Genomic DNA, 111665 nt, shown 5'->3' on the forward strand with positions numbered 1-111665 from the left:
GAAGATCACCGACAGATCCGCGAGCGCCAGCGAGCGCGCGTTGACGATGTCGAACGGGCCGGGGTGCACCATCATCGCCATCGCGATGTCGTCGAAGACGCCGCGCTCCAGCATCAGCACCTTGCCGCCGCCGCTCTCCTCGGCGGGGGTGCCGAACACCACGACCGTGATCCCGAGCGCATCGGCGACCTCGGCGAGACCGATCCCGGCGCCGACCGCCGCCGCGGCAATGATGTTGTGCCCGCAGGCGTGTCCGATCTCCGGCAGCGCGTCGTACTCCGCGCAGATGCCGACCGTCAGCTCCCCGCTGCCATAGCTGGCCCGGAAGGCGGTCGGCAGCTCGGCGACGCCCGTCTCGATCTCGAAGCCGCGCTCGGCGAGCGGCGCGATGGTCTTGGCGACGCTCCTGGTCTCCTCGAACGCGAGCTCGGGCTCGGCATGGATCGCGTGCGAGAGATCGATCAGCTCGGCGGCCGCGGCCATGATCGCGGCGTCCGCCGCTCCGGCCGCACCCAGTCGCGCAGCGTGGTGGTCGCTGCGCGATTCAGGGAGTCCGCTGCGCGGTGGTGGCATGGAACACAGTGTTGCACTGTGTTGCCACTAGAGCGCGGCCTGCGTCAGGCTGGCCGATCACATCAGGGGGTGATCACGGGGTTATCCGGCGGCGAACGCCAGGTTCTCCGGGGTAGTCAGGGTAGCGAGGCCGGCCAGCGCCTTGGCGTGCAGCGCGCGCTTGATCACCGGCAGATTCGGCTTGCGGTTGCCGGCCAGTGCCGCGGCCCGCGCGACGGCGGCGCCCAGCAACTCCTCGGCGTCGGCCTTGTCGTCGACAATGCCCGCGGCGATCGCCTGATCCGCGGGGTAGCGATGGCCGGTGGTCATGGCCTGCAAGGCGACCTGATTGCTGAGCCGCTCGGTCAGCAGTGCGTTCATGCCGACGGTGAACGGCATGCCAAGGTGCACCTCGGGCAGGCAGTAGAAACCACGGTCTGCGCGCATCACGCGGAAGTCGTGCGAGGTGGCGAGCATGGCGCCCGCGCCGAACGCGTGGCCGTTGATCGCGGCCACCGTCGGCATCGGGAACGCGAGCAGGCGGGTGTAGAGCGAGTGCACGCGGTCGAGATAGCCGTGAATCTTGTCGAGGTTGCCGAACAGCCAATCGGTGTCGAGGCCGTTGCTGTAGAACTTCCCGGTCGCGGTGGTCACCAGAGCGGCAGGCCCCTTGGACGCCTCGACCTCGTCGAGCAGGCCGTGGAATTCGTCGATCCAATCCGGATGGAAGCGGTTCTCACTGTCTGCCTGTCCCTCGTTCCCGAGGTACACGACGAACACATCTCCTTCACGCGACAGATACGGCATGCGTGCAGCGTATCGGGTGCGAAACGCAACTCCTACTCACGGGTAGCCAACCCTCTGCGGGCGGTGCGAACGGCGTGCAGCGCACCAGTCGTGAGGATCACCACCTGCGCAGCTACCACTCAGCGAGCCCTATGAGCGATGGCCGTTCAGGATTGATGAGATCGCGAGTGTAATCGCCGATCGGACTCGCAGCCCGACACGCGTCCGAGTGGTCGAAGACATCCAACAAGGTCACAAGGATCGCCACCCGACGCACCCATTCGCCACGACACCGCCTTCCGAACGAAGCCAGACCGAGCACTAGAGTTCGCGGCCCGGCTCGCTTCCGAGCGGGCGAAGCGCATGCGCCGAAGGCGCGAGTCTCGCCCGCTCGGAAGCGAGCCCAAGGGGGCCGCGAACACGCAGCGCCGCAGGCGCTGCCAATAAACACAGCGCTGCAAATCCACTACTGTGACTTTTATGCTTGCCGAACAGGCCGCTGAGGCGATCGCCGAACGTACTGGAGTGCAGCGCCACCGGGTTGCGGTGGTGCTGGGATCAGGGTGGCAGGAGGCCGCGGCGGAGATCGGTACGCCGACCGCGTCGGTGCCGATGCCGGAACTGCCGGGGTTCGGGACGCCGAGCGCGCAGGGACACGTCGGCATGGTTCACTCCGTCGCCGTCGATGACACCCCGGTGCTGCTGCTGATGGGCCGCCAGCATCTGTACGAGGGCTACCAGCCCGCCGAGGTCGTGCACCCGGTGACCGCGGCCATCGCCGCCGGCGCCGAGACCGTGGTGCTGACGAATGCGGCGGGCGGCATCCGAGACGGATTGCACGTCGGCGAGCCGGTGCTTATCAGCGACCATCTGAACCTCACCAGCCGCACGCCGCTGACCGGCGCCACCTTCGTCGACCTCGTGGATGCCTGGGATCCCGAATTGCGGGCGCTGGCGAGGGAAATCGACCCCAGTCTGACCGAGGGCGTGTACGCGGGCCTGACCGGGCCGCAGTACGAGACGCCCGCCGAGATCCGGATGCTGCGCACGATCGGCGCCGACCTGGTCGGCATGTCGACGGTGCTGGAGGCCATCGCCTGCCGCGCGCTCGGCGCACGGGTGCTCGGCATTTCGCTGGTCACCAACTTGGCCGCCGGTGTCACGGGCGCGCACCTTTCGCACGCGGAAGTGCTCGCCGAGGGGCATGCGGCGGCGCCGCGCCTCGGCAAACTGCTGCGCGGCGTGCTGGAACGGCTGTAGATGCTCCGCTTCGGCACCGCCGGGCTGCGCGGGCCACTGCAGGACGGGCCCGACGGCATGAACCCGATCACCGTGAGCAGGGCTACGGCCGGGCTCACAGCCTGGTTGCGCGACCGCTGTCTCGGTGGCGGTGCGGTGGTTGTCGGTCGCGACGCCCGCCACGGCTCCGCCGAATTCGCGATCGCGACCGCGGAAATCTTTGCCGCCGCGGGCTTTCCGGTGACGCTACTGCCACGCCCGCTGCCGACGCCGATCGTCGCGTACGCGGTCCGGGAACTGGGAGCCGTTGCCGGAGTGCAGATCACCGCGTCGCACAACCCGGCGTCAGATAACGGCTACAAGGTGTTCCTCGACGGCGGCGCGCAACTGATCGCCCCGGCCGACACCGAGATCGAACGCTGCATCGAGGCGGTCGCCGAACCGATTGCCCGCACCCCGGTCACCGCCGCGGATGACGATCTGGTGCGCCGTTACCTCGACCGCGTAGCCCGGCTGCCCGAACTGATCGGCGGTCCCGGCGAACGCTCCGACGTCCGGATCGCACTCACTCCGCTGCACGGCGTCGGCGGCGACACTGCGGTGAAGGCCCTCGCGGACGCTGGATTTGCCCACGTGCACGTCGTCGGCGAGCAATTCGCACCCGACGCCGACTTCCCTACGGTCGCGTTCCCGAACCCCGAAGAGCCAGGCGCCACCGACCTTTTGCTCGCCACCGCCGAACGGATCGGCGCGGATATCGCCATCGCACTCGACCCGGATGCCGACCGCTGCGCCATCGGCATCCCCGACGACAACGGCGGCTGGCGCATGCTGCGCGGCGACGAAACCGGTGTGCTGCTCGGTGATTACGTACTGCGAACCGCACCGCCGGACTCACTGGTGGCCACCACCATCGTCTCCTCACGGCTGCTTTCGAAGCTCGCCGCCGCCCGCGGCGCGCGCTACGCGGAAACCCTGACCGGCTTCAAATGGCTGGCCCGAGCAGGAGACGGCCTGGTCTACGCCTACGAAGAGGCTATCGGCCACTGCGTCGACCCGGCGACGGTGCGCGACAAGGACGGCATCTCCGCCGCAGTCCTCGCCGCTGATCTGGTCGCTCGATTGAAAGCCATCGGCCGCACCCTCACGAACGAACTCGACGACTACGCAATCGAATTCGGCCTGCACACGGTCGACCAGGTATCACTTCGGCTGCCGGACGCAGCCGCAGCTGCCGCAGTCGTCAACCGACTCCGCGCCGCGCCGCCGGACGAGATAGCAGGCGAACCGATGAAGTACACCGACATGCTCCAGGTCCGCGGACGAATGCGCACCGACGCACTGATTTTCGAGGGCGCCACCACACGCATCGTGGTCCGCCCATCCGGCACCGAGCCCAAACTCAAGTGCTACCTGGAAGTAGTCGAGCCCGCCCCCACCCACAGCGCCTTGACCTCAGCAAAAGACGCCGCAGCACAACACCTCTCCGCAATCCGCACCTTCTGCGAGCAACTCACTGAATAACCCTGCCATCGCAGCAAAATGGTTATCAGCGGTAGCGAAATGGCAGCTCCAACCAATACCTGAAGCCCATCATTTTCACTACCATCGTTGCCGCACACCCCGTTTACGCGGTGTTCGGTTGGGGCACGGGGTGTTCGGACGACAGTAGGTGTGGTGGGGGGTTCAGCGGGGGCCGAATTGGCGGTCGCCGGCGTCGCCTAGGCCGGGGACGATGTAGGCGTCGGCGTTCAGGCCTGTGTCTATGGCGGCGGTGACGAGGCGTACGGGGAAGCCCGAATCGGCTAGTGCGGTAACGCCTTCGGGGGCGGCGACTACGCAGACGGCGGTGATGTCGGTGGCGCCGCGGGCTACGAGTAGTTTCAGGGTGTGGCGCATCGAGCCGCCGGTGGCCAGCATTGGGTCGAGTACGTAGACCGGGAGGTCCGAGAGGTCTTCGGGCAGCGACTCCATGTAGGGGACGGGCTGGTGGGTCTCTTCGTCGCGGGCGATGCCTACGAAGCCGACCCTGGCATCCGGGATCAGCTCGGCGGCCGCGTCGATCATGCCGAGGCCGGCACGCAGGACCGGAACCAGCAGAGGTGGTTTCGCCAACCGGACGCCCTCGACCGAGGCCACCGGGGTCGCGATCTCGAATCGGGTCACGGGGGCTTCGCGCAGCGCCTCATAGATCAGAATTCCGGTGAGATCGCGCAGCGCCGAGCGGAAGGCCGGGTTGGCCGTCCTGGCATCACGCATCGTGGTCAGCAGGGTGGCGGCGAGTGGGTGGTCCACGGTGTGCGTGTGCATGAGTGAACGATAAGGTTGACAACGAGTTCGACGTCGTACCTCCGGCCGGGAAATTTTTTCGATGGGGCTGGAACCGATCCGGAAGGCAGCGCGTCGAACTAGGTGGATGACGTACTCTGCCTGGGAACAAAGTAGATGGGGGAAGCACTATGCGAAAGATGTCGGCCGACACCGAGGGCATCGCAGCCTATGGTGCGACCGCCCACACGATGGCAGCGGAGATGGCGGCGGCCAGTGCGGGCGCGGCGGGCGCCAATCCCGCGTTACTCGGTCCCATCATGGGGTTGATCGGTGGTGATTTCATGGCCGCCTATGCCGCCGCCCATGCCGGGCACGTCGCGGCCATCGGCCAGTTGTCGGCGGTGCTGAGCAGCGTGGGTGGTGCCGCTACCGGCGCCGCCGTCGTCCTGGAAGAGACCGACCAGACCAACGCCGCGGCGATCAACAGCGCGGACCCCGAAATGGGCGGGTGACTCGGTGATCGATATCAACGTCCTCGCCAAGCCACTGCTCGACTTGCTCTCCAGCTTCGGCTCGGGAGTCTTGCCGACCGACGGACCTTCGGGCCAGCTGCAGTCCACGTCGAGCATCATCGACCAGATCCACGCGTTCGGCCGCAACAGCATCAACAGCATGAACGAGGCGTGGGACGGCCGGGCCGCCGATTCCGCCACCGCGAAGGCGTTGCGGGTGCAGACCTCCGCCGCGACCATCTCCGATCGTGGCAACGACATGGCTTCGGTTGTCGATCAGGCAGCGGCCCAGGTCGAGACCGGGCAGAAGGAATTGACCGGAATCGTCGAGTCGTTCGTGAACACGGCCACCGCGCTGGGTCCGACCATTGCGACACCGCAAGGTCTCGCGGTGCTCGTCAGCTCCGCGATCGACCATCTCGGCCAGGGCATGAACGTGGTCGGGCGGGTACGCAGCGAACTCGACACGCAGACCGCGAGCATGACCGAGCTGACCCCACCTCCGTCGACCGCGCCCGCTTCGCTGGCCAACGGGCTGGCAGGCGGTGCGAGTGGACTGGCAAGCGGTGCGAGTTCGGTGCTGTCGACCCTGACCGGTGTCGGCGGATCCGCGGGCCAAATGCTCACCAGCATGGCGACCCCGGTGATGTCGGGCTCCACGCCGTCCAAATCCGGCTCGTCGCCGAGCACACCCGGCTCGCAAAACCCCAACAGCGGGTCCGCGGGACAGGACGGCAAGGGTGTGAAGGTCACGCTGCCGGACGGCAGCATCGTCGAAGCCCCGAACGAACAGGCCGCGCAGGCGGTTCGCTCCGCCCTCGGCACCCTCGGCACGCCGTACGTGTGGGGCGGCACCAGCCCCGGCGCCGGACTCGACTGCAGCGGGCTCACTCAGTACGCATACGGCGAGGCAGGCGTTGACCTACCCCGGCTGGCCCAAGAACAGGGCAACGGGCACACGGGGGTCTCCCCCGGTGATCTGATGCCCGGCGATCTGGCCGTCTGGGATGGCCATGTCGCCATGGTGATCGGCAACGGGCAGTTCGTCGAGGCCGGTGACCCGGTCCAGATCAGCTCGATTCGAACGGAGAACATAGGCATGGACTTCTACGGCTTCTACAGGCCGACCACATGAGTGAGCGCAGCGAGCGAACCAATGACACAGCGCCATCGGGCATGACGGAGCCGAGCGCCAGCGAGGCGCGGTCATGAGCGAACCGAAGCCCCCGGCCGTCCCCAACGTCACGGTGGCGGCGAGTACCAACCGGTCCGGCACCATCTCGGTGCGCGCCACCGATCAGGGCATGCCGGTGGAGATCAAGTTCGAGCGCAGCGAATACCGATACGGCGCACAGACTCTCGCGGACGAGATCCTCCGACTGACGAAGCGCTCGACCATCGCGGCACGGGCCCGCAGGCGCGAAGTGCTCGCCGAGGCGGGCCTGCCTGCCGACATCCTCGACCGGCTCAATCTGCCCACCCGCCAGGCCGCGGTGGACGAACTCGACCGGATCGACGACGCGGACACGGGACCCACTAGCTGGATGAGGCCGGTATGAGTGAGCGAAGCGAGCGAAGCATGGGCAGCGCGGGCGAGGCGCAGTCATGAGTGCGGAGATGGATGCTCTCGTCGCCAACGCGACGCAGAAGCTGGAGGCGTTGGAAGCCGCGCTCTATGGCCTCAAGCAGGTGCGAGGCCGGTTCCGGACCGAGGACGGCGCGGTCGGTGTCGAGGTCGACAGCGACGGTGCGCTCGTCGCGCTGACCCTGTCGGAGTCGGTCACCACGCTGCCGCCCGCCGAGGTCGGCCAGCTCATCGTCTGGGCCTGCAGGCAGGCCGCCGAGGACGCCGGCACCCAGCGATCGAAGGTCGTTGCGACACTGAACGAGTCGTTCGTCCCGGCCCAGGAAGGGGCTCCGGGAACTGTTGGAGGCGGGCCGGATAGTGCCTGACGCGGAAGGTCGATAGGCTTCCGCTCATGGCTTCTGGAGACATCGTCCCGATCGAGCTCGGCCTGACCGACGGCGATCTGGTCACCCTGTGGGCACCGCGCTGGCGCGACGGTGACGACGAGTGGGAGGCATTCCTCGGACACGAGGACTCCCTCTACGGTTTCGAAACCGTTGCGGAGCTGGCCGCCTTTATCCGGACCAACTCCGATAACGACCTGATCGACCATCCGTCGTGGAAGGTCGTCGCCGGTCTATCGGCGGTGGAGCTGGAGCCGGAGGAGAACTTCACCTTCGACCTGGTGGCGGTGCCGGAGCTGGCCGCGGGCGATCCCGATGTCGACTCCATCGCGGAGCTAGAGGACACCCTCGCCATGGTGCGCAACATCGGCGAGGTGTGCGAACTGGAGACGGTGACCAAGTTCTTCGGTTCACACCCCGTACTAGGCGCACTGCCGGGCGGGGTCAGTGCCTTCCTCGGGCGTGACGGCGAAGAGCTCTGGGATCAGATCGGCGCCGCCATCGCCAAGGGCTGGGACGACGTCCTCGATGCCATCGACTCCGTGGTGCAGACCCCGGATGTGGACGCCGAGGCCGTCGCCGTCGCGGAGGCGGAGTTGCTCGCCGCCGAGGAGAACGTCGTCGACGCCGACGACGCGGCCGACAGCGAGGAAGAAGAAGAGTTCGAGACCGTCGATCTCGATGCGGACGACGAAGACGAGGAAGAAGAGGACGAGTCGTTCTGGAACGAGGTCGGCATCGACCCGGTCAAGATCGTCACCGCCGAGGGCAACTACTTCACGCTGCGCTGTTACCTCGACGACGAGCCGATCTTCCTCGGCAAAGACGGCTCGATCACCGTGTTCGGCTCCGAGCGGGCGTTGGCTCGCTACCTCGCTGACGACCACGAGCACGATCTGTCGCGGGTGAGCACCTACACCGACGTGCAGACCGCAGCCGTCGACGGTTCGCTCGAGGTGGAGGTCACCGACGAGAACGTCTACGTGCTGCCGGGCCTGGCCGACGATCTGGCCGAGGGCCCGGAGGCAGTCGACATCGAACAGCTCGATCTTGCGGTCGAACTGTTCACAGATGCCGCCGACTATGCCGACGACGACACCGTGGAGCAAGCGCTGGCTCAGTCCAACCCGCTGGGCTGGTACGTCTCCTACCTGCTGAACCCGGACCCGAACAGAATGGCCCCCAATCCGCCGTTCGCCGCGGAAGCGCAGAGTTGGCGGGAGCTGGAGCGCAACTTCGAGAGTCGGCTCGCACCGCAGTGACCGCTCGAACGCTCCGGATACCCGCTCGATTCAACGGCCCGCCCGACTCCGGCAACGGCGGCTATGTCGGCGGGCTGCTCGCCGAGCAGCGCGACGATGCCGCGGTGACGGTGATCCTGCGCGGCCCGCCGCCGCTGGACACGGAGCTGCAGATGCGCGACGGCCGTTTGTACGACGGCGACACCCTGCTCGCCGAATCGCGGGCGGGAGCATTCGAACGGGACACGCCGCAGTGTGTGTCCTTCGCCGACGCCGAGGCCGCCACCAGCTCATACCAGAGCAATGAGCTGTTCGCGCACTGCTTCGTCTGCGGCAGTGCACGCACCGACGGCCTGCGGATCGAGGCAGGCGTGGTCGGCGACGGGTTGGTCGCCGCGCCGTGGATTCCCGACGCTTCGCTGCCGCTGGAAACCGCCGTGTTGTGGGCCGCGATGGACTGCCCCGGCGGCTGGTCGCTGCCCGGGATGTTCGAACGGCCCGCGGTGCTCGGTTCGATGACCGCCACCGTGCACGCGCTGCCCGAGGTCGGCGAGCGGTGTGTGGCCGTCGGCGAGAACCACGGCGAACAGGGCCGCAAGTCCTTTGCCTCGACGGCCGTCTACGGCGCGGACGAACGTCTGCTCGGCCGGGCCGAGCAGATCTGGATCCGCCTGAACCAGGTCGATAAAGCACACGCGGAATCCACTGCCGCCGTGGACTATCCGAGTAGCACCGCGTAGCCCGGCTTGATGATGTCGTCGATGATGCGCAGGCGTTCCGGGAACGGGATGAAGGCCGACTTCATGGCATTGATGGTGAAACGCTCCAGATCGCTCCAGCCATAGCCGAAGGTGTCCACCAGCTTCGACATCTCTTTGCTCATGCTGGTGTCGCTCATCAGCCGGTTGTCGGTGTTGACGGTGACGCGAAAACGAAGTCGGGCCAGCAGGTCGAAGGGGTGCTTGTCCAGCGACGGGACGGCGCCGGTCTGCACATTCGACGACGGACACAACTCCAGCGGAATCCGCGCGTCGCGCACATAGTTCGCGACCAGCCCGAGGCGGGCGTCCTCGATGGCGCCGGGCACAGCGATGTCGTCGGTGATCCGCACTCCGTGGCCGAGCCGGTCACAGCCGCAGAAGGCAAGCGCCTCATGGATCGAGGGCAGACCGAAGGCCTCGCCCGCGTGAATGGTGAAATGCGCGCTATTGGCTCGCATGTACTCGAAGGCGTCCAGGTGTCGGCTCGGCGGGAAACCCGCCTCCGCGCCCGCGATATCGAAGCCGCCGACGCCACGGTCACGGAAGCGAACGGTGAGCTCGGCGATCTCCCGCGAGCGCGCCGCGTGCCGCATGGCGGTGAGCAGGCAGATCACCACGATCGGGTGCCCCGCCGCCGCGGCCGCCGCCTCACCCTCACGGAAGCCGGCCAGGGTGTGCTCGACCACCTCGTCCAGGGTCAGGCCACGCTCCAAGTGTTGTTCGGGCGCGAAGCGCACCTCGGCGTACACCACGCCGTCGGCGGCCAGGTCCTCCGCGCATTCACGAGCGACCCGGCGCAACCCTTCCGGTGTCTGCATCACCGCGACGGTATGGGCGAAGGTTTCCAGATAGAGCTCCAACGAACCGCTGTCGGCCGCATCGCGGAACCACGCGGCCAGCGCCGTCTCGTCGGAGGCGGGTAGGTCGTCGTAACCGCAATCGACGGCGAGCTCCAGAACCGTCGCAGGCCGCAGTCCACCGTCGAGGTGGTCGTGCAGCAGCGCTTTGGGAGCTTGGCGGATCGAGGCAAGGGTCAAAGGCATCGGTCCTGTCATGACCACACGTTAGCCGCATGCCACCGCTCTGGCAGCCCACTTGGTGCGCGTCACCACCTGTGATTGCCCTCTCGGGCGCGCCGCCGTGAGACGTCGAACTCATCTCGCCTGCTCGAGTGGCCGTTCGCCGCCGGATGCAGTAAATCCCGGTCGACTCCCGGCGATTCGGACCCGTCAGTGTCCGATCCGTCCGAGGATCAGCGGTGTGTCCGGTTTCGGGCCTGCCCCATTGATCGTGATCGAATCGCTCAGCGCCGCAAGGGCGCCGGAAAACGCACCAGGGGTGTCGGTGTGCAGGGTGAGCATCGGTTGGCCCGCGGTAACGGAATCACCTGGCTTGGCGTGCATTTCGATGCCCGCACCGGCCTGCACCGGGTCGCCCTGCCTGGCCCGGCCCGCGCCGAGCCGCCAAGCGGCGATACCGACACCCATGGCGTCGAGACCGGTGAGCACACCGTCGCACTCGGCTCGCACGATTTCGGTGTGCTTCGCCCGCGGCAGCGGCGCGTCCGGGTCGCCACCCTGCGCCTGGATCATGGCGCGCCAGTGGTCCATCGCGCGGCCGTCGGCCAGCACGTCGGCAGGATCGATGTCGAGTCCGGCCTGCGCGACCATCTCCCGAGCCAGCGTGAGGGTCAGCTCGACGACATCGGCGGGACCGCCACCCGCAAGCACCTCCACCGACTCGGCGACCTCGAGCGCATTGCCCGCGGTGCGTCCGAGCGGGGTGTCCATCGCGGTCAGCAACGCGACCGTGCGCACCCCGGCATCGGTGCCGAGTTCGACCATCGCCGTCGCCAATTCACGTGCGCCCTCGATGGTCTTCAAGAACGCGCCAGAGCCGACCTTCACATCCAGCACCAGTGCGGCAGTCCCCTCGGCGATCTTCTTGCTCATGATCGAGCTGGCGATCAGTGGAATGGATTCGACAGTCCCGGTGACATCACGCAGCGCATAGAGCCGCTTGTCCGCGGGAGCCAGATCGGCGCCCGCGGCGCACACCACCGCGCCGATGCCGGGATCGGCCAATATCTCCCGCATCCGCGGCACCGGCACGTCAGCCTGCCACCCCGCAATGGCCTCGAGTTTGTCCAACGTGCCACCGGTGTGCCCGAGCCCGCGCCCGGACAGCTGCGGCACCGCCGCACCGCAGGCCGCGACCAAAGGCGCCAACGGCAGCGTGATCTTGTCCCCCACCCCACCCGTCGAATGCTTGTCCACCGTCGGCCGCGGCAGATCGGTGAAATCCATCCGCCGTCCCGAGGAAATCATCGCGGCGGTCCAACGTGCGGTCTCCCGCCTCGTCATCCCCCGCCACACGATGGCCATCGCCAATGCCGCCATCTGTTCGTCGGCCACCGCCCCCTTGGTGAACCCGTCGACCACCCAGTCGATCTGTGCGTCCGACAGCTCCCCGCCGTCCCGCTTGGTCGTGATGATCGAAACCGCGTCAACTGCCGTCACGTCGGCCAGTCTGGCACGACATTCCGCCGGACTCCGGTTTCATGTCGGTGGCTGAAGTCCCGGCCATCACAGTCGGCAGTTACTTCTGCCCGGCGTCCAGGTCATCCGGACCGAAGGCGTCGGGAAGCAATGCGCTCAGCGGAACGGGTCCGGCCTTGTGGTCGATCAGGAGGTCGGCCCCGCCGTGCTCGTAGAGCAGTTGTCGGCATCGCCCACACGGCATCAGGATTTCGCCGCGGGAATCGGTCACGGAGACCGCTGTCAAGCGGCCCCCACCGCTCGATATCAAGTTACCGATGAGTACACATTCGGCACAAAGGCCTAGTCCATATGAGACATTTTCCACATTGCATCCGCTTACAATTCGACCGTCGGCGCTGAGTGCCGCCGCGCCGACCGGGAACCGCGAGTATGGCGCATAGGCATTGCGCATAACTCGAATAGCATTGTCGCGCAATATATTCCAGTCGATTTCCGACATCGACGACCTCCCTCGAGACAGCCCGAATCAGGCCGCGCGAGGGCTGCTGCGCAACCCTTCACGCATCAAGAAAGGTAAACCTAACTCGTCCGAATGTCGCGCAACGCACGGCACGCCGAATTAGTTCCGGCATTGAGAGGGGATTAGAGTCCACAACAGATCGGTTCAGGTTCCCGGCGGCGGGCCCCGCGCTAGCTCTATGGCACAGCAAAGCGCAGCCACCTGGGCATTCGCCCCTTTTCGCATGACGGCGTCGGATCTGTGACCGGGTCCATCAACGACGTTGGAGGCGACCGCACTCTATGACCACGATAGAAGCTCCGGCACAGCCGAAGCGGAAGACGCTGTACCGAGGCGACCCCGGAATGTGGTCTTGGGCGTTGCACCGGATCACCGGTGTCACCATCTTCTTCTTCCTCTTCGTGCACGTCTTGGACACCGCACTGGTTCGGGTCAGCCCCGCCACCTATAACGAGGCGATCGAGACCTACAAGAGCCCCATCGTCGCGCTGATGGAGATGGGCCTTGTTGTTTGCGTGGTGTTCCACGCGTTCAACGGCGTCCGGGTGATCCTGGTCGACTTCTGGGCCAAAGGCCCCAAGTACCAGCGCCTGATGCTCTGGATCGTCCTCGCTGTCGTGTTCCTGGTGGCGGCTCCCGCGATCGGCCGTATGTTCTTCTACCTCTTCACGGAGCACTGATCATGAGTGAGCGAATCGTGAACACAGCCGCCAGTGCGGTCATGTCGGCGCCGAGCATTAGCGAGGCGGAGGCATGAGCGCACCCATTATCGGTAAGTCTTACGACCGGCCGGCCAGCCTGGACCTGCCTCGCTCGCCGCGGGCCCGTTCGAACAACAACTTCGAGAAGTACGCGTGGCTGTTCATGCGCTTCTCCGGCCTGTTGCTGATCGTGCTCGTGCTCGGTCACATGGCGATCATGCTGCTGCTCGACGGCGGCGTGAAGCGTCTGAACTTCGCCTTCGTGGCGGGCCGCTGGTCCAGCCCGTTCTGGCAGTTCTGGGACCTCACCATGCTGTGGCTGGCTCAGCTGCACGGCGGCAACGGCCTGCGCACGGTGATCGCGGACTACTCCCGCAAGGACTCGACCCGGTTCTGGCTGAACACCGCGCTGGCCATCTCGATGATCCTCGTGGTGGGCGTGGGCACCTACGTCATCTTCACCTTCGACCCCAACATCAGTTAGGAACAGGCCACCTCGATGAGTGAATCGCGGATTCAGGAGCATCGCTACGACGTCGTGATCGTCGGTGCCGGTGGCGCCGGCATGCGCGCGGCGATCGAGGCCGGCCCCCGGGCGCGCACCGCCGTACTCACCAAGCTCTACCCGACCCGCAGCCACACCGGCGCGGCACAGGGTGGCATGTGCGCTGCGCTGGCCAATGTCGAAGAAGACAACTGGGAATGGCACACCTTCGACACCGTCAAAGGTGGTGACTACCTGGTCGACCAGGACGCCGCGGAGATCATGGCCAAGGAGGCCATCGACGCGGTGATGGACCTGGAAAAGATGGGTCTGCCGTTCAACCGCACCCCCGAGGGCAAGATCGACCAGCGCCGCTTCGGTGGGCACACCCGCGATCACGGCAAGGCCCCGGTCCGCCGTGCGTGCTACGCCGCCGACCGCACCGGTCACATGATCCTGCAGACCCTCTACCAGAACTGCGTCAAGCACGACGTGGAGTTCTACAACGAGTTCTACGTGCTCGACCTGGTGATGACCGAGTCCGACCGCGGCCCCGTCGCGACCGGCGTCGTCGCCTACGAGCTGGCCACCGGCGACATCCACGTCTTCCACGCGAAGTCGATCGTGTTCGCCACCGGCGGCTCGGGCCGCATGTACAAGACCACCTCGAACGCGCACACGCTGACCGGTGACGGCATGGCGATCGTGTTCCGCAAGGGTCTGCCGCTGGAGGACATGGAGTTCCACCAGTTCCACCCGACAGGTCTCGCCGGACTCGGCATCCTCATCTCCGAGGCCGTCCGTGGTGAGGGCGGCATCCTGCGCAACGCCAGCGGCGAGCGCTTCATGGAGCGCTACGCCCCCACCATCAAGGACCTCGCGCCGCGTGACATCGTCGCCCGCTCGATGGTGCTCGAGGTGCTCGAGGGTCGCGGCGCAGGACCGAACAAGGATTACGTCTACATCGACGTGACCCACCTCGGCGAGGACGTGCTCGAGGAAAAGCTGCCCGACATCACCGAGTTCGCCCGCACCTATCTGGGTGTGGACCCGGTGACCGAACTGGTGCCGGTCATGCCGACCTGTCACTACGTGATGGGCGGTATCCCAACCAAGATCCGCGGCGAGGTGCTGCGCAACAACACCGACGTGGTGCCCGGCCTGTACGCGGCGGGCGAATGCGCGTGCGTCTCGGTGCACGGCTCCAACCGCCTCGGCACCAACTCGCTGCTGGACATCAACGTGTTCGGCCGCCGCGCGGGCATCGCCGCCGCGGAGTACGCGCTGCGCACCGAGTTCGTGGAGATGCCGGAGAACCCGGCACAGATGGTGCAGGAGTGGCTCGCGCTGATCCTGTCCGATCATGGCAACGAGCGCGTCGCCGACATCCGCACCGAGTTGCAGTACACGATGGACATGAACGCCGCCGTGTTCCGCACCGAGGACACCCTCAAGCAGGCCCTCACCGACATCCACGCGCTCAAAGAGCGGTACCGGCGGATCACGGTGCAGGACAAGGGCAAGCGCTACAACAGCGACCTGCTCGAGGCCGTCGAGCTGGGCTTCCTGCTCGAGCTGGCCGAAGTCACCGTGGTCGGTGCGCTCAACCGCAAGGAATCGCGTGGCGGCCACGCCCGCGAGGACTACCCGGACCGCGACGACGTGAACTTCATGCGGCACACGATGGCCTACAAGGAGGGCGCGGAGCTCATCTCCGATATCCGCCTCGACTTCAAGCCGGTGGTGCAGACCCGTTACGAGCCGATGGAGCGTAAGTACTGATGACTGCCGTAGCCGAAGCACCCTCATCACAGAAGCCCGCGCCGATCCCCGAGGGGTCGGTCATGGTCACCGTCAAGGTCGCCCGGTTCAACCCTGAGGACGACAAGGGCGCGCACTGGGAGTCCTTCCAGGTGCCGGTCCTGACGACCGACCGCTTCCTGAACGTGCTCATCTACATCAAGTCCTACCTGGACGGCACGCTCACCTTCCGGCGCTCCTGTGCGCACGGCGTGTGTGGCTCCGACGCCATGCGGATCAACGGTGTGAACCGACTGGCCTGCAAGGTGCTGATGAAGGACATGCTGCCCAAGGACGGCAAGTCCATCACCCTCACCGTCGAGCCAATCCGCGGCCTGCCCGTGGAGAAGGACCTCGTGGTGAACATGGAGCCGTTCTTCGACGCGTTCCGCGCGGTGAAGCCCTACCTGATCACCTCGGGTAACGAGCCCACCCGCGAACGCATCCAGAGCCAGGCCGACCGCGCCAGGTTCGACGACACCACCAAGTGCATCCTCTGCGCCTGCTGCACCACCTCCTGCCCCGTGTACTGGAGCGACGGCAGCTACTTCGGCCCGGCCGCGATCGTGAACGCCCACCGCTTCATCTTCGACAGCCGCGACGAAGCCGCCCGCGAACGCCTCGACATCCTCAATGACGTCGAAGGCGTCTGGCGCTGCCGCACCACCTTCAACTGCACCGACGCCTGCCCCCGCGGCATCGAGGTCACCAAGGCCATCCAGGAAGTCAAGCGCGCACTGCTGTTCACCCGCTGACCCGCCTGGACCCGGTTCAGTCGACAAAGGCCGCCTCCATCGAGAGATGAAGGCGGCCTTCGTTGTTCTCCGGCTCAGCGAGCCTCGCTGGTCATCGACGTCGTTGATCGACCTGACAGCCTCGCGTTTGCCTGCCGTCGGACTACCGTGGGTATCGCTCTCCTACACCGACCGACTCGTCACTTCCGCTGGAGGCGTCTTGCGCACCATCGCTCGTGTACTGCTCGTCATGCTGGCCATCGCCTGTGGCACAGCGCCGATATTGCCCGCAGCGCTCGGCGCACCGAATGCCGCGAATCTCGATGACGCCACCGCAGGGAGAATCGACGAGTTGCTGGCATTGCGCGCCGCCGCGCCCGGTGGCCAGAGCAGGGGCGAGCTGATCGAGCTGCTGTCGCGTCAGTTCCTCGGCACGCCGTACGGCGCGGACCTGCTCGTCGGCTCGGCGACCCAGCCCGAACAGCTGGTCATCGACTTCCGCCGGGTGGATTGCTTCACGTACCTCGACTATGTCGAAGCGCTCAGTCGATCCACCGACCGCGACCAGTTCGTGGCGAACCTGATCCAGACGCGCTATACCGACGGCCGAGTCGATTTCCAGCAACGCAAACACTTCTTCAGCGATTGGTCACACACCGCGAGAATCGCCGCCACCGATATCACCGCGACCCTGAGCACCGCCGCGGTGACCGTAACCAAGCATCTCAACGCGAAAGCCGATGCAGGAACGTATCTTCCGGGACTGCCGGTGGTCATTCGCGGCATCACCTACATACCGAGCGCCGCCGTGAACGACAACGTCATCGGCCAACTCCGCACCGGCGACTACATCGGCGCCTACACCGACCTACCGGGCCTGGACGTCACCCACGTCGGCATCTTCGTCATGACCCCCACCGGCCCAATTTTCCGCAACGCATCCTCCCTTGCCGCCAACAACAAGGTCGTCGACTCCCCCTTCGCCGACTATGTGCGCTCGACCCCCGGCATCGTCGTGCTCCGCGCGCAATAACCACTGGTAGATGCCGCCTTCATTGCGGAGTTGTTCCTAGGTGGCAAGAGTCCGTCAGCGGTCGAGCCTGGCTACCCGCGTCTTCGGGGCGATCATGCGGTATGCCTCGACGACGAGCTCACGTACCTCAGTCCAGTCGACCGGGACGTCGAGGTAGACGCCCAGCCAACCCGGGCCGCCGAAAGGTGCGTGGCGGTGTAGGTATCCCGTCGCGGAAAGTACTGATAGACGACTGATTCGGCACCTATCGGCTAGGTCATAACGTAGTTCTCGTCCAACACGGACACCGAGAAACCGCAGACCACAAGCCCTTCGGAGGCCGAAATGAACATCATCGTCGCCCAGTACCTGGAAGCCTGGAACGCCACCGACGCCACCACCCGCACAGCCGCCATCGCCCGCGTCTTCACCGAAACCGCCACCTACACCGACCCGCTGGTCGCGGTCACCGGACACCACGAACTCGACGCCGCCATCGCCGGTGTCCAAGCCCAGTTCCCCGGCTGGGTATTCACCCTCGCCGGGCCCGTCGACGCCCACCACGACCAGGTGCGCTTCACCTGGAACCTCGGCCCCGCCGACGGCCCGGCCATCATCGTCGGCTTCGACGTCGCAGTCATCGACAACGGCCGCATCAGCCAAGTCCTCGGCTTCCTCGACAAAGTCCCCGCCACCCTCTGAACCTCGGCCCGGCCGCATTCCGACCACCACAGCCGGTCTCCATCTAGCCGACCTGAAACCCGTTCTCCAGAAAGAAGCACGATCATGACCACCACCGCCACCACCGCGCCCTCCTACCTCGACACGCTGCTCGCTCCCGGACCGAAACTGCTGCGCACCTCGCTGCGCCTGGACGCGGTCATTACCGGCGTCAACGGCCTCGCCTACCTCGCCCTGTCCGGACCACTGGAAACTTTGCTCGGCCTCGACACCCGCATCGGCATTCCGATCGGCATCTTCCTCACCCTCTACGGCATTGCCGTGGCCCTCATCGGCGTATCCACCACCATCAACACCAACCTGGTCCGCACCGTCATTGCCGCCAACACCGCCTGGACTGTGATCAGCGTGGTCGCGCTGATCGAAGGCGCACTCGACCTCAGCCTGATCGGCGGCATCTGGACGGTCATGCAAGCCATCACCGTCGGCGGCTTCGCCGCACTGCAGTACCTGGGCTTGCGCCGCAACCAGTGAGACGAAACCACCACGACGACAATCGAATCGACCCACGCGGTATCGGCACGAGCCGATACCGCGTTCGTCGTCTATCAACCATGACAACGGCCACCGCGCTCGGCTACGGCTGCGCGCGATCGAACACATCGCGGATCGCCTGAACTACCTCGTCCGGATTGTCGAGCTGGATAGTGCTGTGCTTGGCATCTTCGAGTGCACGGTATTCGCCGTGCGAGACCGAGTCGGCCAGTGCTGTGTAGAGGCCCCTTTTGCTGTCGGTCAGTTCCCGCTGAGCCTTCTCGGACATGACCAGACGCTGTCCGGAATCGACGCCGAGCGCGGACAGTGCGATGATCGGCACATCGGGAACGGTTCCGCCGCTACGCAATTCGTCGGCCAACGCAACGATGGTGCTGCGCTCCCGCGCACCGATCCGCATCCACTCGGGGTCGACGTGACCGGCGACCAGCGGGTCCCGGATTTCCGATGGCCACTGCGCGAACATCTTCTTATAGAAGGGCCGGGCGAGCAGACCGATGAGCGCCGTCTGGAACCGACCGGGTACCGCGTCCGGAGTCTTGTCCAGATGCAGGCTTTTCGGCATGTACGTATCCCACTCCTCGTAGAACGCCTCCAACGCGACCAGGCCGGCCACCTCGTCCGGGAACAGCTGAGCGAAGCGGCGGGCATAGGCGCCACCCAGCGAATGCGCCACAAGGACATAGGGCGCGGGCACCTCTGCGGCGCGCAGCAGATTGCGCAGCTCGGTGGCGACTTCGGTTGCGGTGCGCGGCAATTCGACGCGCTCGCTCCAACCGGTGCCGCCCCGGTCGTACAGCACCGAGGTGGTCCATTGGGCAACTTTGTCGTGGATGCTCAAGTAGTCAAGGCCGACCGCGCTGGCTCCGGGTAGAAAGACCACGGTAGGACCGCCGCTCCCGGACCGGTGGAGAAACAGCTGCCGTCCGTCCACGTTGTAGTAACGACCCACTGGCGGAATGGCCGGTGCCGCGCCGCCGCCACGCCGATTCGTCAGGGCGTTCATGGTGATGCCTCCTCAGTGCGATACCGGTGATGGGGTACTCGATCATCCGATGCCTTGGGTCGATCCAGGTCGGCGATTTGTCGGGCCCAACGGTCGGGATCCGCGAGCAATTCGGTCGGCGGAATTGCCCAGCATTCGGCGAGCAGGTCATAACCGAGCCGTCCGGTCTCCGCGTGCCGTGCCCACTGGCGTCTGCGCCATGCGCGGCCAGGAGCGTCTGGACAATCTCCGAATCCAGCTGGTGTGCGGGGAGGCCCGCATCGTGCAGCGCCGACCAGTGCATGGCCATACCGGCCGAATGCCGGGCGGCCTCGGCGGGTTCCGCGCGCTCACGCTGCTGGGCATAGGTCTCGACGGCCCGCACCGCCGCCGCCACCGCCGCCTGCTCCGGCGCGCGCACCGCGCAGCATGGGGCTCATCGAGACGAGAACCGAGCTCACCACGCCGATGGCCGTAAACCCGGCGATCGTCGGCACGGTCACTCCTGCCATGGCCATCCGCATCGCGACCGCGGATGCCAGGTGGCAGGTGGTTGCTGACAGCGAGCACGATGAGGGCGGGAAAACCGAAAGCGATCGCAGTACGTGCCGCGACTGCCCATCGCCACCCCACCGGCGCCGACCCGAAGAGAAGGGATCGCCGTCGCGGCAGGGCTGGCACCGGATGGTGGGCCTGGCCGAACGTCACGTCGTCCACCAGGCCATTCAACACCGCAGACACAGCCCGGCGGAGTGAGGTCCACGGGGTGCGAGACGGTGGTGGGGCGAAGTCGGCGAGAGCGAAGTGATCCACTCTTTCGTGTGGTGCCGGCGACGAGGATCCCGCCGACACACTCGGCGGCACGTGTCTTCGTCAGGCGCCGACACCCAACTGCTGTGCCGCGATGGCCAGGTCTTTGTCACCGCGACCGGATATGCCGAGCACGATCACCGAGTCGTCGGGCAGGTCGCCACGTTCGGCCATTTCCATCAGGTATCCGATGGCGTGGGCGGCTTCGAGGGCGGCGATGATGCCTTCGCTGCGGCTGAGGGTCTGCATGCCGCGGAGGGCGACGGCGTCGCTTGCGGCTCGGTACGTTACGCGGCCGGTGTCCTTGAGGTAGGCGAGTTCGGGTCCGACCCCGGGGTAGTCCAGGCCTGCCGCGATGCTGTGCGTCCGGCTGATCTGGCCGTCTTCGTCCTGCAGGAGATAGCTGTAGGCTCCGTCCATTTCGCCTGGGCTGCCCGCGCTGAGGGTGGCCGCATGGTCGCCGGTCTCGATGCCTCGGCCCGCGGCCTCGACACCGATCAACCGAACCTGCGGATCGTCCGCGAACGAGTGGAACAAGCCGATGGCGTTGCTGCCGCCGCCGACGCACGCCATCACATAGTCGGGTAGTCGCCCTTCCGATTTCAAGATCTGGGCTCTGGCCTCGACGCCGATCACCGTTTGGAAGTCACGCACGATCTTCGGGTACGGCGCTGGGCCCGCTGCCGTGCCGAACAGGTAGTAGGTGGTGTCGACGTTCGCCACCCAGTCGCGCACGGACTCGCTGATCGCGTCCTTGAGCCTGCGGGTGCCGGTGTGCACCGCACGTACCTCGGCACCGAGCATGTTCATCCGCACCACATTGGATGCTTGTCGCCTCATATCGTCGGCGCCCATGTAGATCACGCACGCCAAGCCGAGCATCGAGCACACCGTCGCGACCGCGACACCGTGCTGGCCCGCACCGGTCTCGGCGATGATCCGGCTCTTGCCCATCCGTTTGGCCAGCAAAACCTGCCCCAGCGCATTGTTGATCTTGTGCGCGCCGGTATGCGCCATATCCTCGCGTTTCAGGTAGACCCGCACCCCGGGCACCGCCAGCAGTTCGGCGAATCGCGACACTTGGTGAAACAGCGTCGGGCGGCCCACTCTGTCGCGCAGCAATTCCTCGACCTCGCCGACGAAGCCGGGATCTATGCGGGCGAGGCTGTATGCCTCGTCCAATTCCATCAGAGCGGCCATCAGACCTTCCGGAACATACCTGCCGCCGAAGTCGCCGAACCGACCCTGATCGTCCGGAAACACTCCGTGCCGATACGCGTTCCGTGCCGTGCAATGGTCAATAGTCATCAGCACCAACGCTTTCGCGGTCGAGGATCCGGCACCGAGTCTGTTCTGGTGATGCGAGCGGTCGGCAACGGCCTGGTAAACACTCGGTTTAGCTCGAGCCCCTTGGATGAGCAACCAACCGTTTACCGACTGTGGGAAGCCCTCAGCTGCGGGTGAGTGCGGGAACGCTCGCCCACCGCTCCCCCGCAACCACAACGTGATTCAGGAATCGCAAGCCGACGGTCGTGGCCGCTTCGGTGAGCAACGTCGTGGCACGCCGGTCATCGAAGCTGGGGGTCGGGTCACCGGAGGGGTGATTATGGACGAGCGCGAAAGCGCGGCCGTCGTGGCGCAGCACGGTATTGAGGATTTCACGCACCGGGACCGCGACCTGATCGATCGCGCCCTCCGCGACGAATACCTTCTGCCGCAAGCGATTCTGGACATCACAGACGAGGACGAGCAGCCGCTCGACACGGGCGCCCGCGAACAGCGGTCCGGCGACGCGCGCCACATCCGCGGCACCGTTCAAACGCGACGCGGCCTCCGGGCTGGTGCGTGCCCGCGAGCCGAGATGGAAAGCGGCAATGATGGCAGCGGCTTTCGCGACGCCCACTCCGGTGCGACGGGACAGCTCCTCGGGACGCGCACCGGCCAGGCCTGCCAGTCCGCCGTGTTCGGCAAGTAGGTCGGTCGCCATTTCCAGCGCACTCTCGCCGCGTCGCCCTTGGCGAAGCAGCAACGCCAGTAGTTCGCCGTCACTCAGCGCGTGCGGGCCGAGCGCGAGCAGCCGCTCGCGCGGTCGTTGACCAAAGGGCAGGTTGGCGATGGGTACCGACATCAGATCCCCCTCGAATGCGGTGCGATCCCCGGATCATGCCAGTGCCTACCGACAGGTTGCCCGCTGTCGAGACCTACTAGCCGTCGGCCACGGTGATGACTTCCGGGCAGGGCAGGGCGGACAAAACGCCCGCGGCCAGCCGCTCCAGGTGATGAAGCTGTCGCTCGTGCACCACAATTCGGCGCAGTGCCTCGTTGATGGTGGCATTGCTGGATGAGGTGCCCATGATCGAGGCGGCCGCGGCCAACAACTTCTGGTCGAGATCGATCCGCACGGTTCTCATGCGTCCTCCTTCGTACATTCGCCATCTTGCGTCATAAGGGTTGATCATGTCCTGCGAATCGCACAGAGTCATCCGCAACGGCACTGCGCACGGCCGGTGCGCGCACGATTGATCGCCGCCGCCGCGCACACCTGATCAGATCGGCCCGCCGTTGGCACGATCAGCGCCGGGAAGGCCACCAAAAAGCCACTTGAGCTATGCAATTTGTCTAGCTGGCCGAGCTTTTGTTGTCGACGGGGCTCGGCAGTGATTGCCTGGAGATATGTTCAATGAGGCTCAGCTGTACTCGCCCGTGACCCGCAGCGGCGCGGGCGACGTGACGGTGCATCTCAGCGACGAGCACCCCGGCGTGCACGACCCGGACTACCGCGCCCGCCGCAATGCGATCGCCGCGCAGGCACTGGACTACACACCGGGCAACCCGGTGCCGCGGGTCGAGTACACCGCCGAAGAACAGGAAGTGTGGCGGATCGTCTCGGCCGAACTGGCCCGCAAACATCGGAAGTACGCCTGCGCGGAAGTCCTGGAGGCCTCGGCCCGGCTCGCGCTGCCGGAGGACCACATCCCGCAACTCGACGAGGTCTCCGCGGCGCTGACCCCGTTGACCGGATTCAGCTACGTCCCGGCCGCCGGACTGGTGCCGCTGCGTGAGTTCTTCGGCTCCTTCGCCGACCGAATCTTCCACTCCACCCAATACATTCGGCATCACTCCGCCCCGCTGTACACCCCGGAGCCGGACGCCGTCCACGAGATCATCGGCCACGCCAACCAGATCGCCAGTCCCCGCTTCGCCGCGATATACGAGACGGTCGGCGCGGCCGTCGCCCGGCTCAGCACGGACACCGCCTTGAAGTTCCTCGCCGACGTCTTCTGGTTCTCACTCGAGTTCGGCGTGGTCCGCGAACGCGGCGAAATCCGTTGCTACGGAGCCGGATTGCTGTCGTCCTACGGTGAGATCGAAGAGTTCCGCCATGCCGACCTGCGCCCGCTCGATGTGGTCGCGATGGGTACCGCCACCTACGACATCACCCACTATCAGCCCGTCTTGTATTGCGCCGAATCGGTTTCCGAGATCGAAGATGTGATCGGCACCTTCTTCGCGACCATGGACGACGACACTCCGCTGCGAGCAGCCGCCCATTCCCACTGAGGCATCGTGGAAAGTATTCAACCACAACACTTTCCATCGCAGACTCTGTGACATTGCACAAGCGGCGATGTCGCGCCTGGCCACCGCCGCGCAACAGGGTTCATCACCATCGCACGCCCCGAGACACGCCGAGACAGCAGACCGAACGGCTGTTACCTTCGACGCGTCGATCTCTAAACGAAAGGGGCGGGAAGCCGAAATGTCCGTTGATACAACAGATTCCACACCAACAGCAGAGACACCACTGTGGCTCCAGGGCCGAGATGCCGTAGTCGCGGCGACACCCGCCGAAGACTGGCGCGGCGCGGCGCCGGACTATCACCTGACCAACCAGATCGTGCCGCGTGAGCGCACCACCAACCACGAGGCAGGCTCGCTCGAGGCCATCGTCGAGGACCTGGTGCGGGTGTTCGAGATGGAGGTCTCGCACAAGAAGGATCCGGCGAAATGGGTTTCGCTGGTAGCCGAGCACTACCGCGGCCGAGTGAACGGCGGCCCTTGGCAGAACGCCGAGGAGTTCGCCAGGATCGGCAGCTACAACATCCTGATCGGCGAGAATCCGTATTACGAGGTCGAGTCCGAGACCTTCGAATCCTCGCACGAAACGTTCCACACCGCGTTCCCCAACGGCTTCTTCTGGGAGGTCCTCGAGGTGCTGGCCGGCCCACCGGCCGTCACCTTCCGCTGGCGCCACTGGGGCAAGTACGACGGTGCGTACAAAGGCCACCAGCCGACCGGCGAACAGATCGAAATGTTCGGTGTGACCATCGCCAGGGTCGCCGATGACCTGCGGATCCTCGAGCTGGAGCACTTCTACGACAACAACAAGCTGCTCGGCCCGCTGGCCCACGGCTGCCCGGTGACGAAGTCCTCGTAGTTCCGCGCCGCTACGTCAGGGCCGCTCGGTCGGCTGATCCTTGCCGAGCGGCAATCCGGCCTCGAGAAAATCCAATGCGCGGCCGAGGTTCTCGGCGTTCATCGGGGAGACGGTCGTGATGGCCAACGCACTGCCCGCAATGGCGCCCGCGGTGACGCGCACCTCGAAATCATCCGAGTCCCGGCCGAGATGCGCGGCCAACAGGTCCGCCATCAGCACGATACTTCGCTGAAGCTCCAGGCCGATGGCCGAACGCAGCTCGGGCACATGGAACAGCAGCGCCTGGCGCTCTTGCTCGAACGCCAGCTCGGCCGCGGGAAGTTTTGCGAAAACCTCGACCGCGGCATTACGAAAGGCGGCCAGCGGCGGAACTTCCCGCGGCTGCGCCCGCAGCGCCTCGATCAGCGGCGGATCGAGATCGTCGGCAATCACCAATTGTTCCTTGGTCGGGAAGTAGCGGAAGAAGGTGCTGGGTGACACCTCGGCCGCCGCGGCGATCTGCTCCACGGTGGTCTCGCTGTAGCCCTGTTCACGGAACAGCCGGAACGCTTCGATGCGAATCGTCCGGCGGGTCCGTTCCTTCTTCCGCTCGCGCAGGCCCTGCACAGCAGCCCCGTCACCGGGTAGTTCAACCGACATGTGTCGATTCTGGCGCATCGACGGCGACAGGCGCGGCAGGCACTACCTCGGCGCCCTTGTCGGCGGCCGATCGGCGCGGCAGCACCCAGAGTGCCAGCGGGACCGCCAGGGCGCAGATGGCCGCGCACGCCCACAGCATCGCGCCCATTCCGCTGACGAACGCCGATTGCACGTGCTCCAGCAGGCCCGCGTTGCCGGTCGCCTTCGCCACTACGACACCGGAATTCACGCTGTCGCCGATCGGGTCGACATTCAGATCGCCGAGCTCGCTGCGGTACACCGTAGCCAGCACAGTGCCGAGCAACGCCACCGCGATCGTGCCCGCCGCCTGCCGCAGCGCCTGCAGCAGTGCCGATCCCATGCCGGCGCGGGCCACCTCCAGATCGTTCATCGCCACTGCCATGCTGACCGGGAGCCCGAGCCCCATGCCGGCACCGACGAGAGCGATCCAGGTCGCGGTGAACCAGTACGCGGCGCCGACCGAGGTCATCGCGCCGAGACCGAGGCCGATCGCCAGCACCACCATGGCTGCCGACACAATCGCCCGCACGCCCAGCTTCGGCAGCAGTCGGTCGCTGAGCCGCGAGCCGACCAGCAGGCCGCCGATCATGGGCAGCAATCGCAGTCCGCTGCCGAGCGCATCGGTGCCGAGCACCGCCTGGTAGTACTGCGGCACGGTGAAGAACAGGCCGAACATGCCGAAGGTGATGAGCGCGGCGAACACTGCACCCCAGCGGAAGCCGCGGCTGGTGAACAGGCCGAGATCGATCAGCGGGAAGGCCGTCCGGCGCTGCCATGCGATGAACAGCGCGAGCACAACGGCGCCGGCGATCAGCGCGCCCCAGCCGAGCCCGTTGCCCCAGCCTTTGTCACCGAGACGGATGAATCCGTAAGTCACACCGAGCATTCCGGCCACCGACAGCGCCGCGCCGGGCAGATCCAGTGGACGCCGTTCGGGGTTGCGTGATTCCGGAACCAGGCCTGCGACCGCGGCCGCACCGAGCACCACCATCGGCACATTGATCAGGAAGACCGAGCCCCACCAGAAGTTGTCGATCAGCCAGCCGCCGAGGATCGGGCCGAGCGGCAACCCGAGCGCCGTCGAAGTGATCCAGATATTCATGGCCCTGGCCCGCTCGGCGGGATTCGGGAACAGCACCGGCAGCACTGCCATCGACAGCGGCATCATGGCCGCGGCGGCGACACCGAGCACCACCCGTGCCGCGATGAGCTGACCGGCGGAGGCGGCGAACGCGCAGCCCAGCGAGGCCGCACCGAACAGCACAAGCGCGCTGAGCAGGATCTTCTTGCGGCCGTACCGGTCCCCCAGCGCGCCTGCGGGCAGCATGACCGCTGCGAGCGCGAGCGTGTAGGCCGTGCTGAACCATTGCAGCGCACCGTTATTCGCGTTCAGGTCGACGGCGAGGGTGGGTAGCGCGACCGTCAGCACCGTTATATCCAGGCCGATGGTCAACATGGCGACCGACAGCGCGCCGAGCGCCAGCCAGCGGCGGGTCGAGTCCGTATTCATGAGCGCTCCAGTAAGTGGTAGTTACAACCTTTTGATAGTAACTACCATTTGGTAGTCTCTGTCAATACACAGATCAGCCCGGCATCGTGCACCTGTCAGACACGCCGTCACACACGGCTCTTTGTTCGACTGACCGCCGGACGTCTCACTGGGCGGCTACCCCGCCTTCACTCAACCCGGCGCAAGCCACCGACTGCGCCCATCAGGCGGCTGCCGCGCCTTCGCTCGGCCCGGCGCGCGGGTTGCAAGACGGACCGAGTCCAGCCGCGCCCATTAGGCTCACAGCCGATGAGCATCAGGGACTTTCGCCTCCGCGCCGCGCTGTGCCTCGGTGCCGCGCTGACCGTTGCGGCCGTGACCGGGGGCGCCGGCGCGGCTCCGTCACTCGCGACGCCGCCGAGCATCACGACGACGCCGTTCACCACGCCGAATACCGATGACTGCCCGCAGAAGACCAGACCGCCGGTACCGATCGACGAATCCGAGGTCCCCGCACCCGGTCAGCCGACGCCGGCAGCGCTGCCCATTCCTTCGCCTCCGCTGGGCGGCGTGCGGATGGGCGAATGCGGCGTGGTGATCCCCAAGGGCGCACCGCCGGTGCCGCAGGATATTTCGGCGACCGCGTGGCTGGTCTCGGACCTGGACACCGGAGAGGTGCTCGCGGCCAAGGATCCGCACGGGCGCTACCGTCCGGCCAGCACGATCAAGGTGCTGCTCGCGACTGTGGCGCTGCGCACGCTGGATCTGAACAAGGTGGTCATCGGCACCCAGGAAGACGCCAACGTCGACGGCACCAAAGTCGGCATAGGTCCCGGCGGCCACTACACCAACCGGCAGCTGATGCAGGCGCTGATCATGGCGTCCGGCAACGACGCCGCGCATGCGATCGCGGCTCAGCTCGGCGGAGATTCGGCGGCGGTGGCGAAGATGAACGAGCTGGCAAAGTCGTTGCACGCCATGGATACCCGCACCGCCACCCCGTCCGGCCTGGACGGCCCAGGTATGAGCACATCCGCCTATGACCTTTCGGTGCTGTTCCGTGAGGCCATGTCGGTGCCGCTGTTCGCCGAACTCATCCACACCGAGCAGGTCGACTTCCCCGGCTATCCCAAGAACCCGAACAACCCCGACGACAAGGACCACCCCGGCTTCCCCATCGGCAACGACAACCACCTGCTGTTCGAATACGACGGCGCGATCGGCGGCAAGACCGGCTTCACCGACGACGCCAGGCAGACTTTCGTCGCCGCCGCCGAACGCGACGGCCGCAGGCTCGTGGTGACACTGCTGAAAGCCGATGTGCGGCCGCTGCGCCCATTCCAACAAGCTGCCGGTCTGCTCGACTACGGCTTCGCCCTCCCCAAGAGCACCAATGTCGGACAGCTGCCCGACACCAACGCGAAGTCGGCGAAAACCGGTGCGGCGGCACTGGCCTCCCCACCACCGAAGGGCACCGACCAGCAGGCACAGGCCTCCGGTGAGGAAGACGATCGCGCGGGCACCCGAACCCTGCTCGTGGTCGGTGGAATCGTGGTCGTCATTGCCCTCCTCCTCGGCGCCCGCCGGATGAACAGGCCGCGATACTGACCGCCGCTGCTACTGGTACCACCCCTCCGGGCACCAGTCGCAGCGGATTAGACCGGTAATTTTCTTGTTCATTGGTTTCGACGCACGAACAACGATCTTGGTTCCATCGATTTATCGATCTGCTGCGTTGCGGACCAGCGACGGCGACGGGCACCCTGCGCGCAGTTCCGACGACGTTAACCGGCCACCACCCGCAACGACACGCGAAAACCGCTATCTACCAGCAGATTCCGCATAAGCCGCGGCTCACCACAAGCTAAGGCTCACAAAGGCTTTCGTGCAACGGCTCCGCGTCGGCACGTTTGACAAACCGAACGACACTAGCGAGGGTGGTAGCGTCCGCCGGATAGGCGGCAGGTATCGCGAGTGGGGGTTTGATGCCGATTCCAGAGAAGAAAACGCTGTCCGCGTCGACGGCCAGCGGTTGCCGTGAGGGGCAGTGATGGCAGGCCAAGGGTTCTTCAACCACTACGACGACCCCGACGAGTACTGGGACGATGCCCCTCTCGAACGGAAGCCCAAAACCTCTCCTGCGGCCGCGGCTCCGGTCAGCCCGCCCCCTCCGGCGACGCCCCCTCGTCCCGCTGCCCCGACTCCCTCGTTCAGTCCCCCTCCTCCTGACACCCCCGCGGGTCCCGCTCCTTCGATGACATCGAGTTCGTGGGGGTCCCCCTTTTCCGCACCCGGGACGACGCCTCCTCAAACACCAGATCTAGCAGGAGTCGACAAGCTACTCAACGAACTTGCTCAGTTCCACGGGTTTACCACGGCAGTATCCAGTCTTATGCAGGAGGTCTTCTCCGCGGGACCGTCCCACGTGACAAGTCGCGATAGCACGGGAACGGTGGAGGTCACCGTCACGGACACAGGAGAACTGGTCCGAATTATCGTTTCAGACAACTGGCGCCGATCCCTCGATCAAGACAGTATTGGCCCAGCCTTTGTCAACGCCTTCAAGAACGCCGAGCAGCAACGTTTCGAATCGACCTGCACTACTGCGGTCGAAAACGGCACTATCGATAGACTCGAAGCGTTGAGCATGGACAACGTCGTACCGACAAAGTTCGCTCCACCAGAACCCATGCCTTCCCCCACAGTCGCCACCGAGCAGCTGCTGGAGGAGGCGCTTCAAATGCTGAACAGCAATCCCGACGAAGCAAAGCTCGGCCAATTCGTAGGCACGACCGGTTCGGATGACGAACTCTACGCGTCGGTCACGCTGAGCCGAAACAGTATTGTCGACTGCATCGTCCGAATGCCTTGGGGAATGGAGGCCGGGGGCGGCGCGATAGCGTGGGCAATCAAAGAATCATACGATCAGGCAAATCGTTGCCGCCTCGCATCTGGAAACGATGGCGCCAAAAACACATTCGGGCTAGCCACTGATGCTATTCAGGCGCTGCTTAACATGCAAAATCAATCGACTAGGGGGAACTAGTGGGTGCTGATCCACAGAAACTCAAGGTTGCCACTGACTCATTGCGTAACGACGCAGTTGTTTGGGATGGCAAGTCAACCGCCATGTCGGAGCTCAAGTCAAAGATAGAGACACTGACGTTCACCCACCTTGAAGCGGGATTGTTCCAGGTTATCGTCAGTGCGAACGATGAACTGGTCACGGACTTGGCCAGCCGATCAGGCGAAGCTTCCCAGCGCTTCACCGAGGTGGCCGGTGTGCTGCGCGTTTGCGCAGATACTTACGAGGCCGAGGATGCAGCAGGCAAGCATCGCATCGACAATGTTTGGTAAACCAGGAAGCCAATAATGAGTTTTGACATTTCTCAATATAATTCAGTTCTAGACGGGTTGGACAAGTTCTTCGTCAAGGTTGACGAGGCAATTAAAATTGATGTCCCGAACGCCAGGGCAGATGCCCTCGATCTCCCTTACGTGAGATTACTTCCCGCTCTTCAGCGGGTCATCAAGGCTTGTGCAGACAAGATTATCGAGATTTGCAAATGGATATGGGAAAAGATTAAAGAAATATACCATGGAGTGCGCGCACCGTACGAAATGTACCTGCGAAGCAAAGACTGGGCTGATGTGCGGGATGTCGCAAACGGCGTCAAGCAGGGGATCGATCCCAACAATGTGCAAGCACTTCGAAGCTGGGAAGGTACGGCGCGAACATCGTATTTGCAGACGTGCACCAGCCAGAGTGGCGCTGCGGGAACATTTTCTGACATCGCCGAGAAAGCGAGGAGTGCGATGATGGATTCCGCGACGGGGGGCCTCGCCTTTTATATCGGGGTGGTGCTGATTTGCGCTGAATTCCTTATGGGTCTCGCCAGGGCGATCGGTGAGCTAATCACCGGTGTTGGAGCAGGTGTCAGTATCGCCGATATCGCCGCCACGTCCGGGCTATCCGCAGCAGCGCTTGGGACTGCAATTGGCGCGCTAACGACCTTTATCGGATTACAGGTCAAAGCATTTGGTGAGCTCGATAGATCCTTCCCGGACGGGAAGTGGCCGGACTCGCAGGCGTCGAGTTTCAGTGATGCATCGGTTGAAGGGGACAACAAATCCAACTGGAAGATCGTGTAATCGTGTCCATTGAAGGCTTCCGCAGCGTGGCCGCATGGGAAAGGGGGCTCCGCCTGTTCGAACTCGTTCTCGGGGCAACCCCGGCCACCCTGATCGGGTGTGGACTCATGTTCACGTTCGTCGGCGATTGGGCGGGCGTCGGTCCCATCCAACGAGTTGCGATCGGGTTAGCGTTGGCAGTGCAGCCGATTGCGATCGCGATCAGCCAACGAGAGCCGCCACAGGGACGACTCCTTGTCGCACTTCGCAGCGCTTTTTTCACTACATATGCCGCGGTGGCAGTAGGGGTGGTTCTCAAGATCCCGGACGAGAACTTGGAAATCTTGTCAATCCCGGTCTACTTTATGCAGGTCACTTCCCTCCATTTTTTGTATGAACGCTGTGTCAAACAGACCGAACCGCTCGGCAAAAAATGAGCCGTTTAATCCTGCCCTGAGAAACTGTTGTCACAGCGGCTCCGCGTCGGCACGTTTGACAAACTGAACGACACTGGCGAGGGTGATAGCGTCCGCCGGATTGGCGGCAGGTATCGCGAGTGGGGGTTTGATGTCGATTCCAGAGAAGAGAACGCTGTCCGCGTCGACGGCCAGCGGTTGCCGTGAGGGGCAGCGATGGCAGGCCAAGGGTTCTACAGTGATGCATCGGTTGATGGGGACAACAAATCTAATTGGAAGATCGTGTAATCGTGTCCGCTGAAGGGTTCCGGAGCGTAACTACATGGGAACGGCGGGACCGCCTGTTCGAGCTCGCCATCCGAGCAACCGCTGCCACCCTGATCGGATGTGGACTCATGTTCACTTTCTTCAGCGACTGGACAGGGGTCGATCTCACCCAGCGAGTTGCGGTCGGGCTAGCATTGGCAGTCCAGCCGATTGCGATCGCGGTCCATCGACGTGAGTCTCCGCAGGATCGACTTCTGGCCATACTTCGCAGCACTCTTTTCATTTTTTATGTTGCGGTATTGGTAGCGGCGGCCCTGAAGTACTCGGACAAGAACTGGGAAGTCTTGTCAATCATGATCTATTTCATACAGGCCACTTCCCTCCATGTTTTGTATGAATACTGTGTCCCACAGACTGAACCGCTCGGTAAGAGATAGGCCTGTCATCTTGCCCCGAGAACTGTTGTCGCGGTGGCACACCGGATCGGCGGGCCGTTGTGACGATAGGTAAATTCGATGGTAGGTGCGTTCCTTCCGGCCACTGCCATGGACAACAGTAGGACTCGACGAGGACGTCACGCCGTAGTTGCTTTGGGCGGAACTCGGGGGCTTGGTCGGTAAAGTCTCGCCGGTCGCGCAGCAGCGCCAGCGTCTACAGCACATCGGTCACGCAGCGTGGCAGTGCACACCAGAGCCTTGGCGTGAGCCTGCCGTTCGACTCGCTTGCGCTGGTAGAAGGTACGCGGCAATTCGCCTGAATCCGCCGACTCAACGGTTTGCGGTCGGATGGCCGATGGTGTTGTGCCACAGTCGAAGCCATGAGCCTCGAGGGGAGTAAACGGGCGTCGAAGCCATCGATCTCAGCGGGGCGCGGACAGTACTGTCACTTATCGAACTTGCCGAGAGTTGCCGCGATCGTGAAGGCCGATCACTCGGCCGAGCTGAACATCAGCGCCGGACTGGAGTGGTTATTCGAATCACGCACGCCGACAAGGCTGTTCGGTAGGAAGGCGACTTAGATGCAGTTTTCGGCAGCGCCGCTTCGGCTGCTCTTGGACCACGTCGCATTCGATAGACCGTCCATCACGACGCGTACTCCTTCATCATTTTCCTGAGGTGAGCCCGGGTGGTGAACCGTCAGCTGTCGAACTCACCGCGGGTCGCCGCAGCCATGAAGGCCGACCACTCGGCCGAGGTGAACGTCAGCGCTGGGCCGGAGGGGTTTTTCGAATCACGCACGCCGACAAGGCTGTTCGGGAGGAAAGCGACTTCTATGCAGTTCCCGGAGCCGTCGCTGCGACTGCTCTTGAACCACACCATATTTGATCGTTCATTCATCAGGACTCGTACTCCTTCGCCACCTGCCGCAACAGATCTCGACTGGCTACAGTGTGCAAAGAGCTTCGCTGAAGGCAACTGTATGCCTGATGGTATTGGCTAACGATATGAGGTTTCGAGAGATACAACTCGCCTAGGTAAGATTCCGAATAGACGACCGGCGGTTCGATCTCCCTCCCGGTCCGGTCGGCACCGAACTCGAGGACAACAAAAGGCCCAATCTGCTCTCCCAACGGGAACCCAACACTGAACGGTAGCACCCGCACACTGACGTTGGGCCGAGTTCCCATGTCCGACAAATGCTTTAGCTGGGCGGCCATGACCCTGGGGCCACCGACCACACCCCTGAGTACTGACTCTCGCACGATGACGTCAAGCGTTGCTGGCTTGTATTTCCGAGTGATACGGGCCTGCCGCCGCATTCGGAAACGAACCCGACGTGCATGCTCCTCGGCACCGTCCTCCGGATACGCGGCACGTATCACCCCACTGGCATATGCGGAAGTCTGCAGCAAGCCCGGCACGAATTCGGGCTCATAGGTCGTCAGCTTGCACGCCGCAGCTTCCAGACCTGCGTAGATATGGAAGCCGTTCGGAATCACGTCGCCGTACTCACGCCACCAGCTCTGCTCGTTTGCCTGTGCCGCAAGGCCGTTCATCGCCGCTGTGTGGTCAGCGTCGAACTCGTAGATCTTGCTCAGCGCCTCGAGGTCGGCACCGCGCAGATGCTGCACCACGCCCTTCTCGATACGTTGCAGCGTGCTGGCACTGCGCTCGATCAGCTCGGCCGCCTGCTGGAGCGTGAGCCCGCATTCCTCCCTCCCGTTACGCAGATACTTTCCCAACTGTCGCCGCGCCAGCGTCGATCCGTCCTCCGACATGCCCGCCTCCCATCAGGATTCATCGCTCGCACCAGCAGACCACGCCGCAATCCCCGTGGGGCGGCAACCTCGCGAATTCTCATGTAATCAGCACATAACGCCAGGAAGAATTGCGTTTCACGGCGATTCCGCACCGCAGTTGGGCACCGGCACAGGCCCGTTAGACGCGCCGGTCCGATCCGCTACGAACCTGGCCCCGTGCGCGGGCCGAGTGTGCCTCGGCGGACTGAGCCGCGACATGCGCCAAAACCGCAGGACCGATCCCGATCGAACCGACCCCACGTCCCAAGGGAACCGATCGCCTATGTCATGCGTCCAGTAAAGTGAGCGGGCAAATGCCAAGGGAGGGGCCAGACGATGGAAGTGGGGCAGTCGGCGGCGAACGCGCTGTACCAGCAGGCCGTAGGGGGAACGTTCCGGATGGAGGCCGACGCCGCCCGACGGTGCGCCGAGGTCTACACCAGATTCGTCGAAATGACTCTGGATCCGCAGATTCCGCGATCAGCCAACCTGCACTCTCTGGCAGGGTTCGGAGGGTTCGAATCCTCCCAGCAACTCCAAGACGGATTTTCCGGCAAGGCAGTGAAGATGACGGAAGCACTCGACGGGATGAAGGAAGCCGCACTGAAGATGGCTGCGGCCTACTTGCGGGCCGGTCAATTGGTGGAGGAAGCAGACGTTATGAACGCGCGCGCGCTGAACGCCGCTACATTGGAGGTACAGCCGTGACGGCAATTCGCAATTCTTTGCTGGTATTACTTGCGACAACCGTAGTCCCGTTGGCGGCGAGCTGTTCAACTGATAACAACGCGGCACAGGACCCAGCAGAGTCAGGTCAAGCCACCACCTCGCCTACCGGGACCCAATCAACCCGGCCGACGCTCACAGCCCCGAAGCTCCAACCGCCGCAGCAGGACAACAAATACTCCTCCAGCACCGGACGTCCTGCGGTTGTCTTCGACCCGTGCACATGGATCAGCGATGATGCAGCCCGGCGCGCGGGATTCGTCCCGACAAGCCGAAAGCGACTGGACGACCTCGTTGCCGAGTACACATTCTTGACGTGCACTTTCTCGTCAGCTGAGCGCACGCTACGACTGAACTCCGGAAACGCAACCTGGGCCGAAAACCTCGCAAAGGTCGGCACCTACAGCGAGCCGACCACCGTCAACGGCCGCGAGGCCCTGCTCGTCCGTGACCCAGAAGTTCGGCGCGGCTGCCAGATCGACGTGCGAACCAAGGTGGGTTTCGTACAGATCGCAGTCGATCTGACCGACCGGGCCCCACGAGGTACCGACCCCTGCGACGGCCTGCGCGACATCGCCACCACGATCGAGCCGGAAATCGGCAAGGACAACTGACCATGACCGGACCCGGCTACATCAACATCAACGACAATCCTGCGGCACTGAGCACCTTCGGCGCGGGCACCAAACCCGATGTCGCCCAACCGAGTTCGCGTTCACGCGCCCAACAGCAGGGCGCGGAGGGGGCTCAGCAGTCGGTTTCCGACAACGGTGCCGATCCGGCGTATATCGCCCGGATGGAACAGTTCGAGGGACACACGCACGAGGAGATCTACCGCAACGTCACGCAGATGAGTCCGGGCGTCATGCATCAGCAGGCCGATACATGGATCAGCATCGCCGACACGCTGAGCGGCGGACTGCTCGGCACGCATATCGCAATCCAGAAGGCCCTGGCCGACGGTGTAGAGGGACAGATGGCAGACGCGGCTGTCGCCGCCGCGCAGAAGTTCTACCAGCAGGCCAGCGATGTCCAGCAGGTGATCAGCACCTGCGGGCATCGGGTCAAGGGCGTCGCGCACGCCGCCGAGGTCATCAAGATGTCGGTGCCTCCGCCGAGCGCGGCGCAAGGGCAAGCGGGCTCAGCCACCACGCTGGACCCGGCGCAGGTGATCATCTCCGCGGTGGGTGCGGGGCTGGTTGGTGACGGAGACAGCTCTGAGGTCGCCTATCAACGCGGTGTGGAGGCGCTTTACCGCACGGCGATCGACACCATGAACAACAGCTACAAACCGTCCTATGGGCCTGCCGGGACCGGAGTCCCGACCTTCGTGCCCGTCTCGTTGCCGGGTGACGGTGGAGGCGTCGGCGATCCCGGCAGCGGCAATGGCAATGGCAATGGCAGCGGTGGCGGCAACCCGGGCGATCGACCGACATCGGAGCCCCCGACCTCGGTGGAACCCGCCGGGTCCGGCCAGAATTCGGGCGCTGAGCAGCAATCGGCGCAGACCCCTACCACCCCCAGTGCCAGTACCGCACCCGCCGCGGCGACTGTTCCCGAAGCGGGAGCGCTCGGTTCGGGGCAGCCGGGCGGCCCCGGCACGTCCCCACCCGGCGGCCCCGGCACATCCCCACCCGGAGGTGGCGGCCCATCCAAATCCGGCACACCCGCGCCCGGTGGAATCGGCACTCCGAGCCCAGGACGCAGCATCAGCGGCCTACCGACCGCTGGAAGTCCCGCCGCAGCAACGGCTTCCGCGGCCAACCGCGCGGCGGCAGCCGGGCGGCCCGGCATGTCCGGCATGCCGGCGGCCGGTGCGGGGAAAAAGCAGGACGACTCCGAGTCGGCTCGTAAAACCCCCGACTACCTGATCGTGAATCGTGAAGAAGAACTGCTCGGCGCACCCCAGCGGATGGTGCCGCCGACGATCGGCGATGACGCGGCGGCGGCCCAGCAAAGTCCGCCGCGGCAAGGTCCGCCGCAGCGCTCGAGCAACGAAGACCGCGACCGATGATGTGGGAGTTCACGTCCGACGAGTTCATGCATATCTGGCGGGAGACGGGAACGGACCGGTATCCGTTCCCGCTGCGCCTGATCGCGTCGACACGGTGGGAAGACGAACACGAACAGCTCACCCGCCAACTCGACCAACGTCTCCCGCCACACGGCGACCCGGACCTATCGGCCGTGTTGCGGGTGGCGGCCGATCCCGAAACATCGTTGGCGCTCACCGGAACCCGGACCCGTCCGATACGGGCATACGGCGCGATCGATACCGACATCGGTGTAACGCTGGTCCAACGCCCCGGCCCCACACCCGATTTCGGTGGCAATGTCGTCGTCGAGGTCGGCACCGCGGCGATAGTGCCCAAGGTGTTCACCGCCGTCCTCGGCAACGTGTCACCGGGTCGCCATCGCCCCATCGCCGAAGACATCGAGCGTCTGCGCGTTGGCCTCGAATCCTGGACCGGCACAAAGGAAACCGCGGCCGACCGCATCTGCCGCCTGCTACGCACCCCCCGATCCGGGTCCGGAACCCTTGAAGCACTCCACGGCTTGCGCGGTACTCGACCGTCCACACCGGAATACCTGAACTGGTTCGACATCGACGGCGACGGCCGCTACCTCTACCGCCGCCAGTACAACGAATTCCACATCGTGCCCTGCGACCGGGCCACGATAGGTCGCGAAATAACCCGCCTGGCGCACGCCGTTCGGTAGCTTGGCCAGGTACTCGCGGGCGGCGCATCTCGATGCCGGTCGGGCAGGCCCCGACGACCGTCGACGTCGGGAAATCGGCTCCCCACTCGAGGTGTCTCAGCCAACCCAGGTCACACTGACGACCGACCACGCGGCGTTCCTGTTCGAGAACCACGTACACGGCGAGGCCCTCACCGCCCTTGCCGAAGACCATCCGGCGCATGTTGGCATCCGGATTGCCTTCCCGGTAGGGCGGGCCCGCCCACGGACTCAGTTCCAGGAAGGCGATGAGCTCGGCGTAGAACACCAGCGCATCGATGGGGATGCCGCGACCTGTTCCCGGGTCTCGGAACGATCTCGTAGGAGTACATCGGCCTACAGGCCGAGTTCGGCGTTGATCTCCGCTCGGTGCGCGGCCGCCCCGATAGTGGTGACATTCCGGCCCTGCTGGAGGTCTTCGACTTGGGCAAGCATCCGGGTGTGAGCCTCGACGCCGTGGCGCTGGGTGATCTCGGCGACCTTGCGGAAAGTGTCAAGCACCGCCAGCACACCCGTCAGATCAAGGGACTGGGCCGCGACCGCCATCTCCTCGGCGTAGTGGCGCTCGAATTCCGCGCGTTCGGAACCGACCAAGGCGTCGCGAATCGCGCGTGGTGTGGATGGCGCCAATAGTGCGGGAAGCGCCGACGGCCTGGACGACTCGGGTGAGGCCACACCAGCACCATAGCCCCGCCGTGATGCTGACGCCCTCGTTCGGCGTCACGGTCCCGACCGGTTCACCAAATGGACCGAAGCGGGTCTATGGCCGGGCAATCCCTGCCATCCGCTCCGTCTCCTACGACCGAAAGGCGTGCCGAGCGGTCAGCGACGACGGCCGGGGATCCTGCGGAGTTCCGAAAGGGCTAGGGCGGCAAGGGCTCCCGCACAGAAGGAGCTGACGACCGCGCTCATCGATGAGCCTGGCGCTGCCATCCGTGGTGCGATCACCGCGGCTGCGGGCGGGGCGATCTCCGCCTCCCGCAGATTATCCGACGCCGTCGCCGCCCATGCCGTGGCGAACAGGATGATCCGATAGGTGATGTAGCTGAAGACCATCAGACCGATGATCGAACCGAAGGCGGCGCCCGCGGGGCTGCTGAGCACGGCTTGCAGGTAGATGGACGCGACGTACTTGAAGACCTCGAAGACCACGGCCGCCAGTGCCGCCGCTTCGGCGGCGCTTTTCAGCGTGACCGGTTCCCGTGGCAGCCGCGCGATGATCCAGGCGAAGACTGCCCAGGACGCCAGGAATCCGAGCAGGATCGACGCCAGTATCAGCAGTAGCCGCGCGCCCGGCAGATCGGAAAGACCGAGGCTGATCAGCACTCGCGCACCGAGGGTGCTCGAACCGAGTGCGGAAAGACCGATCGACGCCACGAAGGCAAGGCCGAGCCCGAGGAGCGCGCCGAGGTCGGACAGCTTGGTCAGGAACCAATTGCCCTCGGGGCTCTTCTGATCCCACTGCTCGGTCAGCGCCGCGCGCAGGTTGGCCATCCAGCCGAGACCGGAATAGACACCGGCGAGCAGACCGAGCGTGCCGACGGTGCCCCTGGAGCGGACCGCCTGATCGATCAGATCGTTGAGCTGAGTGCCGAGCGACCCCGGCATGTTCTCCACGATCTTGTCCTGGAGTTCGGTGAGCAGCTCCGGCTGGCTGGACAGCACAAACCCGGCAATCGCGAAGGCGACCATCAACAGCGGAAACAGTGACAGCACAGTGAAATACGTGATTCCCGCCGCGTAGTAGTCACCCCGCTGCTGCTGGTATCGCCCACCCGCTCGGACCAGATGGTCCAGCCATGGGCGCCGCTGGATCCGCCGCTCGAGCCACGCCTTGATGTTGTCGATCACCTGCACCAGTTGCCCCTTCACAGAGACCCCGCCGGGTTGTTTCGACCGACTTGCGAGCAGTCCGCCAGCGGTCGAGCCGCCCGCGGACTAGCGGGGCAGCAGGCCCACTCGGTCGTATACCTGTGCGAGGGTGTTGCCGGCGATCTCACGCGCCCGCTCGGCACCGGCGGAGAGGATGCGGTCGAGTTCGCCCTGATCTGCCAAGTACTCTCCCACCTTCGCCCGCAGCGGCGTGACAAATTCGACCAGCGCGTCGGCGACGTCGGACTTCAGATCGCCGTAGCCCTTGCCCGCGTAATCCTGTTCCAGCGTGACGATCGGCGTGCCGCTCAGCGAGCTGAGAATGACCAGCAGGTTGCTGACGCCCGGCTTCTGCTCCGGGTCGTAGCGGATCTCACGCTCGGTGTCGGTGACCGCGGAGCGGATCTTCTTGGCGGTGACCTTCGGGTCGTCGAGCAGATTGATCAGCCCGGCGTCGGAGGAGGCCGACTTGCTCATCTTCGCGGTGGGGTCCTGCAGGTCGTAGATCTTGGCGGTGCCTTTGGTGATGTGCGCCTCCGGCACCACGAAGGTCTTCTTGAACCGAGTATTGAAGCGCTGGGCCAGGTTTCGGGTCAGTTCCAGATGCTGGCGCTGATCCTCGCCGACCGGGACCTGATGCGGGCGGTACAGCAGGATGTCCGAGGCCATCAGCACCGGATAGGTGAACAGGCCGACGGTCGCGTTCTCCGCGCCCTGCTTGACCGACTTGTCCTTGAACTGGGTCATCCGGCTCGCCTCACCGAACCCGGTGATGCAGCTGAGCACCCAGGCCAGCTCGACGTGCTCGGGCACCTGGCTCTGCACGAACAGGGTGGCGCGTTTCGGGTCGATGCCGAGCGCGAGCAGCTGCGCCGCCGCTCCCCTGGTCCGTGCGCGCAGCTCCTTGGGATCCTGCGGCACGGTGATCGCGTGCAGGTCCGGGATGAAGTACAGCGCGTCGTAATCGTCCTGCATGGTCACCCAGTACTGCAGCGCCCCAAGGTAGTTGCCGAGGTGGAAGGAAGCGCTGGTCGGCTGGATCCCGGACAGCACCCGCTGTTTGCGTTCAGCGGCCGGGGTCGTCTGAGCAGGACTGGACATACTGCGATCTTCGCACGGTGCGCCCACCCGCCGCCCGGCCACCACCCCTCAACGAGTCGCTGCGCGACGCTGCTCAATGGAATTTCGCGCCGCCCAGTTGCGCGGGTCGACGCCGGGCATGCTCGGGCGTCCGGTGCGCACCAATTCGTGTTCACGCCGGGACACCAGCTTGTAGACGGGCGCGCTCGGCCCGGCCAGCGTGCCGCGCAGTACCGGCGGCACCAACGGCGGGGCGAAGTGCGCGGTACGGACGGCCTGGGCCAGCGCACGGTAGGCGATTTGCTCGGCGATCCCCCACCGCATGCCGTACATGGCTCGGATCCGCGGCGGCAGACTGCCCTGCACCAGCAGGAAGAACGCGGAGGTGACCTGATGCAACGGCATTCGCTGCGGATACGGCACCCGCTGCCCGGCCAGGTAGGAGCCGACCAGCCTGGCCTCCTCGGTGAGGAACAACTCGTCGGAGCCGAGATAGGTGTCGAAGTACTTGCGGAACAGCGGGTAGCTGCCCGGCGCGGCCTCGCGTGGCATGCCGAACAGTTCGGCCCAGCGGACGTAGTCCTGGTACAGCGCCTCGCGCTCGCCGTCGGTCAGCGGACGAACCAGGAGGTCGTACATGACCTCGGCGGAGTCGAAGGTGAACGCCATCGTCATGAACATCAGGTGCGGGTCGGCCGCGGAGTAGCCGGTGCCCGCCGGGTGCCGCGAACCCGCGTCCTCGGGTAGCGCCCCACGCACCTTGCCGTGCTTCTTGTGGGTGAAGGCCAGTGCTCGATCCGCTTCGTCCTTGCTGCCCAGGAACACCGCCTCGAACAGCTTGCCCGTGAGTGCGAGCCGGGTATACGGGGTCAGCCGGTGCTCGGTGTTCTCCGCGGTACCGACGTAGAGCAGCGGGTGGACGGCCCCGATCACCAGGGCGCGCTGCCCATAGGTGAGCCCGACCGCACGCTTGCTCATGACCCGACGTGCCATGGAATTGTCGGCGAAATAACCGGGTGCGGACATTGCTGCCTCCTCGTCGAGCGCATCTGGCAACAGCATCCACCAGAATTCCGATTCTGGCAATGGCCCATGCCAGAATTATGACCGCACCGATCCGTACCGGCGCGTTGCAGCGCGGCTGATCCGACACTGTCAGAATCGAGCGGTGGCACAGCGGACCTACGGCGGAATTTCCGCAGACGAGCGGCGCGCGCAACGGCGCGCGGCACTGTTGGACGCCGCACTGGAGATCATCGGCACCGACGGCCTCGCCAAACTCACCGTCTCCGGACTATGCGCACAGGCCGGGCTCAACGAGCGGTATTACTACGAGAGCTTCGACGGCCGCGACGCCGTACTGACCGCGCTTGTCGACGGGATCGCCGAGGAGTTGGCAGGCACGATCGTCGCGGCCTTGCGCGCCGCACCGGACGACACCCGCGGCAAGGCGCACGCAGCGATCACCGCGGGCATCCACCTGCTTACCGATGACCCGCGCAAGGCCAAGGTCGCGCTGGTCGCGGGCATGGCGACACCGGAACTGCGCGCTCGCACGAATCAGACGGTGCGTGTCTTCGCCCGGCTCGTCGCCGCCGAGGGCATCGATTTCTACGGCGTCACCGACCCGCCGGATCCGTCGATCGACTTCCGCGCCACCTATCTCGTCGGCGGACTCGTCCAGACCATGACCGCCTGGCTACAGGGCGATCTGCCGCTGACTCGGGACGAACTCATCGAGCACACGACCGATGTCTTCGTGTTGCTCGGCGAGGATCTCGCCCGCCGACTGACGTAGCCTCGCCGTCGTAGCGCACCGAAACCGCCGACACCGAACGGGGCCACGGAATGTCGAGCGTCGATGTCAGAGCGTCAAGGTAACTGCCTGCGGAAGGACCTGGTCGCCTTGGAGGACGACGCGAAAGACTATGTCCCTTCTCGTCCAATAGTCGGCGCAGTCGTTGATTGCCTCGACGAACCAGTCGCGCTCGGCGGGCTGTTCGACGAGTAGATCGGCCGAATCTCGGACCACGGCAACATATCCAGCCGCCTCACCGACGAAATCGTCCAGGTCACGCAGGCATTCGTCGAAGGCGTCCTTGTTTTCGCCGAAGTAGTAGGGGAATTGGAAAGCGGCGGCGAACTCGTCGAAGACACTCCCGGTGGTCTGCATCTTCCGGCCGCGCAGTTCACGCACCACATAGCCCGATGGCGCGCGATAGCGCAGCGCGCTCAGCTCGACGGAGTCGACGGCGAGCTCGCCGAGTGCGGGCAGGGACGCATGCCGCGCGGCGGAGATTCGGGAGGGGCCTTCTTCGGCACTGCCGGGACGGGCAAGGAACTGCGACAACGGGATCGGCTTGGTCATCAGCGCATCCTCGTGAAGGTCTCGTAGTGGTCACCGGTGTACCAAGCGGAGCCGTCGCTGCCGGTGACGATGCGTTCCGCGTCCCGGGATCGGTTTCGCTGCTTGGGATTCACGTCCCATTCCTGGTAGGTGATCGGCTTGCCCGCGGAGTCCTTGGCTGCCAGGGTGCCGCCTCGGTTCATCCAGCGATCACCGCCCTTGGTGCCTGGCGCGTTCGCCGAGTCCGGCCAGCGGCCCGCGTCGATCTCCGCCAGGGTCACGTACGCGCGGTCCGGCACGCCCGGGGCACGGGAGGCGACCGGTGCGGTGGCGCCCGGTGTTCCGGTACTGCCCGCGACAGGTGGTTTGACCGGAGTCGCGGTAGCGCTGCGGGCGGTTGTGGTCGCCGAGCCGAGAACCGAGCCGCCGTCGCCGCCACCGTTCAGCGCGATGAGTCCGACGACCGCCAGCAGCACAGCCAGCACGCCCAACACCACATAGGAGCCACGCCTGCCGCCGGTCATCGCAACCACCGACCGGCCGGACCGTGTTCGCGGCACACACCGGCTCCCGGCGAAGGCGAATCCACGCAAAGAATGCGAGAGCACATGTTTCGGTCTCTCATCGGTATTGCACCGTGACCGGCGCATGGTCTGACCAGCGCTGATCATAGGCGGCGGCGCGCTCGACGACGGCTTGCTTGGCCCGGGTGGCCAGGTCGCCGCGGGCCAGTTGATAGTCGATGCGCCAGCCCGAGTCGTTGTCGAAGGCGCGGCCGCGGTAGGACCACCAGCTGTAGGGACCCTCGATTCCCGGATGCAACCTACGCACCACATCGACATAGCCCGCGGCGAGCAGTTCCTCGATCCAGGCGCGTTCCTCCGGCAGGAATCCGGCCGACTTCAGATTCCCCTTCCAGTTCTTGATGTCGAGCTCGGACGGCGCGATGTTCCAGTCGCCGCTCACCACGAATTCGTCGGTGCGGCTGGTGAGATACGCGCCGAGCTCGGCCATGAAGCGGTACTTCTCGTCCTGGCGCGGCGTGCCCGCATCACCGGAGTGGACATACACGCTGGCCACGGTGACGTCGCCGAAGTCGGCCTCCACGTAGCGGCCGGAGGCACCGAATTCGTTGCTGCCGAAGCCGATTCGCACCCCTCGTGGTGCACGCCTCGACAGGATGCCGACGCCGGCCCTGCCCTTCGACTCCGGTTCGGCGTGCGTCAGCCACCACCCCTCGGCCAGGGCAGGCGCCAGCGCCGTTCGGGTTTGTTCGTCGGTGGCGCGGGTCTCCTGCAGACAGACGATGTCGGCCTCGGTGGCCGCGAGCCAGGCGAGCATGCCTTTGCCCGCGGCCGCACGAACGCCATTGACGTTGACTGTTGAGATGATGGTCGGCACCTTACGACCGTACAATGCTGGTCAGATGAATTTCCCCGGACACCGCCGTCCAGGAAGGGGTGTCGACGATGACGTCTCGCAACACCACGTCCGCTGTCGCCAAGTCCGCGACCACTCCGCAGCCGGTCAAGGCTCTCCACCTGGGTTCCGGCGATCCGGTGCTGCTATTGCACGGGTTCATGCTGTCGCCGCATTGCTGGGAGCAGGTTGCGGTCCGGTTGTCGTCGAACTGCGAGGTGTTCGCTCCCGCATTCGCCGGGCACTGGGGTGGCGGCAGTGTGGACGGCTGGTCCGTCGATGTCCATACCCTGGCCGACCGAATCGAAGATCAGCTCGACGAGCTCGGCTGGCGTACCTGCCATATCGCGGGCAACTCACTGGGCGCCTGGGTCGGCTTCGAATTGGCCCGCCGCGGCCGCGCACGCACGCTCACCGCGATCGCACCGGCCGGCGGCTGGAACTCGCCGTCGCTCACCCAATTCCGGGCCGGGCTGAAGTTCCTTTCGCTGGTGCCGATCGTCGAAATCGGCAAGCGCCTCGGCGAATTCCCGGTGCACAACATCCTGGTGCAACGGGTCGCGCTGCTGGCACTGAGCAAGAACGCCTCGGCCGTCCCCCGCCGCGATATCGCCGCCATCATCGCGGCGATATTGCACTGTGATGCCATGCTGCCCTTCATCATCGGCAGCATGCGCACCCCCGCGCTGGAAAACCTCTCGACCCTCACCACCCCCGTGCGGCTGCTCATGGCCGAATACGACCGGATAATCCCGAACCGCGTCTACGCCCGCCGCTTCCTGAAGGAACTCCCCGACTCCGCCGACCGCATCCTGGTCAACGGCGTCGGCCACGTCCCGATGCTGGAGGCTCCCGACCGGATCGCCACCCTCATCGCCGAACACATCTACGCCAGCCGCACCCACCTGCGCGCAGTCTGAATCGACGGATATCCACAGGTCAGCGGGTCATCCAACACCCGGGTGTGCACACGCCGTTGTCGCACACCCGGGTCGAGGCGCCTACTTGGCCAACAAGCCCTTCGCGATGTGGGTTACCTGGATCTCGTTGCTTCCCGCGTAGATCATCAGCGACTTCGCGTCGCGGGCGAGCTGTTCCACGCGGTATTCGGTCATGTAGCCGTTGCCGCCGAACAGCTGCACCGCTTCCATGGCCACCTCGGTGGCGGCCTCGGAGGCGTACAGCTTGATGGCCGAGGCCTCGGCCAGGGTGAGCGGCTTACCGGCCCGGCCCCGCTCCAGCGTGTTGAACACCATGTTCTGCACGTTCATTCGGGCGATCTCCATCTTGGCCAGCTTGAGCTGAACCAACTGGAAGCGTCCGATCTCCTGGCCCCACAGCTTGCGGTTCTTGGCGTAATCCAGGCAGAGCCGGTGACATTCGTTGATGATGCCCAGCGCCATGAAGCCGACACCGACGCGTTCGGCGGTGAAGCTGGATCGCGCGCTTTCCCGGCCGTCACCGCCCTTGTGCTCCTCGGTCTCCCCGAGCAGCCGGTCCTTGGACAGCCGGACGTTGTCGAAGAACAGCTCACCGGTGGGCGAGGCGTGCAGTCCCATCTTCTTGAACGGCTTGCCCTGTGTGAGACCCTCCATGCCCTTGTCGAGGACGAAGGTGAGCACTTTGCGGTCGCGCTTATCGCCGCCGTCGCCCTCGTCGAGCTTCGCGTAGACGATCATCACATCGGCGAAGGGGCCATTGGTGATGAAGGTCTTCTGCCCGTTGAGGATGTAGTCCTCACCGTCGCGCCGCACGTAGGTCTTCATGCCGCCGAAGGCGTCCGAGCCCGAGTCGGGCTCGGTAATCGCCCAGGCGGCAACCTTTTTCATGGTCACGATGTCGGGCAGCCAGCGCTCCTTCTGCGCCAGCGTGCCGCGCGACATGATGGTCGTCGCGCCGAGACCGATGCTGACACCCATCGCGGTGACCATGCCCATGCACACGCCGGAAAGTTCCCCGATGAGCACCGCCATCAGCGATTCCTGACCGCTGAACGGGCTACCACCGGAAGGCTTTTCCTGTTTCTCCGGCAGCGGCTCGCCGGCCGCGATCGCCGCTTCCTTCTTACGCTGCTTGGCGAGCAGCTTCTCGACCGCCTCGCCACCCATGGCATCGATCCCGAAGTCGCTGAACAACTTCCGGACGATCGGGTAGGGCGACATCTCGCCGCTGTCGAGCGCGTCGAGGTTCGGGCGGACCTCCTTGTCGATGAAGGTGCGCACCGCCTCGCGGATCATCTCGTCGGTCTCGGACCATTCGAACATCGTCGTTCTCCTAAAGTTCCCGCGAGATCAAGGCAGCCGAGCGGCGATATCGTCGATGAGCCAGGGGCCCTCGGTCTCGATTGTCTTTACGTCGTGCCAGCCTGCCAGCTCGGAGATGGCCCCGCCCTGTACCGCGAAAACCTTGCCGGTGACCGGGCACTTGTCCGAGGCGAGGTAGGCGACGAGGGGTGAGATATTGGCCGGGCTGAAGGCATCGAATTCGCCCTCCTCTACCTCGACGCCCAGGATGGCACCCATACCAGGGGTCGCCAGTGTGAGCCGGGTGCGGGCGATCGGCGCGATAGCGTTGACGCGCACGCCATAGCGTTCCAGCTCGTCGGCGGCGACCAGGGTCAGCGCCGCGATCCCCGCTTTGGCGGCTCCGTAGTTGGCCTGACCGGCGTTCGGCACGGTGACGCCGGAGGCCGACGCGGTATTGACGACCGCGGCGTTGGGCTGGTTACCTGCTTTGGACTGCGCCTTCCAGTATGCGGCGGCATGGTGCAGCACCGCGGCATGCCCCTTGAGGTGCACCGCGACCACGGCATCCCACTGGGATTCCTCCAGACCGGCGATAAAGCTGTCACGCAGGATGCCCGCGTTGTTGATGACGATGTCGAGCCCACCCAGCTCCGAAACCGCCTGCTCGATGAGGTTCTTCGCGCCGTCCCAGGTCGCGATGTTGTCCGTGTTGGCGACTGCCTTGCCGCCCGCGGCCACGATCTCGTTCGCGACCTCCTGCGCCGGACCGACATCGGTGCCTTCACCGGCGTTGCTGCCGCCGAGGTCGTTGACGACCACCGCCGCCCCTTCACTGGCGAACAGCAGCGCATGCTCACGGCCGATCCCGCGACCAGCGCCGGTGATGACGGCGACCCGTCCTTCCAATGCACCCATGGGGTGCCTCCTGTCCTCGTCCCCCGCCATTCGGTATCTGCTTCTTTCCCCCGGGTGATTGCGGCCGAAGCCTGAACGGTCAGTCCTCGATTTCCGCCAGACCGTCGCTGAGCACGACGTCCTCGCCACGCACGGTTTCGAAGGCGTAGGTGGTCACGCCGTCGGCCGAACCCACCTTCCAGATGCGGGTCTCCAGATCGTCTCCGGGGAAAACCATCTTGGCGAAGCGCACGGCAAATCGCTTCAGCCGGTGCACATCCGAGCCCGCGACCTCGGTGAGCACGGCCCACGAGGCGAAAGCCATGGTGCACAGGCCGTGCGCGATGATGCCGGGCAGGCCCGCATCCTTGGCGACCTGCTCATCCAGGTGCAGCGGCACCGGATCACCGGAAGCCGGTGCGTAGCGGTAGGTCTGGTCGAGGTCGACGTGCTGCGACACCACCACGACCGGATCCAGGCCGCGCAAGCTCTCGTCGAACTTGTGCGCGGGTGCGGCAGCACCGATGGTCTTGCCCGCGTCGATATTGCGGAAGAAGGCAGTCAGATACTGCTCATTGACCAACTCACCTTCCTCGGTACGACATTCGATCAGGATGGTGATGGCGGTGCCGTTCGAGCGGCTGGTGTAGCCGGTCGCTTTGGCCCGCGACACCAGTTTGTCGCCGGGCAGGATCGCGCGATGGAAGTGGAAATCCTGTTCCCCGTGCACGACTCGGCCGAATATGTCCATCGGCGCCACGTCGATCACCGGCATCATCATGGCCTCGAAGACCGGGACGATGCCGAAGATCGGCGAGGCCACCTTCCCGGCCAGATGGGCCTCGATCGGATCGTTGGTTGCGGCCGCGTACTCCGCGATCCGCTGCTGGTCTACCTCGAATCGTTCGTCGTCACACCAGGTTTCGAGCCCGCTGTCGTCGAACTCCACCAGCCTGGCTCCGACGGCCTCCGCTGTCATCGCGCTCTCCTTCGCTCAGCTTGCGTTGACTCGATCCGGGATCACGCCGACGCCAGCGCGTCGAGCTGCTCGAGGGACTTGTCCAGCTGCTTCAGACCGTCCTTCTCGACTGCCTTGCCGAGTGCGCCCTTGATCAGCGCGCCCTCGAAGTCACCGGAGACCAGGATGGTGCTGCCCTCGCCCTTGGGCCGGATGTCGAAGGTGAATTCGGTTTTCACACCGGCCATTCCGGTGCCGCCGAGGGTGAGCTTGCTCGGCTGCCGCACGGATACGACGGTCCATTCGAGCTTGTTCGCCATGCCGAGCATGACGATCTTCGCGACCAGCTTGGCCCCTTCGGTCAGGATGGCGGGCGGCTCCTCCATGAAGCGCTCGTGGATGGTGAACCACTTGTCCCAGCTGTTCGGGTCGGAAACGACCGCCCACAGCGCCTCCGGGGTGGCATTGACGTCCTTGGTGGCTTCGATGTGTCCCATGGGTTACTCCTCGTCGAGTGATGAATGTCGTTGCTGAGTCCCGGCTTCCAGCTGAGACGCAGCACAGGTCAGCGGTCGGCGCGCTGGTAGGCGGTGACGACGGCGGCGCCGCCGAGGCCGATGTTGTGCTGGAGGGCGGCGGTGACATCGCCGACCTGGCGCTTGTCCGCGGTACCGCGCAGCTGCCAGGTGAGTTCGGAGCACTGCGCCAAACCCGTCGCACCGAGGGGATGCCCCTTGGAGATCAGACCGCCGGAGGGGTTGACGACCCACTTGCCGCCATAGGTGGTCTGGTTGTCGTCGATGAGCTTCCCGGCCTCACCCTCGCCGCAGAGTCCCAGGGCTTCGTACAGCAGCAACTCGTTGGCGGAGAAGCAGTCGTGCAGCTCGATGACCTGGAAGTCCTCCGGGCCGAGGCCGGCCTGCTGGTAAACCTTCCGCGCGGCTTGGACATTCATGTCGTAGCCGATGAGGTTCTTGGCGGTGTCGTCGAAGGTCGAGGCGAAGTCGGTGGTCATGGCCTGACCGACGATCTCCACCGCCTGCACCGCCAGATTGTGCTTGTCCACGAACGCCTCGCTGGCGAGGACGACCGCGCCGGAGCCATCGGAGGTCGGCGAGCACTGCAGCTTGGTGAGCGGGTCGTAGATCATCCGCGAGCCGAGGATGTCATCGAGCGAATACTCGTCCTGGAACTGCGAATACGGGTTGTTCACCGAATGCTTGTGGTTCTTGTACCCGATCTTCGCGAAATGCTCTGCGGTGGTGCCGTATTGCTTCATATGCTCGCGGCCCGCCGCGCCGAACATCCACGGCGCGACCGGGAAAAGCACCTCGGAGATCTCGGCGAGCGCCATGACGTGCTTGGCCATCGGCTGTTCACGGTCGTCCCAGGTCGAGCCGAGCGAGCCGGGCTGCATCTTCTCAAAGCCGAGTGCCAACGTGCAATCCGCCAACCCGCCCCGAATCGACTGCGCCGCAAGGTAGAGCGCGGTGGAGCCGGTCGAACAGTTGTTGTTGACATTGACCACCGGGATACCGGTCATGCCCAGTTCGTAGACCGCGCGCTGCCCGGAGGTGGACTCGCCGTAGACATAGCCGACGTAGGCCTGCTCGACCTCGCGGTAGTCGATTCCGGCGTCGGCGAGCGCCTTGGTACCGGACTCGCGCGCCATGTCCGGGTAGTCCCAGTCGCTGCCGTCTTCGTTCTTGCGACGGCCCGGCTTCTCGAACTTCGTCATGCCGACGCCGACGACGTAGACCTTGTTCGCCATCGAACTCCTCACATAGTGCCTGCCCCGGCGGGCTGCCTGCCGCCCAGTGGCGCCCGATCCTCTTCGGACCGGTCAAAAACAAACATACAGAGCTGTATGTAATGCCGCAAGACCGTCGGACCGAACGCCGCGAAAACTCGGAAGAACACCGGTTCAGGCCAGTCGGTGCGCACATACAGCCAGCCGCGGATATTGCGCCATCGGCCGGCGACAAGTACCCGACCGACAGCAGCGGCCGCCGTCCGGCTTCCCGCTGGCGCGCCACCAGGATTCGGTGCCGGGTTTCTTCGCCTATCCAGTGGCCGCTTCGGCGGCTATTCGGCCGGACGCTCGGCGAGCGCCGCAGCCACTGCCGCTGAGGCGATCTGCCGCAGGTGAACCGAGGCGCGCTGCCAGCGACGGTGCGCCCGCTCGCGGTCCTGATCAATGAAGTCGGATACCAGAATGCCGCGCAACGCATCCATCGCGGTGTAGATGAAGTCGCGAGTCTCCTTGCGCCGCATCTCATCCGGCACGAACCGGGCCACCGCCATCAGCACTGCGTTGTTGACGAACGGCTCGACCTTCTCCATCGCCGAGGCGAGCACCGGATCGGTCCTGCCCGCCACCCACAGCTCGACGGTCGCGATGAACAGCGGGCCCTGATGCAGCTCCCACAGGAACTCCAGCGCCACCCCGACCGGATCGTCACCGCTGTCGACTTTGGCCATCTCCCGCATCGCCGTCTCCGCGCGCAGCTGCGCCAGATGACTGATGGCCGCGACCACCAGGTCGGTCTTGGATCCGAAATGATGAACCTGGGCCCCGCGGGTGACACCCGCACGCTCGGCGACGCGCGGCGTCGTCGTCCCCGCATACCCGTATTCGACCAGGCAGTCGATCGTCGCATCGAGCAGGCGCGTACGCATCTCACTGCTACGCTGCTCCTGCGTGCGGCGCTGCTGTTTGGGCGCTACGGGGCTGGTCATTCCGGCGATTCTACACTTACATGCAGATCTGTATGTTCATGATGCGGCGCGAGAATCGGCTACGGGGCCGGGTGGCAGGCTTTCGGCGGGGTCGGTGCGACGTCGATCGACGGATTGCGGTCGAAGAAGCCGACGGGTTTGAGCCAGAAGTTCACGATGTCCACCGGCATGATCGGCCAGTCCTCTGGGCGGGTGATGTGGTGGACTCCGAAGACATACCAGAGCACCACGTCGGTGTTCACGATGGAACGGTTGCCCGCCGTCCACTCGGGCAGCCCATGATCGAGTTTGCTCTGCGTGACGAATTCGCCTGCGGGCCAACGCTCGTCGGGGGAATTCGGGGTGACCCACAGGGTGTGCTCGATTGCCTTGCACCGCGCGAGGATCGGCGATCGCGGATCGAACATCGCCGGAATCGCGGCGCCGGGCACCAGCTTGTAGGCCGGTGCGGTGCCGAGTCCGTTCGTGGTGTTGTCGTTGACCACTTTCCACGCGCGTTGGGTCGACCAGTCGAAGTCCTGCTTGCCTTCGTTCTCGGTGCGCAAGGGAGTGTTGTTCTGCCGCAACGAAAGTCCATAGGGGTTATCCGGGCCCATCGGGACGATCTCGGTCTCGGTGCGGTACACGGTGTTCTCGGTGCCGTCGATGTCGAGATCCATCCGGGCGACCAGGAAATGCTGGTGGAACGGCGCGTAGGTGCGTTGATCGACCAACGTGCCGTGCGGGTGCGCGCCGCCTTCGGGGAAATGGCTGACGACCATGACTCCGGAGGCACGGACCTCGCACTCGATATTGCCGTCCTGGTAGAAGCGCCAGTAGACGAGATACTCGTAGTTCGCGACGGTGACGTGGAACGAGACCGTCAGCCTGCGCATGCGGCGCACCTCGGCCCCCGCGTGATGGTCGACGTGTTTCCAGAGGACGGCGTTGTCCTCCTCGTGAATGCAGATGGCATTCCTGATCGTGACGGGTTCGCCACTGCTGTTGTGCAGCACCGCATCGAGGTAGCGGATCTCGCCGAGGCAGTCGCAGCCCAACTCGAGCGAGGTGGTCATGAAGCCGATGCCCCACTCACCGATATCGAAGGCCGTCCGGCGGTAGTGGTCGGTGCAGTGATCACGGTACGGAACCATCATCTCGGCGAAGGACAGCCGGTTGGCGATCGAGCGGACACGTCCGTTGTCGTTGTATTTCACCGCGTGCAGGGTCATCCCCTCGCGATAATTGAAACCCACCCGCAACGACCAGTTCTGCCACTCGACCTTGTTACCCGCCACCGTGAACGATGGCCCGTCCGACTGGGTTATCTCCAACGGGCGCAACGGTTCCCGGGTACTCGCGGCGCGAATCCGGTCAGGGATGTGGCGGGGCACGTACTCACCCATGATCTCCGGCTTGTCGACCGTGAAGGTGTCCTCGATCTCGAGCAGCTCCATGGTGTTCATGTCGATGACGCAGTGGAATCCGTTGACCGGGCCGGCGTAGGGATTCGCGCCGTCGGCGGCCTTGACCCAGGTATCCGACCAGCCGAGCCTGCGACCCCGATACCGCTCCGGTAGCACCGCGTCACCGTAGGTCCAGGTGTCCATGAACACCATGCTCATATCGGTGATGCCCCGCGCGGCCAAGCCCGCGATCACCTCGGGATGCCCGCGCAGCGCTTCGTCGGCCTCCTCCCATTCGTCGAGGGTGAAGTTCGCCTGCACGCCGGGGATATACGTCCAGGACAGCACGGCGTCGGTGGTCAGCGATACGAGCGCCTTGTAGGTCTTGTTCTCGGCCCGCTCGAAACACACCACATGTGCGTTGCGGTCGGGCACCGTCGCGTCGGTGTCGAACGCGGCTACCTCGGCCTTCGACGGCTCGGCGAGTTCGATCGACGCATACCGCCAGCCAGGGCCGACACCATGCGCGCGGCTCAGCAGGGCGACAACCTTGCCGAACTCGTCGGACGACAGCGGATCGAGCGGATGGAAGGTATCGGCCACGATTACTCCCCGGAGAAAGTCGTCGGTGTGAAAGGGCTCGGTCTTCGATATCGCTATGCCGACCCTACGACGCCGAGCAACTCTTCCGTCACTATTCGGACGTGCGGCGGGAAGTCCAGACGGTGAAAGTGAACAGCAGGACGCCGAGTACCGCGAGGCCGGCGCCGACCGTGGCGGGCGCGGTGTAGCCGAGGCCTGCGGCGATGACCAGGCCGCCGAGCCAGGCGCCTGCGGCATTGGCGATGTTGAGAGCGGCGTGGTTGAGGGCGGCGGCGAGGGTCTGGGCGTCGGCGGCGACGTCCATCAGGCGGGTCTGAAGGCCCGGGGCGAGTGCCGCGCCGGACGCGCCGATGAGGAACGCGCCGAGGGCGGCGGTGTACGGATTGTGCGCGGCGGCGACGAATCCCGCGAGGATGACGACCATCGCGGCGAGTGCGGCGAAGATCGCGAGGTCGACACCGCGGTCGGCGAGCACGCCGCCGATGATATTGCCCGCCACCATGCCGAGCCCGAAGAGCATGAGGACCACGGGGACCAGGCCCGCTCGCATGCCCGAGACGTCGGTGAGGGTGGTGGTGATGTAGGTGTAGACGGCGAACATGCCGCCGAAGCCGACCGCGCCGACCAGCAGGGTCAGCAGCACTTGTGAGCGGCGCAGGGCGCCGAGTTCGGTCATCGGGTTGGTAGTCCGGAAGCCGGTGAGCTCGGGCACGTAGCGCAGGAGCGCGGCCACTGTCGCTGACCCGATCACCGCGACCACCACGAAGGCGTCCCGCCAGCCGAGATGCTGGCCGAGCCAGGTGGCACTGGGAACGCCGACAACGTTGGCGGCGCTCAAACCCAGCATAACCGCAGCAACAGCCTTTGCGCGTTGGCCTACCGGAGCGAGGGTCGCGGCGGCCAGTGAGGCCACGCCGAAATAGGCGCCGTGCGGCAGACCGGCGAGGAATCGCGCGATGACGAGGGTCGCGAAGGTCGGTGCGATGACGGTCGCCACATTTCCGATGGTGAACGCCACCATCAACGCGACGAGCAGGCGTTTGCGCGCTACCCGTGCGCACAGCGCGGCGATCAGCGGAGCACCGACGACGACGCCGAGCGCATAGGCCGACACCGCGTGCCCGGCCGTCGGCTCCGACACACCCATGGCGCCGGCGATATCGGGCAGCAAACCCATCGTGACGAACTCGGTCGTCCCGATCCCGAAGCCGCCGAGCGCCAGCGCGAGCATCGCGGGGATATGCCAATCCGTGCGCTCGGCCTCGACAGGTGCGGTGGGCTGCGTGGCTACGGGACTGGTCACGTATTCATGTAACCGCCGGGCAGCCGGTCTCGCTTCCCGGGTAGACGTGAGTTCGCCCACCTCAGCACAAAGAAATCGTGCAGGTCATCCCATAAACACTCAATTCGGGCAGTCACCGAGCAACTCGGCGCCCGCGCGCGTCAATACTCGAGTACGCAGTTCGGCGACAATCCCGACACCGCACCGAAACAGCTTGGCGCTCAGCCGGAACGCAGCGACTCGCGGCGTTCGAAGGTGCGGCGGTACTCGGCAGGCGACACACCGATGACACTCGCGAAATGGCGGCGTAGGTTGGCCGCACTGCCGAGCCCGGACATCCGGCTGATCCGATCGATGCCGAAATCAGTCGATTCCAAGAGGGATTGGGCGTGCGCAAGCCGTTGGCCGAGCAACCACTGCATCGGTGTGACACCGGTGGCCTGCTGCACATGCCGGAAGAAGGTGCGCGGACTCGTGTTCGCCTTCGCCGCGAGGATGTCCACGGTGAGCGGTTGGTCGAGATTCGTGATGGCCCACTGCAGCACCGGTCCGATGCCGTCCTCCGCACGCGGCGGAATGGACAGGTCGACGAATTGCGCCTGCCCGCCCGAGCGGTGCGGCGGGATCACCATCCGCCGTGCCAACCGATTGGCAATCACGGCGCCGAAGTCGCGACGGACCAGATGCAGGCACAGGTCGAGGGCGGCCGCCATACCTGCGCTGGTGAGCACGTCGCCGTCGTCGACGTAGAGCACCGACTCGTTGACCTCGATGCCGGGATAGCGCCTGGAAAGGATCTCGGCGTGCTCCCAATGCACGGTGGCTCGCCGCCCGTCCAGGATGCCGGCGGCGGCAAGGGCGAAGATCCCGTCACACAGCGCGACCATCCGAGCACCGCGGCGGTGCGCGGCGGCGAGGGCGTCGACGAGCTCCGGCGGTACTTCGCGTTCGGCGGTGACGAAGTCATGGGCCACCGAGGGCACGATCACGGTGTCGGCGGCCAGCAGGTCGGCCAGACCGTGTTCGGCGCGCAGGTACGTGCCGAAGCCGATCGGCTGGACGTTCCGCTCCGGCGTCACCGCGCAGACTCGCAGCTCGTACCAAGAGTCGGACAGATCCGGCTGCGGAGTACCGAAGATCGAGGCCACCACGCCCAACTCGTAGAGGTCCCAGGGATGTAGCGCGCCGGGGGCGACAGCCAACGCGACAGCTCGACCGTTCATGGACCACATCCTATGGCAGTAATCGTTCGCTTGCCGTCAGTCCTGCCACTGATGCTTTGCTGTCGAAGCGTGAAGACTGAGTGCGGGCGCCCACCAACCGCACTCAGGTATCGACGGAGGAATCGTGAACGACAATCGGACACCGGTCACCGTGTTGGGCCTCGGCCGCATCGGAGCGACGATCGCGGAGATCTTTCTGCGCAACGGCCACCCCACCACCGTGTGGAACCGGTCATCGGGCAAAGCCGCTCAGCTGGACGAGTTGGGAGCCGTACGCGTCGAAACGGTCGGCGAGGCCGTGGCCGCCAGCGCGCTGATCGTGGTGGCGGCGGCCGACACCGCAACAAGCGCGGCGGTGCTGGCGTCCGCTCCCGATGCGGTGCGCGGGCGTACGGTCGTCAATCTCGCGACCGGCCGCCCTGATGAAGCACGCGAGCTGGCGGCCTGGATTGCCGAGCACCACGGGCAGTATCTGGATGGCGGGATCCTCGGTGTTCCGCAGACATTGGGCACGCCGGACACCATGGTCATGTACAGCGGCTCACCCGAAGGACAGGCCGAGCACGGCGAGACCATCGCGGAGCTCGGCACCGCGAAATATCTGGGCTCGGACGCGGGCCTCGCGGCGCTGCACGATATGGCGGTACTGGCCGGGATGTACGGGCTGTTCAGTGGCTTCTTCCAGGCGGTCGCGATGGTGGACAGCGAGAGCTTCCCCGTGGGCGAGTTCACCGAGTCGTTCCTGATGCCGTGGTTGCGCTCGATCATCGACGTGCTGCCGACCATGGCCGCGGAGATCGATTCGCGGCAATTCGAGGTCAACTTCTCCGATCTGGCGGCCAACCAGGCCGGTCTACGCAACATCCGCGCCGCCAGCCGCAATCAAGGCGTCGCTACCGACCTGCTGGACCCCTTGCAGCGAATCTTCGACGAGCAGGTGGAACTGGGTAACGGCGCCGACAGCTTCACCCGCGCCGTCAGCGGGATACTCGGCGTCGCCGTCCCGAGCAAGAGCTAGGAAAACAGTTCGGGCACCCGTACCACTGGCCATTGCGAGCGACTGGCAAGGAGTCGCCATCGGCTGGCCATCGCGAGCGAACTGCAAGCAGTCGCTAGCGGAGGTGCGGGTGCCCGCGTGTTCGCGCCCGGCGCCGGAATGTTCCAGCGCCGGGATTCGTGCCGTCCGGTCAGCGCAGGGCGCGGGCCAGGTTGGCGTCGAGCGCACCGAGGAATTCCTCGGTGGTGAGGTAGCCCTGGTCGCCGCCGACGAGCGCGGCCAGGTCCTTGGTCATCTGGCCGCCTTCGACGGTCTTGATGACGACATCCTCGAGGGTCTGCGAGAAGCCGATCACCTCGGGGGTGTTGTCCAGCTTGCCGCGGTGCTCGAGACCACGGGTCCACGCGAAGATCGACGCGATCGGGTTGGTCGAGGTCGGCTTGCCCTGCTGGTGCTGGCGGTAGTGCCGGGTGACCGTGCCGTGTGCGGCCTCGGCCTCACAGGTGCGGCCGTCCGGGGTCAGCAGCACCGACGTCATCAAACCGAGCGAGCCGAAGCCCTGCGCGACCGTGTCGGACTGCACATCGCCGTCGTAGTTCTTGCAGGCCCAGACGTAGCCGCCCTCCCATTTCATGGAGGAGGCGACCATGTCGTCGATCAGCCGGTGCTCGTAGGTCAGGCCGGCGGCATCGAACTGGGTCTTGAACTCGGCGTCGAAGACTTCCTGGAAGGTGTCCTTGAACATGCCGTCATAGGCCTTCAGGATGGTGTTCTTCGTGGACATGTACACCGGGTAGTTCTGCGCGAGTCCGTAGTTGAACGAGGCGCGCGCGAAATCCTCGATGGACTTCTTGAAGTTGTACATGCCCATCACGACGCCGCCGTCCTCGGGCATCTTCACGACCTCGTGCACGATCGGCTCACTGCCGTCGTCCGGGGTGAAGGTGAGGGTGACAGTGCCGCCCTGGAACACCTTGAAGTCGGTGGCGCGGTACTGGTCACCGAAGGCGTGACGGCCGATGATGATCGGCTTGGTCCAGCCCGGCACCAGACGCGGGACGTTCGAAATAATGATCGGGGCGCGGAAGATGGTGCCGCCGAGAATGTTGCGGATCGTGCCGTTGGGCGACCGCCACATCTTCTTCAGGCCGAACTCCTCGACGCGCGCCTCATCCGGGGTGATGGTGGCGCACTTCACGCCGACGCCGTGCTTCTTGATGGCGTTGGCGGCGTCGATGGTGACCTGGTCGTCTGTCTTGTCCCGGTACTCGATGCCGAGGTCGTAGTACTCGAGGTTCACGTCGAGATACGGATGGATCAGCTTGTCCTTGATGAACTGCCAAATGATCCGAGTCATCTCGTCGCCGTCGAGTTCTACGACGGTGCCTTCAACCTTGATCTTGGACATGGATCTTCGTGTCCTCCTAGGATGGTGCCCTTATTGCACGGCCAGGCGAACACGCTTGTGAGCGGACCCCAGCAGTTCCAACAGACAACGTATATGCCCCGCGTTGTCCGCGAGACGTGTGGTGCAAACAAGACAAGCGTACTGCTGCCAATGATCTCACCGCGCGGGCAGCCCCCCGAGTGAGCACGCCCGAAATAGTTACCGACAAGTAGGTCGCGAGTGGTCCCGATCACCCTCGAGCCGACGACCTGCGCGGGGTAGTGGCCGCCACCATGACGTGGCCTGCGGCAAGCCGAAAGAGTCCGCGTACCGCAATCCCGAGCGGATGCGGTACGCGGACTTCAGACGGCCGTGAGAGGAAGGTCTCAGACCCCGACGTGAACCCGAGCTCCGTCCTCCGAGCCCTCGATCAGGTTCTGCGGCTTGTCCCTGATCATGAACGCGATCACCGGGATCGCGGCGAGGAAGAAGCCGGCGCCGACATAGAACGCCACGTCGTAGCTGTGGATCGAGGCACGCGCGACCAGGTTGTCGAGCGTCGGATTGCTCTCCGCGAACGACTTGGCCGTCTGCACCGAGATGGTGGTCAGCAGGGCGGTGCCGACCGCGCCACCGACCTGCTGCGCCGCGTTCAGCAGCGCACTGGCCACACCCGAGTCCTCTTCCTCGACCTGATGCAGCGCGACCGTCTGCATGCCGACGAACAGCGGACCCATGCCGAGCGCGATCAGCACCTGTGCGGGCAGCACGCTCGCCGCGTAGCTGTCGCCGTAGCTCAGCTGCGCAAGCAACAGCAGACCGAGGACGCCGAGCGCGGCACCCGCGACCATCAGCGGACGCGGACCGAGCTTCGGCAGCAGCGCGCTGGTGACACCGGCGGAGATCGCGATGCCCGCGGGGAACGGCAGGAACGCGAAGCCGGCCTTCAGCGACGAGTAGCCGAGCGTGATCTGGAAGTAGTAGCTCAGGAACAGGAACATCGCGAACATCGCGATCGGGATCAGCAGCGCGGCCAGGAATGCGCCACCACGGTTGATCTCACCCGGAATGTGCAGCGGCAGTAGCGGATTCGACGAGCGACGCTCGATCGCCACGAAAGCGATCAGCAAGGCGACACCCGCGACGAGCAGCCCGACGGTGCTGCCGGCCAGCCAGCCGTCGTCGGCGGCGCGGCTGAAGCCGTACACGATGGCGATCAGACCGAGCGTCACGGTGACCGCGCCGGGGACGTCGTAGCCGCCGGTGCGCGGAGCGGGTATGTCCTTCACCACAAACGCCAGTGCGCCGAGCAGGGCGAGGATCGCGATTGGGGTGTTCACCAGCAGGCACCAGCGCCAGGAGGCGTACTCGGTGAGCGCGCCACCGGCAATCAGGCCGAGCGCGGCGCCGCCCGCGGAGATTCCGGCGAAGACGCCGAACGCGGTCGCGCGCTCCTTGGCCTCGGTGAAGGTCACCGACAGCAGTGAAAGTGCCGCGGGCGCAAGCAAAGCCGCGAACGCGCCCTGCAGCGCACGCCCGGCGAACAGCTGTGCGCCGTTCTGTGCGAGACCGGCAAGCGCGGAGGCCGCCGCGAATCCGATGAGGCCGATGATGAAGATCCGGCGCCTGCCGAGGTAATCGGCCAGCCGTCCGCCGAGCAACAGCAACCCGCCGAAGATCAGCGTGTAAGCGGTGAGCATCCATTGCCTGTTGCCATCACTGATATCGAGATCACGTTGTGCGAACGGCAGCGAGATGGTCACGATGGTGGCATCCAGCACCACCATGAGCTGGGCCAACGCGATCACCGCCAGGGCCAACCAGCGCGCCGAACTGCCTTGCTTTTCTGGAACGTCTACCGCTGTCGCAGTCTCGGTCACCTTGATCTCCTCGTAACTCGAAGTATGGCGATCATCCTGTCATTGTCAGACATTTGTCGTCAAGAGAAAAATGTCGCAATCCGACATTTGGCTGTCGGCGACACGAAAAGGCCTGGCTGCGATAGAGTGGGAGGATGCTCGAGTCATCAACGCCGACCGGCGCGAGCGCCGCAGCGGACTCCCCTGCCAGCGCCGAGGCGAACCAGGACCATGCCGCGAGTCCGGCGCCCGCGGGCCTGCGCGAGCGCAAAAAGCAGCAGACCCGCTTGCGCATCATCGAGGTCGGACTCGACCTCTGCGACGCGCACGGCTTCGATGCCACGACCGTCGAGCAGATCGCCAACGCCGCGGATGTGTCACCCCGCACGATCAACCGGTATTTCGACAGCAAAGAAGACATCGTCCTCGGGCCGATCAAGGACTTCGGCCTCGCCGTCGCCGAGACCCTGCGCGGACTCCCGGTCACCGGCAACGAGCTGCAAGCGCTGCGCGAGGCCTTCCTGCACGCTGTCGACCAGGCTGCAGGCGGAACTGAGCCGATCTCGTTCCGGCAGTTCCAGCAAATGCAGCGCATCCTGCGCAGCAGCCCGTCGGTCAGCGCGCGCAGCCTCGAGCACGCCGACCACAAGACCATCGCGATCGCCGAGGTGCTTGCCGAACGACTCCACACTCAGCCCGACGCACTGCAGGTGCGGCTGATCGTCGGCACCTGGCAGCTGATCGGTCAGCTCGGGATGGAGTGCTCGGTCGACATACTCGATGAAGACGACCCGGCAGCGGCAGCCCTGGCGGGCCGCACCGCGTTCCTCACGACCTACGACGAGTTCGTACGCCTCTGCTGCATCCCGCAGGCCACCGAAACCCAGTGAGTTCGGCAACGGATTTCGATCGTCGCCCGACCGCCAGCTATGATGCCGATCAGGTCATGAGTGCCAGCGCGAAGCCCCGGCTTGCTGGACGGCAACCCTCCAGCAGCGGTGGGGTGCTCCGGGTGATGACCGGGCTCTCGAAAGTCGAGAGCAAGCGCGCTACTGCAGGAGGTTCCCCCAATGTGTTGTTGTCCGTCGCCCACACCCCGGTAAGCAAGTAGTTCTGGCGAACAACCCTCTTTGGAGCAAGACATGAGTGACCCCATCGCGTCCGCAGCCGATATCGATCCGACCGTTTCGTCCGATCCGACGCAGTGGTCCTTCGAGACCAAGCAGGTTCACGCGGGGCAGGCCCCGGACGGGACCACCGGCGCACGCGCCCTCCCGATCTACCAGACCACCTCCTACGCCTTCCGCGATACCGATCACGCGGCCGCACTGTTCGGTCTGGCCGAACCGGGCAACATCTACACCAGGATCATGAACCCGACCCAGGACGTGGTCGAGCAGCGCATCGCCGCCCTCGAGGGCGGTGTCGCGGCATTGCTGCTGGCCTCCGGGCAGGCCGCGGAGACCTACGCGATCCTCAACCTGGCCTCGGCCGGTGACCACATCGTGTCCAGCCCGCACCTCTACGGCGGCACCTACAACCTCTTCCACTACTCACTGCCCAAGCTCGGTATCGAGGTGTCCTTCGTAGAGGACCCCGACGACCTCGAGCAGTGGCGTGCGGCCATCCGGCCGAACACCAAGGCGTTCTACGGCGAGACCATCGCCAATCCGAGCAGCGCCATCTTCGACATTCCCGGCATCTCCGCCATCGCGCACGCCAACGGGCTGCCGCTCATCGTGGACAACACGGTCGCAACCCCGTACCTGATCCAGCCGCTCGCGCACGGTGCGGACATCGTGGTGCACTCGGCGACCAAGTACCTCGGCGGGCACGGCACGGCGGTCGCCGGCGTGATCGTCGATGGCGGCACGTTCGACTGGACCGTGCGTGACGAGAAGGGCGAGCCACGGTTCCCCGGTTTCACCACCCCGGACCCGAGCTACCACGGTGCCGTGTTCGCCGATCTCGGCGCGCCCGCCTACGCGCTGAAGGCGCGCGTGCAGCTGCTGCGCGACCTCGGCGCGGCGGTATCACCGTTCAACGCCTTCCTGATCAGCCAGGGCGTCGAGACGCTGAGCCTGCGCCTCGAGCGGCACGTCGCCAACGCACAGGCGGTCGCCGAGTTCCTGAATACACAGCCGGGCGTCGAATCGGTGTATTACGCGGGACTGCCGTCCTCACCGTGGCATGAGCGCGCCAAGCAGCTCGCGCCCAAGGGACCCGGCGCGATTGTCGCGTTCGAGCTGAGCGGTGGTGTCGATGCGGGCAAGAAGTTCGTCGACGCATTAGCCCTGCACAGCCACGTCGCTAACATCGGGGATGTGCGTTCTCTCGTGATCCACCCCGCGTCGACCACGCATTCGCAGCTGACGCCCGAGGAGCAGCTGGCCTCCGGTGTCACGCCGGGGCTGGTCCGCCTGGCGGTTGGCATCGAGGGAATCGACGACATACTCGCCGATCTGCGAGCCGGTTTCGCGGCGGTGACGACGTGACCGTGAGCGCCGAACGGAGTGCCGTGCGACCCGCGTCGGCGGTGGCCCTGCCACCGCCGGACGGGCGGCTCGGCATGATCGCCATCGGGGACGTGCGGCTGGAGAACGGCGCTGTCGTTCCGGAAGTGCACCTTGCCGTGCAGCGCTGGGGTGAGCTCTCCCCCACGCTGGACAACGTTGTGCTGGTCGAGCACGCGCTGACCGGCGACTCGCATGTGGTCGGACTTCCGGACGATATCCATCCGATGCCGGGCTGGTGGGACGGCATGGTCGGCCCCGGAGCGCCGCTCGACACCGACGAGTGGTGTGTCATCGCGACGAACGTGCTCGGCGGCTGCAAGGGCAGCACCGGCCCCACCTCGCTGGCTCCAGACGGAAAGCCGTGGGGCGCACGGTTTCCGGAGGTCTCCATCCGCGATCAGGTGAACGCGGAAGCGGCGCTGATGGATCTGCTCGGCATCGACCGACTAGCCGCCGTTGTCGGCGGGTCGATGGGTGGCATGCGGGTGCTGGAGTGGATGGTCGGCGCACCGGATCGGGTCGCCGCGGCACTGGTGCTCGCCGTCGGCGCGCGCGCTACCGCCGACCAGATCGGCACGCAGACAACGCAAATCGCCGCCATCAAGGCCGACCCCGACTGGCAGGGCGGCGACTATCACGACACCGACCGTGTTCCGATGACCGGCATGGGCATCGCCAGGCGCATTGCGCACCTGACCTATCGGACCGAGTCCGAGCTGGACCACCGCTTCGAGAACAACGCGCAGGGCGACGAGGATCCATGGCGTGGCGGCCGCTATGCGGTGCAGAGCTATCTGGATCATCAGGCCGACAAGCTCTGTAGCCGTTTCGATCCGGCCACCTATGTATTGCTCACCGAGGCGATGAACCGGCACGACATCGGGCGCGGGCGCGGCGGTGTCGAGGCCGCGCTTGCCGCGACACCGGTGCCGTGCGTAGTGGGCGGTGTCGACTCCGATCGGCTGTATCCGCTGCGTACCCAGCAGGAACTGGCCGATGGGCTGCCCGGCTGCGACGGGCTCGAGATCGTGCATTCACGCGATGGCCACGACGGGTTCCTCACCGAAGCGGCCGCGGTGTCGAAGCTGCTGACCGAGACGATGCGGCTTGCCCGGGTGAACCGCGGGTCGGCCGACTGATAGCAGGGTTTTTCGACGGCCCTACCTGAAACGTTTGGCCGCCAAGTCTATTCGGCGACGGGAGCGCCGACGAGCAGACCGACGATGGAACGCACGTAGGCCTGCAACCGCTCCCGCGGATAGTTCTCGGGCTCACTGACCGCCAACCGGCCGAGCATCTCGGCGATGGTCAGCAGCGAATTGGTGAGCAGCGCGGAATCCACACCCGCCCAACGTGGTTCGAGCACGGTACCCATTCGAACCAGTGCCTCGGCCTGATCGAAGATGCCCGCACGCGAATTCCGCAGCGCGTCACGGTATTCTCCGGGGGCGTTGCCCGGTGCGGCGAGAATCAGCCGCCAGCGCGTCGGATTCTCCAGTGCCACACCGACGAACGCCTCGACCGTCGCCGAGGCCGCGACCACGGGATCGGCGCCCATGAGATCGGTGGGCAATGTCGAGGTGACCTGTTCGAGGCCACGCTCGTTCTCCCGCTCCAGCAGCGCCGTCACCAGTTCGGCGCGGGTCTTGAACACGGTGTAGAGCACAGGCTTTCCGACACCGGCCTCCTGCGCGACCGCCTCCATGCTCAGCTCGTGCAGTTCCATCCGACCCAGCACCGCGAAGGCCGCGTCGAGGAGTTGGGCGCGGCGCTGCTCCGGAGGCAGCCGCGGCGCGTATCGCCTGCGCGGGCTGTCGGCCGCGGTGTGCGTTCGAGTCACTGCCGTTTCACCTCCACCGGTCCATAGTGACACCCATCGGCGCCGGATATGGAATCCGTTCGAATACAAATGCTACGGGCCCGTTGTATTGTTCACCGCCAATTGCTACGGTTGCGTTGCATTCGCCGTCAGGGGAAGGCGAGCACGCAAAGGAGCAGCTGATGGCCTTCGATCCGACCACACTTCGCCGCGATGACTACGGGTTCTTCGGCCCCGACTCGCCCAGCTGGAAGATCTGGACCGCACCGACCGCGGTGATCGGCTTCCAGCGCGCGGTGGTCCTCGAACATTTCGACCCGTTCCTGACCGCGGCCGTCGCCGATTCCCGAGGCATCTACACCGACCCGCGCAGCCGCCTCGACCACACGTTCTCCTACTTCCTGCTCGTCGCCATCGCCGACGGCCGCACCGCCATCCAGGCCGCCGAGCACCTGATGCGGGTGCACGCACCGATGACCGGCATCGAACCGATCAGCGGGACGCGCTACAGCGCCAACAGCCCCGAGACCCAGCTGTGGATCCACATCACCGGCTGGCATTCGGTGCTCAAGGCCTACGAGATGTTCGGACCCGGCCCGCTGTCACCGGAGGAGGAGGCGCGCTACTGGCACGAGTGCGCGATCGCGGCCGAACTGCAGACCTGCAAGCCGGAGGATGTGCCGCGTTCCCGCGACGAGGTGCGCGCGTATTTCGCCAGGGTCCGCCCGCGGCTGTGCACCTCCGAGCGCGCCGAGGAGGGCATGCACCACCTGCTGTGGACCCCACTGCGCAACGGCGCGGGCATCAGTTATTTCGCCGGAAGCAGGCTGCTGTCGCTGGCTTCGGTTGCCACACTGCCGAAATGGATGCGCAAGCTCGGCAGGTTCGATCGGCCGCGCATCGTGGATCTGCCGGTCCGGCCCGCCGCCAAGATCATCGTGTGGCTCACGTCCGCGTTCAACTCGTTCGGTCTCATCGCGGCGGCGCCGTTCATCGCGCCGATGGCGGGACAGATCCTCGAACAGCATCTGAAGGCGGAGCCGCCGACAAGGCTCGAGACGATTACTCCGGCCGAGGCCCGCAGTCGCTACGGCGCTCGCAGCGGGCGCGCGGTGGCGGCCGAAGCAAGCTGAGGCTCGGGTCGACGAGCGCTAGACCTCGGCCGCGGGGTCACCCTCCAGCGCGCTCCACGGCCCCGTCGTCCATCCCGCGCCGTTGTGGAACGGCTTGCTGATCCAGGCGGGCGCGGGGCGGCCCGACCGGTTCGCGTCCGTCCCGGTGCGGGTTGCGACCAGGTAGTAACCATGGGAATCCCGTTCCAGGACAGGTAGATACGCGCAGACCAACCCGGCCGCCATATCCAGATCAACAGCCATGGCCGTCCCGACGAGAGGCGTGCCATCGAGCCCGTTGTCGTCGAACGCCACCACTGTCCACAGCGAGTGCAATCCGCCGCTGATTCCGTTGGTATTACTCATGCCGTTTCCCCCACGCTGGAGTCGCTGCATTGGACAAGACCGTCGGGGTCTCGGACGGCGCGGACTCGCTCGACACCTGAGCTATAGCTCATGAAAACCATTGCGAGCCGAAGGTTCCAGTTTACTACCTGAGACACTTCCGCGGATAACGTCACGATATCCACGCGGACTGTCAGCCTGCCGCGATGCGCCTGGCTTCCTCGACGCGATTGATATTGGTCTCGATCCACTCGCGCAGCGCCGCGATCGGGGTGCGCAGGCTGTGACCGAGCTCGGTGAGGTCGTAGTCGACGCGTGGCGGAATGGTGGGATGCACTGTGCGCGTGACGAATCCGTCTGTTTCGAGCTGGCGCAGCGTTTGCGTGAGCATTTTCTGCGAGACGCCATCGATGCGGCGGTGCAGGTCGGTGTAGCGCATCGTCCCGTCAGCGAGGGCGTCCACGATCAACACCGTCCACTTGCCCGCGACCTGGTCGAGGAGTTGTCTGGTCGGGCACTTCGCCGAGTAGACATCGGCGGGCAGTCCACTGGCCTCATGGATCGTACGCACGTTTTCGAGTGTAACGCACTTTTAAGTGCCGTCTTCCCATTGGAGAGTAACTCTCCGATAGTAAGAATTATGAGAACACCGACACTTTCAGTCCCCGCCGCCATCCGCGCCCGCCGCACCACCCGCCGCTACCGCCCCGACCCGGTCCCGCCGGAACTGCTCGAGGAACTGCTGGAGCTGGCGGTCGAGGCACCAACGGCCTGGAACATGCAGGACCGTTCGATCGTCGTGGTGACCAGTGAATCCGGCCGCCGCGACCTGTCGGACGCCGCCTTCGGCCAGCCGCAACCACTAGAGGCGCCGGTCGTGCTGGTCTTCGTCGCCGAGACGGCGGCCTGGGAGGCGGCCAATGCCGACATCGCCGAACTCGCCGGCCGCAACGGCGCATGGAACGCGGAGTTCACGGCCATGTTCGACTCCCGCGCCGAATTCCACTCGCTGCAACAGCGCGGGCTGATCCGCGAGAACGCCGTGAAGAACGCGATGATCGCGGCGACCTACGTCATGCTCGCCGCCACCAGCCTCGGTCTCTCCTCAGCGCCGATGAACGGCTGGGACCCGGACCTGGTCAAGAAAGCCATCGGCATCGATGGTCGCCCCGACCTGGCCATCACTGTCATGGTGGCCGTCGGCTACAGCGACGCCGACCCACCGCACCCCGGGCGCCGCCCGCGCGAGCACACCGTGTTCGCCGAGCGATATCCCACGGGCCGGTGAAATCAGTCGATAAGGGTGCCGTCCTCACCGACAATCTCGGCGAGGGCGAGCACGTCCGCGCTACCGAAGCCGTTCCAGCGCAACGACGGACGGTATCCCGTCAGCCGACGCCGAGGGTGTTGATCGTCGCGGCGATGAAGACGATCAAGGCGCCGAGCAGGCTCAGGGTGGCGACGTCGAACGGCTTGCTGCGCACCGCGAGCAGGCCGACTCGCGCGGTCGGCAGGCATAGCCGGAAGGCTGCCGCGAGCAGGGTCGCGCCGCCGAAGAACAGGGCGCCGCGGCGCCAGCGATCCTGGGCGACGAAGACGACCGCGAGCAGGATGACCAGGGTCACGATCACCATCGGCAGGTGACAGCGCAGGAACTGCTCTCCCAGGCTGTTCCTGCCGGTACGCCGCGCGGCGGACGAGTCGACGTCGGTCACTCCCCGATTGTCGCAGACGACACCCGCATGCATGCGGGCACCGACCTGTCCCGAGAGGTGAATGATCGTGCCCGGTGCCACGACTTCGAGCCCGCATATCTCTACTACAGAACGTAGTTTGGATGTAGTCTGGAGTCACCCGAGACATTGAGGGATGGGGACAATGAGAGCCCTTACGCGGATTCTGCATACTCTGAAAGCTGTCCGGGGCGCGAAGCGGAACCGGTCCGATCTGTTCGGCTGGCTCGGCCGTCGACCGCAGATCGGGTTCGGCATCATCGTGTACGAGACGATGTTGCTGTTCACCAATCGGCTGGATCCGAAACTCAAAGAGCTGGCCGAACTGAAGACCGCAGGCCTCGTGAACTGTGAGTTCTGTCTGGACATCGGCTCCGCGGTGGCCCGGTCATCCGGCCTCACCGAACACCAGCTCGCCGATTTGCCCCGCTACCGAACAAGCGACGCCTACACCGAGCTGGAAAAACTGGTCATCGCCTTCGCCGAAGCCATGACCGCCACCCCCGCCGTCGAACTCGACAACCTGCGCACCGAACTGCTGACCCGACTATCGAAATCCCAGCTGGCCGAACTGGCAGCCGCGATCTCCTGGGAAAACCAACGCGCCCGCCTCAACCAGGGCCTCGGCGTACGTCCGACCGGAATGGCGGACGGCATCGCATGCGCGCTGCCGGAGCGGCCCGCGAAGTAGGCTGCTCCCAGGCGAGCGCAGATGCGATCCCGGAGCAGGGCATCGATCCCGACGTGGGTTGAATGATGTTGTGGTCCAATTTGATTCGGTTGATGCCCCAGGAAATGGGCCCACCGGAGGAAATGGCATGATTTCGATCATGACCAATCGACGACTCCCTGTTCTCGCGCTGATCGCGCTTCCGGCTGTGGCGATAGCGCTCGCCTCGGGTGCCACCGCTGTCGCGGAACCCGGGCTGGAGCCCCCGGTGATGGAGGAGGTCTTCTCGCTGACAGGAACCGTGTCGGCGAAGTTCCATAACCCGAACGACCGGGGTGTGTGCTGGGTGTACAACAACGACACCGGCGCAATCTTCGGTGGCAATAACCCCACGTCCTTCGCCATCCCGGACGGCAAGATGGTCCAGTCCTCGCTGGGGAATGGGGGTCTCCCGACCGGACAGATGCGCGTGCGCGGCGCATGCGCCTTCGACCGCCCGACCGGGAATCACGACTATGCGTCGACTACGGACATCATCACCGTCGACGTGACGGGTAAGCCCAGCACGGGCAGCTTCGGCTGAGCCTGTGCGGGTCGGTACCGCGCACCCGGCCTACCGCTACGGATTCCGGTAGCGGTCAGGCCGTCGACCCAGCCGTGGCAGCACCTGATTGACTGGCCTTGTGTTCCGATTGATGTTCCATGAGCCGGCCATACCGGGGAATACCGGCAACGCGATTCGCCTGGTTGCTGGGACCGGGTGTGAGTTGCATCTGGTCGAGCCGCTCGGGTTCGACCTTTCGGAGTCCAAGCTGCGGCGAGCCGGTTTGGATTACCACGATCTGGCGTCGGTGACCGTGCACGCGAATCTGGCGGCGGCGTGGGAGGCGCTGCGGCCTGAGCGGGTGTTCGCGTTCACTACGCAGGCCGAGACGCACTACACCGAGGTGGTCTATCGCGAGGGTGATGTGCTGCTGTTCGGCACCGAGCCGACAGGCCTGCCCGCCGATGTGCTCGCCGACCCGCACATCACCGCCCAGCTGCGCATCCCCATGCTGCCGGGCCGCCGTTCGATGAACCTCTCCAACGCCGCTGCCGTCACCGTGTACGAAGCTTGGCGGCAACTCGGTTTTCCCGGCGGTGTGTAAACGCCTCCTCGGCATCACCGCACCGAGCCGAACCTGCACCCGAACACTGAAACCGGCTGCGTGGGAAGAGTTCAGAGGTCTACCTCGAAGCGTTTGAAGCGCGAGGTCGCGCCGGCGGCCAGGCGGACGGCGGATTTGGGTACGCCGTAGTGGTCGGCAAGGAGTTCGACGGCGGCCTTGTTCGCCTTGCCTTCGACGGCGGGGGCGCGGACGTACAGCTGCAGGGTGCCATCGTCGAGGGTTTCGACGAGTGGGCCTTTACGGCTGTTCGGTTTGATCGTCGCCCTTACCACTGTCGGCACCTGATGCTCCCGTCTCGGCGCTGGTATCGGCGCCCTTCGAGGTGCTCGCCGGGTCCGGTTCCGGTGCCGATTCCGCCACCGCGGCCGATTCTTCCGTAGTCGTGGCACCCGCTTTCCGACCGGGCCGTCGCACGGCGCGCACAATGCCCCAGACCACGGCACCGATTACCACGAGGAAGCCGAGCCACGGAATTGCCTTGCCGGTGAAGACGACCGCGTCCTGGAGCCAGGACACCAGCGAGTGCCAACCCGAGACGATGCCATCCCAGAAATTGGTCGGCCCGTCGTCGGATTTCTTGTCGTCGGTAGTGATGTCGATGGTCAGCGTGGACAGCGAGACCTGGTCGTCGAGGTGCCGCTTCTGCGCGGTGAGGCTGTCGAGTTCGCCCTGCCTGCTGGACAGCGCGCTTTCCGCGGCAATGAGATCCGCGGTGGTGGTGGCTCCGGCGATGAGCGCACGCAACCGGTCGACCGAGGCCTGTAGCGCTTTGATCCTGGCGTCCAGGTCCTCCCACCGCATCGTGACGTCGTCCCGGTTGGTGCTCACCTGGGTGACGCGGCCGAGATCGCCGAGACCATCGATGAACTTGTCCGTCTTGTCCGAGGGGATTCGCACGGTGAGCGTGGCGCTCGGGTCGGTGTCGTCGGTCCCCGGCTGTTCGGTGCGGCTATCGATCCGGCCGTCCAGCAGCCGCACCTGATCGGCGACCTTGCCCGCCGTGCCGACCGGGTCACCCGCGGTGAGGGAGACGCTGCCGGTGACGACCTCTTTGCGCAGCGCGACCGGATCACTGCCCTGCCCGCGGTTGTCCTGCTTCGGCGCCGGGGCCTGTTCGCGGAATCCCGGCGGCGTGATCGCGGGTGCGGCGGCGGTGGCCATGGTCGACCCATCCGAGACGGAGTTCCCGTTGTCGTCACCGCACCCGACGAGCAACGTCAAACCCAGCACGCCGGTCAACAAGACAGCAAGCTTGCGCATGATCGAAGAGTAGCCGCTGCGGTGAGATCGGTCACCGAGCTTGCCGAGCAAGCTATCTCGCTGGTGCGACGCCGACCAGTTTGATGAGGAAACGCTCGATCTGATCCTCGAGCGGAGGCCACGGCTGGTCCGGCTGGTTGAGTCGCATCGATACCGCGCCATGTACGGCCGCACGCAAATCGAGCGTGACCGACGGCGCGTCATCCTCTGGCGCGAGCCCGGCATCCATGCAGCGTTGGATCGCGGCGGTAGTGCGTTCGGTCAGTTGCCGCTTGAACGGCATCTCCGCGCGCTGGTTGAGGGTGCTTTCGTGCAGCACCTTGTACAGACCGGGATGCCGGTAGGCCCAGGCGCCGAGGACACGAGTGCGGGCGCGCAGTTTGTCGACGGGGTCGTCGGAGGCGGCTTCCGCCGCATCGATCGCCCGCACCAGGTCGCCGTGGTAGCGCTCCAGCGCGGCGAGCACCAGCGCGTCACGGTCGGCGAAGTGCAGATAGACCGACGTTGCGGCACTGCCGATTTCGCGCGCGACCGCGCGCATCGACAACGCCTGGTCATCGCCGAGCGTGTCGAGCAGTTCTATCGCGGCGGCGACGATCTCTTCCCGCAGTCGTCCGCCTTGACCGCGCGGGTTGCGACCGCGCTGGGCCGTCGAGTCGGACTTCATTCTCGGATTGTACCCAGACAAACGTAGCGCTACAGTTGTAGCGCTACAGTTGTTCACATAAGTGAGGATTACCCATGACCGGCGCACCGCAAGCCCATGACACCTCCGCTGACCCGAAGCTCGAGTCGAACAAGCGCACCGTGCTCGCGTTCTACGAAGCAGCCTTCAACGCAAAGGATTTCGCGGCCACCGCCGCATTGATCGGCGATCGGTACGTGCAGCACAACCCGGAAATCGCCGACGGGCTCGATGGGCTGCTCGCCCGACTCACCCACCTGAAGGAAGCATTCCCCGCATTGCACGTCGAGGTGAAACGCCTTGTCGCAGAGGGTGATTACGTTTCCGCGCAGGTGCACGGGGTGCGCGAGTCAGGGCAGCGCGGCCTGGCGATCATGGATATCTTTCGACTCGAGGACGGAAAGCTCGTCGAACATTGGGATGTCATCCAGCCGATCCCGGAAGAGGCTGTCAACCAGAACGGGATGTTCTGAGGATCAACGGAAGTCGCGAGACTTCGCTTCTATGCGCAGGTCCATGCGCTGCAGGTGTTCGGCGACGACACTGACCGCACCTTCGGCGTTCTGGACGCGGCCGCGGATGAGGAGGGCGGGGGCGCTCTGAGCCAGGCGGCGGTAGCGAGTCCACAGGCCCACCGAGCAGACGACGTTCACCATGCCGGTTTCGTCTTCCAGGTTCAGGAAGGTGACGCCCGCGGCGGTGGCGGGGCGTTGGCGGTGGGTGACGGCGCCGCCGACCAGGACTCGGGAGCCGTCGGGGACGGCGAGCAGACCCGCGGCGGGGATGACACCAAGGGCGTCGAGTTGGGGACGCAGGAATTCGGTGGGATAGCTGCCGGGCGAGACGCCGGTGGCCCAGACATCGGCGGCGGCGAGTTCGAGCTCGCTCATGCCGGGCAAGGCGGGGGCGGTGGTGGCGGCGCCGGTGCCGGGGAGACGGTCCGGACGTTCGCCCGCGGCGGCGCCCGCCGCCCAGAGCGCCTCGCGGCGGGTAATGCCGAGACTGCCGAGCGCGCCCGCGGTGGCGAGCGACTCCGCTTGGGCGACAGTCAGTTCCACGCGGCCGGTGAGGTCGATGAACGAGGTATACGGCGCCGGCCCGCGGGCCTCGACGATGCGTTCGGCGAGGTCGGCGCCGATGTGGCGGATTGTCGCGAGGCCGAGGCGCACCTGGGTGCCGTGCTGCTCGAGTGTCGGTTCGGCACGGCTGGCGTTGATGTCGGGGCCGTGCACGAGCACCCCATGCCTGCGGGCGTCGGCGACCAGCGACTGCGGAGAGTAGAAACCCATCGGCTGGGCGCGCAGCAAGCCTGCGCAGAAGGCCGCGGGATGGTGCAGTTTGAACCAGGACGAATAGAACACTATCGAGGCGAAGCTCTGCGAATGGCTCTCCGGGAAGCCGAAATTCGCGAAGGCATAGAGCTTTTCGTAGATGCGGTCGGCGACCTCGCCGGTGATGCCGTGCAGCTCGCGCATGCCCTGGTACAGCCGGTCCTTGAGCCGTTCCATGCGTTCCGGGGATCGTTTGGAACCCATGGCGCGACGCAACTGGTCGGCCTCGGCGGCGGTGAACCCGGCGACGTCGACGGCCATCTGCATGAGTTGCTCCTGGAACAGCGGCACGCCGAGGGTGCGGGAAAGCGAATTCCGCAGGGCCTCATGGTCATAGGTTGCCTCTTCGAGCCCATTGCGGCGGCGGATATAGGGGTGGACCGAGCCACCTTGGATCGGACCGGGGCGAATCAGCGCCACCTCCACGACCAGGTCGTAGAAGTTCCGCGGTTTCAATCGGGGCAGCGTGGCCATCTGTGCGCGTGACTCCACCTGGAAGACACCCACCGAGTCAGCGCGCGAAAGCATCTCGTAGACGGCGGCTTCCTTCAGGTCCAGCTTGTGCAGCTCGACCGTGTCCCCCTTGTGCTCGCGCACCATATCGATCATGTAGTGCAGCGCGGAGAGCATGCCGAGGCCGAGCAGATCGAATTTCACCAGATTGACCGCGGCGCAATCGTCCTTGTCCCATTGCAGCACGCTGCGACCCGGCATGCGCGCCCACTCCACCGGGCAGACATCGGCGATGGGCCGATCACAGATCACCATGCCGCCGGAGTGGATGCCGAGATGCCTTGGCAGACCTTCGATTTCGGCGGCAAGCTCGAGCACTTCCGCGGGAATGCCGGTATCGGTCTCGCCACCGACGCCGGTCCAGCGGCTCACCTGTTTACTCCACGCATCCTGCTGGCCCGGTGAAAAGCCCAGTGCGCGGGCGGCGTCACGCACCGCGGACTTACCGCGGTAGGTGATCACATTGGCCACCTGCGCGGCATAGTCGCGACCGTATTTGGTGTAGACGTGCTGGATCGCCTCCTCACGGCGATCGGATTCGATGTCGACATCGATATCGGGCGGGCCATCGCGCTCCGGGGAGAGGAACCGTTCGAACAGCAGATTATTGGCGACCGGGTCGACATTGGTGATACCGATCGCGTAGCAGACCGCCGAGTTGGCCGCCGAACCCCGGCCCTGGCACAGGATGTCGTTGTCCTTGCAGAAGGTGACGATGTCATGCACCACCAGGAAGTAACCGGGGAATTCCAGCTTGTCTATCACGGCGAGCTCGTGCTCGATCTGCTGGTACGCCTGCGGATTTCCCGCTCGCGGACCGTATCTGGCCGCGGCGCCCGCGAGTGTCAGCTCGCGCAGCCACGACTTCTCGTCGTGCCCGGCGGGCACCTCGAACGGCGGCAGCTTCGGTGCGATCAACCGCAGATCGAAAGCACATTCCCTGGCGAGCGCCACCGCGTTCGCCACCGCCTGCGGACAGGCGGCGAACAGCTGCGCCATCTCCGCGCCGGAGCGCAGGTGCGCCCCGCCGGTGGGGGCCAGCCAACCGGCGATCTCGTCCAGGCTCTGGCGCGATCTGATCGCCGCGAGCGCCATAGCGCGGCGACGCTGGCCGGGTCCGGCGAAATGCGCTCCGGTAGTGGCCAGCACGGGCAGGCCGAGGCGGTCGGCCAGCGCGACGAGGTGGGCGTTGCGCTCGTCGTCCTCCGGAATGCCGTGGTGGGTGAGCTCCACACTCACCCGGTCGACGCCGAAGCGTTCCGTCAGGTCGCGCAGCGCCGCTTCCGCATGGACGAGGCGGGTGTCGCCCGCACTCAGATCACGCTCGAGAGCTCGGCGCACATGGCCTTTGCGACAGCCGGTCAGGATGTGCCAGTGGCCGTCGGCCGCCACGGTGAGCGCGTCGAGGTCGTAGCGAAGAATGCCCTTCTCCCCCGCGGCCAGGTGCGCGGCCGCGATCTCGCGCGATAGTCGCCGGTAGCCCTCTTGACCTCTGGCGAGTACGAGCAGATGCGGACCGGCGGGGTCGGGCGAGCCGGTGCGCGGCGCCGAATCCGTGGCTCCGGCCTGCGCCGTGTCCCCTGACTGCTGAGCGGGCTGCGAACCGAGTGACAACTCCGCACCGAAAACCGTGGGCATCCCCCACTCCTTGGCGGCCTCCGCGAAGCGCACGGTCCCGTAGAAGCCGTCGTGGTCGGTGAGCGCGATCGCCGCCAACCCGAGCCGGACCGCCTCCTCCACCAGTTCCTCCGGCTGACTCGCCCCGTCCAGGAAGCTGTAGGCCGAGTGCGCGTGCAACTCCGCGTACGGCACCACCGGCCCATCGGCGGGTTCGACCGGCTCGGCCCGATACGCACCACGCTTGCGCGACCACGCAGGGCTGTCCCCGCCGTCGCCGGGGTACATCGCGTCCGGGTTCGTCCGGCCGGGACGCCCGGACAGCACCCGCTCCAGTTCCGCCCAGGTCGGTGGACCGTTGCTCCAGCCCATGACACATCACCTCCTCAATTATCGAACATACATTCGAAATATCAAGGAGTCGCAACGGGCCTGCGATATCGGGGATTCACCCGTCTCCGCAGGTCAGTTGGCCGGTAGCGGTTCTTTCGACGCGGCGGCCAGGGCGGCCTCGACATTGTCGAGCTTGGCTCGAATCACGGCGCCATAGGCGTCATTGGCGAGGATGTCCAGATGGCCGCGGGCGATAGCCAATTGCATACGGGCCGCGTCGAAATCGCCGACTCGGCGATGACTGTCGGCCAGGCTGAGGTACAGCGCGGGAAGGAAACCGCGGAGCCCCTCATCGAGCGGAACGCCGGGACCGAACACCGCGGCGAGCGCGCGCTGATCCCACAGCAAAGCGCCTTCGGCGGTGTCCTGCAGATCGGCGAGGTGATGCGCAATGAGGCAGCGGTGCAACGGATCTCCACTCGCACCGATCTCGTTCCACAACTCCTCGAGCAGCCGCCGAGCCGCCTCCGGATCCCCACCGCCGAGCCGCACCGCGGCAAATACTTCCGCCATCCGATCGTCCGCCATGCGCAGAGTATCGCACATATGTTCGAAGGATTCGAGATGCGTTCGAGCGCGAGCCCCGACGTGACGAGGCCCACTTGGCAGGTAAACTTACTTCAGAGTAAGTTCGTGCCAAATCGACCTGCAAAGGAGCAGCGATGACTCGAGCATCCGCTGACGACGCCGGCCCGCGCGGGCAGGCCCGGCGCAACCGCCGCGACCTCACCGGCCGGCACGTCCTCATCACCGGCGCCTCCTCCGGCATCGGCCGGGCCGCGGCGCTGGCCGTCGCGGACAAGGGCGCCATCGTGTTCCTGCTCGCGCGCCGCGGCGACGAACTCGCGACCGTGGTCGAGGAGATCCGGGCCGAGGGCGCCGTTGCCTACGGATATCAGTGCGACATCACCGATTCCGAATCCGTCGACCAGGCCGTCAAGGCCATCCTGGACGAGCACGGCCACGTCGACATGCTGGTGAACAATGCGGGCCGCTCCATCCGCCGCGCTATCCACCGCTCCACCGACCGGCTGCACGACTTCGAACGGACCATGGCGGTCAACTACTTCGGCGCGCTGCGGCTGACGCTGGCCCTGCTGCCGCAGATGCGGGAACGCAAGTTCGGCCACATCGTCAACATCAGCAGCGCGGGCGTGCAGGTGGCCACCCCACGCTTCTCCGCGTATCTCGCGAGCAAGGCGGCGCTGGACAAGTTCACCGAGGTGGCGGCGGTCGAAACCATGGCCGACGGCGTCACTTTCACCACCATCCACATGCCGCTGGTGCGCACCCCGATGATCACCCCGAGCGGCGATCAGGGCCCGTCCGAATCCCCTGAATGGGCGGCGGCCACCATCGTGCGCGCGCTCACCGAACGCCCCAAGCGCATCGACGTGCCGCTGGGCACCTTCGCCGAGTACGGCGCCCTGCTCACCCCCAAGATCCGCGACCGCATCCTGCACCGCTACTACCGCGCCCTCCCCGACTCCCCAGCGGCCAAGGGCGAACAAGCGGATTCAGACCCGGAGGACACGCCGGAAACCCCGACCCGCCAACGCGAGCCACGCCACCAGTCGACTGCCCGCCGCATCACCGGCACCGCCCTGCGCCGCGCCGCCCGCTGGGTCCCCGGCACCCACTGGTGAGGGCTCGTCCGCCATCGCGCAGGGGGCGATGGCGGACGAGCGCTCAGCCCGGTACCAGGCGCGGCTCCGGGAGGTAGTTGGACTTTCGGCCGCAGCGGAGTTCGGTGCAGCCGGCGTCTATGGCGATATCGGGCGTCAACCGCTGGTGATGGGCCGGATTTCGTCGGCGACCACCGCGGTCACCGGTTTCGGGGCAGCGCCGCAGCTGGCTTGCCGTGGGGCGAAGGCCACGGAGTGGACTGTCACGCGCCAGCGACGACCGTCGCGGTGAGTGACCACCGCCGCGCCTGCCAGAGTGGAGTCGGCCGAGTCGACTGCCGGGCCCGTTGAGGTCGCGGTGTCGGGTTCGAGGCGCACCGTCAGGTCGTCGGCGGCGGCGGAAATCCGTTCGCGCACAGCGAGTTCGGCGGCCTGCTCGATGGGTTTGTAGCAGCTGCGACCGCGTAGGCCGGTCATCGAGACCGCGCCGCGCCGTGCGGCCTCGACTGCCCGCACCGCGCCCGCGACATCGAGGCGGCCATAGGTCAGGCCGGAGGGCAGCAGGACCACGGCGGGGGCGAAGCGGTGGCCGCCGGTATGTGAGCATTCCCAGATCTGGCCGGGGTATTCGGCGGCCAGGCCGGCGGCGATCGGGCGGCCGAGGAGTGCGCAGCATTGGTCGCGTTTTCCGTGGGCGCACACCAGGACAAGCGGATCGTCAACGGGCGCACCGATTCCCGGTGACGGACCGTTGAGCAGGTGCAGATCAAGATCGAGCAGCTGCTTCAGATCGGTGATCTCGAAGCGTTCACACCACGAACCCGTCGGCCGCGAGCCGGCAATCAAAACCGTTCGAGTGCCGGTGAATTCGCTGCGCCCCGGTCGCCGGATCAGCGTCGGGCGGACCTGCGCCGCCTTGGTGCGGGCCGCCAGTTCGGCGGTGATCTCCGGCCCGAGCACCTCGTCACCGATGACATCGCGACCCCACGCACCGGGCTGCTCGACGCACAGCCAGCCGGTCACCCGAGTCGCGGTGCCCGGCAGCGGAACATCGACAGCCCACGCCGCCGAGCACAACATCCCCTCGAATCCGCTCATCTGCCCATCACCGCCCGTGCCACCTCAGCCCAGCCGCTGGCCGTCGGCGAACTTCCCCGTCCACCGTGGCGTGGTTGTCCACGAGCCGATCGCGGAACGACTGCTCGTCGGAAAAGAACAGGACCGGACGGTCGAGGACGGACATCGCTTCACTTTAGATCCCGTCGAGGGGGCGGATCCGTCAGTGCGTGGCGAGGAACGGCAGGACGGCGCCTTCGAACTCCCGGTAACGATCGCGGTGGATGCTGTGGCCGCAGGAGAAGGCGGTCACCGTGCAGTCGGGGATGTCGGTGCGCATGATCTCCAGTTTCTCCGGGTCGACCATGCCGCCGGGGCCACCGCGCAGCACCAGGGTCGGCGCGGTGATGTCGCGCAGCCGGTCCCACCATTCCGGGTTGGGTTTGCGGAATTGCTCGAGCGCGGTCCGCGTCATGGAGCGATCGAAGGCCAGCACCGCGCGCGGGTGCCGGATCAGGCTGGTGGTGGCGTGCCAGAGTTCGGGGATGGTCGGAAAGCGGCGGGTCAGCGTCATCTCCTCGTCGCCGGAGCGCAGCGGCAGCGGGCATTCCTCGATGACGAGACGCCGCACCAATTCCGGCCGTTCCTGGGCAACGCAGGACACCGCGTAGCCGCCGAGCGAATGTCCGACCAGGTCCACGGTAGTCAGGCCGAGTCGGTCGCACAGTTTCATGACGTCCGCGCCGAATTCGCCGAACAGATACGAGTCGGTGTGGGGGCTGCGGCCGTGTCCGCGCAGGTCAGGGATGATCACCCGGCGGCCCGCCTGCACCAACGTGTGCGCGAACCGATCCCAGGTGTGTCCGTCCCCGCCCATGCCGTGCACCAGCACCACGGGAACGGCGTCGAGCGAGACCGCCCCCGAATCCCGGTAGGCGATGTGTACGTCATCGAGCGCAGCCCGGCTCACGGTCAGATTCACGATTTCCGAGAATACCGAGGTTGTCATGCACCGGCCCCTGACTTGTTGCAGGGATCACCCACAGGCGCGCCATCAACACACCGGCTCCGGGAGCGACTCCGGCAGCCCTGCACCCTGCGATACGCATCCCACCAGCGCGATGCTTCGTAATCGGAGGCGATCCCCGTGGCCGGGTGCGCGGCGATCGATCGGCGCTCCGGGTCGATATCGGCTGGCGAGTACGGCACAATCCACGCGATACTGCGCCTCATGCCGTCCTTCGCGGATTTCGACCGCCGTAACTACCCCACCGTCGACGTCGCCACCGGATACGACGGGTGGGCGCCCACCTATGAGCAGACCGTCATGGACGAGATGGACCTCGCGCTGCTGGAGCGGCTGCAGCATCCGGAGTGGGCGAGGGTTCGGCGCGCCGCCGATCTCGGCTGCGGCACCGGCCGTACCGGCGCGTGGCTGCGCGGTCGTGGGATCTCGAGTATCGACGGCGTCGATGTGAGCGCGGGCATGCTGGAGCGGGCCAGGGCCCGCGATGCGCACACCACACTGGTCGAGGCAGACGTTCGCGATACCGGATTGCCCAGCGGCGCTTACGACCTGGTGATCTCCTCGCTGATCGACGAGCACCTGCCGAAGCTGGCGCCCTATTACGCCGAGGCGTGGCGGCTGGCCGCACCCGGCGCTTCCTGTGTCATGGTCAGCTACCACCCGCAGTTCATGATGGTGACCGGGATGCCGACGCACTACACGACCTCCTCAGGCGAGTCGGTCGCGATCAGCACCGATCTGCATCTGGTGAGCGAGCACGTGTCGGCGGCGCTGGAAGCGGGCTGGGTGCTCACCGAAATGGCGGAGGGACTGGTCGACGACGCTTGGCTGGCGACCAAGCCCAAATGGGCTGACCTGCGCGGCCACCCGTTCACCATGGCCACGGTCTGGTCGCGGCCCGGTCAGTCGTAAAGCCCTTCGGCGCGCCAGGTTTCGGAGTAATAGATAAGGAGCAGGACGCGGACGTCGGCGGGCTCACCCGCGAGTTGAGCTTGGGCGCGAGCCGCGACTCCGGCCGCGGCGGTGGGCGATTCGGGGGTCCACCACTGCTCGTCCACCGGCCATGGCCCCGCCCAGCCCGCCAAGCGCCAGTTTCTGCTTCCCCAATGCAGGCGGGCCGGGTCTGCGGTGAACAAGCCGCGGTCGGTGACCTGGACCGGGGTGCCGTCGGCCGCTTCCAGGCGCACCAGGGGCCGGTTCACCAGGATTACCGCGGGCGCTGGCTGGGGCATTCTGCCCGGCCAGGGTAAGGCCGGGTCGGCGGCGGGCACCGGCTCGTCGCCGAGCGCGACCATGGTGATGCGTTCCTCGGGGCCGCGGCCGCCGCTGAGCACACCGACCCGCACCGCCTCGCCACCGAGCAAGCCCTGCACCCGAATCAGGGCGCGGCGGGCCCTCTCGTCCTCCGCCCCGACTCCGCCCCACAGTCCGAGCTGGAGCGCGCCGGCGGCCACCACTTCGACAGGTTCCAGCCGCAACAGCGTGATCGGCGCGGTGGGCCTTGCACCGTCGCGGCGGGTGAGCCAGCCGTCCAGCTGCCAGCGCACCCGGTCGGCGGTGCCCTCAGGAGTCAGCGGCTCCGCGCACCGCCAGATACGCGAGAGTTGTTCGCCTGATTCGGTTTCCGCGAACACCGAAAGCCGGGTGCAGGACACCGAGGCCGCGGCGAGCACGGTGTGCAGTCGGGTGGCGAGCATACGGCCCGCGAAGGCGGCGGCATCGACCCGATCGATCGGTGGATCGCAGCGATACTCCACCGTCAGATCCGGCGGCGGACGGCGGGCGGACGGCGGCCGTTCCGGAACGCCGCGCGCACTGCGGTGTGCGAGCACGGCGTCGGCGCCGAAGCGCGAGCCGACCTCGATCGAGGTCAGCGTGGCAAAGTGACCGATCCTCCGTAATCCCAAGCGGTGCAACAGATCCACCAAATCGGCACGTTCCGGCGCGGCCAGACTCGGCTCGACGGCGAGCTCCGCGATCGGCAGTGGAGCAAGGTATCGCGCCGCCTCCCCTGGCGGCACGATCGCGCCGCGCCTGGCCGCGATCACCGCCGTGGACAATTCGTCGGCGATCCCGATCTGAGCTTCCACCCCGACGGCGGCCACCGCATCGACCAGTCGCTCCGCGGCCACCTCCTCGGACCCGAAGAACCGGGTCGCCCCACGCGCGCCGAGCACAAGCAGCCCAGGCCGCAACACCTCCACCCCGGGCACCGTCGCGTCGACGGCCGCGACCACGGGCTCGAACAACCGGGCATCCCGATCCGGATCAGCCTGCGCAATAAACAGATTCGGGCACCGCCCCTGTGCCTCGCGCCGCCGCAGCCCACGCCGCACCCCCTCGGCCCGCGCAATCGCCGAACACGCGACCACTTTGCCCGCCGCTATCACCGCCACCGGCTGAGTCGCCGGAAGCCGCGCCACCGCCGCCGCCGCAACCGCGGGCCAATCCAGGCACCACAGCGCCAGTACCCGCGAACCGCTCCGCACCCGACCCGGCTGGATCATCGCGACACACTCCATGGCGCGGTCGGATCAGGTCGGCAATCCAGAACCGCGACCGTGTACATGCCGCTGACGCGACGACGAACCGGCGCGGCCGCTACCGAGCTCGCGGCAGTGACGGCCACATCGGGCTTGCGGCCGAACGCAGCCGAGCGAGCAGCGACGAGCAGCACCTCGGGCTCGCCTGGATCACGGTGCCGCACCACGCACATCGGGCGTCACCTCACTCGCCGTAACTACCGCCCCAGATGGCACAGCCCCGAAGTACGCGCTCACGACGCCGCACCGCGCGTATCCGTCGTTTCGACGGCAGGGGCGAGGGATTCGAGCGACACCCATTCCACTCGGCCCGCGCTGGGGCGCAGCGCTATTCGGCCGCGGCGGGGCGGGCCCGCCTTGCTGCGGACATCGACCTCCAGGCATACCGAGCGGAGTCGGCCGCGGCCGGTGCCGAGGCCCGCATATCCGGCGACACGGGTGTCGAGACGAAGAGACGGGTTGGCCCAGCCGCCGTTGGTGACCACCAGGGTGGCGCCCTTGTTGCGGGTACGGGCGGCGATCACGCGGGCGCGAGCGGGCGGGACGGCGACGCCACCGAGGCCGAGCACCACCAGATCGAGGCCGTCGAGCAACACCGCGGCCACCTCCACCGGATCGGGGCCGGGGTCGGCGACGACGGCCAACCGCTGTAGTTGGGCACCCATCTCGACCGCGGCGAGCAGACCGAGCCGGGGCACCCCGACCACCGCGGCGTGGCCGCCGCCCTCGGTCACCGCGGCCAGCAACCCGGCCAGCAACGAACTCGTCCCGTTGTAGGCCACGACCGAGCCCTTGACCAGGCCGCCGTCGGGCAGCAACTCCGCAAGAGCGGGCGGCACAGCAAGCGATTCACGGCGCAACTCGGAGGCGAGCGGGATCCGCTCGGCCGCCGCCTCGCCGCGACCGGGTATCGCTGCCATCCGTCTGCGCAGCTCATCCAGCGTCGGCGCATCGCCACGTGTTCGAGATTCCGCATCCGCACCCATCTCTACCACCTACTTCCCACGATGGACCCGACGGCGAAGCATGCGGACCGGCCCCTTCTCGTCACCCGAAGCGAGGGCCAGCACCGATCCAGCTATCGATCAGTATCGAATATACGTTCGATACTTTCTTAGTAGAAACCCACCCCCGGGATCCGTCAAGAGCCCCGCCGCGAGTACTGTCACGCGCACTGCGAGCCCGGTATGGACGAGCGCTGAAATCACCGTCCGGGGCTGGCGGACTCTCGACTCGAATCAGGCCAGCTACCACCGAATTCGGATACCCTGCACCCATGATCGATCGCCCCCGCCCCATCGTCGGCCCGGACTATCTGGTTGCCGGCCGTTACCGCCTGCAGTCGAAAGTGGGTGGTGGCGGCATGGGCGCAGTGTGGCTCGCACACGACCGGCTGCTGAACCGGGATGTCGCCATCAAACAGGTCCTTACCACCGCCGGACTCGGCGAGGCGGAGGCGAACGCGATCCGCAGCCAGATCATGCATGAGGGGCGGGTGGCGGCGAAGCTCTCGCATGAGCACGCCATCGCGGTATACGACGTGGTGCTGGAGGCAGGCGAACCCTGGCTGGTGATGGAACACCTACCCTCGCGCAGCGTCGCGAAGGCCTTGGCGCTGGTCGACACATTGCCCCCGGTCGAAGTGGCGCAGATCGGCGCCCAGGTCGCCGACGCGTTGGCCGCCGCGCATGCCGCGGGCATCGTGCATCGCGACATCAAGCCGGGCAATATCCTTGTCGCCGACCGCGGTCCGGTCGTCGGCATGGCCAAGCTCAGCGACTTCGGCATCTCACGCGGCGCGGGCGAAAACTCCGACGACCCGGATGGCGTGATCACCGGCACCCCCGCCTACCTACCCCCCGAGGTGGCGCGCGGCGCACAGCCGACCGAGGCCAGCGATGTCTTCTCCCTCGGCGCCACGCTCTACACCGCGATCGAAGGACAGCCGCCGTTCGGCCTCGACGAGGACGTCAATGTCCTGGTCGAGCGCGCGGCCATGGCGCAGATCATTCCGCCGAGCCGCAGCGGCATGCTCACCAACGCCCTGCTGCACATGATGGAACCCGCACCGCAGCGCAGGCCGACGATGGCCCAGGCAAGGGATGAAATCCTCACCGCCGCCTTCGGTCCCGGGACCGGGCCTTACATTCTCGGCGCTCCGGTGCGCACCGAGGACGGCACCATTCCGGCATGGGCAGCGCGGAATTCCGCGTCGGGACTGCGCAGTCCGCACTCGACTCCGCTGCCGCGGCCGCATCGCACCCAGATAGGAACGACGGCATCGGCGCCGCAGCGGGCCAAACAGCCGCAGCCGAGCGCCGCTCCGCTGGCGATCGCCGTCGGCCTGCTGATCGGCTTGATCATCATCATCGCCATCCTCATCGCGGTGATGTAAGCGGCTTTCAGTCGATGCGGCGGCGGTGCGCCCAGCGGGTCAGCGCATTGCGGTTGGACTGCTGAGTTTTGCGGAGCACGTTGGAGGCGTGCGTCTCCACGGTTTTCACCGAGATGAACAAGGTTTCCGCGATTTCGCGGTAGGTATAGCCGCGCGCAAGCAGACGCAGCACCTCCAGCTCACGTGGCGTCAGCGAATCCAGTTCCGGATCCAGCGGCGGCTCCGGCACCTGTGACTTGCCGGTGAACGAGTCGAGTACGAACCCGGCCAGCCGCGGACTGAACACCGCGTCACCACCGGCGACTCTGCGGATGCCGTCGGCGAGTTCGGATCCCGAGATCGTCTTGGTCACATAGCCGCGCGCACCTGCCCGGATCACCGCGATCACGTCCTCGGCGGCGTCGGACACGCTCAGCGCCAAGCACACCGGCCCGTCCTCGATCCCCGAAAGCACCGCGACCCCGCCGCCCTCGGGCATGTGCACATCGAGCAGCACGACATCGGGCTTGGCCGTATTGATTCCGACCACCGCCTCAGCCACCCCACCGGCCTCCCCGACGACCTCCATATCGGGCTCCCGGCTCAGCTCCGCCCGCACACCCGAACGAAATACGGCGTGATCATCGACGAGAAAGACCCGCACGGTCACCTACTTCTCCTCTATCTGTCGGTGGATTGCCCACCCTGACTGCCGACCACCCGTGGGCGGCCCGCACTCAATCGGTACCACAAGACTCGCCCACCCCAGGGCTTCCTGACCCATACGCGACAACCGAGGCACGAACACACACCGACCGGACAGCGCAGGCCGTTTCACTTTCCGGGATGCACCGGCTGCCGAACCCGATCTGCCGCTTCGGCAGCGGTCGGCACAGAGGCCTCCGCTGCGCCGTCTTCGTCGTCCTGACCACCGGAATCGGTGCGCGGCATGATGATCCGCACTTCGGTTCCGCGGCCCGGATTCGACAGGATCTCCACTTGGCCGCCGCGCCGTTCGATCCGGCCGCGAATGGATTTCGCCAGGCCTTGCCGATCCTGCGGGATGGCCGCGATATCGAACCCGGCGCCGCGGTCGCGCACGAACACGCTCACCTGGTGCGGCTCGGTCTCGGCGAACAGGTCGATGTCCGGGACACCGGCGTGCTTGGCCGCGTTCACCAATGCTTCCCGGCTGGCGCCGAGCAGTGCCGTGAAATGTTCCTTGGGCAGGCCCGCACCGGTATCGCCAGGATCCATCGAGACATCCCCGACGGTCACCGGTGTGACCTTCACTCCGTGCTGGTCCTCTACTTCACCCGCGATGGTGCGCAGGGCGGCGGCCAAACTCGACTGCGCGGGGCCGGAATCCTCGAAGAGCCATTTACGCAGTTCGCGTTCCTGGCCGCGGGCCAGCCGGGTCACCTCCTGCGGGTCGTCGGCCTGCCGCTGTATGAGGGCAAGGGTCTGCAACACCGAATCGTGCAGATGCGAGGCGATCTCCTCGCGTTCCTCATTGCGGATACGGGCCGCTCGTTCGGCATTCAGCGCCCGCATCATCCGCAGCCACAGCGGCACGGTCAACAGACCGGCGCCCACCAACGTGACCGCCACCGCGATCAGCGCGGAGCCGAGCGAACTCAGATCGATCCTGGCCAGCACCACCACACCGAGCCCGAGCACGATCAGCGTGACCCCGGCGACGATGCGCGACCAGGTCACCACCGACGGACGCGCGGGCAACCCGAGCAGCGACCGAGGACCGTCGGTGTCGTATTCGCGCCACACCAGCGCCGCGCCGACCGCCACCACGACGACCGGCATGATCACTTTCGCCGCGGTCCCGCTGAGCAGCCACGACACCGCGACCGCCAACCCGATCCCGAGCAGCGCGAGCCCGATCCCCTGACGGCGCTCCGCACCGGAGGGCCGAGTCGCGTCGGAGCCGCCCGGGGTGAAGATCCACAGCAACCCGTAGCCGACGATGCCCGCCCCGGCCAGCGCGGACAGCAGCACGAACGCCATCCGCACCTTGAACACGTCGATCGCGAAGTGATCGGCGATACCGCCCGCCACCCCGCCGACAATCCGCCCACCCGACCGCCGCACCAACCGTGGATACGGCGGCCGCGCGGGATCGAACACCGGCATCGGACCCGACCCACCGGGCACCCCGAAGCCGCGGCCAGAGTCGAATCCACGGGCAGCGTCGAACCCACGGGCAGCGTCGAACGCGGGCACGGACGGGTACATGCTTTCGATACTGGCACGACCCACCGACACCCGACCATCAGGAATCACCCTGATCTTCACTTCATGTGACGACAGGTCGACTATCGACCTGGAACCGGATCAGTGGGCGATCTGTAGAGCTGGTTCGACGCGGATGAGGGCGACGCCGTAGGTGACGAACCAGACTGCCCACAAGAGCCAGCCGGTGAGGCCGATAAGGCCGAGGGGGCCGGGATGGTCGATGACCAGGGGGGTGATGGTGGCAGCGGTGAATTGTAGTGCGGCGGAGAGGAATCCGATGGCGGCGTGCCAGGGGCGGATGAGTCCGCCGCGGCGCCCGGCTATGGAAAGGCCGACGAGCGCGAGGGCCAGGAAAGTGCCGTTGAGGGTGAGGAGGGCGTCGTGGAGGGCCCAGAGTCCGGCGGAAGTGCCATCTGCCGCGGTCAGAGTGCCCAGGGCGTATCGGATTCCGACGACCACGGTGAAGGTGGCGTTCTGCAGGAGTAGTCCGGCGAATCCGGCCAGCGACCACCCCTCGCCGGTGGCGCGTTCGGCCGGTCGCAGCGCCGCGAGTGCACCAGCGCCGAACAGCACGGCGCAGAACCATCCCAGCGGTGCGGGTGCCATGGCGACCGCGACGAGGTCGTGTCGGCTGATGAAGAACTCGATCGCTTCGTCGCCGTCGGTGCCGGGACGCGGCAGACCGGCGGGTGCCAGGATCAGGTTGGCCAAGACGATGAACAGTGCGAAACCGAGACCAGCGAAGCCGGCGACCCGGAGGAAGGATGCACTGCCCGACAAATTAGACTTAACAATCATATTTTCAATATAATGTCAGTAAATCGAAAGGGGAACCCGGTTGTCCAGCGATCCGCCTCGCCGTCGTTACGACTCATTACGCCGCACCCTGCAGGCTCAGGCGACCAGCGCCGAGATCGCCCATGCTGCTCGGCGACTGTTCGTGGCGCGGGGATGGGCTGCCACAACGGTGCGTGACGTAGCGCGCGAGGCTGGCGTGTCCGTGCCCACCGTCTACTCCGCATACGGCAACAAGACCGGGTTGATCCAGGCTGTCGTCGACGCCGCCGACCTGTCGGCCGATGCGATGCAGATGCTGGCAGAATTGGAGGCTGCCGCGGATGATCCCCGCAGGCAACTCGCCGCCATGGCGGGCTACGACCGCCGACTGTTCGAACGCGCCGCCGATGTCATTGCCCTGATCCGGGAAGTCGGCCGTATCGAACCCGACCTGGCCACCACCTACGACGACGCGCGACGTCGCGGCGACCAGACCCGCGTCCAGGTGTTCACCTCATGGCCGGAGAACACACTGCACGGGGAGCTGGACCTGGCAACTGCGGTTGATATCTATGCCGCACTGTGCAATATCGACGTCTACGCAACTCTCACCGGCGAACGCGGCTGGACACCGGACCGGGTCGAAAGTTGGTGGGCCAGAGCCCTGGTCCGCGAACTCCTCGCCTGACGCCAATGGTGTGAGACCATGCCGACTCAGTGACAACAGCAACCTGTAATCGGTGACAACTACAGCCTGCAACACCCGCCGAAGACCCTGCTCGACCGTCAACGATGGTGACAACTAGGCCCTAGCCGTCACGCGTCATCGGGTGTGACGACAGGGCGTGGGCTCGGGACCCGGTCCTGAGGGCTTCAACGTGGGTCGTGTCGGCCGCGGTCAGTCCGCGGCGTCGCGGCGTGCCGCGTCGAGCAGGGAGTCCAGCAGCCCGGGGAACCGGGCGTCGAGGTCTTCGCGGCGCAACGACTGCATGGTCTCTCTGCCGGACGGCCGCTGCCAGATGATCCCGGCATCACGTAGTACCCGGTAGTGATGGGTCAGGTTCGACTTGGGCACACCGTTCACGATCGAGCCGCAGGTGTGCTCGCCCCCGTCCGCCAGCACCCGCACGATGCGCAGCCGCAGTGGGTTTCCCACGGCGGTGAGCACGTTCGCCAACTGGATCTGCGCCCGCTCGGGATGTGCCGTCATCACACAGACCAGAATAGCTCGATTGTTGACATACAGTTGAACTGTACGTAAGTATTTGAACAATCCAACTGTATGAAAGGTCATGCCGTGCGTGCTCGCAGTTCCCGATTCAACGACAAGATCGCCCTCATCACCGGCGGCACCAGCGGCATGGGCTTGGCCACCGCGCACCGCTTGCTCGCCGAGGGCGCACACGTGGTCATCACCGGGCGCGACAAGACCCGACTCGATGCCGCGGTCGAAGAGCTGAACGGCGGGGACCGCGTCCTCGCGATGCCCGGCGATGCCGCGAACCTCGCCGATCTCGACGCGCTGACGGCCGCGATCCAAGACCGGTACGGGCGGCTGGACGTGGTCTTCGCCAACGCGGGCATCGGCGCATTCCAGCCGTACACCGACGTCACCGAGGCCGAGTTCTACCGCGTTGTGGATATCAACTTCAAAGCGGCGTTCTTCACCATCCAGAAGACCCTTCCCCTGCTGGCCGACCATGCCGCGATTGTGATCAACGCGTCGTTCGCACTGCACCGGGGCGGGCCCGGCGCTGCCCTCTACTCCGCGACCAAGGCGGCCGTGCACAACCTGGCGCGGACCCTGGCGGCCGAACTGGCGCCCAAGGGAATCCGGGTCAATTCCGTGAGCCCCGGCTATACCGCGACCCCGGCGTTCTACGCCGAAGCCTCGGCCGAAGTGCAAGCCGCCGCCGTCGCCGCGGTGGCCGCCAACCGCATCGGCACAGCCGACGACATCGCCGCCGCGGTCGCCTTCCTCGCCTCGGACGAAGCGTCGTACATCAACGGACAGGACCTGACCATCGACGGCGGCCTCGTCGCCGCCACCCCCGCGCCCATGGTGTAGCCCCGGCTACCGCGGCCCGGTTCGACTACACCCTCGCCCCTGCCACCGATCTGCGCGATCACCGGCAGGGGCGAATCACTCTGGCTCTCATAAGCGTTCAGCACCGACGGATGGCAGGATCGGTACACGTCGGCTCGTTGCGCGGGCAGAACCTGTTGGCGTTCAGCTTTGTTCGACTCGGGCCGCGAGATGGTAAGAACTCCCGCTCGCCTCGTCGCACATCGCTCGGCAAGCCCCGACGCGCGAAGCAAATCCCTCGTGCTGCTGCCAGGCCGACCTGGCGGCGGGGCTCGACCACAACGCAAACGACACGAAGTGCCGCGGGTCTGCGACATCGTGGATCAGCGACGCCGAAACGAAACCTGGTGCGTTGTTCTTCGTCCAGTCGAGAAACTCGGTCCAACTGGCGACGAATTCGTTCTCCCGACCGGCGGCCACGACCCAGTTGCCCGAGGCGTAGGTTTCCGGTGCATCCATTTCTCACTCCTTACCTATCCGGTCGCAGATACCTTGTGTCGACGCCTGCGTCCCCACCTATACAGATCGCTTCGACTTCGTGGCGCCAGCATCGCCACGATCGAGCGCGGGTGACGCCGCGTCCAGACACGCGGGCCGATGGTTCGATCATCGACGGTGACAACGAATCCCCCGAATAGTCGGATTCGCATCCCCACCGCTCGATTGTAAGAGTTCTCGTCCGGTCCGGACAGGAAAGCCGCGCTGACCTGGAGTTCTCAGCAGGGCCTCAGACGTCGAGCTTCGACCGGAGCGGACGATCGCCCGACCTCGCGGCCGATCGCGCTCGACCGGTCCGGATAACTGCCGCCAACCGCGTCTACCAGTGCTTTCGCGGTGTCCTATCCAGGCGGGACGTCGATCGGACAGGTCTGCGGCCATACGTTTCTTCCAGGCCAGAACATCGGCCCGAGCGTCGCAACTCGAAACGGATGCGGCACTCGCTCCGCAGGGGGAGCACTGACAATCGGGGAGAAACAATGAACATCAAGTCGGTACTTGCCACCGCAGTCACCATGATCGGGGTCACCCTCGCATCCGCACCATTCGCCAACGCGGGCGGCATGGCGCCACACGAGAAAACCGTCACCGGTCCCAACGGATTCCAGTTCACCGTCGGGCACACCGACGAGGCGTTCAATCCGATCGCCCCACTCAACGGCATGCCGACCAACCGAGAAGTGTTCCTGGACGACACTTTCTACGGCCACGTCGACGCACCGGGAACGGGCACGCTGAAGGCGGGCTATCTCGTCGCCTGCGCGGTCGACATCACCGCGACCGTCACCCTCGGCGCCAGTATCGGCATCGACGCCGGATTCCACGTGGGCGTCAACGCAAGTGGCGATTCCGCGACACCGAGCATGAGCGCGGACCTCGGCCCGAGCCTGCACGCCGGAGCGGGAATCGACCTGTCGATCGCGCCGGGAAAGATCGAGAAGTTCGAGGTCGGCACGAAGGTGCTGCCGTCGGGCAGCACCGGCTACCTGATCAGCCGCGACTTCCACCTGCTCGTGAAGAACTGCGGCGGGCCACTCACCATCCGCTCCTACACGATCATCGAGGCGCAATCGCCCGAGGCCGACGGTCGCGACGCGATATACGGCGACCCGATTTTCCTGTAGCCCGGTGGTTTGCGAGCGGCGATGCGGTCACCACCGCATCGCCGCTCACGTCGTACCAGCCCGCCGAAACGGCTAGATTTGTTCCTATGTCTGTGTTGCCCAGCGAGTTTGGTGGCTGCACGTGGTGACCGGGGACACCGCCGAAGATCGGGGGGAAATCCGATCACCACGTGCGCTGTTCACCCAACGGTTCACCGACCTCTATGCCGCGGCAGGCAATCCGACACTGCGTCGCGTCGCCGCGGCTGCGGACGCGCGGATGCGAGCGGCCCGCGGCAACTCCGCGAGTCCGGCTTCCGCACAGCGGATCAGCGACTGGAAGACGGGCCGCAACGTTCCAGCGCGCTTCGAATCCCTGCTTCCGGTGGTCCTCACGCTGATCGACCTGGCCAAGAAGTCCGGCAAGCCGACCTCGGCATTGTTCGATCTGCCCGAGTGGCAACGGCTCTGGCAGGCATCGATCTCCTGGACTGCCGAGGACGAGGATGACACCGCCTGCCCCTACCCCGGCCTGAAGTCCTATCGGCGCCAGGACAAGGACCGCTTCTTCGGAAGGACGCGGTCCACCGCCGAGCTCACCGAACTGGTCCGCGACACCTCCGATATCGCCGGTGGCATCGTCACGCTGATCGGCGCCTCGGGGGCAGGTAAGTCTTCGCTGCTCGCGGCCGGGCTGGTGCCCACACTCACTCAGCCACCACACAAGTGGTCTGCCGTGATCATGACGCCCGGCGCCACACCGCTCGCTGCGCTGGCCAAAGCTGTTGCCGCCGAGAATGCGCGCACCGCTGAGCAACCCGACCTCGAGCAGACCCCTTCGCCAACAGCAGCACTCGACCTCTGGCCCGCCGAGCAACACCGACTCTTGATCGTGGACCAGTTCGAAGAGCTGTTCACCACCTGCTCGGACGAACACGAGCGCGACGCCTTCCTGTCCCTGGTCGAAACCTGTGCCACCCGCAAAAACAACCCCGTTGCCGTCGTCATCGCATTGCGCGCCGACTTCTACGCCCACTGCCTCGACTACCCGGTCTTGCAGGAATCCCTCGAACGCCGCAGCTACCTGCTCGGCCCCATGCGGATAGACGAACTCGCCCAAGCCATTACCGGCCCCACCGAGCCCGCGAGCCTGAAACTGGAATCGGGCCTGGAAGAGCTGGTGATCACCGAGCTGTGCGGCCTCGGCGACCACGCGAACCGGCAGAGCTACGACCCGGGCGCACTCCCGCTGCTCTCCCACGTCATGGCCGCCACCTGGCAGCACCGCGAGGGACGCCGACTCACCGTCGCCGGATACCGCAAGGCGGGCGGTGTGGTCGGCTCCGTCGCCGCTACCGCCGAACAGGCGTGGAGCGAGCTGTCCGATGCCCAGCAGACCATGGCGAAAGAGCTACTGCTCGGTTTGGTCACCGTCGGGCATGACTCTCATGACACTCGTCGAACAGCATCGCGGCCGGAGCTGTTGCAGCGTGTAGCCGACAACGACGCGGCGACAACCGCTTTGGAGCTGCTTGCGCACACTCGCCTGATCACCCTGGATGCCGACTCGGTGTACTTCTCGCACGAAATCGTGCTCACCGCGTGGCCGCGCCTGCGCGCCTGGATCGACGAGGACCGCGTCGGCTACCTGGTGCGCCAGCGGCTGGAATCCGATGCCGTGGAATGGGATACAGCCGGTCGAGACTCCTCGCTGCTCTACCGCGGCACCAGGCTGGAGACGGCACTGGGAAACGCCGATCCACCCGGCGGTCCGGCCCGTTCCTTCCTCGACGCCTCGCGCGCGGCACGTACCACCTCACGGCGGCGGTCCTCGGCGGCCAAGGTGGGGCTCGCGTTGTTGGGCGTGGTCTTGCTGGTGCTCGGCATCGCCGCGTACGCGCAGACTCAATTCGGCGAGCAGCAGCGCGACGACAAGCACCTGGCGATCGTCTTGAACGAGGCAGACCGGTTGCAGAGCACCGACCCCTCGCTTGCCGCGCAGCTTTACTTGGTCGCGAACCAGATTCGCCCCCACGATCCGAATGTGCGAGCACGTCTGCTGCGCACGCAGAGCATGGCGCTGGCAGCGTCGCTCGTCGGGCATACCCAGGCGATCCGCCAAGTGGCCTATCGAAAGGACGGCAAGGTCCTTGCGTCGGTCGGCGCCGACAACACCGTGCGCCTTTGGGACACAGTCGACTACCGAGAACTGGGGCAAGCGTTCGACGACGGGGCCGGTTCGATCGAATCGGTCACGATAAGCTCGGATGGGCTGACCATGGTCACCGCGGTCACAACAGGTGCGCCGCGGCTGTGGGACATCAGTCAACCGGTCGCGCCCAAGCTCATCGGCTCCTTGCCGACCAACGACAAGGTCAGCCGAGTGGTGTTCGGTCCGACCGGTCGAACCATGGCCACCATGGCACGCTCGCAACATGTCACCCTGTGGGACCTGGGCAATCGGGCCGAGCCCAAGCCAGGTCCGGTGTTACCGGTACCCCCTGGGCACCAGGTGTCCTCGCTTGCCTTCAGTCCTGACGGGCGACTGGTGGGCGTGGGCAGCAGCAATAAGCATGCCAACTCCGTCGATCAGCGCGCCGAGGTCCACCTGTGGAATGTTGCCGAAGGCTCAGCGCCTACGGCGATCGAGCCATTCATCCACGCCGACGCGTCTGGTGCCGAGGAGATCGCTTTCAGTGCTGACGGCTCCCTGCTTGCGGTTGCCGGAAATCCCAGCCCTCGAATCGGCGGAGTGGTGCAACTGTGGGACATCAAGCGTTCCAACGAGCCTCGCCCGCGCGGGCAGCCGTTCGAGGCGACGGGCAACTTAGGGATCCGAGCGCTCGCCTTCAGCCCGAATGGGCCGATACTGGCGACCGGCGGATTTGAGGACGCAAAGCTCTGGAATCTGGTAAACCCCACAGCGCCCGCTCTGCTGGGAGGTGCTGGGTTATCGGTCAGCCCGACAGTCTGTCGATACGTGAAGACCATCGAAATGCCATGCGCCGGTGGGCCATCCACACTGGACTTCAGCCCTGACGGACGAGGGCTTGCGACCGGCGCCTCGGACGGGAAGGTGCGGCTGTGGTCATTACCCCAGTTCATCGCCAGGGATGCCCAAATATTCTCGGAGCCGTTGTTCAGCGACGACGGCAAGCGGATGGTGACCTGCGACGGTAGCCGGATCGATATCTGGGACACCCGAAATCCTCGGGACCCGCGCCGGATCGGTCAGCTCGAGCTCGGCTTCACACCATCCGGGGGACCGAAGTTGAGTCCCGACGGGCTGACCCTCGTTGTGTGGCAGAGCGGTAGCGAGCCGATCCGTATCTTCGACCTCTCCGATCCGGCGAAGGCTCGGCCGGCGGGCGAATTTCCACTGCCCCGAGATCCCTACTCCGATCTGTACTTCAGCCCCGACTGGCGACTGTTGCTCACCCGAACCGGAGGCGGATGGGCAGACAATGGTGGGTTGGTCGATATCTGGGATGTCTCGAATCTGTGGCAACCGATCCGGTTGAGCTCACGAATATCACTCGGAAACGTTCTGATCGATATGACGTTCGGCCCGGATGGTCGAACGGTAGTGGCGTGGGCCGTCTATCCCGACGAGAACGGCCGCATTCCCCCGATCAAGTTGTGGGACATCACCAACCCGGCACAGCCGATCCGCCGGGGTGACCTGCCGAATCTGCCACAGGGGCCGGTCGTCGGTCTCCTGTTCCATCCCGACAAACACAGGATGATCGCGCTCGGCTACCAGGCCATGCAATCGTTGGACATCAGCGACCCGGCAAAGGCCGTGGTCATCGCCGATCCGATCGCCGTCGACAACCTCGACATCAGTTCCTTCGACCTGGATCCGTACGGGCGAACAGTCGTGACGAGCGGAGAAAACGCGTCGGTGCGGTTATGGGATTTCTCCGCGCCCGCGCGGCCGAAACCCATGGGGCCCTCCGTCGTCCCGCCCGGCATCGACTACAGCAACCTGAGATTCACCCCAGACGGCGAACACCTATCCGGCACCGCCGACGACGGCACACTGCGCTTCCTCGATCTAGACGAACAACACGCCATCGACCGCGTCTGCAACACCACTCGCGGACTGCTGACTCCGGAATTGTGGCGGCAGCACCTTCCCGAGTTGTCCTACCGCCCACCGTGCGATTGATCGAGCGTCGAGTTGTCTGCCGATTCCGCCGCACCGGCCAGGGCTTCGTCACGCCGGAGCTGTCGCCTGTCGATGGTCGAGCGCAGCCCGAATCAGGGCCTGGGCGTTGTCCCCTTTGACGGACTGCTTGCCGAGGATTTGAAATGCCTTCTCGTACAGAGCGATTTCCCGTGGCTGGACGATCGATAACTCAGCTGTCACAGTTTCCACGTGGACTTGTTTATGGTCGTACATGAGGAAGTTGTTGGTAGGCGTCTGGAATCTGGTAGTTCGCGGGATAATACCGAGCGCTAAACGAGAGGATCGCACAGCACCTAACAAGTGTTCGAGCTGTGCAACCATGACATCGCCATTGCCAACTGTGGTGTATAGCGCCTGCTCGGCGATCAGAAAATGGAAGCGACAAACCCCTTTACGAAAGATGTCCTGACGTTGCATCCGCACGTCCACCGCCGCGTCTAAATTATCCGGGCCGCCGATGAAGTTTATGCATACCCTCAGCACTTCTGTCGCGTATTCGCGAGTTTGAAGCAACCCGGGCACTAGATCGGGGTCATAACCTCGGATCAGCTTCGCGTCGGATTCAATTCTCGCCGTCTTTTTCTGGATGCTGTGAGATTGCATCCGCTTCCATTCCAGATAAGCGGCCTCGATGTTTCGGACAGATGCAATAAGGTCCGGGACATGTAGCGGAGCGTCAGTCAGGGTGCACCACGCATGTATGTCTTGCTCAGTCGGCGTTTGCCTCCCGTGCTCGTAGCGGGAGACTTTCGAGTTGTCCCACCCAGCGAGCCCAGCCAGCTCTAGGCCCGTCAGACCGGCTTGTTTGCGGAGTTCGCGTAGTCGCGCCCCGAGGGATTCGCGTGCTTGCTGGACACTGCTCACCGTTCGGCGCGGTATTCTTGGTGTGGTATCGCCAGACTCCAAGTCTTGTCACGAACCGACAAACAGTATCGAACAATTCTCGGGTCTGTGGTTACCGCGAATCCGCCAAGATTTCCGTTCGGCTCGAAAGTCGTGAACGCTACCAGGTTTTCATCGAATATCCACCAATCGTCTGTGGTCAATTCGCCTGGGTCGATAGCGTGGCGTGGCAACCAGCGAATATCTTCGCCAGCGTCAAGATTGCTTTGCGTCGTCGCGTACAGAAAGCGTGTGTAATCGGCATGTGGCTCGGTGACCACTCGGACACGTTGAACCATTCGTCCGGAACTCGTGACTTCACGCATCAGGTTATCCCAGTGCGCCCACTCCGGGTCGTACTCGAATTCTCCGGTTTCGAGGAACTTAGCTAATGCTTCGACTTCGTCCTCCACCGCATATCCGTCCTGCGTTTCGAGATGGAAAGCACGGTGTCGACATTCCCTGAAAAGCTGCTCCTGCTGCTCAGTGTTGAGAAGTTGCATCGTCGGGGCGGATTTCCTTTCCCTGGGGCACTTCGATGCTTTGCTCGCAGTCGGGTGTGTTCATCTGGGCCAGCGTGTCGGTGTCGGTGACCGGCTCGCCGGACAGGATGAACGTACCGTGCCCGGTGTCCTCCAACCGGGTGCCGAGACACGTCCCCTGTTCGAGATATGCGAGCAGCGGGTGAGGAATCTCAATGATGTGCCGGTCGTCGCGCTCTGGCAGTTTCCAGCCCTGAACGACGTAACTACACCTGTCGGTGGCGTACAGGGTGGGTGAGCCGTTGTTTCGAGTGTCCGTGCCGAGGTAGCGAAGCTTCATGACCATGATCCTTTGCAGATGAGAGGGTTCGTGGTCATCTGAGAGTGTTCCATTGCCCCAGCTCAGGTCAATGACTCACGGCAGATTGCTGCAAAGATCTACAAAGTGCTGGCTGTCATGGCGTTTCGCTCCCTAGCGTCATAGACGGCGCTTGGAGCCGGTGCCAGTCGACCCGGCTCCGAGCTGCCGACCAACGCCGACGCCAGGGGGTCACCATGCCGCTCACTGAGATACAGGTAAAGGTCTTGGCCGTGCTGGCGGGACTAGCACCCGCTGAGGCACTGACAGTGAAACAGCTGTGCAGCAGAACAGGTTTCGCCGCATCGACAGTTCGGGCCGTGTTGGGCTCGCATTCGCACGGCGGGCTCGCGGCAGGCTCCCGCAGGAGCCCGGCGGAGTGGCGCATCACCGGTCGCGGCCGAGCGCTACTCAGCGCACCGCCTTACCGCGAGTTTCTGCCACACCAGGCCACCACCACGAACGGGGCAAAACGATGAGGGCGCGACCAACCGCGATCGGATACCTGCGCCGGGATGTCTCGGGGTTCTCCCAGAGCTGGGATGAGATCCAGATCCGGAGTGTCGCAAAGCGGCTCGGCTATGACCTCGCTAAGACGGTGGTGTTCGGTCGCGAGACAGACAGCCCGGAGAGCCGACTGCTGAATGTGATTCGAACGATCGATGTGGATGCGGTGATCGTGCCCAGCGCCGCGCACCTCGGCGGCGCGATCCCTGACCCACTGGTGCAGGCGTGCGATGTGGTGACGGTGTCGCCCGAGAACACCTACGCGCGATGGTCGGTGCCGTTCTCCGGCTTGCATGTAGACGGCACGTAAGCCATTTAGCAGCAACGAGTCGGGAGGGAGGTCCACACGAGCTCCGACCGGCTAGATTTGTCCCTATGTCTGTGTCGCCCAAGAAACTTGGTGGGCGCACGTGGTGACCGAGGACACCACCGCCGAAGACCGGGGGGAAATCCGATCACCGCGTGCGGTGTTCGCGCAACGGTTCGCTGAACTGTATGCCGCAGCGGGTAATCCGACCCTGCGCAGAGTCGCTACCGCTGCCGAGTCTCGGATGCGGGCCGCGCAGGGAGCGCGGCACGCACCGGCAGCTTCCGCACAGCGGATCAGCGACTGGAAGGCGGGGCGCAATGTGCCGGCCCGCTTCGAATCCCTGCTTCCGGTGGTTCTCACACTGATCGACCTGGCCAAAAAGGTGCAGCCACAGCGACCGCCACTGGAAGTCCATGAATGGCAACGCCTCTGGCAAGCAGCCATCACCTGGACACCCGACGACGATCAGGATGCCGCTTGCCCGTATCTGGGTCTGACGGCATACCGTGGGCAAGACAAACGACTTTTCTTCGGAAGATCCCGGCCCACTGCCGAACTCACCGAGCTGATCCGAAGCACCGCCGACGCCGCAGCCGGGATCACCATCCTGATCGGCGCATCCGGTGCGGGCAAGTCCTCACTGCTCGCCGCAGGGCTCGTGCCCGCGCTCACTGCGACCGACTGGTCCGTCGCCACCATGGCGCCAGGTTCGAAACCACTTTCGGCGCTTGCGAAAGCTGTTCCGATGGAAGGGATCTCGGTCGACCCGCCCGTAGCCGAACGGGAGTCGGCACCCGACAAGGAGGCAACCCATAGGCCCGGACTCTTGGTCGTAGACCAGTTCGAGGAACTGTTCACGGCCTGCGACGACGAACGCGAGCGCGAAGCGTTCCTGACCACGCTGCACCGCTGGTCGACTCGGCCACATAACACTGTGGTCATCGCATTGCGTGCCGACTTCTACGCACAATGCCTCACCTTTCCGGAACTCCAGGACGCACTCGAGCACCGTAGTTACCTGCTCGGCCCGATGCGCCAGGACGAACTCGCCCAAGCCCTGACCAGACCCGCCGAACATGCCGGACTGGAATTGGAGTCCGGCTTGGAAGAGCTCGTGATCACCGAACTGTGCGGTGTCGGCGACCACGCGAACCGGCAGAGCTACGACCCCGGCACACTGCCACTGCTCTCCCACGTCATGGCCGCCACCTGGCAACACCGCGAGGGACGCCGACTCACGGTCGCCGGATACCGCAAGGCAGGCGGCGTGGTCGGCTCCGTCGCCGCCACCGCCGAACAGGCATGGAGCGAACTGTCCGACCCCCAACAGACTGCCGCGAAGGATGTACTGCTCGGACTCGTTGCCGTAGCCCATGATTCGCGCGACACCCGCCGTACCGCCGACCGCCCGGACCTGCTGCAACGCACCACCGACCCGGTGTCCGCAACGGCGGCATTGGAATTGTTGGCCCGGACTCGGCTGATCACGATGGACTCCGGCTCGGTGTACCTGACCCACGAGATCGTGCTGGACGCCTGGCCACGCCTGCGCACCTGGATCGATGAGGATCGCGTCGGCTACCTGGTCCGGCAGCGGTTGGAAGCCGATGCCGCGGAATGGGATTCGACCGGGCAGGATCCGTCGCTGCTCTATCGGGGAACCCGGCTGGAGGCATCACTCGACCATGTCGACCCGCCGGTGGCCGGTGGCTCGGCCCGCGCATTTCTCAATGCCTCCAGAGCAGCACGCACCCATTCACGAAGACGTTCCTCGCGGACCCGAATCATCCTCGCCATGTTCGGTGTTGCACTGCTGGTGCTCGGCGTAGTCGCCTACGCGCAAACCAAGCTCACCGAGCAGCAGCGCAACGACAAGAACTTCGGGTCCGTCCTTGCCGAAGCCGATCGCCTGCAAGACATCGACCCGACCCTTTCCGCACAGCTGTATCTGGTCGCCGATCAACTCAGACCGGGTGACCCTGAGGTACGGGCTCGGTTGCTGGCCACCCAGAACACGCCGCTGGCTACGCAGTTCTCCGCACACGACGAGGGGTTGCGGGCCCTGGCCTATCGGCCGGACGGCAAGGTGCTGGCATCGGCGAGTCATGACAACACGATCCGGCTGTGGGATGTCAGTGAACCGCAGCATCCGAAGACATTGGGGCAACCACTACGCGATTCCCCACACGGCGCGTATTCCATGGCGTTCAGCCCCGACGGAAACGTGCTGGTGACCACCGCGTTGTCGGGTGCACCGCAACTGTGGGACGTGCACGACCCAGAGCATCCCGAACTGTTCGGATCCGTGCCAACAGATACCACCACGGCGGGCTTCTCGATTGCTTTCGGACCGAACGGGCGGACGGTCGCGGTCGGTTCCGGCGCGGACAAGGCCGTCGCCTTATGGGATATCACCGATCCGACTGCACCGATTCCGGGCCAGGTGGTGCCCGCACCGCGGAATCAGACCCTGGCGGCATTCGCGACCAGCCCCGATGGGCGGCTACTAGCGGTCGCAACCGCTGACTGGGACCACAACACCTCCACTGTCGAACTGTGGAACCTCACCCAGGCAACGGCAACTCGGGTGGGTGCTTCGTTCGAGGTGGCACTTGGCATTGAACGGATGCGTTTCAGCCCCGATGGTTCCGTGCTCGCGGTCAACGGTGCGCGCCTCGACGGGGTGTTCAACATCGTGGCACTCACGCAGCTGTGGGCGGTGGCTGATCCGGTGCGAACGCGTCCGCTGGGAACGCCGATGGTCGACCGCGATTCGCTCCAGGTGATCTGGCCTGAACTTGCGTTCAGCCCTGACGGGCGCACACTGGTGACCGGAGGCGCGGCAGGCGCCAAAATGTGGAATATCTCTGATCCGGCCCAGGCGGCATCGCTCGGCCCGCCGTTGGCGGCGATTCCGGCCCGCTGTCTCAGCGACGCGCGGGTACCGACTCGCTGCACAGGAGAACCAGTCGGGATCGAATTCAGTCCGGACGGAAGGACACTGGCTGTCGGCAGCCCCGAGGGGGTCGTGCGGCTGTGGTCGTTCGCACCCGCGGTTCTGAACGGACATAGCGGCTGGGGATTCAATCCGTTGTTCGATGCCCGTGGCGAACGCATGGTGATCGACGGCGGTAATGGCAGGTTGATGGTGTGGGACACACGAAACCCAGCGGATCCACTGCACGTCGGGGAGTTCCGGTTGGAACCGGGATCGATCGTTCGGGACCTGAGTCCGGATGGCAGAACCGTGGCGGTGCAGGATCGCGCGACGAGCCAGATGCAGGCGATCGACCTGTCCGATCCTCGGCACATTCGGCCGCTGGCCGACTGGCAGTCGCTGCCGCCCAATCGGGGCGCAAGGGCCATCCATCGCGACTGGACCTTGATAGTGACGAGTCCGGACTCCAAGCAGCAGTCATTTCAGATCTCGGATATCTCAGACCGTGTTCGGCCCGTCCCCCTCGGACCACCCGTTTCCGTGGCTCCCGCGACAGCACGAGCCATCAGTTTCAGCCCGAACGGCAAAATCCTCGCTGTCGTCGAAGTGACCAATTCCGAACCGGATTCATTGCAGACGACTGTAGAAACCCGGCTGGCCCTGTGGGACATCTCGAATCCGGCCAAGCCCGTCCGGATGGGCGAAACCCCACCACCGACGCAGCTGATCAACTACTCGATCATGCATCCCGACGGTCGGACGGTCGTCACCATCGGGAACGAAGCTTTTCAGGTCTGGGACATCAGCAATCCGGCAGCACCCACGCCGATCGGTGACCGGGTCGCCGCGCACAATCTGTCCATCTCCTCGATCGATTTCAGCCCGGACGGAAAAACCCTGGCCACCGGCGGAAATGACGGTCCGGTCCGGCTGTGGGACTTCACCGACCGCACCCGACCCCGCCCACTCAGCAGTTCCATCGCCCCACCCGGCACCACTGCCTGGCTCCTAGGTTTTCATCCGCAAGGCAACTACCTGGCCGCCGTGGGCAAAGACGGCGCGCGCCGCCTCTGGGATCTGAACGAACAACACGCGATCGACCGAATCTGCCGCATCAGCCGCACGGTCCTGACCCCCGACCTGTGGCAACGCTACCTACCCCAGCTCCCCTACGACCCGCCCTGCGCATGACCGGGTGCTGGAGTACGCCCGGCGCCTGAGCGCGCCCATATGCCGTGAGCACGGTGTTCGGGGATCTGATCGGGCACTGAGTACAGACCGGGCGGTCCAAAAGGATCAGTGAATTTTTCAGGGTTACCCCCGATGTGCCGATGTGCTGGTCAGGCCCAATATGGGAAACATGACGAAAACGAGCTTCGGCGATCAACTCCAGCAGATGTGGCACACGCGGCCCGTCCGCTTGCCGCGGCAAGGTCCGGTCGCGGGCGTCGCGGCGGGTTTCGGACAGCGCTACAACGTCGATCCGGTGCTGGTGCGGGTCGCGCTCGTGGTGTCGACGATCTTCGGCGGCGCCGGGATCGTGCTGTACCTGTTGGCCTGGCTGCTGCTGAACGAAGACGGGGACCAGGCGTCGGCGGCCGAGTCACTGTTCGGCAAGGGACAGAGCTCGCAGTCCCAGACCAAGACCATCGTGTTGATCGTCGCGCTCGCCATCGCGGTCAGCACCATGGGCCCGGTCGGGGTCGGGCTGGCAGGCTCCGGTCTGATCAGCATGGCGCTGATGTTGTCGGGCTGGTGGATGCTGCACATGCGGCAGCCCGCACCGCCACCCGGCACCAGCATGTTCGGCGGTCTCGTCACCGACGGCGGCATTACCGCGACCGGCTACCCCGGCACGGTGTTCCCACCGGGATCCCCGCTGCGCACGAATACGGGCGACTTCTTTTCCCCTGGTGCGCCGCCGACCAACCTGTACACGCCGTACACCAAGCTCCCGGACGCCTACGTGCCGGAAGCACCGGTCCAGCACCGATCGACGCAGGTCGAGTACGACGAGACAGCCACGACTCCGGTCCAGCTCAGCGCAGATGACCGGGCGCAGCACGTGAATGCCGACACCGTTCTCCTCGACAGGGCCGACGGCGACACCGTCCTGCTCGACAAGGGCGACGCCGACACTGTCCTGCTCGACAACGGCACCGAGTCGCCACATGGGACCCCCTCCGCAGGCACCAACGTGCCAGAAGCGTCGTCCGACACCGACGCCGTGACGCCCGACGCAAACGGCTCGTCATCCGACTCGGGCACCACGCCATCACTCGACAAGACGACGCAGTCGCTCGACAAGGGCGTCTCGCCCTCCGGCACAGACCGCACTTCGAACAGCGAAGCGGCCGCACCGACGACCGACGACCCGAACTCCCGTCCTGACGAATCCCCCTCCGGCACAAGGACTCCGAAGATCGTGACCCCACCGCTTCCGACCAGGACCGCGGGTACACCCCACACCGCCTTCGGTGGCCGGACCCCGCCCTCCTGGGATCCACTCGGGGTGGCCCCGCTCGCCTGGGATCTGCCCGAACCGACCCCGACCCGCACCATCGTCGCGCCACCTCCTAAGCGGCCCCGCTCCCGGCTGACCCCGATGGTGCTCGGCCTGGCCATCCTGGCCGCGGCGGGCGCGGGCGCGGCAGCCGCCTCGGGCGTGGACTGGATGACCCCGGGCCGGATCGGCGCGGCGGCGCTTGCGGTAATCGGTCTCGGCATGGTGCTCGGCGCATTCCTGCGGCGCGGCTACGGGCTACTGGTAGTGACTGCCCCGCTCGCAGGCTTCGTCCTGCTGGCTTCGATGATCGGCCCGATCGACTTCGACACCGCCACCATGGGCGAGCGCACCTGGGCACCGACCTCGACATCCGACCTGAATCCGAACTACGCGGTGACCATGGGGACCGGCACACTGGACCTGCGATCACTGAACCTGACCGAGAACCGCAGCGTGGAGGTCTCGGTCCAAATGGGCGAGGCCATTGTGCTGCTACCCGCAGGCATGACGGCGCGTACCGAATGCACCGTCAACGCGGGGGATGTCAACTGCCCCAGCGGAATTACCGGCCCGAACACTCCCGGCGCACCGGTGCTCGATCTGAAGGTCAACGTCCGGGCAGGCAATGTGGAGGTACGCCGTGGCTGACAAAATCGATACCGACAACTCGTCGACCGACCGCCGCGGACCATCGGCCTCGCTGCTGATCGTCGGGCTGCTCGCACTCGCGGTCAGCGTCTGGGCCTTCATCGGCCCCGCCGCGATGCCCGCGACCGGCGTGATCCCACTCGGCTGGATCGTGGTGATCGCCGCCATCGTCATCGGCATCCTGCTGGTGGTCTCACCACGCAAGCGCCGCTGACCGACAACCGAAATGACCCACGAAAATGGCCCGTCCGCGAGACGGGCCATTTTTGTTGGAACGACCGAGGAGTAGGCGATGACCACAGAGCCGTTCGACAGCCCTGATACCGACGATGAACCGACCGATCCGGGAACCCCGGTGGGACGGTTCATTCCGCTGACACCGACCCGGTCCTATCTCGGCGGCGGCATACTGCTGGGACAGTTCATCCTCGGCAGGCCAACGGGAGCCACCGCGATGGAGTGACGGATCGGCTGCACGAATCCCGTTGGTGCCGAACGCGATCAGGACCGCGTCACTCCCATTCGATGGTGCCCGGCGGCTTGCTCGTCACATCGAGGACCACCCGGTTGACCTCCGCCACCTCATTGGTGATGCGGGTGGAGATCCGCTCGAGCACCTCGTAGGGCAGGCGAGTCCAGTCCGCCGTCATGGCGTCCTCGCTGGAGACCGGGCGCAGCACGATCGGGTGACCGTAGGTGCGGCCGTCGCCTTGCACACCGACAGAGCGCACATCCGCGAGCAGCACCACGGGGCACTGCCAGATCTGCCGATCCAGGCGCGCGGCCGTAAGTTCTTCGCGGGCAATGGCATCGGCCTGCCGCAACGTGCCGAGACGGTCGGCGGTGACCTCGCCGACGATGCGGATCGCCAGACCAGGACCCGGGAACGGCTGGCGCGCAACGATTTCCTCGGGCAGCCCGAGCTCACGGCCGACCGCGCGCACCTCGTCCTTGAACAGCAGCCGCAGCGGCTCGACGAGCTCGAATTCCAGATCGTCGGGCAGGCCGCCGACATTGTGGTGGCTCTTGATGTTCGCAGTGCCGGTACCGCCACCGGACTCGACGACATCCGGGTACAGCGTGCCCTGCACCAGGAACTCGACCGAGGGACCCGAGCCGTCCGACACGGCGCCGCCCTCCGCGGTCACCACCTCGGACACCGCGTCCTCGAACGACCGGATGAACTCCCGGCCGATGATCTTGCGCTTCTCCTCCGGGTCGGTGACGCCCTTCAGCTCGCCGAGGAACTTGTCCACCGCGTCGACGGTCACCAGTTTGGCGCCGGTCGCGGCGACGAAATCCTGCTGCACCTGCTCGCGCTCCCCCGCCCGCAACAGGCCGTGATCGACGAACACACAGGTCAGCCGATCTCCGATGGCGCGCTGCACCAGCGCGGCCGCGACCGCACTGTCCACGCCGCCGGACAGGCCACAGATCGCATGGCCGTCACCGATCTGCTCGCGCACCGAGGTGATCAGCGAGTCGGCGATATTGGCCGGGGTCCAGCTGGCCGGGATCCCGGCCAGCTCATGCAGGAACCGGCTGAGTACCTGCTGGCCGTGCGGCGAGTGCAATACCTCGGGGTGGTACTGCACGCCTGCCAGCTTGCGGGCGCGATCCTCGAACGCGGCGACCGGGGCGCCCGCGCTGGTGCCGGTGACCTCGAAGCCCTCCGGCGCGTCGGTGACCGCGTCGCCGTGGCTCATCCACACCGGCTGAATGGCGGGCAGGCCGCCGTGCAGCAGACCACCATCGATACTGAGCTCGGTACGGCCGTACTCGCGGGTGCCGGTGTGCGACACCGTGCCGCCGAGCGCCTGCGCCATGGCCTGGAAGCCGTAGCAGATGCCGAACACCGGAATACCGAGATCGAACAGCCGAGCGTCCAGCTGCGGCGCGCCCTCGGCGTACACGCTGGACGGGCCACCGGACAGGATCACCGCGAGCGGCTGTTTCTCGGCGATCTCCTCCACGGTGGTGGTATGCGGGATCACCTCGGAGAAGACACTCGATTCGCGGACCCGCCGGGCAATCAGCTGGGCGTACTGCGCGCCGAAGTCGACGACAAGGACGGGTCTCTGAGTATCTGCCACCGTCACAGTTTAATGAGGGCGCAAATCGTCCCGCGCACCCCCGCACCGCTGGTTATCCTCATGCTCGTGCCATTCGCCCGCGCGATCGACGCCGACATCCACTATGAGGACAGCGGCGGGCACGGTCCGGTGGTGCTACTCGCACACGAATTCTTCATGGACCGAACGATGTTCGCGTCGCAAATGGCCGCGCTGGCACCGGAATTCCGCATTGTGTCCTGGGATGCGCGCGGTCATGGGCGCACCAGGGACGAGGGGCTGCCGTTCACCTATTGGACCGCGGCGCGCGACGCGTTGACGGTGCTCGATCACCTCGGCGCCGAACGCGCCGTGGTCGGCGGGACCGCGCAAGGGGGCTTCACCGCATTGCGCACCGCGCTCATCGCACCCGAACGGGTGTCGGCGCTGATCCTCATCAGCACCGAGGCGCACGGACCGACGCCCGAGCAGTCGACGGCAACCCAGAAATTCCTGGACGAGTGGTATGACGACAGCTCCAGACAGGACGCCGTCGACCAGCTGGCGCACTGGTTGATCGGCGACGACGAGTGGTACCGGTCGATCTGGACCAAACGCTGGCTGGTGCGCGACCGCCGCGGCATCGAGGTCGCGGCGGGCTGCCTGCTCGGCCGGGATTCGGTGCTGGACCGATTGCCCGAAATCGCCAGTCCCGCCTTGGTGATTCACGCCACCGACAGCGGCATCGCCCGCGACCGTGCCCAGCAGCTGGCCAACGGGCTGACCGGATCGACCTATGTCGAGATCGCCGGCGCGCGATTGGCCGTCACTATGACCCACCCCGAACCGGTGAACCATGCGATCCAGCAGTTCCTGCGTGAGCGCACGGTTCCGACGCGAGTTCGTTGAGCGCTGACAGATCCCGCCCGAACGCTCGGCTGATCGAACGTCGAGATCCGGCGATCACGCGCGAACGCTGAGCCCGACCTTCTGGAACTCCTTGAGGTCGGAGTATCCGGCCTTCGCCATCGAACGACGCAGTCCGCCGACAAGATTCAGCGAACCGAATGGATCGTCCGAAGGACCGAAGAGCACCCGCTCCAGGCTCGGCCGCACCACGTCGCCGTCTTCGCTGTCGACCCAACTCTCATCCACCGGCAGCAGCGCACCGCGCGGCACCGAAGGATGCGCGGCCGCGGACGGCCAGTACCAGCCGCGACCGGGTGCCTCGGCGGCGACGGACAGCGGCACACCGAGCATGGCGGCGTCCGCGCCACACGCGATCGCCTTGGCCAGCTGGCCGGAGGTCGCGACGTCACCATCGGCGATGACGTGCACGTACCGACCGCCGGTCTCGTCCAGATAGTCGCGGCGCGCGGCGGCGGCGTCGGCGATCGCGGTGGCCATCGGCACTCCGATGCCGAGCACCTCGCCCGTGGTCGTCGCGCCGGGGAAGGAACCGTAGCCGACGATGACACCGGCGGCACCGGTGCGCATCAGGTGCAGCGCGGTCCGGTGATCGCTCACACCACCGGCGACCACCGGCACGTCGAGCTCGGAGATGAAGGTCTTGAGGTTCAGCGGCTCACCGTCGCCGACGTGCTCGGCGGAGATGATGGTGCCGTGCACGACGAGCAGGTCGATGCCAGCCTGCACCAGCGCCGGGGTCAGCGCGCGAGCGTTCTGCGGGCTGACCCGCACCGCCACCGTCACACCGGCGGCCCGCACCTGAGCGACAGCGGCCGCGAGCAGATCCGGCTGCATCGGCGCGGCGTGCAATTCCTGCAGCAGCGCGACGGCGCGCTCGTAGCCGCCCTTGCCGACGAGCTCGACCAGCTGGTCGATCTTCGCGGCGACATCGGCGTGCCGAGCCCACAGGCCCTCACCGTTGATGACACCGAGCCCACCGAGACGGCCGAGCTCGATCGCGAACTCCGGCGACACGAGCGCGTCGGTCGGGTGCGCGAGGAAAGGGATCTCGAACCGGTAGGCATCCAGCTGCCAGGACAGCGACACCTGCTTCGAGGAACGAGTCCGCCGCGACGGGACGATGTCGACATCGTCCAGCTCGTAGGTACGCCGGGCGGTCCGGCCCATGCCGATCTCGACCATGTCGCGCACGTCTTCTCCTTATCTGATTTGCAGCGCCTGCGGCGCTGCGTGTTCACCCTGTGTTTTTGGCAGCGCCTGCGGCGCTGCGTGTTCGCGGCCCCCTTGGTCTCGCTTCCGAGCGGGCGAGACTCGCGCCTGCGGCGCATGCGCTTCGCCCGCTCGGAAGCGAGACGGGCCGCGAACTCCAGGGCTCGATCTCGCTTCGCTCGGAAGACGGTGTCGTGGCGAGTGGGTGCGTCAGGGGTGTGCTCGCGACTTTGTTGGTTACTTGCGGGCGGCGGGTCGGGCGCTTATGTCCCGCCCCACCGCTTCGCTGGACTATGGCTCGGTACCGCGACGGCACGCGAGCCAGCTCCATCATGCACGGACCGACCGGTCCAGTACACAACCCTCGAGCCGACTAGCCGCGACCAGTGTAGTTAGGGGCCTCGACGGTCATCGTGATGTCGTGCGGGTGGCTCTCTTTGAGGCCCGCCGCGGTGATCTGCACAAACTGAGCTTCCTGCAGGTGCGCGATCGACTGCGACCCGGTGTAGCCCATCGCGGCGCGCAGGCCGCCGACGAGCTGATGGATCACCTGGTTGACCGATCCGCGGAACGGCACCCGGCCCTCGATGCCCTCGGGCACCAGCTTGTCCTCGGCCAGCACATCGTCCTGGAAGTAACGGTCCTTCGAGAAGGACTTCGCCTGCCCACGACCCTGCATGGCGCCGAGCGAACCCATGCCGCGGTAGCTCTTGAACTGCTTGCCGCCCACCAGGATCAGCTCGCCGGGCGACTCGGCGGTGCCTGCCAGCACCGAACCGAGCATCACGGTGGACGCGCCCGCGGCGATCGCCTTGGCAATGTCGCCGGAGAACTGGATGCCACCGTCGGCGATCACCGGCACGCCGTGTGGCTTGCAGGCGGCGACGGCCTCGAGGATGGCGGTGATCTGCGGCGCGCCGACACCGGCTACGACACGCGTGGTGCAGATGGAGCCGGGACCGACACCAACCTTCACCGCGTCCGCACCGGCCTCGACAAGCGCGGCCGCACCGGCCCTTGTCGCGACATTGCCGCCGACGATCTGGATGCGATCGCCGACCTCGGTCTTGACCTTGGTGACCATCTGCAGCACCTGCGCCTGATGACCGTGCGCGGTGTCGACGATAAGCACGTCCACCCCGGCGTCGGCCAGCGTCATCGCACGCGACCACGCGTCCTCACCGACACCGATCGCGGCGCCGACCAGCAGGCGGCCGTCGCGGTCCTTGGTGGCGTTCGGGTACTGATCGGTCTTGACGAAGTCCTTGACGGTGATGAGTCCGCGCAGTCGGCCACCGCCGTCGACGATCGGCAGCTTCTCGATCTTGTGTCTGCGCAGCAGGCCGAGCGCGGCCTCCGCGGTGACGCCCTCCTGCGCGGTGATCAACGGCGCCCTGGTCATCACATCGGCGACCTTGCGGTTCTGGTCCACTTCGAAACGCATATCGCGGTTGGTGATGATGCCCACAAGTTCGCCGGTCTCATCGACCACGGGCAAGCCGGAAATCCGGAAGCGCGCGCACATCGCGTCGACCTCGGCGAGGGTGTCGGTCGGACGACAGGTCACCGGATCGGTCACCATGCCCGCCTCGGACCGTTTCACCGTCTCGACTTGAGCGGCCTGATCGGCGGCAGCGAGGTTACGGTGCAGCACACCCATGCCACCGGCCCTGGCCATGGAGATGGCCATCCTGGCTTCGGTCACGGTGTCCATCGCGGAACTGACCAGCGGGGTGCGCAGCCGGATCTCCCGGGTGAGCTGGCTGGAAGTCTCCACCGAGCTGGGGATGAGGTCCGAAGCGGCCGGTAGCAACAGCACATCGTCGAACGTGAGGCCGAGCATGGCGATCTTGTTCGGATCGTCACCACCCGTATGGGGGCGGACTCCGATACGTTCGCCCGGTACGGGATTACTCATTCGGATCGACCCCTCCTGGACGTCGAAAGCAACCGACACCGGTCGGCCGGCGTCGCGCAGAACTGATGGGATGGACGGTGACGGCTCCGCCAATGGTCGGGTACTGGCCGGCGCCTGTCACCCATGGTATCTGTCCCGCAAACTTGCCAACGACCGCGTCTGGCTGATGCCCGGCTCCGCTGTCCGAACTGAGCGCACCGACGAAACTGGCGCGCCACATAGCTGGCGAAGACCCCCCTGTTCTGCGTACCGTGGGGGTGTGCGTGACCATCTACCACCTGGCTTGCCGCCGGATCCGTTTGCCGGAGACCCCTCCGACCCGTCCGCCGCGCTCGATGCCATCGAGCCCGGCGAGCCGCTGGATCCCCACGAGCGCCTTGCGGTCGAGGAGGATCTCGCCGATCTCGCAGTGTATGAGGCACTACTGGCGCATCGCGGTATCCGTGGACTCGTGGTCAGCTGCGAAGACTGCAGGCAGGACCACTACCACGACTGGGATATGTTGCGCGCCAACCTGCTTCAGCTGCTGGTCGACGGCACTGTGCGCCCGCACGAACCCGCCTACGATCCCACGCCGGAAGCGTATGTCACCTGGGACTACTGCAGGGGTTACGCGGATGCCTCGATGAACGAGGCCTTCCACGGCGATGGATTCGACGGGTTCGACAGCTGATCCTCCGCACCACAGCGGCGTCGAACCCCGAGCGAACAGCACGAGTCTCGCACCGACGTGCTGTAAGTAAGACGACAGACAAAAAGCCGACCGCCGGTCGGCGATCGGTTGATGTCTTTAATCGATTGTTGCGCTCGGGCCTAGGTAGGGCCTGACCCGCCCGGTACGCCGCCGGTACCACCGGGTACCCCGGTCCCGCCCGTCCCGCCTGATCCGGTGGGAACCACGACGGGTCCGGAGTCATTGCCCGGCACCGTCGGACGCGTCGCGGGCTGCGTCGGCTGGCCCGTATCGACGGTCGGGACGACCACCGTTGGCACGGTGGTCGGCGCGACCTGGGTTGTTTGAGGCGGCTGATTCTGCGTAGGCGGCGGCGTTGTCGGCATGACCGTGATCTGCGTCGTCGGCGGCGCAGTAGTCGGCGGCTGGCCAGGAGCGGTGGTCTCCTCGCCCGTCGGCGGCTTCGTCCCCGAGGTTTCCGGCGACTGCAGAACGGTCTGCTGCGGGATGCCGGTCGACGGCTTCGTCCCGCTGGTGTCCGTGGTCGGCTTCGGATCGGCAGGCCGCGATGGCGTCGCCGTGATCGAGTTCGCGACATCCGGGGCGACCTTGCGCAGCTCGGTCAGGATCAACTCCCAGCGAGCCGCCAGATCATTCTGCTTCTCGGTGTCGTTGACCTGCGTCACGTTCTGCCGAGCGCCATCGAGCTTGGCCTTCGCCAATTCGTGATTACCCGAATTGAGCAGGGCCTGCGCCGCGTCCAGATCGTTGTCGGCACGCTGAACCACGGTGGTCTGGGCCTGTTCGCTGAACACGACCTCCTTGACCCGCCATAGCGGATCACCTGGCTCGGCGTTGTAGGAGAACGCCGTCATACCACCGAAGACCAATGCCAGTGCGGCAGCCGTCCCCGCAATCGGACGAAGTAGCCGTAGTCGCCCGCTGGTCTGAGCGCCGATACGAACTTGTCGAGCACCGATCTCCTGGTTGACCGCAGCCACGATTTCATCGAGGCTGGGTTCCCCCGGCATCGGCTCCGAGATCAGCTCGGCCCGCCAATCGGCCAACAGCGTCGCGAGCTGATATTCCTCCGCGCTGTCGGTCCGTACCGGACCGTCGCTGGCGATGGCATCAATCAGCGCATCGTCGCGGCGTACCGCGGCGATGTCCACCGGTCCGGTGTCACCGACGCCCTCGGCGTAGGGACCGCTATTTCGCGATCCAAGCCGCGCCTTCCAGTCGCCCCGACCGCGCTCGCCATCCCTAGCCATACATTTCACCTGCCCTCGCCACTTGTGACTTCAGTTTTGCGAGTGCCCTGTGCTGGGCAACCCGTATCGCACCCGCCGTACTGCCCACGGCGACTGCGGTTTCTTCCGCTGACAAACCCATGACCAATCGCAGGATCAGGATCTCCCGATGCTTTTCAGGAAGCGTCGCGAGCAGACTGTTCATCTGCCTGCTCGTCTCTGATTCGAGAGCTCGTTGTTCCGGACCATGGTCGGTGGATATGACATCTGGTACTTCGGCCATTGCCTCCGCCTTGTTACGGGCGGCGTTCCGATGAGCGTCGGCGACCTTGTGCGAAGCGATTCCGTATACGAAGGCCATGAAGGGCCTGCCCTGGTCTTGATACCTGGGCAAGGCAGTCATCACAGCCAGACATACCTCCTGCGCAACATCATCCGCAGAGAGTTGTCCTCGCTCCGCGGCGCCGATCCGCGCGCGGCAGTAGCGCACCACCAGCGGGCGGACCATTTCCAGTACCTGAGCTAAAGCGGATCTGTCGCCCTGCGCAGCCGCAGTGACGGCGAGGTCCAACTCTTCGCCCGTGTTCGTCATCGTCAGAGAAATTCCTGGCGTTACAAGTGGCACGGTCGGGGATGACCAGTGCTTCCGCCGGTGGGGCGGAACGGATCTAACAATAGCGACACAACGCCCGGAACCGGGCAACACGGGGTCGCCACGGGTGCAGACCTAGTCGGCACCCGCAGGCCGAAACCGTCCGCCACGGCGAGAGATAGCAGCGGCGCACTCCGCGGCTTCC

Annotated in this window: 113 protein-coding genes and 1 riboswitch (2 of these 114 running past the window's edge); of the genes, 52 read left to right on the forward strand and 61 right to left on the reverse strand. The window is 65.7% G+C overall.

Annotation, left to right across the window (positions count from 1 at the left end):
• Both ACFQZZ_RS30310 and ACFQZZ_RS30315 read right to left on the reverse strand, forming a co-directional pair.
• On the reverse strand, window positions 1–483 hold the beginning of the coding sequence (locus ACFQZZ_RS30310) for a M20 family metallopeptidase (RefSeq protein WP_378688029.1). Its footprint begins 666 nt before the window's first position; 483 of the gene's 1149 nt are visible here — the first part of the coding sequence; its start codon is at window positions 481–483; its stop codon lies off the left edge, out of view.
• Window positions 484–654: 171 nt separating this feature from the next.
• Entirely contained in the window at window positions 655–1359 is a 705-nt protein-coding gene (locus tag ACFQZZ_RS30315; protein ID WP_378687520.1) for an enoyl-CoA hydratase-related protein, read from the reverse strand.
• Between the two features lie 459 nt (window positions 1360–1818).
• Here ACFQZZ_RS30315 and ACFQZZ_RS30320 point away from each other — a divergent pair, with 459 nt between their 5' ends.
• Window positions 1819–2598 (forward strand): purine-nucleoside phosphorylase, encoded by a 780-nt coding sequence (locus ACFQZZ_RS30320; RefSeq protein WP_378687521.1) that lies wholly within the window; start codon window positions 1819–1821, stop codon window positions 2596–2598.
• A complete protein-coding gene (locus tag ACFQZZ_RS30325) occupies window positions 2599–4101 on the forward strand; it encodes a phospho-sugar mutase (protein WP_378687523.1) in 1503 nt (500 codons plus the stop codon).
• Window positions 4102–4263: 162 nt separating this feature from the next.
• On the opposite strand, the gene upp is transcribed toward ACFQZZ_RS30325, so the two are convergent.
• Window positions 4264–4887, reverse strand: a complete 624-nt coding sequence (gene upp / locus ACFQZZ_RS30330) for a uracil phosphoribosyltransferase (protein WP_378687525.1) — start codon at window positions 4885–4887, stop codon at window positions 4264–4266.
• Window positions 4888–5045: 158 nt separating this feature from the next.
• On the opposite strand from upp, the gene ACFQZZ_RS30335 reads away from it, so the two are divergent.
• The 6 genes from ACFQZZ_RS30335 (at window position 5046) to ACFQZZ_RS30360 (ending at window position 9312) form a co-directional block, all read left to right on the forward strand.
• Entirely contained in the window at window positions 5046–5360 is a 315-nt protein-coding gene (locus ACFQZZ_RS30335) for a type VII secretion target (RefSeq protein ID WP_378687526.1), read from the forward strand.
• 4 nt (window positions 5361–5364) lie between these two features.
• On the forward strand, window positions 5365–6495 hold the full coding sequence (locus ACFQZZ_RS30340) for an NlpC/P60 family protein (protein ID WP_378687527.1): 1131 nt from the start codon (window positions 5365–5367) through the stop codon (window positions 6493–6495).
• 73 nt (window positions 6496–6568) lie between these two features.
• A complete protein-coding gene (locus ACFQZZ_RS30345) occupies window positions 6569–6919 on the forward strand; it encodes a hypothetical protein (RefSeq protein WP_378687529.1) in 351 nt (116 codons plus the stop codon).
• 46 nt (window positions 6920–6965) lie between these two features.
• Window positions 6966–7313, forward strand: coding sequence for a YbaB/EbfC family nucleoid-associated protein (locus ACFQZZ_RS30350; RefSeq protein ID WP_378687530.1), 348 nt, complete (start codon window positions 6966–6968; stop codon window positions 7311–7313).
• Between the two features lie 26 nt (window positions 7314–7339).
• On the forward strand, window positions 7340–8593 hold the full coding sequence (locus ACFQZZ_RS30355) for a primosomal protein (protein WP_378687532.1): 1254 nt from the start codon (window positions 7340–7342) through the stop codon (window positions 8591–8593).
• A complete protein-coding gene (locus tag ACFQZZ_RS30360; RefSeq protein ID WP_378687534.1) occupies window positions 8590–9312 on the forward strand; it encodes a hypothetical protein in 723 nt (240 codons plus the stop codon). The genes ACFQZZ_RS30355 and ACFQZZ_RS30360 overlap by 4 nt, the downstream gene beginning before the upstream one ends.
• On the opposite strand, the gene ACFQZZ_RS30365 is transcribed toward ACFQZZ_RS30360, so the two are convergent.
• From ACFQZZ_RS30365 to ACFQZZ_RS30375, 3 genes are all read right to left on the reverse strand, one after another.
• Window positions 9291–10388, reverse strand: a complete 1098-nt coding sequence (locus tag ACFQZZ_RS30365) for an adenosine deaminase (protein ID WP_378687536.1) — start codon at window positions 10386–10388, stop codon at window positions 9291–9293. The genes ACFQZZ_RS30360 and ACFQZZ_RS30365 overlap by 22 nt on opposite strands.
• Before the next feature lie 174 nt (window positions 10389–10562).
• On the reverse strand, window positions 10563–11852 hold the full coding sequence (locus tag ACFQZZ_RS30370; protein WP_378687538.1) for a thymidine phosphorylase: 1290 nt from the start codon (window positions 11850–11852) through the stop codon (window positions 10563–10565).
• Between the two features lie 79 nt (window positions 11853–11931).
• Entirely contained in the window at window positions 11932–12333 is a 402-nt protein-coding gene (locus ACFQZZ_RS30375; protein WP_378687540.1) for a cytidine deaminase, read from the reverse strand.
• A 302-nt stretch (window positions 12334–12635) separates the two neighbouring features.
• Here ACFQZZ_RS30375 and sdhC point away from each other — a divergent pair, with 302 nt between their 5' ends.
• From sdhC to ACFQZZ_RS30410, 7 genes are all read left to right on the forward strand, one after another.
• On the forward strand, window positions 12636–13034 hold the full coding sequence (gene sdhC, locus ACFQZZ_RS30380; RefSeq protein WP_378687541.1) for a succinate dehydrogenase, cytochrome b556 subunit: 399 nt from the start codon (window positions 12636–12638) through the stop codon (window positions 13032–13034).
• Between the two features lie 73 nt (window positions 13035–13107).
• Complete coding sequence (locus tag ACFQZZ_RS30385) at window positions 13108–13539, forward strand: succinate dehydrogenase hydrophobic membrane anchor subunit (RefSeq protein ID WP_378687543.1); 432 nt, start codon at window positions 13108–13110, stop codon at window positions 13537–13539.
• 15 nt (window positions 13540–13554) lie between these two features.
• Window positions 13555–15321 carry a succinate dehydrogenase flavoprotein subunit gene (gene sdhA / locus ACFQZZ_RS30390; RefSeq protein WP_378687545.1) on the forward strand — a complete coding sequence of 589 codons (1767 nt, stop codon included), beginning with the start codon at window positions 13555–13557 and terminating at the stop codon, window positions 15319–15321.
• Window positions 15321–16094 carry a succinate dehydrogenase iron-sulfur subunit gene (locus ACFQZZ_RS30395; protein WP_378687547.1) on the forward strand — a complete coding sequence of 258 codons (774 nt, stop codon included), beginning with the start codon at window positions 15321–15323 and terminating at the stop codon, window positions 16092–16094. The genes sdhA and ACFQZZ_RS30395 overlap by 1 nt, the downstream gene beginning before the upstream one ends.
• Before the next feature lie 229 nt (window positions 16095–16323).
• A complete protein-coding gene (locus ACFQZZ_RS30400; RefSeq protein WP_378688032.1) occupies window positions 16324–17106 on the forward strand; it encodes a DUF1460 domain-containing protein in 783 nt (260 codons plus the stop codon).
• A 324-nt stretch (window positions 17107–17430) separates the two neighbouring features.
• Window positions 17431–17787 (forward strand): nuclear transport factor 2 family protein, encoded by a 357-nt coding sequence (locus tag ACFQZZ_RS30405; protein ID WP_378687549.1) that lies wholly within the window; start codon window positions 17431–17433, stop codon window positions 17785–17787.
• Between the two features lie 84 nt (window positions 17788–17871).
• The gene (locus ACFQZZ_RS30410; protein WP_378687551.1) at window positions 17872–18300 is read left to right on the forward strand and encodes a hypothetical protein; all 429 of its coding nucleotides are present in this window, start codon (window positions 17872–17874) and stop codon (window positions 18298–18300) included.
• Window positions 18301–18403: 103 nt separating this feature from the next.
• Here the strand turns inward: ACFQZZ_RS30410 and ACFQZZ_RS30415 are convergent, their stop codons facing one another.
• The 5 genes from ACFQZZ_RS30415 to ACFQZZ_RS30435 form a co-directional block, all read right to left on the reverse strand.
• Window positions 18404–19327 carry an alpha/beta fold hydrolase gene (locus ACFQZZ_RS30415; RefSeq protein ID WP_378687553.1) on the reverse strand — a complete coding sequence of 308 codons (924 nt, stop codon included), beginning with the start codon at window positions 19325–19327 and terminating at the stop codon, window positions 18404–18406.
• Window positions 19328–19656: 329 nt separating this feature from the next.
• A complete protein-coding gene (locus ACFQZZ_RS30420; protein ID WP_378687554.1) occupies window positions 19657–19818 on the reverse strand; it encodes a hypothetical protein in 162 nt (53 codons plus the stop codon).
• A 361-nt stretch (window positions 19819–20179) separates the two neighbouring features.
• On the reverse strand, window positions 20180–21424 hold the full coding sequence (gene trpB / locus ACFQZZ_RS30425) for a tryptophan synthase subunit beta (RefSeq protein ID WP_378687556.1): 1245 nt from the start codon (window positions 21422–21424) through the stop codon (window positions 20180–20182).
• A 142-nt stretch (window positions 21425–21566) separates the two neighbouring features.
• Window positions 21567–22244: a RadC family protein gene (locus ACFQZZ_RS30430; RefSeq protein WP_378687558.1), complete on the reverse strand. Its 678-nt coding sequence runs from the start codon at window positions 22242–22244 to the stop codon at window positions 21567–21569.
• Window positions 22245–22320: 76 nt separating this feature from the next.
• The gene (locus ACFQZZ_RS30435; RefSeq protein WP_378687559.1) at window positions 22321–22527 is read right to left on the reverse strand and encodes a type II toxin-antitoxin system VapB family antitoxin; all 207 of its coding nucleotides are present in this window, start codon (window positions 22525–22527) and stop codon (window positions 22321–22323) included.
• A 262-nt stretch (window positions 22528–22789) separates the two neighbouring features.
• Here ACFQZZ_RS30435 and ACFQZZ_RS30440 point away from each other — a divergent pair, with 262 nt between their 5' ends.
• Complete coding sequence (locus ACFQZZ_RS30440; RefSeq protein ID WP_378687561.1) at window positions 22790–23677, forward strand: phenylalanine 4-monooxygenase; 888 nt, start codon at window positions 22790–22792, stop codon at window positions 23675–23677.
• Between the two features lie 199 nt (window positions 23678–23876).
• On the forward strand, window positions 23877–24554 hold the full coding sequence (locus ACFQZZ_RS30445; RefSeq protein ID WP_378687562.1) for an ester cyclase: 678 nt from the start codon (window positions 23877–23879) through the stop codon (window positions 24552–24554).
• Between the two features lie 15 nt (window positions 24555–24569).
• Here the strand turns inward: ACFQZZ_RS30445 and ACFQZZ_RS30450 are convergent, their stop codons facing one another.
• Both ACFQZZ_RS30450 and ACFQZZ_RS30455 read right to left on the reverse strand, forming a co-directional pair.
• Window positions 24570–25193 (reverse strand): TetR family transcriptional regulator, encoded by a 624-nt coding sequence (locus tag ACFQZZ_RS30450; protein WP_378687564.1) that lies wholly within the window; start codon window positions 25191–25193, stop codon window positions 24570–24572.
• Complete coding sequence (locus ACFQZZ_RS30455) at window positions 25183–26724, reverse strand: MFS transporter (protein ID WP_378687566.1); 1542 nt, start codon at window positions 26722–26724, stop codon at window positions 25183–25185. The genes ACFQZZ_RS30450 and ACFQZZ_RS30455 overlap by 11 nt, the downstream gene beginning before the upstream one ends.
• 288 nt (window positions 26725–27012) lie before the next feature.
• On the opposite strand from ACFQZZ_RS30455, the gene ACFQZZ_RS30460 reads away from it, so the two are divergent.
• From ACFQZZ_RS30460 to ACFQZZ_RS30480, 5 genes are all read left to right on the forward strand, one after another.
• Entirely contained in the window at window positions 27013–28311 is a 1299-nt protein-coding gene (locus tag ACFQZZ_RS30460) for a D-alanyl-D-alanine carboxypeptidase family protein (protein WP_378687568.1), read from the forward strand.
• Between the two features lie 844 nt (window positions 28312–29155).
• Complete coding sequence (locus ACFQZZ_RS30465) at window positions 29156–29749, forward strand: hypothetical protein (RefSeq protein ID WP_378687570.1); 594 nt, start codon at window positions 29156–29158, stop codon at window positions 29747–29749.
• Window positions 29749–30060, forward strand: coding sequence for a hypothetical protein (locus ACFQZZ_RS30470; protein WP_378687572.1), 312 nt, complete (start codon window positions 29749–29751; stop codon window positions 30058–30060). The genes ACFQZZ_RS30465 and ACFQZZ_RS30470 overlap by 1 nt, the downstream gene beginning before the upstream one ends.
• A 15-nt stretch (window positions 30061–30075) precedes the next feature.
• A complete protein-coding gene (locus ACFQZZ_RS30475) occupies window positions 30076–30855 on the forward strand; it encodes a hypothetical protein (RefSeq protein WP_378687574.1) in 780 nt (259 codons plus the stop codon).
• Window positions 30856–30857: 2 nt separating this feature from the next.
• Entirely contained in the window at window positions 30858–31271 is a 414-nt protein-coding gene (locus tag ACFQZZ_RS30480; RefSeq protein ID WP_378687576.1) for a hypothetical protein, read from the forward strand.
• A gap of 1382 nt (window positions 31272–32653) precedes the next feature.
• Here the strand turns inward: ACFQZZ_RS30480 and ACFQZZ_RS30485 are convergent.
• Window positions 32654–32854 carry a DUF397 domain-containing protein gene (locus ACFQZZ_RS30485; protein WP_378687578.1) on the reverse strand — a complete coding sequence of 67 codons (201 nt, stop codon included), beginning with the start codon at window positions 32852–32854 and terminating at the stop codon, window positions 32654–32656.
• Window positions 32854–33735, reverse strand: a complete 882-nt coding sequence (locus ACFQZZ_RS30490) for a helix-turn-helix domain-containing protein (RefSeq protein WP_378687580.1) — start codon at window positions 33733–33735, stop codon at window positions 32854–32856. Before ACFQZZ_RS30490 ends, ACFQZZ_RS30485 begins: the two co-directional genes overlap by 1 nt.
• A gap of 357 nt (window positions 33736–34092) precedes the next feature.
• Here ACFQZZ_RS30490 and ACFQZZ_RS30495 point away from each other — a divergent pair, with 357 nt between their 5' ends.
• From ACFQZZ_RS30495 to ACFQZZ_RS30510, 4 genes are read left to right on the forward strand one after another with little or no spacing between them, the layout of a single operon-like run.
• A complete protein-coding gene (locus tag ACFQZZ_RS30495) occupies window positions 34093–34464 on the forward strand; it encodes a hypothetical protein (RefSeq protein ID WP_378687582.1) in 372 nt (123 codons plus the stop codon).
• Window positions 34461–35096: a DUF3558 domain-containing protein gene (locus ACFQZZ_RS30500; RefSeq protein ID WP_378687584.1), complete on the forward strand. Its 636-nt coding sequence runs from the start codon at window positions 34461–34463 to the stop codon at window positions 35094–35096. The genes ACFQZZ_RS30495 and ACFQZZ_RS30500 overlap by 4 nt, the downstream gene beginning before the upstream one ends.
• Window positions 35097–35098: 2 nt before the next feature.
• Complete coding sequence (locus ACFQZZ_RS30505; protein ID WP_378687586.1) at window positions 35099–36496, forward strand: hypothetical protein; 1398 nt, start codon at window positions 35099–35101, stop codon at window positions 36494–36496.
• Window positions 36493–37203 carry an ESX secretion-associated protein EspG gene (locus tag ACFQZZ_RS30510; protein ID WP_378687587.1) on the forward strand — a complete coding sequence of 237 codons (711 nt, stop codon included), beginning with the start codon at window positions 36493–36495 and terminating at the stop codon, window positions 37201–37203. Before ACFQZZ_RS30505 ends, ACFQZZ_RS30510 begins: the two co-directional genes overlap by 4 nt.
• Before the next feature lie 354 nt (window positions 37204–37557).
• Here the strand turns inward: ACFQZZ_RS30510 and ACFQZZ_RS30515 are convergent, their stop codons facing one another.
• The 4 genes from ACFQZZ_RS30515 to ACFQZZ_RS30530 all read right to left on the reverse strand — a co-directional run bounded on the left by ACFQZZ_RS30515 (window position 37558) and on the right by ACFQZZ_RS30530 (window position 41199).
• Entirely contained in the window at window positions 37558–37896 is a 339-nt protein-coding gene (locus ACFQZZ_RS30515) for a DUF6247 family protein (RefSeq protein WP_378687589.1), read from the reverse strand.
• 147 nt (window positions 37897–38043) lie between these two features.
• Window positions 38044–39078, reverse strand: coding sequence for an inner membrane protein YhjD (yhjD, locus tag ACFQZZ_RS30520; protein WP_378688034.1), 1035 nt, complete (start codon window positions 39076–39078; stop codon window positions 38044–38046).
• Window positions 39079–39159: 81 nt separating this feature from the next.
• Complete coding sequence (trpS, locus tag ACFQZZ_RS30525) at window positions 39160–40194, reverse strand: tryptophan--tRNA ligase (RefSeq protein ID WP_378687591.1); 1035 nt, start codon at window positions 40192–40194, stop codon at window positions 39160–39162.
• A gap of 48 nt (window positions 40195–40242) precedes the next feature.
• A complete protein-coding gene (locus tag ACFQZZ_RS30530) occupies window positions 40243–41199 on the reverse strand; it encodes an oxygenase MpaB family protein (RefSeq protein WP_378687593.1) in 957 nt (318 codons plus the stop codon).
• 142 nt (window positions 41200–41341) lie between these two features.
• Here ACFQZZ_RS30530 and ACFQZZ_RS30535 point away from each other — a divergent pair, with 142 nt between their 5' ends.
• The gene (locus tag ACFQZZ_RS30535; RefSeq protein ID WP_378687595.1) at window positions 41342–41971 is read left to right on the forward strand and encodes a TetR/AcrR family transcriptional regulator; all 630 of its coding nucleotides are present in this window, start codon (window positions 41342–41344) and stop codon (window positions 41969–41971) included.
• A gap of 66 nt (window positions 41972–42037) precedes the next feature.
• Here the strand turns inward: ACFQZZ_RS30535 and ACFQZZ_RS30540 are convergent, their stop codons facing one another.
• The 3 genes from ACFQZZ_RS30540 to ACFQZZ_RS30550 all read right to left on the reverse strand — a co-directional run bounded on the left by ACFQZZ_RS30540 (window position 42038) and on the right by ACFQZZ_RS30550 (window position 43921).
• Entirely contained in the window at window positions 42038–42541 is a 504-nt protein-coding gene (locus ACFQZZ_RS30540) for a barstar family protein (RefSeq protein ID WP_378687597.1), read from the reverse strand.
• Complete coding sequence (locus tag ACFQZZ_RS30545) at window positions 42541–43044, reverse strand: ribonuclease domain-containing protein (RefSeq protein ID WP_378687598.1); 504 nt, start codon at window positions 43042–43044, stop codon at window positions 42541–42543. The genes ACFQZZ_RS30540 and ACFQZZ_RS30545 overlap by 1 nt, the downstream gene beginning before the upstream one ends.
• A 97-nt stretch (window positions 43045–43141) precedes the next feature.
• The gene (locus ACFQZZ_RS30550; RefSeq protein ID WP_378687600.1) at window positions 43142–43921 is read right to left on the reverse strand and encodes an exodeoxyribonuclease III; all 780 of its coding nucleotides are present in this window, start codon (window positions 43919–43921) and stop codon (window positions 43142–43144) included.
• Between the two features lie 68 nt (window positions 43922–43989).
• On the opposite strand from ACFQZZ_RS30550, the gene ACFQZZ_RS30555 reads away from it, so the two are divergent.
• Window positions 43990–44859, forward strand: a complete 870-nt coding sequence (locus ACFQZZ_RS30555) for an alpha/beta fold hydrolase (protein WP_378687602.1) — start codon at window positions 43990–43992, stop codon at window positions 44857–44859.
• An 81-nt stretch (window positions 44860–44940) separates the two neighbouring features.
• Here the strand turns inward: ACFQZZ_RS30555 and ACFQZZ_RS30560 are convergent, their stop codons facing one another.
• The 9 genes from ACFQZZ_RS30560 to ACFQZZ_RS30600 all read right to left on the reverse strand — a co-directional run bounded on the left by ACFQZZ_RS30560 (window position 44941) and on the right by ACFQZZ_RS30600 (window position 55269).
• Window positions 44941–46203, reverse strand: coding sequence for an acyl-CoA dehydrogenase family protein (locus ACFQZZ_RS30560; protein ID WP_378687604.1), 1263 nt, complete (start codon window positions 46201–46203; stop codon window positions 44941–44943).
• Window positions 46204–46230: 27 nt separating this feature from the next.
• The gene (locus ACFQZZ_RS30565; protein WP_378687606.1) at window positions 46231–47100 is read right to left on the reverse strand and encodes an SDR family oxidoreductase; all 870 of its coding nucleotides are present in this window, start codon (window positions 47098–47100) and stop codon (window positions 46231–46233) included.
• Between the two features lie 79 nt (window positions 47101–47179).
• A complete protein-coding gene (locus tag ACFQZZ_RS30570) occupies window positions 47180–48058 on the reverse strand; it encodes a MaoC/PaaZ C-terminal domain-containing protein (RefSeq protein WP_378687607.1) in 879 nt (292 codons plus the stop codon).
• Window positions 48059–48099: 41 nt separating this feature from the next.
• Entirely contained in the window at window positions 48100–48534 is a 435-nt protein-coding gene (locus tag ACFQZZ_RS30575) for an SRPBCC family protein (protein WP_378687608.1), read from the reverse strand.
• Between the two features lie 68 nt (window positions 48535–48602).
• Complete coding sequence (locus tag ACFQZZ_RS30580) at window positions 48603–49808, reverse strand: lipid-transfer protein (RefSeq protein ID WP_378687610.1); 1206 nt, start codon at window positions 49806–49808, stop codon at window positions 48603–48605.
• A 314-nt stretch (window positions 49809–50122) separates the two neighbouring features.
• On the reverse strand, window positions 50123–50776 hold the full coding sequence (locus tag ACFQZZ_RS30585; RefSeq protein WP_378687612.1) for a TetR/AcrR family transcriptional regulator: 654 nt from the start codon (window positions 50774–50776) through the stop codon (window positions 50123–50125).
• A 59-nt stretch (window positions 50777–50835) separates the two neighbouring features.
• Window positions 50836–52767, reverse strand: a complete 1932-nt coding sequence (locus tag ACFQZZ_RS30590; protein WP_378688037.1) for a primary-amine oxidase — start codon at window positions 52765–52767, stop codon at window positions 50836–50838.
• An 88-nt stretch (window positions 52768–52855) separates the two neighbouring features.
• Entirely contained in the window at window positions 52856–54067 is a 1212-nt protein-coding gene (locus tag ACFQZZ_RS30595) for an MFS transporter (protein WP_378687614.1), read from the reverse strand.
• Window positions 54068–54267: 200 nt separating this feature from the next.
• Complete coding sequence (locus ACFQZZ_RS30600; RefSeq protein WP_378687616.1) at window positions 54268–55269, reverse strand: helix-turn-helix domain-containing protein; 1002 nt, start codon at window positions 55267–55269, stop codon at window positions 54268–54270.
• A gap of 124 nt (window positions 55270–55393) precedes the next feature.
• Between ACFQZZ_RS30600 and ACFQZZ_RS30605 the strand changes: the two genes are divergently transcribed.
• A complete protein-coding gene (locus ACFQZZ_RS30605; RefSeq protein ID WP_378687617.1) occupies window positions 55394–56287 on the forward strand; it encodes an NAD(P)-dependent oxidoreductase in 894 nt (297 codons plus the stop codon).
• Between the two features lie 169 nt (window positions 56288–56456).
• Here ACFQZZ_RS30605 and ACFQZZ_RS30610 read toward each other — a convergent pair whose 3' ends face one another.
• A complete protein-coding gene (locus ACFQZZ_RS30610; RefSeq protein ID WP_378687619.1) occupies window positions 56457–57674 on the reverse strand; it encodes an NADP-dependent isocitrate dehydrogenase in 1218 nt (405 codons plus the stop codon).
• Between the two features lie 365 nt (window positions 57675–58039).
• Complete coding sequence (locus ACFQZZ_RS30615; RefSeq protein ID WP_378687621.1) at window positions 58040–59533, reverse strand: MFS transporter; 1494 nt, start codon at window positions 59531–59533, stop codon at window positions 58040–58042.
• 134 nt (window positions 59534–59667) lie between these two features.
• On the opposite strand from ACFQZZ_RS30615, the gene ACFQZZ_RS30620 reads away from it, so the two are divergent.
• From ACFQZZ_RS30620 to ACFQZZ_RS30630, 3 genes are all read left to right on the forward strand, one after another.
• The gene (locus ACFQZZ_RS30620; RefSeq protein ID WP_378687622.1) at window positions 59668–60402 is read left to right on the forward strand and encodes a TetR family transcriptional regulator; all 735 of its coding nucleotides are present in this window, start codon (window positions 59668–59670) and stop codon (window positions 60400–60402) included.
• A gap of 52 nt (window positions 60403–60454) precedes the next feature.
• A riboswitch (SAM riboswitch) is annotated at window positions 60455–60565 on the forward strand.
• Window positions 60566–60654: 89 nt separating this feature from the next.
• Window positions 60655–62007, forward strand: coding sequence for a bifunctional o-acetylhomoserine/o-acetylserine sulfhydrylase (locus tag ACFQZZ_RS30625; protein ID WP_378687623.1), 1353 nt, complete (start codon window positions 60655–60657; stop codon window positions 62005–62007).
• A complete protein-coding gene (locus ACFQZZ_RS30630) occupies window positions 62004–63167 on the forward strand; it encodes a homoserine O-acetyltransferase (RefSeq protein WP_378687625.1) in 1164 nt (387 codons plus the stop codon). The genes ACFQZZ_RS30625 and ACFQZZ_RS30630 overlap by 4 nt, the downstream gene beginning before the upstream one ends.
• A gap of 47 nt (window positions 63168–63214) precedes the next feature.
• Here the strand turns inward: ACFQZZ_RS30630 and ACFQZZ_RS30635 are convergent, their stop codons facing one another.
• Window positions 63215–63868 (reverse strand): TetR/AcrR family transcriptional regulator, encoded by a 654-nt coding sequence (locus tag ACFQZZ_RS30635; protein WP_378687626.1) that lies wholly within the window; start codon window positions 63866–63868, stop codon window positions 63215–63217.
• Between the two features lie 161 nt (window positions 63869–64029).
• Here ACFQZZ_RS30635 and ACFQZZ_RS30640 point away from each other — a divergent pair, with 161 nt between their 5' ends.
• Window positions 64030–64980 carry an oxygenase MpaB family protein gene (locus ACFQZZ_RS30640; RefSeq protein ID WP_378687627.1) on the forward strand — a complete coding sequence of 317 codons (951 nt, stop codon included), beginning with the start codon at window positions 64030–64032 and terminating at the stop codon, window positions 64978–64980.
• 18 nt (window positions 64981–64998) lie between these two features.
• Here the strand turns inward: ACFQZZ_RS30640 and ACFQZZ_RS30645 are convergent, their stop codons facing one another.
• Together ACFQZZ_RS30645 and ACFQZZ_RS30650 are read right to left on the reverse strand one after the other, a co-directional pair.
• On the reverse strand, window positions 64999–65325 hold the full coding sequence (locus ACFQZZ_RS30645; RefSeq protein ID WP_378687628.1) for a hypothetical protein: 327 nt from the start codon (window positions 65323–65325) through the stop codon (window positions 64999–65001).
• Window positions 65326–65497: 172 nt separating this feature from the next.
• Window positions 65498–65875: a winged helix-turn-helix transcriptional regulator gene (locus tag ACFQZZ_RS30650; RefSeq protein WP_378687630.1), complete on the reverse strand. Its 378-nt coding sequence runs from the start codon at window positions 65873–65875 to the stop codon at window positions 65498–65500.
• A gap of 69 nt (window positions 65876–65944) precedes the next feature.
• Here ACFQZZ_RS30650 and ACFQZZ_RS30655 point away from each other — a divergent pair, with 69 nt between their 5' ends.
• Window positions 65945–66592 carry a nitroreductase family protein gene (locus tag ACFQZZ_RS30655; protein WP_378687632.1) on the forward strand — a complete coding sequence of 216 codons (648 nt, stop codon included), beginning with the start codon at window positions 65945–65947 and terminating at the stop codon, window positions 66590–66592.
• A gap of 100 nt (window positions 66593–66692) precedes the next feature.
• Here ACFQZZ_RS30655 and ACFQZZ_RS30660 read toward each other — a convergent pair whose 3' ends face one another.
• Window positions 66693–66938 carry a DUF3017 domain-containing protein gene (locus ACFQZZ_RS30660; RefSeq protein ID WP_378688040.1) on the reverse strand — a complete coding sequence of 82 codons (246 nt, stop codon included), beginning with the start codon at window positions 66936–66938 and terminating at the stop codon, window positions 66693–66695.
• Window positions 66939–67182: 244 nt separating this feature from the next.
• Here ACFQZZ_RS30660 and ACFQZZ_RS30665 point away from each other — a divergent pair, with 244 nt between their 5' ends.
• From ACFQZZ_RS30665 to ACFQZZ_RS30675, 3 genes are all read left to right on the forward strand, one after another.
• Window positions 67183–67728, forward strand: a complete 546-nt coding sequence (locus ACFQZZ_RS30665; RefSeq protein WP_378687633.1) for a carboxymuconolactone decarboxylase family protein — start codon at window positions 67183–67185, stop codon at window positions 67726–67728.
• A 139-nt stretch (window positions 67729–67867) separates the two neighbouring features.
• On the forward strand, window positions 67868–68290 hold the full coding sequence (locus ACFQZZ_RS30670; RefSeq protein WP_378687635.1) for a hypothetical protein: 423 nt from the start codon (window positions 67868–67870) through the stop codon (window positions 68288–68290).
• Window positions 68291–68390: 100 nt separating this feature from the next.
• The gene (locus ACFQZZ_RS30675) at window positions 68391–68855 is read left to right on the forward strand and encodes a tRNA (cytidine(34)-2'-O)-methyltransferase (RefSeq protein WP_378687636.1); all 465 of its coding nucleotides are present in this window, start codon (window positions 68391–68393) and stop codon (window positions 68853–68855) included.
• Window positions 68856–68926: 71 nt separating this feature from the next.
• Here ACFQZZ_RS30675 and ACFQZZ_RS30680 read toward each other — a convergent pair whose 3' ends face one another.
• The 3 genes from ACFQZZ_RS30680 to ACFQZZ_RS30690 are packed head-to-tail and all read right to left on the reverse strand — an operon-like array spanning window position 68927 to window position 70803.
• A complete protein-coding gene (locus tag ACFQZZ_RS30680) occupies window positions 68927–69157 on the reverse strand; it encodes a DUF167 domain-containing protein (RefSeq protein WP_378687638.1) in 231 nt (76 codons plus the stop codon).
• Window positions 69114–70136 (reverse strand): DUF4349 domain-containing protein, encoded by a 1023-nt coding sequence (locus ACFQZZ_RS30685; protein ID WP_378687639.1) that lies wholly within the window; start codon window positions 70134–70136, stop codon window positions 69114–69116. The genes ACFQZZ_RS30680 and ACFQZZ_RS30685 overlap by 44 nt, the downstream gene beginning before the upstream one ends.
• Window positions 70137–70188: 52 nt before the next feature.
• Window positions 70189–70803 carry a TetR/AcrR family transcriptional regulator gene (locus tag ACFQZZ_RS30690; RefSeq protein WP_378687641.1) on the reverse strand — a complete coding sequence of 205 codons (615 nt, stop codon included), beginning with the start codon at window positions 70801–70803 and terminating at the stop codon, window positions 70189–70191.
• Between the two features lie 74 nt (window positions 70804–70877).
• Here ACFQZZ_RS30690 and ACFQZZ_RS30695 point away from each other — a divergent pair, with 74 nt between their 5' ends.
• Window positions 70878–71294 (forward strand): ester cyclase, encoded by a 417-nt coding sequence (locus ACFQZZ_RS30695; protein ID WP_378687643.1) that lies wholly within the window; start codon window positions 70878–70880, stop codon window positions 71292–71294.
• Window positions 71295–71297: 3 nt separating this feature from the next.
• Here ACFQZZ_RS30695 and ACFQZZ_RS30700 read toward each other — a convergent pair whose 3' ends face one another.
• On the reverse strand, window positions 71298–74654 hold the full coding sequence (locus ACFQZZ_RS30700) for an error-prone DNA polymerase (RefSeq protein WP_378687645.1): 3357 nt from the start codon (window positions 74652–74654) through the stop codon (window positions 71298–71300).
• A gap of 93 nt (window positions 74655–74747) precedes the next feature.
• Complete coding sequence (locus ACFQZZ_RS30705) at window positions 74748–75203, reverse strand: hypothetical protein (protein ID WP_378687646.1); 456 nt, start codon at window positions 75201–75203, stop codon at window positions 74748–74750.
• 134 nt (window positions 75204–75337) lie between these two features.
• On the opposite strand from ACFQZZ_RS30705, the gene ACFQZZ_RS30710 reads away from it, so the two are divergent.
• Window positions 75338–76321: an SDR family NAD(P)-dependent oxidoreductase gene (locus ACFQZZ_RS30710; protein ID WP_378687648.1), complete on the forward strand. Its 984-nt coding sequence runs from the start codon at window positions 75338–75340 to the stop codon at window positions 76319–76321.
• Window positions 76322–76456: 135 nt separating this feature from the next.
• Here ACFQZZ_RS30710 and ACFQZZ_RS30715 read toward each other — a convergent pair whose 3' ends face one another.
• Both ACFQZZ_RS30715 and ACFQZZ_RS30720 read right to left on the reverse strand, forming a co-directional pair.
• On the reverse strand, window positions 76457–77398 hold the full coding sequence (locus ACFQZZ_RS30715; RefSeq protein ID WP_378687650.1) for a sucrase ferredoxin: 942 nt from the start codon (window positions 77396–77398) through the stop codon (window positions 76457–76459).
• A gap of 181 nt (window positions 77399–77579) precedes the next feature.
• Entirely contained in the window at window positions 77580–78365 is a 786-nt protein-coding gene (locus ACFQZZ_RS30720; RefSeq protein ID WP_378687652.1) for an alpha/beta fold hydrolase, read from the reverse strand.
• A 222-nt stretch (window positions 78366–78587) separates the two neighbouring features.
• Here ACFQZZ_RS30720 and ACFQZZ_RS30725 point away from each other — a divergent pair, with 222 nt between their 5' ends.
• A complete protein-coding gene (locus ACFQZZ_RS30725) occupies window positions 78588–79295 on the forward strand; it encodes a class I SAM-dependent DNA methyltransferase (RefSeq protein WP_378687654.1) in 708 nt (235 codons plus the stop codon).
• Here ACFQZZ_RS30725 and ACFQZZ_RS30730 read toward each other — a convergent pair.
• The 3 genes from ACFQZZ_RS30730 to ACFQZZ_RS30740 are packed head-to-tail and all read right to left on the reverse strand — an operon-like array spanning window position 79286 to window position 81912.
• Window positions 79286–80890 (reverse strand): DNA polymerase Y family protein, encoded by a 1605-nt coding sequence (locus ACFQZZ_RS30730; protein ID WP_378687656.1) that lies wholly within the window; start codon window positions 80888–80890, stop codon window positions 79286–79288. The genes ACFQZZ_RS30725 and ACFQZZ_RS30730 overlap by 10 nt on opposite strands.
• Window positions 80887–81099 carry a hypothetical protein gene (locus ACFQZZ_RS30735; RefSeq protein ID WP_378687658.1) on the reverse strand — a complete coding sequence of 71 codons (213 nt, stop codon included), beginning with the start codon at window positions 81097–81099 and terminating at the stop codon, window positions 80887–80889. The genes ACFQZZ_RS30730 and ACFQZZ_RS30735 overlap by 4 nt, the downstream gene beginning before the upstream one ends.
• Before the next feature lie 60 nt (window positions 81100–81159).
• The gene (locus tag ACFQZZ_RS30740) at window positions 81160–81912 is read right to left on the reverse strand and encodes a hypothetical protein (RefSeq protein ID WP_378687660.1); all 753 of its coding nucleotides are present in this window, start codon (window positions 81910–81912) and stop codon (window positions 81160–81162) included.
• Window positions 81913–82202: 290 nt separating this feature from the next.
• On the opposite strand from ACFQZZ_RS30740, the gene ACFQZZ_RS30745 reads away from it, so the two are divergent.
• On the forward strand, window positions 82203–83321 hold the full coding sequence (locus tag ACFQZZ_RS30745; protein WP_378687662.1) for a serine/threonine-protein kinase: 1119 nt from the start codon (window positions 82203–82205) through the stop codon (window positions 83319–83321).
• Between the two features lie 7 nt (window positions 83322–83328).
• On the opposite strand, the gene ACFQZZ_RS30750 is transcribed toward ACFQZZ_RS30745, so the two are convergent.
• From ACFQZZ_RS30750 to ACFQZZ_RS30760, 3 genes are all read right to left on the reverse strand, one after another.
• Window positions 83329–83964: a response regulator gene (locus ACFQZZ_RS30750; RefSeq protein ID WP_378688043.1), complete on the reverse strand. Its 636-nt coding sequence runs from the start codon at window positions 83962–83964 to the stop codon at window positions 83329–83331.
• Between the two features lie 170 nt (window positions 83965–84134).
• Window positions 84135–85448, reverse strand: a complete 1314-nt coding sequence (locus tag ACFQZZ_RS30755) for a PspC domain-containing protein (RefSeq protein ID WP_378688046.1) — start codon at window positions 85446–85448, stop codon at window positions 84135–84137.
• Between the two features lie 201 nt (window positions 85449–85649).
• Window positions 85650–86348, reverse strand: coding sequence for a hypothetical protein (locus ACFQZZ_RS30760; RefSeq protein ID WP_378687664.1), 699 nt, complete (start codon window positions 86346–86348; stop codon window positions 85650–85652).
• 40 nt (window positions 86349–86388) lie between these two features.
• Here ACFQZZ_RS30760 and ACFQZZ_RS30765 point away from each other — a divergent pair, with 40 nt between their 5' ends.
• Complete coding sequence (locus ACFQZZ_RS30765) at window positions 86389–87015, forward strand: TetR/AcrR family transcriptional regulator (protein WP_378687666.1); 627 nt, start codon at window positions 86389–86391, stop codon at window positions 87013–87015.
• Window positions 87016–87225: 210 nt separating this feature from the next.
• Here the strand turns inward: ACFQZZ_RS30765 and ACFQZZ_RS30770 are convergent, their stop codons facing one another.
• The gene (locus ACFQZZ_RS30770; RefSeq protein ID WP_378687668.1) at window positions 87226–87537 is read right to left on the reverse strand and encodes an ArsR/SmtB family transcription factor; all 312 of its coding nucleotides are present in this window, start codon (window positions 87535–87537) and stop codon (window positions 87226–87228) included.
• Window positions 87538–87624: 87 nt separating this feature from the next.
• Between ACFQZZ_RS30770 and ACFQZZ_RS30775 the strand changes: the two genes are divergently transcribed.
• A complete protein-coding gene (locus tag ACFQZZ_RS30775; RefSeq protein ID WP_378687670.1) occupies window positions 87625–88395 on the forward strand; it encodes a glucose 1-dehydrogenase in 771 nt (256 codons plus the stop codon).
• 162 nt (window positions 88396–88557) lie between these two features.
• Here the strand turns inward: ACFQZZ_RS30775 and ACFQZZ_RS30780 are convergent, their stop codons facing one another.
• Complete coding sequence (locus ACFQZZ_RS30780) at window positions 88558–88872, reverse strand: antibiotic biosynthesis monooxygenase family protein (protein ID WP_378687672.1); 315 nt, start codon at window positions 88870–88872, stop codon at window positions 88558–88560.
• Between the two features lie 518 nt (window positions 88873–89390).
• Between ACFQZZ_RS30780 and ACFQZZ_RS30785 the strand changes: the two genes are divergently transcribed.
• Both ACFQZZ_RS30785 and ACFQZZ_RS30790 read left to right on the forward strand, forming a co-directional pair.
• Window positions 89391–90035, forward strand: coding sequence for an MspA family porin (locus tag ACFQZZ_RS30785; protein ID WP_378687674.1), 645 nt, complete (start codon window positions 89391–89393; stop codon window positions 90033–90035).
• A gap of 121 nt (window positions 90036–90156) precedes the next feature.
• Entirely contained in the window at window positions 90157–94185 is a 4029-nt protein-coding gene (locus ACFQZZ_RS30790; RefSeq protein WP_378687676.1) for an NACHT and WD repeat domain-containing protein, read from the forward strand.
• Between the two features lie 48 nt (window positions 94186–94233).
• Here the strand turns inward: ACFQZZ_RS30790 and ACFQZZ_RS30795 are convergent, their stop codons facing one another.
• From ACFQZZ_RS30795 to ACFQZZ_RS30805, 3 genes are read right to left on the reverse strand one after another with little or no spacing between them, the layout of a single operon-like run.
• The gene (locus tag ACFQZZ_RS30795; RefSeq protein ID WP_378687678.1) at window positions 94234–95070 is read right to left on the reverse strand and encodes a helix-turn-helix domain-containing protein; all 837 of its coding nucleotides are present in this window, start codon (window positions 95068–95070) and stop codon (window positions 94234–94236) included.
• The gene (locus ACFQZZ_RS30800; RefSeq protein ID WP_378687680.1) at window positions 95067–95591 is read right to left on the reverse strand and encodes a DUF6879 family protein; all 525 of its coding nucleotides are present in this window, start codon (window positions 95589–95591) and stop codon (window positions 95067–95069) included. The genes ACFQZZ_RS30795 and ACFQZZ_RS30800 overlap by 4 nt, the downstream gene beginning before the upstream one ends.
• On the reverse strand, window positions 95572–95910 hold the full coding sequence (locus ACFQZZ_RS30805; protein ID WP_378687682.1) for a hypothetical protein: 339 nt from the start codon (window positions 95908–95910) through the stop codon (window positions 95572–95574). The genes ACFQZZ_RS30800 and ACFQZZ_RS30805 overlap by 20 nt, the downstream gene beginning before the upstream one ends.
• A 493-nt stretch (window positions 95911–96403) precedes the next feature.
• Here ACFQZZ_RS30805 and ACFQZZ_RS30810 point away from each other — a divergent pair, with 493 nt between their 5' ends.
• The 5 genes from ACFQZZ_RS30810 (at window position 96404) to ACFQZZ_RS30830 (ending at window position 103300) form a co-directional block, all read left to right on the forward strand.
• Complete coding sequence (locus ACFQZZ_RS30810) at window positions 96404–96745, forward strand: hypothetical protein (protein ID WP_378687683.1); 342 nt, start codon at window positions 96404–96406, stop codon at window positions 96743–96745.
• 100 nt (window positions 96746–96845) lie between these two features.
• Window positions 96846–100874, forward strand: a complete 4029-nt coding sequence (locus ACFQZZ_RS30815; RefSeq protein ID WP_378687684.1) for an NACHT and WD repeat domain-containing protein — start codon at window positions 96846–96848, stop codon at window positions 100872–100874.
• A 160-nt stretch (window positions 100875–101034) separates the two neighbouring features.
• Window positions 101035–102837, forward strand: coding sequence for a PspC domain-containing protein (locus ACFQZZ_RS30820; protein WP_378687686.1), 1803 nt, complete (start codon window positions 101035–101037; stop codon window positions 102835–102837).
• Window positions 102830–103051 carry an LPXTG cell wall anchor domain-containing protein gene (locus ACFQZZ_RS30825; RefSeq protein WP_378687688.1) on the forward strand — a complete coding sequence of 74 codons (222 nt, stop codon included), beginning with the start codon at window positions 102830–102832 and terminating at the stop codon, window positions 103049–103051. The genes ACFQZZ_RS30820 and ACFQZZ_RS30825 overlap by 8 nt, the downstream gene beginning before the upstream one ends.
• Before the next feature lie 78 nt (window positions 103052–103129).
• Entirely contained in the window at window positions 103130–103300 is a 171-nt protein-coding gene (locus ACFQZZ_RS30830) for a hypothetical protein (RefSeq protein ID WP_378687689.1), read from the forward strand.
• Window positions 103301–103349: 49 nt separating this feature from the next.
• On the opposite strand, the gene guaA is transcribed toward ACFQZZ_RS30830, so the two are convergent.
• Window positions 103350–104930 carry a glutamine-hydrolyzing GMP synthase gene (gene guaA, locus ACFQZZ_RS30835; RefSeq protein WP_378687691.1) on the reverse strand — a complete coding sequence of 527 codons (1581 nt, stop codon included), beginning with the start codon at window positions 104928–104930 and terminating at the stop codon, window positions 103350–103352.
• Between the two features lie 60 nt (window positions 104931–104990).
• Here guaA and ACFQZZ_RS30840 point away from each other — a divergent pair, with 60 nt between their 5' ends.
• Window positions 104991–105797, forward strand: a complete 807-nt coding sequence (locus tag ACFQZZ_RS30840; protein ID WP_378688048.1) for an alpha/beta fold hydrolase — start codon at window positions 104991–104993, stop codon at window positions 105795–105797.
• A 54-nt stretch (window positions 105798–105851) separates the two neighbouring features.
• Here ACFQZZ_RS30840 and ACFQZZ_RS30845 read toward each other — a convergent pair whose 3' ends face one another.
• A complete protein-coding gene (locus ACFQZZ_RS30845; RefSeq protein WP_378687692.1) occupies window positions 105852–107009 on the reverse strand; it encodes a GuaB3 family IMP dehydrogenase-related protein in 1158 nt (385 codons plus the stop codon).
• Window positions 107010–107400: 391 nt separating this feature from the next.
• Entirely contained in the window at window positions 107401–108945 is a 1545-nt protein-coding gene (gene guaB, locus ACFQZZ_RS30850) for an IMP dehydrogenase (RefSeq protein ID WP_378687694.1), read from the reverse strand.
• Window positions 108946–109204: 259 nt separating this feature from the next.
• Here guaB and ACFQZZ_RS30855 point away from each other — a divergent pair, with 259 nt between their 5' ends.
• Window positions 109205–109618, forward strand: coding sequence for a DUF5319 domain-containing protein (locus ACFQZZ_RS30855; RefSeq protein ID WP_011207424.1), 414 nt, complete (start codon window positions 109205–109207; stop codon window positions 109616–109618).
• A gap of 140 nt (window positions 109619–109758) precedes the next feature.
• Here ACFQZZ_RS30855 and ACFQZZ_RS30860 read toward each other — a convergent pair whose 3' ends face one another.
• The 3 genes from ACFQZZ_RS30860 to ACFQZZ_RS30870 all read right to left on the reverse strand — a co-directional run.
• Window positions 109759–110889, reverse strand: a complete 1131-nt coding sequence (locus tag ACFQZZ_RS30860; protein ID WP_378687696.1) for an anti-sigma-D factor RsdA — start codon at window positions 110887–110889, stop codon at window positions 109759–109761.
• Window positions 110882–111460, reverse strand: a complete 579-nt coding sequence (locus ACFQZZ_RS30865; RefSeq protein ID WP_378687697.1) for a sigma-70 family RNA polymerase sigma factor — start codon at window positions 111458–111460, stop codon at window positions 110882–110884. The genes ACFQZZ_RS30860 and ACFQZZ_RS30865 overlap by 8 nt, the downstream gene beginning before the upstream one ends.
• A 135-nt stretch (window positions 111461–111595) precedes the next feature.
• Window positions 111596–111665, reverse strand: the 3' portion of a protein-coding gene (locus ACFQZZ_RS30870; protein WP_378687699.1) for a hypothetical protein. It continues 794 nt past the right edge of the window; 70 of the gene's 864 nt are visible here — the last part of the coding sequence; its start codon lies beyond the right edge, outside the window; its stop codon occupies window positions 111596–111598.

It is taken from the genome of Nocardia sp. GCM10030253, from assembly GCF_042675075.1.
Lineage (GTDB): Bacteria > Actinomycetota > Actinomycetes > Mycobacteriales > Mycobacteriaceae > Nocardia.

What these genes read in the sequence shown, in the direction of transcription:
- ACFQZZ_RS30350 (WP_378687530.1), top strand. Translation starts at nt 6,966, where the DNA reads ATGAGTGCGGAGATGGATGCTCTCGTCGCCAACGCGACGCAGAAGCTG.
- ACFQZZ_RS30505 (WP_378687586.1), top strand. Translation starts at nt 35,099, where the DNA reads ATGACCGGACCCGGCTACATCAACATCAACGACAATCCTGCGGCACTG.
- guaB (WP_378687694.1), bottom strand. Translation starts at nt 108,945, where the DNA reads ATGAGTAATCCCGTACCGGGCGAACGTATCGGAGTCCGCCCCCATACG.
- ACFQZZ_RS30745 (WP_378687662.1), top strand. Translation starts at nt 82,203, where the DNA reads ATGATCGATCGCCCCCGCCCCATCGTCGGCCCGGACTATCTGGTTGCC.
- ACFQZZ_RS30405 (WP_378687549.1), top strand. Translation starts at nt 17,431, where the DNA reads ATGAACATCATCGTCGCCCAGTACCTGGAAGCCTGGAACGCCACCGAC.
- ACFQZZ_RS30375 (WP_378687540.1), bottom strand. Translation starts at nt 12,333, where the DNA reads ATGTCGGAAATCGACTGGAATATATTGCGCGACAATGCTATTCGAGTT.
- ACFQZZ_RS30660 (WP_378688040.1), bottom strand. Translation starts at nt 66,938, where the DNA reads ATGGTGATCGTGACCCTGGTCATCCTGCTCGCGGTCGTCTTCGTCGCC.
- ACFQZZ_RS30545 (WP_378687598.1), bottom strand. Translation starts at nt 43,044, where the DNA reads ATGACCGGCGGCAGGCGTGGCTCCTATGTGGTGTTGGGCGTGCTGGCT.
- ACFQZZ_RS30770 (WP_378687668.1), bottom strand. Translation starts at nt 87,537, where the DNA reads ATGACGGCACATCCCGAGCGGGCGCAGATCCAGTTGGCGAACGTGCTC.
- ACFQZZ_RS30800 (WP_378687680.1), bottom strand. Translation starts at nt 95,591, where the DNA reads ATGCAACTTCTCAACACTGAGCAGCAGGAGCAGCTTTTCAGGGAATGT.
- ACFQZZ_RS30315 (WP_378687520.1), bottom strand. Translation starts at nt 1,359, where the DNA reads ATGCCGTATCTGTCGCGTGAAGGAGATGTGTTCGTCGTGTACCTCGGG.
- ACFQZZ_RS30710 (WP_378687648.1), top strand. Translation starts at nt 75,338, where the DNA reads ATGACTCGAGCATCCGCTGACGACGCCGGCCCGCGCGGGCAGGCCCGG.
- ACFQZZ_RS30625 (WP_378687623.1), top strand. Translation starts at nt 60,655, where the DNA reads ATGAGTGACCCCATCGCGTCCGCAGCCGATATCGATCCGACCGTTTCG.
- sdhC (WP_378687541.1), top strand. Translation starts at nt 12,636, where the DNA reads ATGACCACGATAGAAGCTCCGGCACAGCCGAAGCGGAAGACGCTGTAC.
- ACFQZZ_RS30755 (WP_378688046.1), bottom strand. Translation starts at nt 85,448, where the DNA reads ATGCCGGTGTTCGATCCCGCGCGGCCGCCGTATCCACGGTTGGTGCGG.
- sdhA (WP_378687545.1), top strand. Translation starts at nt 13,555, where the DNA reads ATGAGTGAATCGCGGATTCAGGAGCATCGCTACGACGTCGTGATCGTC.
- ACFQZZ_RS30335 (WP_378687526.1), top strand. Translation starts at nt 5,046, where the DNA reads ATGTCGGCCGACACCGAGGGCATCGCAGCCTATGGTGCGACCGCCCAC.
- trpS (WP_378687591.1), bottom strand. Translation starts at nt 40,194, where the DNA reads ATGTCCAGTCCTGCTCAGACGACCCCGGCCGCTGAACGCAAACAGCGG.
- ACFQZZ_RS30415 (WP_378687553.1), bottom strand. Translation starts at nt 19,327, where the DNA reads ATGAACGCCCTGACGAATCGGCGTGGCGGCGGCGCGGCACCGGCCATT.
- ACFQZZ_RS30695 (WP_378687643.1), top strand. Translation starts at nt 70,878, where the DNA reads ATGACCGGCGCACCGCAAGCCCATGACACCTCCGCTGACCCGAAGCTC.
- ACFQZZ_RS30365 (WP_378687536.1), bottom strand. Translation starts at nt 10,388, where the DNA reads ATGACAGGACCGATGCCTTTGACCCTTGCCTCGATCCGCCAAGCTCCC.
- ACFQZZ_RS30355 (WP_378687532.1), top strand. Translation starts at nt 7,340, where the DNA reads ATGGCTTCTGGAGACATCGTCCCGATCGAGCTCGGCCTGACCGACGGC.
- ACFQZZ_RS30570 (WP_378687607.1), bottom strand. Translation starts at nt 48,058, where the DNA reads ATGACAGCGGAGGCCGTCGGAGCCAGGCTGGTGGAGTTCGACGACAGC.
- ACFQZZ_RS30560 (WP_378687604.1), bottom strand. Translation starts at nt 46,203, where the DNA reads ATGTTCGAATGGTCCGAGACCGACGAGATGATCCGCGAGGCGGTGCGC.
- ACFQZZ_RS30735 (WP_378687658.1), bottom strand. Translation starts at nt 81,099, where the DNA reads ATGTGCGTGGTGCGGCACCGTGATCCAGGCGAGCCCGAGGTGCTGCTC.
- ACFQZZ_RS30805 (WP_378687682.1), bottom strand. Translation starts at nt 95,910, where the DNA reads ATGAAGCTTCGCTACCTCGGCACGGACACTCGAAACAACGGCTCACCC.
- ACFQZZ_RS30555 (WP_378687602.1), top strand. Translation starts at nt 43,990, where the DNA reads ATGACGTCTCGCAACACCACGTCCGCTGTCGCCAAGTCCGCGACCACT.
- ACFQZZ_RS30475 (WP_378687574.1), top strand. Translation starts at nt 30,076, where the DNA reads ATGAGTTTTGACATTTCTCAATATAATTCAGTTCTAGACGGGTTGGAC.
- ACFQZZ_RS30840 (WP_378688048.1), top strand. Translation starts at nt 104,991, where the DNA reads ATGCTCGTGCCATTCGCCCGCGCGATCGACGCCGACATCCACTATGAG.
- ACFQZZ_RS30685 (WP_378687639.1), bottom strand. Translation starts at nt 70,136, where the DNA reads ATGCGCAAGCTTGCTGTCTTGTTGACCGGCGTGCTGGGTTTGACGTTG.
- ACFQZZ_RS30600 (WP_378687616.1), bottom strand. Translation starts at nt 55,269, where the DNA reads ATGAACGGTCGAGCTGTCGCGTTGGCTGTCGCCCCCGGCGCGCTACAT.
- ACFQZZ_RS30320 (WP_378687521.1), top strand. Translation starts at nt 1,819, where the DNA reads ATGCTTGCCGAACAGGCCGCTGAGGCGATCGCCGAACGTACTGGAGTG.
- ACFQZZ_RS30655 (WP_378687632.1), top strand. Translation starts at nt 65,945, where the DNA reads ATGAGAACACCGACACTTTCAGTCCCCGCCGCCATCCGCGCCCGCCGC.
- ACFQZZ_RS30510 (WP_378687587.1), top strand. Translation starts at nt 36,493, where the DNA reads ATGATGTGGGAGTTCACGTCCGACGAGTTCATGCATATCTGGCGGGAG.
- ACFQZZ_RS30530 (WP_378687593.1), bottom strand. Translation starts at nt 41,199, where the DNA reads ATGTCCGCACCCGGTTATTTCGCCGACAATTCCATGGCACGTCGGGTC.
- ACFQZZ_RS30435 (WP_378687559.1), bottom strand. Translation starts at nt 22,527, where the DNA reads ATGAGAACCGTGCGGATCGATCTCGACCAGAAGTTGTTGGCCGCGGCC.
- ACFQZZ_RS30580 (WP_378687610.1), bottom strand. Translation starts at nt 49,808, where the DNA reads ATGGCGAACAAGGTCTACGTCGTCGGCGTCGGCATGACGAAGTTCGAG.
- ACFQZZ_RS30730 (WP_378687656.1), bottom strand. Translation starts at nt 80,890, where the DNA reads ATGATCCAGCCGGGTCGGGTGCGGAGCGGTTCGCGGGTACTGGCGCTG.
- ACFQZZ_RS30640 (WP_378687627.1), top strand. Translation starts at nt 64,030, where the DNA reads ATGGCCTTCGATCCGACCACACTTCGCCGCGATGACTACGGGTTCTTC.
- ACFQZZ_RS30780 (WP_378687672.1), bottom strand. Translation starts at nt 88,872, where the DNA reads ATGGATGCACCGGAAACCTACGCCTCGGGCAACTGGGTCGTGGCCGCC.
- ACFQZZ_RS30690 (WP_378687641.1), bottom strand. Translation starts at nt 70,803, where the DNA reads ATGAAGTCCGACTCGACGGCCCAGCGCGGTCGCAACCCGCGCGGTCAA.
- ACFQZZ_RS30720 (WP_378687652.1), bottom strand. Translation starts at nt 78,365, where the DNA reads ATGACAACCTCGGTATTCTCGGAAATCGTGAATCTGACCGTGAGCCGG.
- trpB (WP_378687556.1), bottom strand. Translation starts at nt 21,424, where the DNA reads ATGACTATTGACCATTGCACGGCACGGAACGCGTATCGGCACGGAGTG.
- ACFQZZ_RS30565 (WP_378687606.1), bottom strand. Translation starts at nt 47,100, where the DNA reads ATGGGTGCATTGGAAGGACGGGTCGCCGTCATCACCGGCGCTGGTCGC.
- ACFQZZ_RS30860 (WP_378687696.1), bottom strand. Translation starts at nt 110,889, where the DNA reads ATGGCTAGGGATGGCGAGCGCGGTCGGGGCGACTGGAAGGCGCGGCTT.
- ACFQZZ_RS30740 (WP_378687660.1), bottom strand. Translation starts at nt 81,912, where the DNA reads ATGGGTGCGGATGCGGAATCTCGAACACGTGGCGATGCGCCGACGCTG.
- ACFQZZ_RS30610 (WP_378687619.1), bottom strand. Translation starts at nt 57,674, where the DNA reads ATGTCCAAGATCAAGGTTGAAGGCACCGTCGTAGAACTCGACGGCGAC.
- ACFQZZ_RS30485 (WP_378687578.1), bottom strand. Translation starts at nt 32,854, where the DNA reads ATGAATGAACGATCAAATATGGTGTGGTTCAAGAGCAGTCGCAGCGAC.
- ACFQZZ_RS30715 (WP_378687650.1), bottom strand. Translation starts at nt 77,398, where the DNA reads ATGAGCGGATTCGAGGGGATGTTGTGCTCGGCGGCGTGGGCTGTCGAT.
- ACFQZZ_RS30450 (WP_378687564.1), bottom strand. Translation starts at nt 25,193, where the DNA reads ATGTCGGTTGAACTACCCGGTGACGGGGCTGCTGTGCAGGGCCTGCGC.
- ACFQZZ_RS30445 (WP_378687562.1), top strand. Translation starts at nt 23,877, where the DNA reads ATGTCCGTTGATACAACAGATTCCACACCAACAGCAGAGACACCACTG.
- ACFQZZ_RS30490 (WP_378687580.1), bottom strand. Translation starts at nt 33,735, where the DNA reads ATGTCGGAGGACGGATCGACGCTGGCGCGGCGACAGTTGGGAAAGTAT.
- ACFQZZ_RS30540 (WP_378687597.1), bottom strand. Translation starts at nt 42,541, where the DNA reads ATGACCAAGCCGATCCCGTTGTCGCAGTTCCTTGCCCGTCCCGGCAGT.
- ACFQZZ_RS30705 (WP_378687646.1), bottom strand. Translation starts at nt 75,203, where the DNA reads ATGGCGGACGATCGGATGGCGGAAGTATTTGCCGCGGTGCGGCTCGGC.
- ACFQZZ_RS30830 (WP_378687689.1), top strand. Translation starts at nt 103,130, where the DNA reads ATGACCACAGAGCCGTTCGACAGCCCTGATACCGACGATGAACCGACC.
- ACFQZZ_RS30495 (WP_378687582.1), top strand. Translation starts at nt 34,093, where the DNA reads ATGGAAGTGGGGCAGTCGGCGGCGAACGCGCTGTACCAGCAGGCCGTA.
- ACFQZZ_RS30810 (WP_378687683.1), top strand. Translation starts at nt 96,404, where the DNA reads ATGAGGGCGCGACCAACCGCGATCGGATACCTGCGCCGGGATGTCTCG.
- ACFQZZ_RS30785 (WP_378687674.1), top strand. Translation starts at nt 89,391, where the DNA reads ATGAACATCAAGTCGGTACTTGCCACCGCAGTCACCATGATCGGGGTC.
- ACFQZZ_RS30620 (WP_378687622.1), top strand. Translation starts at nt 59,668, where the DNA reads ATGCTCGAGTCATCAACGCCGACCGGCGCGAGCGCCGCAGCGGACTCC.
- upp (WP_378687525.1), bottom strand. Translation starts at nt 4,887, where the DNA reads ATGCACACGCACACCGTGGACCACCCACTCGCCGCCACCCTGCTGACC.
- ACFQZZ_RS30820 (WP_378687686.1), top strand. Translation starts at nt 101,035, where the DNA reads ATGGGAAACATGACGAAAACGAGCTTCGGCGATCAACTCCAGCAGATG.
- ACFQZZ_RS30725 (WP_378687654.1), top strand. Translation starts at nt 78,588, where the DNA reads ATGCCGTCCTTCGCGGATTTCGACCGCCGTAACTACCCCACCGTCGAC.
- ACFQZZ_RS30440 (WP_378687561.1), top strand. Translation starts at nt 22,790, where the DNA reads ATGTTCAATGAGGCTCAGCTGTACTCGCCCGTGACCCGCAGCGGCGCG.
- ACFQZZ_RS30345 (WP_378687529.1), top strand. Translation starts at nt 6,569, where the DNA reads ATGAGCGAACCGAAGCCCCCGGCCGTCCCCAACGTCACGGTGGCGGCG.
- ACFQZZ_RS30430 (WP_378687558.1), bottom strand. Translation starts at nt 22,244, where the DNA reads ATGTCGGTACCCATCGCCAACCTGCCCTTTGGTCAACGACCGCGCGAG.
- ACFQZZ_RS30385 (WP_378687543.1), top strand. Translation starts at nt 13,108, where the DNA reads ATGAGCGCACCCATTATCGGTAAGTCTTACGACCGGCCGGCCAGCCTG.
- ACFQZZ_RS30670 (WP_378687635.1), top strand. Translation starts at nt 67,868, where the DNA reads ATGACCAATCGACGACTCCCTGTTCTCGCGCTGATCGCGCTTCCGGCT.
- ACFQZZ_RS30575 (WP_378687608.1), bottom strand. Translation starts at nt 48,534, where the DNA reads ATGGGACACATCGAAGCCACCAAGGACGTCAATGCCACCCCGGAGGCG.
- ACFQZZ_RS30585 (WP_378687612.1), bottom strand. Translation starts at nt 50,776, where the DNA reads ATGACCAGCCCCGTAGCGCCCAAACAGCAGCGCCGCACGCAGGAGCAG.
- ACFQZZ_RS30460 (WP_378687568.1), top strand. Translation starts at nt 27,013, where the DNA reads ATGAGCATCAGGGACTTTCGCCTCCGCGCCGCGCTGTGCCTCGGTGCC.
- ACFQZZ_RS30410 (WP_378687551.1), top strand. Translation starts at nt 17,872, where the DNA reads ATGACCACCACCGCCACCACCGCGCCCTCCTACCTCGACACGCTGCTC.
- ACFQZZ_RS30760 (WP_378687664.1), bottom strand. Translation starts at nt 86,348, where the DNA reads ATGATTGTTAAGTCTAATTTGTCGGGCAGTGCATCCTTCCTCCGGGTC.
- ACFQZZ_RS30700 (WP_378687645.1), bottom strand. Translation starts at nt 74,654, where the DNA reads ATGGGCTGGAGCAACGGTCCACCGACCTGGGCGGAACTGGAGCGGGTG.
- ACFQZZ_RS30400 (WP_378688032.1), top strand. Translation starts at nt 16,324, where the DNA reads ATGCTGGCCATCGCCTGTGGCACAGCGCCGATATTGCCCGCAGCGCTC.
- ACFQZZ_RS30325 (WP_378687523.1), top strand. Translation starts at nt 2,599, where the DNA reads ATGCTCCGCTTCGGCACCGCCGGGCTGCGCGGGCCACTGCAGGACGGG.
- ACFQZZ_RS30395 (WP_378687547.1), top strand. Translation starts at nt 15,321, where the DNA reads ATGACTGCCGTAGCCGAAGCACCCTCATCACAGAAGCCCGCGCCGATC.
- ACFQZZ_RS30455 (WP_378687566.1), bottom strand. Translation starts at nt 26,724, where the DNA reads ATGAATACGGACTCGACCCGCCGCTGGCTGGCGCTCGGCGCGCTGTCG.
- ACFQZZ_RS30865 (WP_378687697.1), bottom strand. Translation starts at nt 111,460, where the DNA reads ATGACGAACACGGGCGAAGAGTTGGACCTCGCCGTCACTGCGGCTGCG.
- ACFQZZ_RS30645 (WP_378687628.1), bottom strand. Translation starts at nt 65,325, where the DNA reads ATGAGTAATACCAACGGAATCAGCGGCGGATTGCACTCGCTGTGGACA.
- ACFQZZ_RS30665 (WP_378687633.1), top strand. Translation starts at nt 67,183, where the DNA reads ATGAGAGCCCTTACGCGGATTCTGCATACTCTGAAAGCTGTCCGGGGC.
- ACFQZZ_RS30420 (WP_378687554.1), bottom strand. Translation starts at nt 19,818, where the DNA reads ATGGCAGGAGTGACCGTGCCGACGATCGCCGGGTTTACGGCCATCGGC.